The following is a 115,343-nucleotide window of genomic DNA, read 5'->3' on the forward strand; positions in this document are numbered from 1 at the left end:
TCAAGGGCAGCACCCACGCCGAGCAACTGGCGCAGCTGAAAAAACAGTTTCCCGGGATTGACTACGAAGAGTCCGACGCCGTTGAGGTGGTCGACCTTCTGCGCATGGTGGATGAGGGCCAGATCGACCTGACCCTGGTGGACTCCAACGAAGTGGCGATGAACCAGGTGTACTTCCCCAACGTGCGGGTGGCCTTTGACCTCGGTGACGCCAGCCATCAGGCCTGGGCGGTCGCCGCCGGCGAAGACAACAGCCTGCTCAACGAGGTCAACAACTATCTCGACAAGGTGGAAAAGAACGGCACGCTGCAACGCCTGAAAGATCGCTATTACGGGCACGTCGATGTACTCGGCTACATGGGCGCCTACACCTTCGCCCAGCATCTGCAGCAGCGCCTGCCCAAATACGAGAAACACTTCCGGGCCTATGCCAAGGAAGAAAAGGTCGACTGGCGCCTGCTGGCGGCCATCGGCTATCAGGAATCACTCTGGCAGCCGGCGGTGACCTCCAAGACCGGCGTGCGCGGCCTGATGATGCTGACCCAGAACACGGCGCAGGCCATGGGCGTGTCCAACCGCCTGGACGCCAAGCAGAGCATCATGGGCGGCGCCAAGTACCTGGCCAAGATCAAGGATGAGCTGGACGACAAGATTGCCGAGCCGGACCGCACCTGGTTTGCCCTGGCGGCGTACAACGTCGGCACCGGGCATTTGGACGACGCGCGCAAGCTGGCCGAAAAAGAAGGCCTGAACCCGAACAAGTGGCTGGACGTGAAGAAGATGCTGCCGCGCCTGTCGCAGAAGCAGTGGTACAGCAAGACGCGTTATGGCTATGCCCGTGGCGGTGAGCCCGTGCATTTTGTGGCGAACATCCGGCGTTACTACGACATTCTGACGTGGGTGACGCAGCCGCAGCTGGAAGGCAACCAGGTGGTCGAAGGCAACCTGCATGTGCCGGGTGTGGACAAGACCAAGCCGACGGAAGAAACCCCGCCGCTGTAATCCCCCGATTCTCCAAACACCACAAAACCAATGTGGGAGCGGGCTTGCTCGCGAAGGCGATGGTTCAGCCAGCACATGGATTGACTGACACACCGCCTTCGCGAGCAAGCCCGCTCCCACATTTGATCTTCTTTGATTTATAGAGCGGTGTTCAGGCCGGTAAGCAGGTGCACCACCCCACCCGCCAACACCATCACGCCCGGCACGCCTGCCGCCTTGAGCGCCTGCGCATCCAACCGCCCCGCATCCTGCAACTGCACCCGCACCCGGGTCAGTGCTACCCGCTGCTGCGACTTGAGATTCTCCGCGCCTCCCAGCGCATTCAGCACTGCCGGGGCCAACAGTGTTTCGCTCACTGGAGCTGCCTGCGGCGTTTCAAGCACCAGATCCGGCGTCAGGGCCTTCCAGAACGCCCGCTGAAATTTCTCGAACATGTCAGTTCTCCACAACCAATGAGGTTTCAACGGTAGCCGCGTGGTACAGGCGCAAGGACTCGCGAACCTGCGCCGCTTCTTCCAGGCCCAGCACCTGGCGGGCGATGGATTGGCAGTCCGCCAGGTCCAGCTCGCGCACGGTAGCCTTGATGGTCGGGATCAGCGGCACGCTGACCGACAACTCATCCACTCCCAGCCCGATCAGCACCGGCACCGCCAGCGCTTCAGACGCCAACGCCCCACACACGCCGACCCACTTGCCATGGGCATGGGCCGCCTTGACGGTGGCGGCGATCAGGCGCAGCACCGCCGGGTGAAAGCTGTCGGCCTGGCTGGCGAGGCGCGGGTGATCGCGGTCCATGGCCAGGGTGTATTGGGTCAGGTCGTTGGTGCCGATGGAGAAGAAATCCACCTCCGGCGCAAACAGATCGGCCATCAATGCCGCCGATGGCACTTCGATCATGATTCCCAGCTTCGGCAGTTCCGTCAGCCCCAGGGCCAGCGCTTCCTCTTCAAGAATCTGCCGCGCCAGGCGCAGCTCCGAGAGCAGGCTGACCATCGGCAACATGATGTGCAAACGGGCGAAACCGGCACTGGCGAGAATTGCACGGAATTGTTCACGCAACAGTTCCGGGCGCTCCAGGCACAGGCGAATCCCGCGCAGGCCAAGGAACGGGTTGGTCTCGCTGTCCATCGGCACATAGGCCAACGGCTTGTCGCCACCAACGTCGAGGGTGCGCACCACCAGATTGCGCTGCGGGCCCAATGCACGGGCGATGGCGCTGTAGGTGCCCGCCTGCTCCTCGGGGCTCGGCGCGCGGTTGCGGTCCAGGTAGAGGAACTCGGAACGCAGCAAACCAACGCCTTCGCCCCCCAGGGACAATGCCTGCTCCACCTCCTGCAACGATGCGACGTTGGCCGTCACTTCGACGTGATGACCGTCGCGGGTCGTGGCGGGCAACGACGCCTGCTCCACTTCCCGCTGGCGGCGCAGCACTTGTTGTTGGCGGCTGGCTTGCAAGTGTTCGATCTCGGCCAGGTCCGGGTCCAGGTGCAACTCGCCCTTGTCGGCATCCAGCAGCACTTGCTTGCCGTTGGCCAGTTCCAGCACCTGCGCCGGCACCCCGCAGATGGCCGGCAAGCCAAGGGCGCGGGCGAGAATGGCGACGTGGCTGGTAGCGCCGCCGCCCACCGTCACAAAACCCAGCACCTTGCGCGTGTCGAGGCTGGCGGTTTGCGAGGGAGTCAGTTGTTCGGCAATCAGGATTGCCTGCTCCGGCAAATCCCAGGCGCTGTCCTGAACCCCGAGGATCAATTTCAGCACCCGCTGGCCAACGTCTGCCAGGTCGGCAGCGCGCTCGGCAAGCAAGGCGTTGCCCAGGCCCTGGAAGAGCGTGGCGGTGGCCTCGGTGGCGCTGTTCCAGGCGAAGGCCGCGCTCTTGCCCTGGTCCAGCAGGTCGCGGGTTTGTTCCAGCAGGGCCGGATCGTCCAGCAACTCCTGATGGGCGCGGAAGATCTCGGACTGGGCAGTGCCGACGGCCTTTTCCTGCAGGGCTTGCAGCGCCTGATTGGCGTTGTTCAGGGCATGGGTCAGGGCCGCACGTTCCAGCGCTTCACCTTTGCCGGTCTCTACGAACGTCAGTGCCGGCTCCTTGACCTGCACCACTTGGCCAAACGCCGAACCGGGCGAGGCGCACACGCCGCGCAGCAAGGTCGCCGATGAATCAGGCGCCACGGGTGCAGCGTCAGGTTGATGAGCCGCGACGGTTTCGCCGCAGCCTTCGGCCAGCAACGTCACCAGCGCCTGGATCGCCGCTTCGGCATCCTCGCCGGCCGCGCTGACTTGCAAGGTGTCACCCTGCACCGTTTGCAACGCCATGATCCGTACCAGCGACTTGGCGTTGGCGCTCTCGGTTTGCTTGTGCAGGTAAATACTCGCCTTGAAGCCTTTGGCCGCCTGCGCCAGCACCGCCGCCGGGCGCGCATGCAGGCCGTTGGCGTTGGGCAAGGTCAGTGGCCTGGAGAACAGGGCGTCACCCTCCTCGTCTTTCACCTCGTCGGCAACGGCTTGCGGCGTGACTCGCAGCAGTGGCTGCCCCACGTCCACCAGGCCCTGCTCGGGCGTCAGCAGCTTGAAGGGTTCGCCACTGACCACCAGCATCAGGGTCAGCAAACTACGGGCATTGAGCGCCACGTAGTCGGCATCGAATTCAATCAGCGGTTGCCCGGCTTCCACCCGCTGGCCTTCCTCGACCAATCGGGTGAAACCCTTGCCCGCCAGGTTCACGGTGTCCAGGCCGATGTGCATCAGCACCTGGACGCCGTTGTCATCGGTGATGCTCACCGCATGACCACTGTCCTGGATATTGCTGATCACCCCGGCCAGTGGCGCGCAGAGGGTCTGCGAGGTCGGATCGATGCACAGGCCATCGCCGATCAGGCGACTGGAGAACACCGGATCAGGCACCTGGTCCAGGGCGAGCAGCACCCCGGACAATGGCGCCAGCAATTCCAGGGATTGGGTTGTGGTCATGACTTCACCTGCTGTTTGGTTCTGTAAAAATCATTGGGCATCGACGGCTTTATTTCCACCAGTACTCAACCTGCACACCAAAGTTGGAGCCATGCAACGCCGTGCCATAACTGCCGGTGTCGGACAACGCCGAACCTGCCGCCAGTTCATTGGCCGCACGCTTGGCCGCTTCGTTCCAGGTCGCGTAGGTGTAATACAAGCGCACTTCCGGTCGTGCCCAGAAATCCGGGCCTTTGGGCGACCAGGTCGGGGCGAACGTAAATTTGCTCAGCTTGCGCGTGCCACCGGTAGCCTCGACCTGATCATGACCGAGTTCGGTGACCAGCTTGAACTGTTCGGAAATCGCATAGGCCGGGCGCACGCCCAGCGACATCCAGGTCTGATCCTGGTTGCCCGGGCGAATATCCTTCTGGTACACGGCCTCGATCTGCCCGCCAAACCGTGGCGTCACTTGCCAGTCGAAGAACTCCACTGCGCGGTAGCTCTTGCTGCTTTTATCGAGGAAGGTATCGCCGGTGTAGCCGAGGCCGGTGCCGGGGCCTTCGCCGTACTGCAGGGCAAATTTGTTGCGCCCGCCGAGGAAGGGTTTCTGCACATGCTGGGCGGTAATGGCCCAGCCGCTGTTGGTGTCACGGCCACCGGCTTTTTCGATGTAGCTCAAGCCCAGTTCCAGCTCGCCGCCGGGATTGGTCTTGAAGCCGGCCACGTTAAAGTCGTGACGGGTGGCGTATTCCTTCTGGTACAGGTTGTCCTTGCGGGAAAGCGCGTAGCTGTATTTCAGGTCGCCGATTTTCACGTCCTCGATACCGCCGCCCGTGGCGCTCTGGTTCCAGTAGTAGAAGTCGGAGATATGGATGTCGTTTCGTTTGTAGTAGCGCCGGCCGGCCCACAGCGAACCGCCGTTGAGGCTGGGGATGTTCGACCACTGCGCGTACATCTGCGGCATGCGTGCCGAGCCGTTGTCTTCGCCCTGGAACTTCAGCGCCCGGTCGTACTTGTTGTACAGCGAAGCCATGGCGTCGACGCTGAACACCGAGCCGTCGTCGAGGGTCAGCAGGTCCTGGCGCAATTCGAGTTCGGCGTACTGCTCGCACTCGTTGCCCAGGCGGTATTTGGATTGTGCACCCGGCAACTGGAAGCACTGCTGCTTGCCACTGCCGGTTGAAGTCCCCGCACCGCTACGCAAGTAGCCGGCAAATTCCAACGCCTGGGCTGCCATCGGCAAGGTCAGGCAGGATGCAACGAGGCCCAGCTTTATTGTTGTTTTCATGAAGCACTCCGATATTTTTATTATGTTTTTTTAAGCGCCCCGGCTCTCCCACGCCGGGGGTAAAGCGGGTCTCAGTCCTTGAGATGCAGCACAAACGATTCATACGGGCGCAGCGAGACCTGGCTCGAGCGCTGTGGGCAGTCGTCGTAGTTGCTGATCAGCAGGCGTTGCTCACTCGCCGCCGTCAGCAGGCCATCGGGCAGTTCGATCTGGCATGGCGTGCCGTAGAAGTTGTTCAGCACCAGCAGGCGTTCGCCGTGGCCTTCGCGCAGGTACGCCCAGACCTGGGTGTGCTGTGGCAGCAGTTGGCGGTAAACGCCTTCCTGAATCAGCGGCTCATGCCGACGCAGCTTGATCAGCGCACGGTAGTGATGCAGTACCGATTGCGGGTCATCCAGCTCGCTTTGCACGTTGATCTGCGCGGCGTTGGCCGGGATGCCGATCCACGGTTCGCCGCGGCTGAAGCCGGCGTTTTGCTCGGCATTCCATTGCATCGGTGTGCGGCTGTTATCGCGGGACTTCTGCATGATCGCCGCCATGCTCGACGCCTCGGACTCACCGGCCTCGCGCTTGAGCCGATAGATGTTCAGCGTCTCGACATCTCGGTATTGGTCGATGGTGTCGAAGCCCGGATTGGTCATCCCCAGCTCTTCGCCCTGGTACACGAAAGGCGTGCCCTGGAGGAAGTGCAGCGCAGTGGCGAGCATCTTCGCCGAGACCACGCGGTGCTCGCCGTCGTCACCAAAACGCGAGACCACCCGCGGCTGGTCGTGGTTACACCAGAACAGCGCATTCCAGCCGCCACCGGCCTGCATGCCGAGTTGCCAGTCGGACAGAATCTGCTTGAGTTGCAGGAAGTCGAAGTCGGCCGCGACCCACTTCTGCAGGTTCGGATAGTCGACTTTCAGGTGGTGAAAGTTGAAGGTCATCGACAGCTCTTTCGACTGTGGATTCGAATAACGAATGCAGTGCTCAAGGCTGGTGGACGACATCTCGCCGACGTTGATCAGGTCATGCCCCTCGAACACTTCGCGGTGCATTTCCTTCAGGTATTCATGCACGTTCGGGCCGTCGGTGTAGAAGCGCCGACCGTCGCTGTTGTCTTCCGGAAAATCCGCCGGCTTGGAGATCAGGTTGATCACGTCCAGGCGGAAACCGCCCACGCCCTTGTCGCGCCAGAAGCGCATCAGCTTGAACACTTCGGCGCGCACCTTGGGGTTGTCCCAGTTCAGGTCGGCCTGGGTGTGGTCGAACAGGTGCAGGAAGTACTGGCCGGTCTGCGCCTCGTATTCCCAGGCCGAGCCGCCGAACTTGGATTCCCAGTTGTTCGGCTGGTCGCGCCAGATGTAGAAGTCGCGGTACGGGTTGTCGAGGCTGCTGCGGGCCTGCTGGAACCACTCGTGTTCGATGGAAGTGTGGTTGACCACGATGTCGAGCATCAGCGTGATGCCGCGCTTGGCGGCTTCGCTGATCAGCAAGTCGCAATCGGCCATGGTCCCGTAGCTCGGGTCGATGGCGTAGTAGTCACTGATGTCGTAGCCGTTGTCGCGCTGGGGCGAACGCAGGAACGGGGTGATCCACAGGCAGTCGACGCCCAGCCACTTCAGGTAATCGAGCTTGTCCACGATGCCCAGCAGGTCACCGGTGGCGTTACCCGCGTGGCTGTGGAAGCTTTTGGGGTAGATCTGGTAGATCACCGAATGTTGCCAGTTTTGCATGACGGGTTCCTTCAATCTGGAAATGCGATCAACTGTGGGAGCTGGCTTGCCTGCGATAGCGGTAGATCAGGCGACCCGGTATCCGGGCCGGACAATTTTCATGCTCAACACACAGGTCAAAACAAACGGCACGACAATCGCGACGACCATGCCGATGACAAAACTTGGGATGTACTGCGGGATGATCGAGATGAACCCGGGCAAGCCACCCACGCCAATCGCCGAGGCCTGCACCTTGTTCAATGACAGGAAAATACTGCCCAGCGCCGAGCCGGTCAGCGCCGCGTAGAACGGAAACTTGAAGCGCAGGTTGACCCCGAACATCGCCGGCTCGGTGATGCCGAAGTAGGCGGAAATCGCCGAGGTGGACGCCATGCTCTTGTCCCGCGCATTGCGGCTCATGTAGAACACGCCGAGCGCCGCGCTGCCCTGGGCCAGGTTGGACATGACGATCATCGGCCAGATAAAGGTGCCGCCCTGGGTGGAAATAAGTTGCAGGTCCACGGCGAGGAACATGTGGTGCATGCCGGTGATCACCAGCGGTGCATACAGCAGACCGAAGATTGCGCCGCCGACCATCGGCGCCAAGTCAAACAGGGTGACCACGCCTTCGGTGATCAGGATGCCGAGGTGGCGGGTCACCGGGCCGATGATCGCCAGCGCCAGTACGCCGGTGACGACGATGGTAGTGATCGGCACCACCAGCAACTGAATGGCATTCGGCACCCGTGCCCGCAGCCATTTCTCAATCACGCTCATCACGTAAGCGGCCAGCAGGATCGGCAGGATCTGGCCCTGGTAGCCGACCTTCTCGATCTTGAACCAGCCGAAAATATCGAAGTACGGCAGGCTCTGGCCGTCGAGGCCGGCGACCGCCTTGCCGTAGTTCCAGGCGTTGAGCAGATCGGGGTGCACCAGCATCAGGCCGAGGACAATGCCGAGGATTTCACTGCCACCAAAGCGCTTGGCCGCCGACCAGCCCACCAGTGCCGGCAGGAACACGAACGAGGTGTTGGCCATCAGGTTGATCAGGCTCCACAGGCCATCCAGGTTCGGATAGGCGTCGAGCAAGGTCTTGTCCGCGATGAACATGCCCTTGGCGCCCATCAGGTTGTTCACCCCCATGAGCAAACCGGCAATGATCAGCGCCGGCAAAATCGGCATGAACACGTCGGAGAACACCCGCACCAGGCGCTGCATCGGGTTTATTTTGTCGGCGCTTTTCTGTTTCACGTCCGCGATGGTCGACGCGGCGAGGCCCGTTTGCTCACGCAGGGCGGCGTAGACCTTTTCCACTTCGCCGGGGCCGATCACGATCTGGAACAGGCCGCCGGTGAAGAACGAACCCTTGACCAGGTCGACCTGGTTCAGCTCGCCGCTGTTGGCCAGGCTCGGGTCCTTGAGGGCTAGGCGCAAGCGGGTGACGCAATGGGCAGCTTGCTCAAGGTTGTCGCTGCCGCCGAGGTTCTTGAGAATCTCGCGGGCAATATTCGGATAGTCGTGGCTCATGCTTGGTATCCACTCTGGTTTTTTTTATTGGGCGGTCATAGGCAGCACGCCGAAGCCAAAAGTACTCGTCTGTACGAGTTAAAGCAATAACTCGTATGTACGAGTTTGAAAATGATTAATTTTCTGTTTTTTGAGTCAGAAATTTCCGAGTTCTACAATGGGTTGCATGGACAAACCCCATCGCTGCCACTAAGGTTCCTGCCTTGAACGCCAACGCGGCACAGAGCCCTTCCCCATGAGTAAATACAACCAGATCTATACCGATCTGCTTGCCAGCATCACCACCGAACGCCTGCAACGCGGCACGCGCCTGCCCTCCGAAACCGAACTGATGGACGCTTACCAGGCCAGCCGTGGCACGGTACGCCGGGCGATCGAGCAATTGCAGGAGCGCGGCTTCGCGCAAAAGATCCACGGCAAGGGCACCTTCGTGCTGTCACCCAACCCCATCGAGTTCCAGCTCGGCGGTATCGTCAGCTTTCGCGAGACCCATGCCGCCCTCGGCGACGACGTCAGTACCGAAGTGGTGGAGTTCAGCCAGTTCCCGCTGGAAGGCCCGTTGATGCAACACATTGAGGCCGAAGCTGGCAGCCTGATTACCCGGGTCAAACGGGTGCGGCGGATCGACGGCAAACGGGTGATCCTCGACATCAACCACTTCGTCGCCGACCTGATACCGGGGCTGGATCGGGAGATTGCCGAGCAGTCGATCTATGCGTTTATCGAACAGACCTTGCAGCTGCAGATCAGCTATGCCCAGCGCACCATCGAAGCGCTGCCGCGGGGAAAGGACGATCAGACACACCTGGACCTCGAAGGTCAGAGCCATGTGATCGTGGTGAGCAACCAGACGTTTTTGCAGGATGGACGGCAGTTCGAGTACACCGAGTCGCGGCATACGCTGGATAAGTTTTACTTTTCGGATATTGCGCGGCGGTAAACAAAGAAACGACTTGGCGAGTCCTCGAAAAGCCCGGCGTCGTCAGTCGGGCAAATCACTCCGGCACAATGCTCCTGGCCAGCCCGGCATTCCATGCAGCGACCATCTTTCCCCCCACCTCGTCGAACGCTGGGTGGACGCTTCGATACTCGGAAAGCTCCTCCATAGCGCGACTCATACCCTGGTGCACTCTGGCTAGCAATTCGTTGCAGCGCGCCTCTGTCAAACCGCATGAGCTACGCCCGAACTGAACCAGCATCTTGCGCTTTGGCCAGGCTTTCGAGCCACCGAGCAACAGCCCCATGATGTCGTTGCCGTTGTACACGGTGGTGGTCACCAGGTCGTAAGCCGGGGCGAGCCACACGTCAGCATCTTCTGCACAATTTTCATAAAGCAGGCCGAAGTTCTTGAGGTGCCCGTCACCATTCTGGATACCGGCAGAGAGTCCCACCATCATGAAGAAGTCTTCCAGCGTCCTGGTTATGCGGCTTGGCGTGACAAAAGACCGGATCAGCTTCGCGCATCCCTGATAACTGCCGTCGTACTTCTTCGCGGTTCCCCAACCCGATAGAACGCACATGTCCTCAAATCCGAGGTAGGCGCTTTCACCGATGTCGAACCGCTTCACCACCAGGAGCGTTCCCTGCTGGCTGAGATGGAATTCAGGTACTTCAAGACCACAATGGAGTGCGGCCCGCATGCAGAAAAACTCATTGGCTGCCAGTTGCGGAAAGTCTGAGTCGTTGAACGCCTTAACCAGATGCGTGGCGCCTCGATGAGTGAAACGCTCAACGTCGGGAGCCCTATCGCCTGCGTCGCGCACCAGCACTTTCGGTTGAACGCCCGACACCCCCGAGTAGGCTGCGTAGGTTTTGAGAAGGTCATCAAACAGCTCTTGCGCCCCGTCATAGACCAACAGCTCGGAGAGCTTGACCTCAGGCAACGGCTCGCCACCCGCTTCATGGGCAACACTGATACGGCCAAGTTGGTGTGGACCGACAATGCCCAGCAAAGAGAAGTCATCAAAGCCACGCACTGACTTGCTGAAACGTCGCACAAGCTCGCCCTTGAGATGCCCCTCAGGGATGTGCATCTCGAACAACGGGTGGATTCCATACTCCCAGTTGTAGCTTTCCAGACGCACCGGCATGGTCAAGGAAACGGCGTTCTCGTCTGCTACTCCCTCGTTATACGAGAAGACCGAATCGCGCTGATTTTCTTGACGTCGCCCCAACGTTCCGGAAGGTACACCGCCAGCGCCGATATACAGTCGGTCACTTTGCCTAGTCATGGACATTTCCTGATTTCAGTTCATCGAGGGTCTTGCGCCGACGCATGGGGATAGCGGTCAGCTCGTACCCCAAGCCTTCAAGGATGGCTGCGACCTTGCGAATCCCTACTTCAGGGACGGTGTTGTTCTCAATCCCCGAGATGGTTGCGCGACTCATGCCGTGCCGTTGCGCGAGCTGGCTTTGTGACAGGCCTGCGGCTTTGCGGAGATTCTTGATGAGTATTCCTAAGTCGCCCACTTATCTGCATCCCATACAATGCATAAATAGATAAAATCACACATATGAACCGTATACGATGCAAATCATTCTGAATAGATCTTTATTCGGGTAAACGACCAAGTGCAGCTCTCGCGTAAATATCCACACTCCAGAAACACAAAACCCCGGCACCAGGCCGGGGTTTTGTTATTCAGCGCTCACCTGCTACCGCAGGTTCACTCCCACTCAATCGTCGCCGGCGGCTTGCTCGACACGTCATAAGTCACGCGCGAAATACCTTCAATCTCATTGATGATACGGCCGCTGACCGTCTCCAGCAGTTCGTACGGCAGGTGTGCCCAACGGGCGGTCATGAAGTCGATGGTTTCCACCGCACGCAGGGCCACAACCCAGGCGTAACGACGGCCATCGCCGACCACGCCAACCGACTTCACCGGCTGGAACACTACGAACGCCTGGCTGACCTTGTGGTACCAGTCGGCCTTGCGCAGTTCTTCGATGAAGATGTGGTCGGCGCGACGCAGCAGGTCGGCGTATTCCTTCTTCACTTCACCGAGGATCCGCACGCCCAGGCCCGGGCCCGGGAATGGGTGGCGGTAGACCATGTCGTACGGCAGGCCGAGTTCCAGGCCCAGACGACGGACTTCGTCCTTGAACAGTTCGCGCAGTGGCTCTACCAGCTTGAGGTTCATTTCCTCAGGCAGGCCGCCCACGTTGTGGTGGGACTTGATCACGTGGGCCTTGCCGCTCTTGGCGCCGGCCGATTCGATCACGTCCGGGTAGATGGTGCCCTGGGCGAGGTACTTGATGTTGTCCAGTTTGTTGGACTGGGCATCGAATACGTCGATGAAGGTGCGACCGATGATCTTGCGCTTCTTCTCCGGGTCGGACTCGCCGGCCAGGTTGTTCAGGAACTGATCTTCAGCGTTGGCGCGGATCACCTTGACGCCCATGTTCTCGGCGAACATGGCCATCACTTGCTCGCCTTCGTGCAGGCGCAGCAGGCCGTTGTCGACGAAGACACAGGTCAGTTGGTCGCCGATGGCCTTGTGCAGCAGCGCCGCAACCACGGAGGAGTCAACACCGCCGGACAGGCCCAGCAGGACGTTGTCGGTGCCGACCTGGGCACGTACGTTGGCGATGGCGTCTTCAGCGATCTTCGACGGGGTCCACAGGGCTTCGCACTGGCAGATGTCGAGGATAAAGCGCGACAGGATGCGACCGCCTTGCTTGGTGTGGGTCACTTCCGGGTGGAACTGCACGCCGTAGTAGCCGCGCTCGTCGTTGAACATGCCGGCAATCGGGCAGCTCGGGGTGCTGGCCAGGATGTGGAAGTCTTCCGGCATCCGGGTGACCTTGTCACCGTGGCTCATCCATACGTCGAGGCCAAACAGGCCGTCGGCGTCGATGTGGTCTTCGATGCCGTCCAGCAGGCGGCTCTTGCCGACTACGTCGACACGGGCGTAACCGAATTCACGCAGCTCGGAACCTTCAACCTTGCCGCCCAGTTGCTCGGCCATGGTCTGCATGCCGTAGCAGATACCGAAGACCGGCACGCCCAGGTCAAACACCGCCTGCGGGCAACGCGGGCTGTTGGCTTCGTGCACGGACTCGGGGCCGCCGGCGAGAATGACGCCTTTTGGAGCGAATTCGCGAATCGCTTCGTCGTCCATGTCGAACGGATGCAGTTCGCAGTACACGCCGATTTCACGCACGCGGCGGGCGATCAGCTGAGTGTACTGGGAACCGAAGTCGAGGATCAGGATGCGGTGGGCGTGAATGTCGAGGGCCATGAGATCAGTCTCGTCTAATGAATCAGAAACAACTCGGGGCTGAATAAGACAGCCCCGGTTACTTAACTATTTGCTGGAAGCATCAACCTACGCGGTAGTTTGGCGCTTCCTTGGTGATCTGTACGTCGTGGACGTGGGACTCAGCCATGCCGGCACCGGTGATCCGCACGAACTCAGGCTTGGTGCGCATTTCTTCGATGTCGGCGCTGCCGGTGTAGCCCATCGAGGAACGCAGGCCGCCCATCAGTTGATGGATGATGGCGCTCAGGGTGCCCTTGTACGGAACACGCCCTTCAATGCCTTCCGGTACCAGCTTCTCGGCGCCCGCGGAGGAGTCCTGGAAGTAGCGGTCGGAAGAGCCTTGAGCCTGGGACATGGCGCCCAGGGAACCCATGCCGCGGTAAGCCTTGTACGAACGACCCTGGAACAGTTCGATCTCGCCCGGCGCTTCTTCAGTACCGGCGAACATCGAGCCCATCATCACGCAGGAAGCACCGGCGACGATGGCCTTGGACAGGTCACCGGAGAAACGGATGCCGCCGTCGGCGATCAACGGTACGCCAGTGCCTTCAAGGGCAGCGGCGACGTTGGCGATGGCGCTGATTTGCGGCACGCCTACACCGGCCACGATACGGGTGGTGCAGATCGAGCCAGGGCCGATACCGACCTTGACCGCATCAGCACCGGCTTCGGCCAGGGCCTTGGCGGCAGCGCCGGTTGCAATGTTGCCGCCGATCACTTGCACGTCAGGGAAATTCTGTTTGACCCAGCGAACGCGGTCGATCACGCCTTTGGAGTGACCGTGGGCAGTGTCGACCACCACCACGTCAACACCGGCAGCCACCAGGGCCGCTACACGGTCACCGGTGTCTTTGCCGGTACCGACCGCAGCGCCTACGCGCAGACGACCTTGATCGTCCTTGCTGGCCAGCGGGTAAGCCTTGGCTTTTTCGATGTCGTTGACGGTCATCATGCCCTTGAGGGCGAATTTGTCGTCGACGATCAGTACGCGTTCGATGCGGTGCTTGTGCAGCAGCTCGCGCACATCGTTCTTGTCGGCGCCTTCCTTGACAGTAACGAGGCGCTCTTTAGGCGTCATCACTTCACGGACGGTGACTTCAAGACGGTTCTCGAAACGCACGTCACGGGAAGTGACGATGCCGACCAGGTCGCCATCGTGCAGCACCGGAACGCCGGAGATGTTGTGCAGGCGGGTCAGGTCGAACAGGTCACGAACGGTGGCATCGGCCTCGATGGTGATCGGGTCCTTGACCACACCGGCTTCGTAACGCTTGACCTTGCGAACTTCGGCAGCTTGCTGCTCGATGGTCATGTTCTTGTGGATGATGCCGATGCCGCCTTCCTGAGCCATGGCGATTGCCAAACGGGCTTCAGTGACGGTGTCCATGGCAGCGGAAACCAGAGGAATATTCAGCTCGATGCCACGGGTTAGGCGGGTCTTGAGACTGACTTCGTTAGGAAGCACCTCGGAATAACCGGGCACTAGGAGAATGTCGTCGAATGTCAGAGCTTCTTGGCTGATACGCAGCATCGCGGGGGCTCCCGAGCGGGAAAATGGAAGCGCGCCATTATAGTCAGACACCCCCTCGGGTTCAATGTAAAACTCTGACAAACTTGGTAATACTGATAGATGGATGATTTTTGCAGCACTGAGCGTTCCCACGCTCTGCGTGGGAACGCTCACATCGAATTAAAGTTCGACTTTGACCCAGCTCATCTTCTGGTCCAGCCAGTCGGCAAATTCGTCGATAAAACTCTGCTTGAACCCCGCCTCCGCCCAGTTATTGAAGATGAATCCCAGGTTGGAAAAGCCGCATTCCTGCAGGAACAGGAAACCGTTGATGTCGTCCTCATGCCCACACAGCGGGCAGGTGAAGTTATCGGTGTGGCCGGGCATCCAGTCTTCCAGGCTTTCGAACAGGGCTTCGCCGACTTCCTTGAGGCACTCGGGACAGCCGGCCTCTTCCAGGAAGCCTTTGGCCGGGGTGTAGATGCAGCGCTTGTAGATGATCTCCAGGCCGTTGATCGGCTCGTTGAACGGCAGCGCGTCGGGGTGCAGCACCACGGCGCGGGCACCGTCGGCCAGGGCATAGCCCATGCGGTTGCCGGTGCGCCCGCAGGTGGTGAGTTCTTCCTTGACGATGTTCTTGCGCACCAGCCAGCGCACGATCGCCCGGGCGCGGGGTTCGTGGACGGGTAGCGTGGAGATTTTCGGGACAAGGATGCTTTGGGAATTCATGGGAGTCCTGCGGCGTGGCTACTGGCGCCTTCGCGAGCAAGCCCGCTCCCACAGGGGGAATGCGTTCCAAATGTGGGAGCGGGCTTGCTCGCGAAGAGGCCCTGAAGGCTGGCAGCTTAATCCCTGAAACAATCAGGTCAAGTACTCAAGTAACGGGCAATCAAGGCAATGCCACTGGCCAGCACCAGCCAGGTCACCAACCGCACAAACGCCTCGCGGGACATGCGCAGGGTCAACCGCCGCCCCGCCCACAGCCCGAGCGCCATGGCCGGCAACAGGCACACCGCCAACATCAACAAGGGTAGCTCGGCATACACGCCCGCGATCAGAAACAGGCTCAGGCGCACCACCGTGCTGCAACTGATCAACGCACTCTGGGTCGCCCGCGCGCCATCCTTGGGCAATCGGCTGTTGAGGTAGATCGCATACAGAAAGCCGCCACTGCCAAACAACGCGCCAAACAGCCCGCCGACAACCCCCATGGGAATCGCCCAGCCGGCTGCCATCTGCGTGGGCTTGGCCTTCACCGCCAGGCTGTAGATCGCATAGGCGCTGATAAACAGCCCCATCAACAGCAGCAATAAATCAGAGTGTAGGTTGAGCAGGAAGATCACCCCAAGGGTGCAGCCAATCGCCATGCACGGCAGTAGCCTGAACAACTCCGGTTTCACCACATCCCGGCGCGATTGCAGAAGGTTGCCGAAGGCCGCGACAAAATCCAGCAGCACCAGCAAGGGGATGATCTTCGACAGCGGCATGAACAGAATCAGGATCGGCCCCGCCACCAATGCGGTACCAAAGCCTGCAATGCCGAACACGATATACGCCAGGGCAATCGCCACGCCGATCACCAGCCAGTCCACACCGCCAAACGACCAATGACTCAACAGCTCGACCGGACTCATGACGTATTCCTTATTAGAGATGGCCATCACTTTAGCCATTGGCAAGCGTTGCGACTAATATCTTCAAAGCCCATCACTCATCTCGAAAAGGCATGACTTGTGATTTCCACCCGGCAATTGCGTTACTTCGTCGAAATCGCCGAGAGCGGCAGCTTCAGCGCAGCGGCCGAGCGGCTGTTTGTGGCGCAATCGGCACTGAGCCGGCAGATCAAGGAGCTGGAAAACCTGCTGCAAACGCCGCTGTTTGAACGCACTGCGCGCCAGCCACGGCTGACGGCTGCGGGCGAGGCTTTTTATCCGCGGGCACGCAACCTGCTGGGCGAACTGCTCAAGGCCAGTGAGATGGCGACGCAAGTGGGCAATGGACAGCTCGGCACGCTGCGAATGAGCCATTCGAGCACGGTGCCGATGAGTGGCCGCCTGCTGCGCGGCATCGGTGCCTGGCTGGAACGATGCCCGGGCGTGTCGATGGACATCGCCAAACTGTCCTCCGAAGCCCAGTTGGAAGAAATCGCCGACGGCCGACTGGAGGTCGGGCTGTTGCGCTTACCGGTGTTGCGCCAGCGCGAAGGCGTGCGCATCGTGCCTTTATATAGCGAGCGACTGTTGCTGGCCGTGCCGCCGAACCACCGGTTGGCCGGGCACACATCCGGTATCGATTTGGCGCAACTGAAGAACGAAGCGTTTATCTCGATCCCTCACCCCCAGCGCGGAGGGCTGAGTTACCTGTCAGCCGAGTTGTGCATGCGTGCAGGATTTTTCCCCAAGGCGGCGCGGGTGATGTCGCGCAAGACCACGCAGCTACAGCTGATCCAGGCCGGATTCGGGATCGCCTTGCTGCCGGAGTCGATGCAGGACATTGCGCCGGCCAACATTCATTTTTTACCCCTAGCCGATCCCGATTGCCAAAGCACCGTCGCCCTCGCCTGCCAGCAAACGCCGAACGCGCTGGTGGAGCAGTTCTGTCAAACCCTGCACGAATGCCTATAAACTGCCGCCCATGATTAAAGATCCCTTTGCCCGTCTGGGCCTGGACCGCGAAGTCCTGACTGTCAGCCAGCTCAACGGCCGCGCGCGGGTGTTGCTGGAAGACGTGTTCACCAATATCTGGGTCGAAGGCGAGATCTCCAACCTCGCCCGCCCGGCCTCCGGCCACGTGTATTTCACCCTCAAGGACAGTGGCGCCCAGGTGCGTTGTGCGCTGTTCCGGCAGAACGCCGCACGGGTGCGCCAGGCGTTGAAAGACGGCCTGGCGGTGAAGGTGCGGGGCAAGGTCTCGCTGTTTGAGGGCCGTGGCGACTATCAGCTGATTCTCGACACGGTGGAGCCGGCCGGTGACGGCGCACTGCGCCTGGCCTTCGACGCGCTGAAGGAAAAACTCAGCGCCGAAGGCCTGTTCAGTGCCGAGCGCAAGGTGCCGCTGCCCGCCCACCCACGGCGCATCGGGATTATCAGCTCGCCCACCGGCGCGGTGATTCGCGACATCATCAGCGTGTTCCGCCGCCGGGCACCCAACGTGGAACTGACGTTGATCCCGACAGCCGTACAAGGTCGTGAAGCCGTGGCGCAGATCGTCCGCGCACTGAAGCTGGCCGATGCACGCGGCTTCGACGCGTTGATCCTGGCCCGTGGCGGCGGGTCGCTGGAAGACCTCTGGTGCTTCAACGAAGAAGCCGTGGCGCGTGCCGTGGACGCCTGCGTGACGCCCATCGTCAGCGCCGTTGGCCATGAGACCGATGTGTCGATCAGCGACTTTGTCGCCGACGTACGCGCCCCAACGCCTTCCGCCGCTGCCGAGCTGTTGGCGCCGGACTCCAGCCACCTGACTCGCCAGGTAGAGAACCTGCACCGCCGCCTGGTGATGCTGATGCGCAACCGCCTGACCCACGACCGCCTGCGCCTGGAAGGCATGGCTCGTCGCCTGCGTCACCCGGGCGAGCGCCTGCGCCAACAGGCCCAGCGCCTGGATGACCTGGACATGCGCCTGCGGCGTGCCTTCGAGCGCAGCCTCAACACCCGTCGCGAGCGTTTGATCCGCCTGGAAACCCGCCTCGCCGGCCAACACCCCGGCCGCCAACTGGCGCTGTTGCGCCAACGCCTGGACAGCCTTGCCGAACGCCTGCCCCGTGCCATGCGCGAAGGCCTCAAGGCCCGTCGCCTGCAACTGCAAAGCCAGGTGCAGACGCTGCACGTGGTCAGCCCGCTGGCGACGCTTGGACGCGGCTACAGCATCTTGCTCGACGAACGCGGCCAGGCGATTCGCAACGCCGCGCAAACCCACACCGGGCAGCGCCTGACCGCGCGCCTCGGTGAAGGCCAATTGCAGGTACGGGTGGAAGACAACCACCTGACGCCCGTCACCCTCTCGTTACTGGATTGATTGATGCCACGCTTTTTAAGTTTGTTGATGCTGCTGTGCCTGACCTTTAACGCCCATGCCGACAGCTACATCACCCGGCTGCTGAACAAGCCGGTGCCCGGTGGCGTGGCGGTGGTCGACCTCGGCACTTCGGCCACGGCGCCCAAAGCCACCTACATGAACCGCCCAGTGCTGGTGGTGAAGGAGCAAAACAACTGGCTGGCGATTGTGGGCATCCCGCTGACGGTCAAGCCCGGCACCCAACGCATCACCAGCGGCAGCCAGAACCTGCCGTTTGTCGTGGGCTTCAAGAAATACCCCGAGCAGCACATCACCCTGAAGAACAAGAGCCAGGTGAACCCGGACCCGGCGCAACTCAAGCGCATCGAAGGCGAGCTGGCGGTCCAGCTCAAGGCGTATCGCAGTTTCAGCCCGAACACGCCGAGCAACCTGCTGCTGGACAAGCCGGTGAACGGGCCGCTGTCGAGCAAGTTCGGCGTACGACGTTTCTTCAATGGCGAGGAGCGGAATCCGCATTCCGGCCTGGACTTTGCCGTGGGCGCCGGCACGCCGATCAAGACCCCGGCAGCGGGCAAGGTGATCCTGACCGGCAACTACTTCTTCAACGGCAACACCGTGTTTGTCGACCATGGCCAGGGCTTTATCAGCATGTTCTGCCATATGTCGAAGATTGATGTGAGCGTGGGCCAGCAACTGGCTCGTGGTGCGGTGGTGGGCAAGGTCGGTTCCACCGGCCGGGCGACCGGGCCGCATATGCATTGGAACATCAGCCTGAACGACGCACGGGTGGATCCGGCGATCTTTATCGGCGCGTTTCAGCCCTGATGCTCAATTGCGCACCCGGCAAAGGGTGCGCAAACAAAACAACCCCACGCACAATTCTCAACCATAAAATCTCGTTTTCCTCAGCAATAGCAGAACTTCTCTCAATTTTTTCCGACTGCTTGCCATCTTTCACCCCGGCGGTTAGGGTTGGACCTATGAAAACCTCTCACACCCTCATTCAGCTCCGCCAGCACCGCAGCCTGTGCCTAGTCAGCGCACGACTGCCAGGCTGAATCGATCTGCCTCGTCTTCCGCTTTATCCCCAATAACAGTTTTACGGCAGGCCGCCTTTTCTCGGCCCCTAGACAAAGGATTTCCCGATGAGCATGCTCAAAGACCCGTCTTCGAAGTACCGCGCGTTCCCGACCATTGATATCCCGGACCGTACCTGGCCTTCGAAAACCATCACCACCGCGCCGATCTGGTGCAGTTCCGACCTGCGCGACGGCAACCAGTCGCTGATCGAACCGATGGACGCGGTGAAAAAGCTGCGTTTCTGGAAGACCCTGGTCGCCGTCGGTGTGAAGGAAATCGAAGCCTCCTTCCCGGCCGCATCGCAAACCGATTTCGACTTCGTGCGCACCCTGATCGAAGACAATCACATCCCCGCGGACACCACCATCCAGGTGCTGACCCAGGGCCGTGAAGACTTGATCGCGCGCACCTTCGAATCCCTGCGCGGGGCGAAGAAAGCCATCGTTCACTTGTACAACGCCACCTCGCCGTCGTTCCGCCGCATCGTGTTCAACCAGGACAAGGACGGCATCAAGGCGATCGCGGTCAACGCGGCCAAGCTGTTCGTCAAATACGCCGCCCAGCAGCCGGAAACCCAGTGGACCTTCGAATACTCGCCAGAGACGTTCAGCGCCACTGAGCTTGAGTTCGCCAAGGAAGTCTGTGACGCGGTGATCGAGGTCTGGAACCCGACGCCTGAGCACAAGGTGATCCTCAACCTGCCAGCCACCGTCGAGTGCGCCACCCCGAACATCTATGCCGACCAGATCGAGTGGTTCGGTCGTCATATCAACCGTCGCGACAGCGTGATCATCAGCCTGCACACCCACAACGACCGTGGCACCGGCGTAGCCGCCACCGAGTTGGGCCTGATGGCCGGCGCCGACCGTGTCGAAGGCTGCCTGTTCGGCAACGGCGAGCGTACCGGTAACGTCGACCTGGTCACCGTGGCCTTGAACATGTACACCCAGGGCCTCGACCCTCAGCTGGACTTCTCCGACATCGACGGTATTCGCAAAGTTGTCGAAGAGTGCAACCAGATCCCGGTGCACCCGCGTCACCCGTACGTCGGCGACCTGGTTCACACCGCCTTCTCCGGCTCCCACCAGGACGCGATCCGCAAGGGCTTCACCCAGCAGAAAGACGACGCCTTGTGGGAAGTGCCGTACTTGCCGATCGACCCGGCCGACATCGGCCGCAGCTACGAGGCGGTGATTCGCGTCAACAGCCAGTCGGGCAAAGGCGGCATCGCCTACCTGCTGGAGCAGGAATACGGCATCAGCTTGCCGCGCCGCATGCAGATCGAGTTCAGCCAGGTGGTACAGGCCGAAACCGACCGAGTGGGCCTGGAGATGACCGCCGCGCAGATCTACAGCTTGTTGCAGCGTGAATACCTGCAAGCCAACATTCCTTACGCGCTGGTCAGCCATCGCTTGCAGGAAGAGAACGGCAACAGCTCGGTGGAAGTTGAAGTCTCCGGCAAGGGCCAGGGCGAAACCAACCTGCGCTGGCACGGCAAGGGCAACGGCGCCCTGGAAGCGCTGGTGGCCGGGCTGCCGATTGGTGTGGAGATCATGGATTACAACGAACATGCGATTGGTGCCGGCACCAATGCCAAGGCAGCGGCCTACATCGAGCTGCGAGTGAACGGTGAGCGTCCGGTGCATGGCGTGGGCATTGATGAAAACATCACCACGGCGAGCTTCAAGGCGGTGTTCAGCGCGCTGAACCGCTCGTTGAGCCAGCTGGAAGCGAAAGCGGCATAAACACGACCGCTGAAATGCGAAAGGCCCCGGGACGAGAATCCAGGGGCCTTTTTATTGGAATTTGTGGTGATTTTAAGGGCCTCTTCGCGAGCAAGCCCGCTCCCACATTTTGACCGCGTTCTTTCAGGTAGCGCAGGACGAATGTGGGAGCGGGCTTGCTCGCGAAGGCAATCTATAAGGCGGCGAAAATCCTTCAGGTGAACTCGAAGCTGTCCGCATCCAGGTTCGCCGGGAAGCGCGTGCGGTACTCCGCCAATTCCGCTGCATCCAGGCACACCTGGAACACCCCGTCCGCCTCCCCTGCGCTCAGCAGGCTTTCGCCCTGGAAGTCCACGACCTGGCTGTCGCCGGTGTAGGCAAAGCCCTTGCCGTCCGTGCCCACCCGATTCACCGCCGCCACGTAGCACAGGTTTTCAATGGCCCGTGCCGGCAGCAGACGGTTCCAGTGCTGGCGACGTGCGCCCGGCCAGTTGGCGGTGTACAGCAGCAAGTCAGTGTCCTGGGCGTCACGACTCCACACCGGGAATCGCAGGTCGTAGCAGATCAACGGACGAATCCGCCACCCCTTGAGTTCGAACTGCACCTGGCGCTCGCCGGGGGTGTAGTGGTCGTGTTCACCGGCCATACGGAACAGGTGACGCTTGTCGTAGTGCAACACCTCACCATCCGGTCGCGCCCACAGCAGGCGGTTGCGGTGGCTGCCATCGGCGGCCTGGATGATCACGCTGCCGGTGATCACCGCGTTGTACTTCTTCGCCTGGGCCTGCAGCCATTGATGGGTGGGGCCGTTTTCAGGCTCGGCGAGGGTTTCCGATTCCATCGAGAAACCGGTGGTGAACATCTCCGGTAGCACGATCAGGTCGGCACCCTTGGCCTGTTCCAGCAACAGTTCAAAATGCTCCAGGTTGGCCTGGCGGTCGTGCCAGGCCAGGGTGGTTTGCACCAGGGCGATGTTCAGGTTGGGCAGTGCACTCAGATCACGCATAGTTTCTCGGCTGCTTGACGCAGCGTCTCCTCGCGTTTGGCAAAGCACAGTCGCACCAGGCGCTGGCCTTGCGGTGGGTTCTGGTAGAACACCGAGACCGGGATGGTCGCAACGCCGTGTTCGCGGGTCATCCACAGCGACATGGCGACGTCATCCAGGTCCGGGCGAATCTGTGAGTAATCCACCAATTGAAAGTAGGTACCGGCCACCCGGGTAAAGCTGAAACGCGACGGTTCCAGCAGGTCGCAGAACAGGTCGCGCTTGGCTTGATAAAAAGCCGGCAGCTCCTCGACGTGTTCCGGGTGTTCGGCCATGAAGTCTGCCAAAGCGTACTGCAACGGGGTCACGCCGCAAAAGTTGACATATTGATGCACCTTGCGCAGCTCGGCGCTGAGGGCTGGCGGCGCGACCACGTAGCCGGTTTTCCAGCCGGTGACGTGGTAGGTCTTGCCGAACGAACTGACCACAAACGCACGCTGATACAGCTCTTCGTGGGCCAACACGCTGACGTGGGGCACACCGTCGAACACCAGGTGCTCGTAGACCTCGTCGCTGACCAGGTAGATGTCGCGGTCGCGGATCAACTCGGCCAACTGGTCCAGCTCGGCACGGCTGATCAGGGCACCGGTGGGGTTATGCGGGCTGTTGAGGATGATCATGCGGGTGCGCGGCGACAGCGCAGCGCGCAGTTGCTCGAAGTCCAGGGCGAAATCATCCAGGCCCAGTTGCACGTGTACGCAGCGACCGCCTGCCAGTTCCACAGAAGGCTCGTAGCTGTCGTAGGCCGGATCGAACACGATGACTTCATCACCGCTGCGGATCACCGCCTGGATCGCACAGAAGATCGCTTCAGTGGCGCCTGGGGTGATGGTCACTTCGCTGTCGGCATTCACCGTTGCGCCATAGCTGCGGGCGATCTTGGCCGCCACTTGCTGGCGCAGTACCGGCAGGCCGGTCATGGGGGCGTATTGGTTATGGCCCAGGGCAATGTGTCTGCCCACTCCATCGAGCAACTCCTGGGGCCCGTTAAAGTCGGGAAAGCCCTGGGACAGGTTGAGCGCACCGGTTTCGGCAGCGAGTTGCGACATGGTGGTGAAGATGGTGGTGCCGACATTCGGCAGCTTGCTGGTGATCATCGGTGCGCCCCTTGCGGTGAGCCCCAAGTTTTAAGCTGCATGCCGCGAAGGGTCAACCGCCAGGCACAAAAAAAGGGCTCCGAAAGAGCCCTTTTTCAACCGATCAGGATCAGCGCTTGTCGCGGCGCTTTTTGTCGGCCTTCTTGTGGTGCGTCATCATCCGGCGCTTTTTGTTTACCTGGCGGTCGGTGAGGCTGTTCTTGTTACCTTCGTACGGGTTCTCGCCACCCTTGAACTCGATACGGATCGGCGTACCGACCAGTTTCAAGACGCGGCGGTAGGTATTTTCCAGGTAACGCACGTAGGACTTCGGCACCTTCTCCAGCTGGTTACCGTGAATCACGATAATCGGCGGGTTGGCACCACCCAAGTGAGCGTAGCGCAGCTTGATCCGACGGTTGTTGACCATCGGCGGCGCGTGCTCGCTGACCGCATCTTCAAGAATCTGGGTCAGGCGGTTGGTCGGCCAGCGGGTAACCGCGGACTTGAACGAGTTCTGCACCGAGGCGTAGAGGTTACCCACGCCGGTACCGTGCAGTGCCGATATAAAGTGGATATCGGCAAACTCGACGAAGAACAGGCGACGCTGCAGCTCGACCTTGACGTAGTCGCGCTCGCTCGGCGTCATGCCGTCCCACTTGTTGATCGCAATCACCAGGGCGCGACCGGCTTCCAGGGCAAAGCCCAGCAAGTTCAGGTCGTGGTCTACCACGCCTTCGCGGGCGTCCATGACGAAGATCACTACGTTGGCGTCTTTGATCGCCTGCAGGGTTTTCACCACGGAGAACTTTTCAACTTCTTCGTGGATCTTGCCGCGCTTGCGCACACCGGCAGTGTCGATCAGCGTGTACTTCTCGTCGTTACGCTCGAACGGGATGTAGATGCTGTCGCGGGTGGTGCCCGGCTCGTCATAGACGATTACCCGGTCTTCACCGAGCATGCGGTTGACCAGGGTCGACTTGCCGACGTTCGGACGGCCGATGATCGCGATCTTGATACCGTCTTTTTCGCTTGGGCCAGGAATGCGCTTGGCTTCCTCGCCTTCGGCAACGATTTCTTCTTCGCCTTCGACTTCATCCACGTCATCACGCGGGAAGTCGCGCAGGGCGATTTCCAGCATCTGGGTGATGCCGCGACCGTGGGCACCGGCGATCGGGATCGCGTCGCCCAGGCCCATCGGGCTGAACTCGGCGCGGGCCATTTCAGGATCGATGTTGTCGATCTTGTTGGCCACCACGTAGGAACGCTTGTTGCGCTTGCGCAGGTGCTCGCCAATCATCTGGTCTGCAGCGGTGTAGCCCGCGCGGGCGTCCACCAGGAACAACACGACATCAGCTTCTTCAATGGCCAGCAGCGACTGCTCGGCCATCTTTTCGTCCATGCCATGCTCGTCACCGGAGATACCACCGGTGTCGACAATAATGTAGGAGCGCCCTTGCCACTTTGCCTCACCGTATTGGCGATCACGGGTCAGACCGGACAAGTCGCCGACGATGGCGTCGCGAGTCCTGGTCAGGCGGTTGAACAAGGTGGACTTGCCGACGTTCGGTCGGCCCACCAGGGCGATTACGGGAACCATGCGGCTCTCCACTTCGTTATTTCAGAAAATACAAAAGCCGCTGCAAGGCAGCGGCTGGTGCTCGGGGCAGCGCTCGAAAGCGCCGCATGCCCTGCCGAAGCAGGGCCGCCTGGGAATTACCCCAAGCATAGTCAAACCATTACTTGATGGTCAGCGCTTCCAGTTTGCCGCTGTTGCCATACACGTAAAGCATGTTACCTACCACCAGCGGACGGGCACGCAGGCCGTCGCTGTCGATACGTTCGCGACCCACGAAGCGACCGTCCACCTGGCTCAGCAGGTGCAGGTAACCTTCAAAGTCGCCTACCGCTACGTAGCTGGAGAACACTTCCGGTGCCGACAACTGACGGCGGGCCAGGGAGTCGTTGCTCCACAATGCAGTGGTGGAACGCTCATCGACACTTTCAACGGTGCCGGACGCCAGGCTTACGTAGACGCTGCCAAACCCTTGGGCGACACCGGCGTAGCTGGAAGCATCACGCTGCCAGTTGATCCGGCCGCTCTGCACGTCCAGCGCCGCAACACGGCCCTGATAAGTAGCGACGTAAAGGGTATCACCCGACAGCAGCAAGCCACCGTCGATGTCCACTACGCGGTCCAGTTCCGAACGACCTTGAGGAATCGCGACCCGGGTTTCCCAGGCCGGCACGCCGTTCTGGGTGTCCAGGGCGACCACTTTACCGGTCGACAGGCCTGCCAGTGCCAGGTTGCTGGTCACAACCGGACCGCTGGTACCGCGCAAGGTCAGGACCGCCGGCGTGCTGTCATACAACCAGCGCTGGTTACCGGTGGCGGCGTCGAGGCCGATCACACGGTCATCCTGGGTCTGCACGACAACCACGTCACCGTTGGTAGCCGGTGGCGAGAGCACTTCACTGGTCACGCGAGCGCGCCATTTCTCTTCACCGGTGCTCGAATCCAGTGCCACGACGTCGCCTTTCAGCGTGCCGAGCATCACCAGGCCAGAACCCACGCCAACGGCGCCGGACACAGGCAGTTCGAGGTCTTTCTTCCACTTGACGTCGCCGTTCATGCGATCCATGGAGACCACAACACCGGTGGAATCAGCGGCGTAGATAGTGTCACCGTCGATCGCCGGGACCATCAGGTTGTACAGATCGCCCTGACCGTCACCAATGGAGCGGCTCCACTGCTTTTGCAGGACCACTTCTTCCTTGAAGCTGGTCAGCTCGGCCGGAGGCAGTTCTTTTTTGCTGTTGCTGCTGCAACCCGCGGCCAAAACGGCCAGAGCCAGCAATGCTGCATGTTTCCAACGGATCACGTCACGCATCCCCTTTGGCCAAGTCGTCGAGCTTGATTTGTAAGCCACCGACCGCCGCTTCATCAGACAGCGCCGCCTTGGCTTTTTGGTACGCAGCATTGGCTTCGTCGGTACGACCCAATTGGACCAGGAGGTCGCCCTTGAGCTCTTCACGAGTGGCCAGGAATGCCTTGTCAGCATCGCCGTCGAGCAGTTTCAGTGCTTCGTCGGCCTTGTTCTGTGCCGCCAGTACCTGAGCCAGACGCTGACGTGCGATTTCACCCAGTGTCGGGTTGGCCGGCTTGTCGGTGATGGCTTTCAGCTCGGAGGCGGCGTCATCCAGCTTGCCGTTGTCGACCGCAACTTTTGCGACGAACAGGCTGCCGTATTGCGCGTAGGTGCTACCGCCGAATTCGCTCTTCAGCTTGCCGGCCAGGTCTGCAACCTGGGCCAGGTCAGGCTTGCCGTTTGGCGTCAGCGTGGTTTCCAGCAGTTGCTGATAGATAATCGAGGCGCCTTGCGACTGGTTAGCCTGATACTTGTGCCAGGCTTGCCAGCCGAACACCACTACTAAAGCCAGCAAGCCGCCAGTGACCAGGGGCTTGCCGTTGCGCTGCCACCAGTCTTTGAACTCGGCCAGCTGGTCATCATCAGTACTCGACACCCCAATACTCCTTAATCGCTAAATCGGCTGTTTGACAGCTTCAACCCTGCACGATGCAGGTGGCCAGGTGCGCTGCAAGCGCATCAAAGGCAATGCTTTGTTGTTCACCCTGACCACGCAGGGGTTTGAAACTTACCACTTGCTGGGCCAACTCATCATCACCCAGGATCAGTGCATACAACGCACCGCTCTTGTCGGCTTTCTTGAACTGGCTTTTGAAGCTGCCGGCGCCGGCATTGACTTGCAGGCGCAGGTTCGGCAGTTGGTCGCGCAGTTTCTCGCTCAGGGCCAGGGCAGCCAGTTCGGCCGCCTCGCCAAAGGCACAGAAGTACACGTCCACCTGACGGGAGATTTCTTCGGGAACCTGCTCCAGGGTTTCCAGCAGCAGGATCAGCCGCTCGATGCCCATGGCAAAACCTACGCCGGTGGTCGGCTTGCCGCCCATCTGCTCGACCAGGCCGTCGTAACGACCACCGGCACACACCGTGCCTTGGGCGCCGAGCTTGTCGGTGACCCACTCGAACACGGTCTTGCTGTAGTAATCGAGGCCACGCACCAGTTTCGGGTTGATGACGTAAGGAATACCGGCTGCATCCAGGCGAGCCTTGAGGCCCTCGAAGTGGATACGGGACTCGTCGTCAAGGTAGTCGGCCATTTTCGGCGCGTCCACCAGTACGGCCTGGGTCTCGGCGTTCTTGGTGTCCAGTACCCGCAGCGGGTTGGTTTTCAGGCGGCGCTGGCTGTCTTCGTCCAGCTTGTCCAGGTGGGCCGACAGGAATTCCACCAGGGCTTCGCGGTAGCGGCCCCGGGATTCGCTGGTGCCCAGGCTGTTGAGTTCAAGCTTGACCGCATCGCGGATGCCCAGCATGCCCCACAGGCGCCAGGTCAGCACGATCAGCTCGGCGTCGATGTCCGGACCGTCGAGGTTGAAGACTTCCAGGCCGATCTGGTGAAACTGGCGATAACGGCCTTTCTGCGGACGCTCGTGGCGGAACATCGGGCCGATGTACCAGAGCTTCTGCGGCTGGCCACCGCCGGTGAGGCCATGTTCGAGCACCGCACGCACACACGCGGCAGTACCTTCCGGACGCAGGGTCAGGGAGTCACCGTTGCGGTCTTCGAAGGTGTACATCTCTTTTTCGACGATGTCGGTCACTTCACCGATGGAGCGCTTGAACAGCTCGGTGAACTCGACGATCGGCATGCGGATCTGCTTGTAACCGTAGTTATCCAGCAGGCGCGCGACAGTGCCCTCGAAGTAGCGCCACAGGGGCGTCTGCTCAGGCAGGATGTCGTTCATGCCACGAATGGCTTGCAGAGACTTGCTCACATCAAATCCTTAAATTCGTTCGATCAGCCGCGCGCGATAACCGCTGCGTCAGCTTCGACCTTTTCGGCCGCTTTCTGGCGGATCAGCCGTTCCAGCTCATCCACCAGATTGTCATTCGTCAATTTCTGCGACGGCTTGCCGTCGATGTAAATCAGGTTTGGCGTACCACCGGTCAGGCCCACATGGGCCTCTTTGGCCTCACCCGGCCCGTTGACCACACAGCCGATCACCGCGACATCCAGCGGCACCAGCAGGTCTTCGAGGCGTACTTCCAGTTCGTTCATGGTTTTCACCACGTCGAAGTTCTGCCGCGAGCAGCTCGGGCAGGCAATGAAGTTGATGCCACGGGAACGCAAATGCAGGGATTTGAGAATGTCGTAACCGACTTTCACTTCCTCTACCGGGTCTGCCGCGAGGGAGATGCGAATAGTATCGCCAATCCCGTCGGCCAGCAGCATACCGAGACCCACCGCAGATTTCACTGTGCCTGAGCGTAAACCGCCGGCTTCAGTGATACCCAGGTGCAGCGGCTGGACGATTTCCTTGGCCAGCAGGCGGTACGCTTCTACCGCCATGAACACGTCGGAAGCCTTTACGCTGACCTTGAAGTCCTGGAAATTCAGGCGTTCAAGGTGTTCTACGTGGCGCAGCGCGGACTCGACCAGTGCGGCCGGCGTCGGCTCGCCGTACTTCTTTTGCAGGTCTTTTTCCAGGGAGCCGGCGTTGACGCCGATGCGGATTGGAATCCCGCGATCACGGGCGGCATCCACCACGGCGCGAACCCGGTCTTCACGGCCGATGTTGCCCGGGTTGATCCGCAGGCAATCGACGCCCAACTCGGCCACGCGCAACGCGATCTTGTAGTCGAAGTGGATATCGGCGACCAGCGGCACCTTGACCAGTTGCTTGATGCGGCCAAAGGCTTCGGCAGCGTCCATGTCCGGTACGGAAACCCGCACGATGTCGACGCCCGCCGCTTCCAGGCGGTTGATCTGGGCGACAGTGGCCGCCACATCATTGGTGTCGCTGTTGGTCATGCTCTGTACTGCGATGGGGGCATCGCCGCCCACCGGCACCGAGCCGACCCAGATCTTGCGCGATACGCGACGTTTGATTGGAGATTCGCCGTGCATGACTTTATTGTCCCAACTTGAGGCGAGCAGTCTCGCCACTGGTGAACGGCGCCACGTCCACAGGCTGGCCGTTGTAGGCCACTTGCGCGCCACGGGCAAAGCCCAGACGCAGCGTCAAAGGAGGCTTGCCGCCCTGGTCAAGTGTATCTCCCTTACGCTTCAGACCACTGAACAGCACCTTGCCGTTGCCATCGGAGACTTGCGTCCAGCAGTCAGCGACGTAGGTAATTTGTACTCGGCCATCACCGGCGATCAGTGCCGGGGTGGTTGGCGCGGAAATCGCCGGGGCGACGGGAGCCGTTGTTGCCGGAGCCTGCGCCGGTACTGCTGGCGTTGCTGGCGTTGCTGGCGTATGAGCTGGAGCAGCAGGCGTCACTGCAACCGCTGGAGCGGGTGCGACGGGTGCCACTGCGGCGGCAGTACCTGCTTCGGGCGCAGGCTGCTCGGCGCTTGGCTCTGCCTCAGGCGCCGCCTGACCCTGGGCCACGGCCTGGTCTTCCGGCTCATCCAACGGATGAATCTGGGTGGTGCCGTCGGCGCTTTCGACTTCGACGTGCTCCATGGCGTTGCTGGACAAGTCCTTGCCACGCTGGGCGGTCTGATCCTGCCACCATACAAAACCACCGCCGATCACGGCGATGAGCAGCAACAGGCTGACAATGCGCAAAATGGTGTGGGAAACCCGCACAGGCTCTTCAATGCGGCCAAGACCATGGACATTGCTGCCCTGGGAATCGGTACCGGTGATTTGGTCGAATTCCTGGACCAATGCAGCCTGGTCGATACCCAGCAACTTCGCGTAGGCGCGGATATAGCCGCGGGCAAAGGTATGCCCTGGCAGCTTGTCGAATGCGCCAGCTTCAAGGTTGCCCAATGAAGTCGTGGTCAAATTGAGCTTGAGGGCCACTTCTGCCAGCGACCAACCATTGCTTTCGCGGGCCTGACGCAAGGTCTCGCCTGGGTTTCCACGATTAGCTGCTACAACTTCCGGGTGCGCCGCTTTCATCATTGCTCCGACAGGTATTGCTGATATTCCGGCGTACCGGGATAGAGTCGTTCGAGTTGCTGGCCAAAACGTGCGGCCTTGTCGCGTTCTTCATGAACCGTCGCCAGGCGCACACCGAGCAATAGACTACGTGCATTTTGCCCGCTCAGCAGGCTAAAACGCTCGTAATAGTCACGTGCCGGCACATAATGCCTGTCTTCGAAGGACAACTCAGCCATTTCGAGCAAGGCCCGTGGCTGGCGCTGGTTCAGGTGCAGGGCTTTTTCCAGTTGCTGGCGTGCGGTGTCGCGCTGGCCGAGAAGCATTGAGGTCACCCCCAGGTTCTCGAAAACCCGCGAACGCTCAGGATAGAGGGTATCGGCCGCAGCCTGCTGGAAATATTCGGATGCCTGGGCATAACGTTTCTGCGCAAACAAAAAACTGCCGTAGTTATTCAGCAGTCTTGGATCGCCAGGGCGTGTGGCCAGGGCCTTTTGGAAATATTGATCGGCCAATTCGGGCTCGGCCTGGGCCTGGAACACCAAGGCCAACGCAGCATTGGCGTCGGCGTCGCTGCCATCCAGCTCGAGGGCTTTTTTCAGCGGCACCTTGGCCTGTTCGGTCATCCCTTGCTGCAAGTACCCCAAGCCCAGCTGCACATAGGCAGCTCGCGCTTCGTCACGGCCCTTGCCGGTTTGCAACGGGCTGTCATGGCCCGATGAAACACAGCCAGCCGCGAGGCTGGCAACAAGCAAAAGCAGCGCAAGGCGCAAGGGCATAGAGATCCTCTCTCAGGTTCGAGTCGCGGCGCTTTGCGGCATATCGTCGGCGGCACTCAATTCACGCACGGCGATATAACGTTCGCTGCGACGGGTGCGATCCAGCACCTGTCCTACCAATTGGCCACATGCCGCATCGATGTCTTCGCCGCGGGTGGTGCGCACGGTGACATTGAAGCCTGCATGGTGCAGTTGATCCTGGAAACGGCGGATGGCGTTGTTGCTCGGCCGCTCATAGCCAGAATGGGGAAACGGGTTAAACGGAATCAGGTTGATCTTGCACGGTACGTTCTTGAGCAACTCGATCATCTCGACCGCGTGCTCGACCTTGTCGTTGATGTCCTTGAGCATGGTGTACTCAATGGTCAACACACGCTTTTCGCCCAAGGTCGCCATGTAACGCTGGCAAGATTCGAGCAGCATCTTAAGCGGATACTTCTTGTTGATCGGCACCAATTGGTTACGCAATGCGTCATTCGGTGCGTGCAGCGACAACGCCAGGGAGACGTCGATGTGCTTGGCCAGCTCATCGATCATCGGTACCACGCCGGAGGTCGACAGGGTCACGCGGCGCTTGGAGATACCGTAGCCCAGGTCGTCCATCATCAGGTGCATGGCCGCGACAACGTTGTCGAAGTTCAGCAGCGGCTCGCCCATGCCCATCATCACCACGTTGGTGATGGCACGGTCGGCGGTCGCCGGGATGCTGCCGAACGATTTATTGGCAATCCACACCTGGCCGATGACTTCGGCGGCGGTGAGGTTGCTGTTGAAACCTTGCTTGCCGGTGGAGCAGAAACTGCAGTCCAGGGCACAGCCTGCCTGGGACGAAACGCACAGAGTGCCGCGTTTGCCCTGGGGAATGTACACGGTCTCGACGCAGCTGCCGGACGCCACGCGCACCACCCACTTACGGGTGCCGTCGGTGGAAATGTCCTCGCTGACCACTTCGGGGCCGCGAACTTCGGCAATGGCCTTGAGCTTGTCGCGCAGGGCCTTGCTGACGTTCGTCATGACGTCGAAATCATCGACGCCAAGATGGTGAATCCACTTCATTACCTGAGCGGCACGAAAACGCTTCTCCCCGATTGAGTCGAAGAATTTTTCCATTTCCTGTTGAGTCAGACCCAGCAGGTTGGTTTTTGCAGTCAATGTAGTCATGGATTCACCTTCGCTCTTTTAAGCCAATGCTTAGCGAGCGGTTACTTCAGTAGCAGCGAAAAAGTACGAGATTTCGCGGGCAGCAGCGGCTTCGGAGTCCGAACCGTGAACGGCGTTGGCGTCGATCGATTCAGCGAAGTCAGCACGGATGGTGCCGGCAGCAGCTTCTTTAGGGTTGGTAGCGCCCATCAGCTCACGGTTCAGAGCGATAGCGTTTTCGCCTTCCAGAACCTGAACAACAACAGGGCCGGAGATCATGAAGGCAACCAGGTCGCCGAAGAAACCACGAGCGCTGTGCTCAGCGTAGAAGCCTTCAGCTTCAGCCTTGGACAGTTGCTTGAGTTTCGAAGCTACAACCTTCAGGCCGGCTTTTTCGAAACGAGTGGTGATCTCGCCGATGACGTTTTTTGCAACAGCGTCAGGCTTGATGATGGAGAAAGTACGTTGAACAGCCATGGTGTAACTCCAGAAACGGTAATTTGCGAAAAATTAAACCCGCGAATTATACGCGGGTTCTTGGGTATTGCCTAACTGCGTAAAAAGGCGATTCAGTCTGCTTCTTCGATCCACAGGCCTTGTATCGCCTCAAGAACCTTTTCGCCACCCCGATCCGGGATGTCGTCAAATTCCGGCAGCTGCATCACCAGGTTGCGCAACTTGACGAAGTTCACCGACAGAGGATCGACATCCGGGTGAGCTTCAGCAAGTTGTATAGCGATTTCTTGTACATCAACCCATTTCAGGCTCATGACATTTCCTTGAATCAATGCGGCGCTTCGGCGGCATGGTTGAGCGAATATTTCGGAATCTCGACGGTGAGGTCTTCTGTTCCCACTTTTGCCTGACAGCTCAATCGCGACGTCGGCTCAAGGCCCCACGCCCTATCAAGATAGTCCTCTTCCAGCTCATCAGCCTCTTCCAGGCTATTGAAACCTTCGCGGATGATGCAATGGCACGTGGTACAGGCGTTAACGCCGCCGCAGGCGCTTTCGATCTCGATGTGGTTATCGTGAGCGACTTCGAGAATGGACTTGCCGGTCTCAGCCTCCACAACCATACCGTCCGGGCAATGCTCGGCGTGTGGCAGAAAAATGATCTGCGGCATCAGTTAATCCTCAAGTTCATTCAAGTTGCGGCCCGCCAGGGCGGCTTTTACCGTCTGGTCCATACGACGGGCGGCAAAGGCATCGGTCACTTGCGACAGGCGCTTGGTCTGTTGCTCGATGGCGTAACCATCGGTGCCTTTCATCAATTCAGCCAGTTCCTGCATTTGCAGGTCGATGACCATGCGCTCTTCGGCATCCAGCAGACGTTCGCCGTCAGCTTCCAGGGCGCCCTGCACCGCTTCGAGCAGGCGCTGGGCGTCGACTTGCTGCTCACGCAGCACGCGGGCGACCTTGTCGTCACCGGCGTACTGGAACGAATCCTTGAGCATCTTGGCGATTTCACCGTCGGTCAGGCCGTAGGACGGCTTGACCTGGATGCTGGCTTCAACGCCGGAGGCCAGTTCGCGAGCGGCAACGCTGAGCAAGCCGTCGGCGTCGACCTGGAAGGTCACGCGAATCTTCGCCGCACCAGCCACCATCGCCGGAATGCCGCGCAATTCGAAGCGCGCCAGGGAACGGCAGTCGCTGATCAGCTCACGCTCGCCCTGCAGCACATGAATCATCATGGCCGTCTGACCATCTTTGTACGTGGTGAAGTCCTGGGCGCGGGCAACGGGGATGGTGGTGTTGCGTGGAATCACCTTCTCCATCAGGCCGCCCATGGTTTCCAGCCCCAGGGACAACGGGATCACGTCAAGCAGAAGCAGTTCGCCACCATCACGCTTGTTACCGGCGAGGGTATCGGCCTGGATCGCGGCACCGATAGCCACCACTTGATCCGGGTCGATTTCAGTCAGCGGCTGACGGCCGAAGGCTTCAGCGACCGCCTCACGAACACGCGGCACGCGGGTCGAACCACCCACCATGACCACGGCGACCACGTCTTCCAGCTCGACACCGGAATCACGCACGGCGCGGCGGCAGGCTTTCAGGCTGCGGGCGACCATCGGTTCGATCAACGAATCGAACGCTTCGCGGGTCAGTTGAGCCGACCAGCTACCGTAGGAAACTTCAACCGACGCAGCGTCAGTCAGCGCTTCTTTGGCGGCACAGGCAGTTTGCAGCAAATTACGTTGCGCACCCGGGTCCAGGTCGGCAGACAAGCCGGCACTGGTGATGATCCAGCCAGCAATGGCGTGATCGAAGTCATCGCCACCCAGGGCGGTATCGCCACCGGTAGCCAGCACTTCGAAGACACCGCCGGTCAGGCGCAGGATCGAAATATCAAAGGTACCGCCGCCCAGGTCGTAAATAGCCACCAGGCCTTCGGCGTGCTGATCCAGGCCGTAAGCCACAGCGGCTGCGGTCGGCTCGTTGAGCAGGCGCAGCACGTTCAGGCCGGCAAGTTTCGCCGCATCCTTGGTGGCCTGGCGCTGAGCGTCATCGAAATATGCAGGAACAGTAATCACCGCACCTACCAGTTCGCCACCCAAGGTGGTCTCGGCGCGCTGGCGCAAGACCTTGAGGATATCGGCCGACACTTCCACCGGGCTTTTCGGGCCCTGGATCGTGTCGATGAACGGCATATGTGATTCGCCGCCGACAAAGCGGTAGGGAAGCTGGTCGCCCAGCTGCTTGACGTCGGACAAACCACGACCCATCAAGCGCTTGACCGACAGCACGGTATTCAAAGGATCGGTAGACGCCGCCAGCTTGGCCGACTCGCCCACTTCGGTGCGGTCAGCGTGATAACGCACGGCAGACGGCAGGATGACCTGGCCATCCGCGTCGGGCAGCGGCTCGGAAAGACCGCTGCGCAATGCAGCGACCAGCGAATTGGTAGTGCCCAAGTCAATCCCGACCGCCAGACGACGCTGGTGCGGTTGAGGACTTTGACCGGGTTCGGCGATCTGCAGTAGGGCCATGGTAATCAGGACTTATCTGTATATCAGGCGTGCAACCTGGGCGGCACTGGGTTAATCGTCGAGGCGCTCTTCTAACTGGCGCACTTCGTAGGTGAGCTTGTCGAGGAACTGCATGCGCCGCATCAGGCGTTCGGCCTGTTCACGTTGCGCTGCATCATCCCAACAGGCTGCGAAGCTTTCGTTGAGTTCATCCTGGGCCACTTTCAGACGGCGCTTGAACACTGCGACTCCGGCCAGATCAGCCTCGTCCTGCAGTTCTTCAAGCTCCTCGCGCCATTGCATCTGCTGCATCAGGAAATCAGGGTCCTGGACCGTGACTTCAAGCGGCAGCTCGCGACCGCCCATCGCGAGCAGGTAGCGCGCGCGTTTGGGAGGGTTCTTGAGCGTCTGATAGGCTTCGTTGAGGCTGGCTGATTGCTCCAGCGCCAGGCGTTGCTCACGCTCGGAAGCGTCAGCGAAGCGGTCCGGATGCACCCCACGCGCCAATTCACGGTAGCGCGTGGCAAGCTGTTCAAGGTCCAGTCGAAAACTCGGCTGCAGCTCGAACAAAGCGAAATGACAAGGAGTACCCACGATCAGCCTCAGATGTTGAAGCTTTCGCCGCAGCCACATTCACCGCGTACGTTGGGGTTGTTGAACTTGAAGCCTTCGTTCAACCCTTCCTTGACGAAATCGAGTTCGGTGCCGTCCAGGTAGGTCAGGCTTTTCGGGTCGATGATCACTTTTTCGCCGTGACTCTCGAACACCTGATCTTCCTCGACCACCTCGTCGACAAACTCCAGCACGTAGGCAAGGCCGGAACAGCCCGTGGTGCGAACACCCAGACGAATCCCCTCACCTTTACCGCGCCCATTCAGGGAGCGGCGAATGTGCTGCGCAGCCGCTTCTGTCATGCTGATAGCCATCGTGACTCCTTACTCGTCGCCAAATTGCTTAGATCAAGCCTTTCTTCTGCTTGTAGTCGCGAACGGCCGCCTTGATGGCGTCTTCTGCGAGTACCGAGCAGTGGATTTTCACTGGCGGCAAGGCCAGCTCTTCGGCCAGCTGGGTGTTGCTGATAGTCACAGCCTCATCCAGGGTCTTGCCTTTCATCCATTCGGTCGCCAGGGAGCTGGAGGCGATGGCCGAACCGCAACCGTAGGTCTTGAACTTGGCGTCTTCGATAACGCCAGCTTCGTTGACTTTGATCTGCAGGCGCATAACGTCGCCGCACGCCGGAGCGCCGACCATGCCGGTGCCGACATCAGGGTCTTCCGCGTTCATCTTGCCGACGTTGCGCGGGTTTTCGTAGTGGTCGATGACCTTTTCGCTGTAAGCCATGGTACTGAATCCTCACTCATCAGGGCCGCTCTGGAGCCCTGTAAACACGCCTGCGTTTTCCGCCACGTCTTTACAGAGCCTTTTGGGTGGCGGCTTCTATATTTAGTGTGCCGCCCACTCGATCTTGGAAATGTCGACACCGTCCTTGTACATGTCCCACAGCGGGGACAAGGTACGCAGCTTGGTGACGGCCTCGCAGACTTTCTGCGCGGCGTAGTCGACTTCTTCTTCGGTGGTGAAACGGCCGAATGTAAAGCGGATCGAGCTGTGAGCCAGTTCGTCGTTGCGGCCCAGGGCGCGCAGGACGTAAGACGGCTCAAGGGAAGCCGAGGTGCAGGCCGAGCCGGACGAAACCGCCAGGTCCTTGAGCGCCATGATCAGCGACTCGCCTTCGACGTAGTTGAAGCTCAAATTCAGGTTGTGCGGTACACGGGCGGTCATGCTGCCGTTGATGTACAGCTCTTCAAGGTGCTCGACCTGCTTGTAGAAGCGATCGCTCAGGGCCTTGATGCGCACGTTTTCGGCAGCCATGTCTTCCTTGGCCACACGGAACGCTTCGCCGATGCCGACGATCTGGTGGGTCGCCAGGGTGCCCGAACGCATGCCGCGCTCGTGACCGCCGCCGTGCATGGTGGCTTCGATACGTACGCGAGGCTTGCGGCTCACGTAGAGCGCGCCAATGCCTTTAGGGCCGTAGGTCTTGTGGGCAGAGAACGACATCAGGTCGACTTTCAGTTTCGACAGGTCAATATCGACCTTGCCGGTGGACTGCGCAGCGTCGACGTGCAGCAACACGCCCTTGGAGCGGGTCAGCTCGCCGATGGCGGCGATGTCGTTGATGGTGCCGATTTCGTTGTTCACGTGGATCACGGAAACCAGGATGGTGTCTTCACGCATCGCGGCTTCGATCATCGCAGGGGTCACGATACCGTCGGTGGTTGGCTCAAGGTAGGTAACCTCAAAACCTTCACGCTCCAGTTGGCGCATGGTGTCGAGGACAGCCTTGTGCTCAATCTTGGTGGTGATCAGGTGTTTGCCTTTGGTCGCGTAGAAATGCGCCGCACCCTTGATTGCCAGGTTGTCGGACTCGGTGGCACCGGAGGTCCAGACGATTTCACGTGGGTCGGCATTCACCAGGTCAGCGACCTGGCGACGAGCGTTTTCCACTGCTTCTTCGGCTTTCCAGCCGAAAACGTGGGAACGGGACGCCGGGTTACCGAAGTTTCCGTCAACCAGCAGGCATTCGCTCATCTTTTGCGCGACACGCGGATCAACCGGGGTGGTCGCTGAGTAATCAAGGTAAATCGGCAATTTCATGGACTTTCTCCTAAATCAGGCTGGCTGGCGTGCCGTTAGCTCTTCGGCTGTCACTCGACGGCGGACGCTTCAATCTTGTCCAGACGCGGCGCCTTGGTGTTGCAACGGCGCTGGTCCTGACGCTGGGCTACTTCTTGCACCTCACGGCGAGTCACAAGATCAGCCAAGCTGATACCACTCAAAAACTCATGGATCTGCAGGCTCAGGTCACACCACAAGTGGTGCGTAAGGCAGGTGTCGCCTGCGTGGCAATCACCCAGGCCCTGGCATTTGGTGGCATCGACGGATTCGTTCACCGCATCGATCACCTGGGCGACCTGTATGCCCTGCATGTCGCGGGACAATTGATAGCCACCGCCTGGACCACGAACGCTGGAAACCAGATTGCTGCGGCGCAACTTGGCGAACAACTGCTCGAGGTAGGACAGGGAAATGCCTTGGCGCTCGGAGATATCGGCCAGGGACACCGGCCCATTTTGCGCGTGCAAGGCCAGGTCAAGCATGGCGGTCACCGCGTATCGGCCTTTTGTAGTCAGTCTCATGGACAAGTACCAAGGTGTTTCAGAATGGGAGCAAGTATGCGATTCCCGAGTATTTAAGTCAACTATAAGACCTAGTACTTTAGTCAGGAATACCCGTAAAAAGGGCGCGCGAATCATAGCAGGGCGGGACGGGATGGACCAGCGGGAACAGGGCCAAGCCCCCAACCTCAAGACCAATGGAGATCAAATGTGGGAGCTGGCTTGCCTGCGATAACGGTTTGCCAGCCAGCCTTTCCGGCACTGACTCGCCGCCATCGCAGGCAAGCCAGCTCCCACAGGGATCGCGACCGACTCAAGAGTCAGCCAGCTTTGGTAGCGCTTTCGTCCTTGATCTCGGCGAAGTCTTCCTTGCGCAGCTCAGGCAGATCCTTGGCGCAGTAGCTGCTGCCGAGGTCTTTCAGGGCACCGCACATACCGTCCAGCTTGCCGTCCACCGCTTGCAGGTGATCCAGCAACTGACCGATGGCACGCGCTACCGGGTCAGGCATGTCTTCGCTGACGCCATAGGCATCGAAGCCGATCTTCTCGGCCATGGCCTTGCGCTTGGCTTCCTGCTCATCACCCACTTCCGGCTTGACGATGATCCGCCCCGGAATACCGACAACCGTTGCGCCAGGCGGTACAGCCTTGGTCACCACAGCATTGGAGCCGACCTTGGCGCCCGCACCCACGGTAAACGGACCGAGCACCTTCGCGCCCGCCCCTACTACAACGCCATCTTCCAGCGTAGGGTGGCGCTTGCCTTTGTTCCAGGTTGTGCCACCCAGGGTCACGCCCTGGTACAGGGTCACGTCATCACCAATCTCGGCAGTCTCGCCGATAACGATGCCCATGCCGTGGTCGATAAAGAAACGACGACCGACCTTGGCGCCCGGATGAATCTCAATCCCGGTCAACCAACGGCCGAAGTTCGACACCAGCCGCGCCAGCCATTTCCAGCCCATATTCCACAAGGCGCCCGACAGGCGATGGATCCAGATCGCATGCATGCCCGGGTAGCAGGTCAGCACTTCAAAGGCGTTGCGCGCCGCCGGGTCACGGTGGAAAACACTCTGGATATCTTCTCGCAAACGCTCGAACATTTTTAATCCTTCCGCTTAAGAAGCTCGCCACGGGCCGCTTTCTGGGTTTCCGTGAGGATGCCACGCAATATATTCATTTCTGCCCGGCTGACCGAGCTGCGTCCGTACAACCGACGCAGGCGCGCCATCAAGTGCCGCGGTTTTTCCGGATCGAGGAACTCGATGGCCACCAGGGTTTGCTCCAGGTGCTCATAGAATCGCTCCAGCTCGTCCATGGTGGCCAGTTCGCCACTCTTGGTCGATGCAACCTCATCCTTTTCAACCTTGCTTGGCTGGCCTTCAGCAGCCAGCCAGGCCATGCGCACTTCATAGCTCAACACCTGCACCGCTGCCCCGAGGTTCAGCGAACTGAACTCAGGGTCTGATGGAATGTGCACGTGATAATGACATCGCTGCAGCTCTTCATTGGTCAGGCCGGAGTCTTCACGGCCGAATACCAAGGCGATTTCAGCGCCGCCGGCGGCCTCTTCCACGACTTTGGTCCCGCATTCGCGAGGATCCAGCAGCGGCCAGGGGATGCGACGGTCGCGAGCGCTGGTGCCGAGCACGAGGTTGCAGCCGACTAGGGCGTCTTCCAGAGTGGCAACGACCTGGGCTTTTTCGAGGATGTCATTGGCGCCGGACGCGCGCGCATCGGCCTCGTGGTGCGGGAACACCCGCGGCTCCACCAGCACCAGGCGCGTCAGCCCCATGTTCTTCATGGCTCGCGCCACGCCGCCGATATTGCCGGGATGACTGGTATTGACGAGGACGACACGGATGTTTTGCAGCAAGGGAGGCGCTCTCGGACACGGGAAAGGGGAGCAAATCTTACAGAACAGCCTAAGGTTATGCCATGAAAGGTAACGTCGTCCTTCACCTGAAGAAAGTTTCTGCTAGAATGCTCGGCTTTCTTTAACAACCTTAGGTGACACATCCATGCAGCCCATGCTGAATATCGCGCTGCGCGCCGCCCGCAGCGCCAGTGAATTGATCTTCCGCTCCATCGAGCGCCTGGATACCATCAAGGTCGACGAAAAAGACGCCAAGGATTACGTATCCGAGGTGGATCGCGCCGCCGAGCAGAAAATCATCGACGCGCTGCGCAAGGCCTACCCTACCCACGGCATCCTCGGTGAAGAAACCGGCCTGCACAAAGGTAGCGGCGAAGGCGAAGACTACCTGTGGATCATCGACCCACTGGATGGCACCACCAACTTCCTGCGCGGTATCCCGCACTTTGCCGTGAGCATTGCCTGCAAATACCGTGGCCGCCTGGAACACGCCGTTGTGCTGGACCCGGTTCGCCAGGAAGAATTCACCGCCAGCCGTGGCCGTGGCGCCCAGTTGAACGGTCGCCGCCTGCGCGTCAGCGGTCGCACCAGCCTCGACGGCGCCCTGCTGGGTACCGGCTTCCCGTTCCGTGACGACCAGATGGACAACCTGGAAAACTACCTGGGCATGTTCCGCGCCCTGGTTGGCCAGACCGCCGGCATCCGTCGCGCCGGCGCAGCCAGCCTGGACCTGGCGTATGTCGCTGCCGGTCGTTTTGATGCGTTCTGGGAGTCGGGCCTGTCCGAGTGGGACATGGCTGCAGGCGCACTGCTGATTCAAGAAGCGGGCGGCCTGGTGAGCGACTTCACCGGTGGTCACGACTTCCTGGAGAAGGGTCACGTGGTTGCCGGCAACACCAAATGCTTCAAGGCAGTCCTGACGGCGATCCAGCCGCACCTGCCGGCTTCGCTGAAGCGCTAAGCGAGCGAGCACAAAAAAGCACCCCTCGGGGTGCTTTTTTTATACCTGGGATTACTGCTGCGGCTGGTTCTGACCGATAACCAGGCGCCCTTCCTTGTCGACGGGGATCTGGTTGCCTGGATCACGATCCATGCGCACGGAGCCTTCCTTGCCGTCCAGGGTGTAACGTACGTCGTACCCGACAACCTTGTCGCTGATGTCATTAACGGTATTACAACGAGTTTGCGTGGTGGTGTAGGTATCGCGGTTCTGCATGCCTTCCTGAACCTTGTTACCAGCGTAACCGCCACCGACCGCACCGGCCACGGTGGCCAGCTTCTTGCCATTACCGCCGCCGACCTGATTACCCAACAGGCCGCCCGCCAGCGCACCGACCACCGTACCGACGATCTGATGCTGATCCTGCACAGGTTTCTGCCGGGTTACGGCAACATCCTTGCAGACTTCACGCGGGGTTTTAATCTGGGTTTTCACCGGCTGCACCGCCAGCACTTGCGCATACTCAGGGCCGCTTTTTACCAGGCTGTAGGTGGCAACAGCACCCCCGGCAGTCACACCGACAGCACCCAATACCGCACCAACCAGTAACGACTTGTTCACGTGAACCTCCTGACCATCACAAACGGACCGAACGATCCGCGCTATACCCAGCCTTGGAGCAAAAAAAAAGGCGCGAGTTCAATACTCGCGCCTTATTTGTAACAGCAGATCAACAATCACCCATCAAGGGCGGTCGTCGACCTCCTTGCCGGTGCTGGCAGGAGGGATCAGGTCTTCGCTGTTGAGGTTCAGCCAGATCAGTACCACGTTGGCGATGTAGATCGACGAGTAGGTACCCGCCAGCACGCCGATGAACAGCGACAGCGAGAAGCCCCACAGGTTGTCGCCACCGAACACCATCAGTGCGGCAATCGCCAGTAAGGTGGAGATCGAAGTCGCCATGGTGCGCAGCAGGGTCTGGGTGGTGGAGATGTTGATGTTCTCGATCAACGTCGCCTTGCGCAGCACCCGGAAGTTCTCACGAACCCGGTCGAATACCACGATGGTGTCATTGAGGGAGTAGCCAATGATTGCCAGCACCGCCGCCAATACCGTCAGGTCGAAGGTGATCTGGAAGTAGGCCAGGATACCCACGGTCACGATCACGTCGTGGATCAGCGACACAATGGCGCCGACACCGAACTTCCACTGAAAGCGGAAAGCCAGGTAGATCATGATGCCGACCAGCGCCATCAGCATGCCGAGGCCGCCTTGGTCGCGCAGCTCTTCACCTACCTGCGGGCCCACGAACTCGACGCGCTTGACCGACGCCGGGTTGTCGCCGCCGACCTTCTGCAAGGCCTCGGCTACCTGGTGACCCAGTTGCGGGTCTTCGCCGGGCATCCGCACCAGCAGGTCGGTGGTTGCACCAAAGCTCTGCACGATAGCTTCGTGATAGCCGGCCTTGACCAGCTCGTTGCGCACCAGGCTAACGTCGGCCGGCTTCTCGTAGGTCAGCTCGATGAGCGTACCGCCGGTGAAGTCCAGACCGTAGTTCAGGCCCTTATGGAACCAGCTGAACAACGCCAGAACGGTAAGGAGCATGGTGAAGCCGAACGCAACGTTGCGAACGCCCATGAAGTTGATTGTACGTAACATGGCAGCCCCTTAAATCCACAACTTCTTGAAGTCACGTCCGCCAAAGATCAGGTTGACCATTGCGCGGGTCACCATGATGGCCGTGAACATCGAGGTAAAGATACCGAGGGACATGGTCACCGCAAAACCTTTGACCGGGCCGGTGCCCATGGCAAAGAGAATCCCGCCGACCAACAGGGTGGTCAGGTTGGAGTCGAGAATTGCAGTAAATGCCCGGCCGAAGCCTTCGTTGATTGCCCGTTGCACGGTCATGCCCGCAGCAATCTCTTCACGAATCCGCGAGAAGATCAGTACGTTGGCGTCAACCGCCATACCCATGGTGAGTACGATACCGGCGATACCTGGCAGGGTCAGCGTTGCACCCAGCAGCGACATCAGGGCCAGCAGCATCACCATGTTGCCCGCCAGCGCGACGGTGGCGATGACGCCGAAGAAGCGATAGATGGCGATGATGAACAGGGAGACGAACAGCATGCCCCACAGTGCAGCGTCGATACCCTTGGTGATGTTGTCAGCACCCAGGCTCGGGCCGATGGTACGTTCTTCAGCGAAGTACATCGGGGCGGCCAGGCCACCGGCACGCAGCAGCAGCGCCAGTTCGGATGACTCACCCTGGCCGTTCAGGCCGGTGATGCGGAATTGAGCACCCAGCGGCGACTGGATGGTCGCCAGGCTGATGATCTTCTTCTCTTCTTTAAAGGTCTGTACCGGTACGTCTTTCTCGACGCCGTCGACCACTTGCTTGGTGTAGGTGGTGACAGGACGCTGCTCGATGAAGATCACCGCCATGCTGCGACCGACGTTGCTGCGGGTTGCGCGGCTCATCAGTTCGCCGCCGTGGCCATCCAGGCGGATGTTCACTTCAGGCGTACCGTGCTCGCCGAAACCAGCCTTGGCGTCGGTCACCTGGTCACCCGTAATGATCAAGCCACGCTCGATCAGTGCAGGTGGACGATTGCCTTCACGGAACTCGAACTCTTCTGCAGTAGCACGGGTAGCACCCGGCTCAGCCGCCAGGCGGAATTCCAGGTTGGCTGTTTTACCCAGGATACGCTTGGCTTCAGCGGTGTCCTGCACGCCCGGCAGTTCAACCACGATGCGGTTGGCACCCTGGCGCTGAACGATCGGCTCGGCCACACCCAGCTCGTTGACGCGGTTACGTACCGTGGTCAAGTTCTGCTTGATCGAGTATTCACGGATTTCCGCCAGCTTGGCCGGGGTCATCGCCAGACGCAGTACCGCCTGACCATTGAGGTCGGCCGGAACAATGTCGAAATCGTTGAAGTTCTTGCGGATCAGCGCACGGGCCTGTTCGCGGGTTGCTTCGTCAGCAAAGCCCAGCTGAATGGCACCGTTGAGCTGCGGCAGGCTGCGATAACGCAGGCGCTCTTTACGCAGCAGGCTCTTCACATCGCCTTCGTAGACTTTCAGGCGAGCGTCGAGGGCCTTGTCCATGTCCACTTCCAGCAGGAAGTGCACACCACCGGACAAGTCCAGACCCAGCTTCATCGGGTGTGCGCCGATCGCGCGCAGCCATTTTGGCGTGGTCTGTGCCAGGTTCAGTGCGACGACGTAGTCATCACCCATGACCTTGCGCACAACGTCTTTTGCCGGCAATTGGTCTTCTTGCTTGGTCAGGCGCAACAAGCCGCCCTTCGCATCAGCAGCCAAACTTGCCGCTTTAACCTGGATACCCGCGTCGGTGAGCGCTTTGCTCGCACGGTCCAGATCAGCCTGATTGACCTGCAGCGCAGTGCTGGCGCCAGTGATCTGGATAGCCGGGTCATCAGGATAGAGATTGGGAGCGGAATAAATAAAACCGATCGCCAGCACCGCCAGGATCAGTACGTATTTCCACAGAGGGTATTTGTTCAGCATCACGCCGCCCGCTTATAACGCGGGGCGCCTTGCGCGCCCCGTCGATTGGTAAAGGTTGTTACTTAGATCGCTTTGAGCGTGCCTTTTGGCAGCGTGGCAGCGATGGCGCCCTTCTGGAACTTCATTTCTACGGTGTCGGAGACTTCCAGAACCACGAAAGCGTCGGACACTTTAGTGATCTTGCCGGCGATGCCGCCAGTGGTCACGACTTCGTCGCCTTTCTGCAAGCTGCCCAGCAGGTTCTTCTGCTCTTTGGCGCGCTTGGCCTGTGGACGCCAGATCATCAGGTAGAAGATGACCAGGAAGCCGACCAGGAAAATCCACTCAAAACCACCGCCCATAGGACCGGCAGCGGCCGGTGCAGCGGCATCAGCCATGGCATTAGAGATAAAAAAGCTCATTTAGCACTCCAGTTGCAAATAGTGAATCTTAGGGTCGGAAAACTCAGTCCAAGGGCGGCACAGGCAGCCCGCGCTTGGCATAGAAGGCATCGACGAAGGCGGCCAATGTACCCTGTTGAATAGCCTCGCGCAAACCAGCCATCAGGACTTGGTAGTGACGCAAATTGTGGATGGTATTCAACATGCTACCCAGCATTTCCCCACACTTGTCCAGATGGTGCAGATAAGCGCGCGAGAAGTTCTGGCAGGTGTAGCAGTCACAGGTAGGATCCAGCGGCGATTCATCATGGCGATGGAACGCGTTACGGATCTTCAGCACGCCTGTATCGATGAACAGATGCCCATTGCGGGCATTACGGGTTGGCATCACGCAATCGAACATGTCCACACCGCGGCGCACACCCTCTACGAGATCCTCCGGTTTGCCAACGCCCATAAGGTAACGAGGTTTGTCAGCCGGCATCAGGCCCGGCAGGTAATCCAGCACCTTGATCATCTCGTGCTTGGGCTCGCCCACCGACAGGCCGCCGATGGCCAGGCCGTCGAAGCCGATCTTGTCCAGGCCTTCCAGCGAGCGCTTGCGCAAGCTTTCATGCATGCCGCCCTGCACGATACCGAACAGGGCAGCGGTGTTATCGCCATGGGCGTTTTTCGAGCGCTGGGCCCAACGCAACGACAGCTCCATGGAAATCCGCGCGACGTCTTCATCGGCCGGGTACGGCGTGCACTCGTCGAAAATCATCACGATGTCGGAGCCCAGGTCACGTTGCACCTGCATCGACTCTTCCGGGCCCATGAACACTTTGGCGCCGTCCACCGGGGAGGCGAAGGTCACGCCCTCCTCCTTGATCTTGCGCATGGCGCCCAGGCTGAACACCTGGAACCCACCGGAGTCAGTGAGGATCGGGCCTTGCCACTTCATGAAGTCATGCAGGTCGCCATGCTTCTTGATCACTTCGGTGCCCGGGCGCAGCCACAGGTGGAAGGTGTTGCCCAGGATAATTTCGGCGCCCGTGGCGACGATGTCACGCGGCAGCATGCCTTTTACCGTGCCGTAGGTACCGACCGGCATAAAAGCCGGGGTCTCGACGGTACCGCGAGGGAAAGTCAAACGGCCGCGGCGAGCTTTACCATCCGTGGCCAGCAATTCAAACGACATACGACTCATGATTGTTCCTCTGGGCCGCGCGGCGCCGGATTACGGGTGATAAACATCGCATCACCGTAGCTGAAAAAACGGTATCCGTTATCGATGGCGGCTTGATAAGCGGCCATGGTCTCGGGATAACCGGCAAATGCCGACACCAGCATCAACAGCGTGGATTCCGGCAAATGGAAATTGGTCACCAGGGCATCGACCACATGAAACGGCCGGCCCGGGTAGATAAAGATGTCTGTGTCGCCACTGAACGGCTTGAGCACGCCATCGCGCGCCGCGCTTTCCAGCGAGCGCACGCTGGTCGTACCGACCGCCACCACCCGCCCGCCGCGCGCCTTGCACGCGTCAACCGCATCCACGACGTCCTGGCTGACTTCCAGCCACTCGCTGTGCATATGGTGGTCTTCGATGTTATCCACACGCACCGGCTGAAACGTGCCGGCCCCCACGTGCAGGGTCACATAGGCCGTTTCAACGCCTTTAGCGGCGATCGCATCCAGCAGCGGCTGGTCGAAATGCAGCCCCGCCGTCGGTGCAGCCACGGCACCCAGGCGCTGGGAGTACACCGTCTGATAACGCTCGCGGTCCGAGTCTTCGTCGGGGCGGTCTATATAAGGAGGCAGCGGCATGTGGCCGACACGCTCGAGCAGCGGCAACACTTCCTCAGCAAACCCCAGCTCGAACAACGCATCGTGACGGGCCAGCATTTCTGCTTCGCCACCGCCATCGATAAGGATCTTCGAACCCGGTTTCGGCGACTTGCTGGAGCGCACATGGGCCAGCACGCGATGGCTGTCCAGCACCCGCTCCACCAGAATTTCCAGCTTGCCGCCGGACGCTTTCTGGCCAAACAGCCGTGCCGGAATCACCCGGGTATTGTTGAAAACCATCAAGTCGCCCGGGCGTAAATGCTCAAGCAAATCAGTGAATTGACGGTGTGCGAGGGCACCGCTGACCCCGTCCAGGGTCAGCAGTCGACTGGCGCGACGCTCGGCCAAAGGGTGGCGAGCGATCAGCGAATCAGGGAGCTCAAAAGTAAAGTCAGCAACGCGCATGATGGGGTTCGTCTAGCAGGGCCGGGAAGTCTAGCGGAAATAGTGAAAATTGACCATGAAACGTGATTGACCAACGGTAATCTCATCTCTATACTTCGCCGCCATTGAGCCCTGATGGCGGAATTGGTAGACGCGGCGGATTCAAAATCCGTTTTCGAAAGGAGTGGGAGTTCGAGTCTCCCTCGGGGCACCATCTTAAAAAAAGACCTTGAAATTCAAGGTCTTTTTTTTCGCCTGCAGGAAAGTGATGATCAGCGGGCGAACGCGAGAAAAGAGGAACCTTGGCCATGGAACAGACGCTGGAAGCTGTAGCGCTTTTTGCGCTCAAGCTGGTGCATGAGACCGAAGGCGCGAGCCCGATTCTGCGGGACGACCTGGTCATGGACGGCTATGAGCGGGAGGTGTTTGGCTTGCTGGTGCGCAAGGGCGATATCAATGCCATCCAGCATAAGATCGACGAGTGCCTGGCATTGGCCCTCGAATCCCTGGGCGGTGCACACACCGTGATGGGCCGCGAGCTGCAACGGCTTGCGGTGGATGCGCGCCAAGCGACGACACTCGAAGAACTCAATGCCCCGCTCAACGCACTCAAGGATTACCTGAAGGCGATCCTTTAACGCCTGCCTTCGACCGCCATGCGTACAGCCAGGCCCATCAGCACCGAGCCCATCAACCAGCGCTGTACGGTTTGCCAGACCGGTTTGCGGATGAAGAACCCCGCGATCGAGCCCGCCATCAGAGCGATCAGCCCGTTGACGCTCACGCTGATCATGATCTGCGTAAAGCCCAGTACCAGCGATTGCGACAGCACACTGGCGTGCCCGTTGGGGTCGATAAACTGGGGCAGCAACGACAGATACATCACTGCCACTTTGGGATTCAGCAGGTTGGTGACAAAGCCCATCATGAACAGCTTGCGCGGGCTGTCCTTGGGCAAGTCCCGCACCTGGAAGGGCGACCGGCCACCCGGCTTCACCGCCTGCCAGGCCAGGTAAACCAGATACAGCGCCCCGCCGAGCCGCAGCGCGTCGTAGGCATAGGGAACCGCCATCACCAACGCGGTGATACCCAATGCCGCGCAGAACATATAGACGACAAAACCCATCGCAACGCCGCCCAGGGAAATCAGCCCGGCCACTCGCCCCTGGCAGATCGACCGCGAAATGAGGTAAATCATGTTCGGGCCGGGCGTCAGCACCATGCCGAGCGAGATCAGGCCGTAGGCAAGCAGGCTGGAGAGTTCGGGCATGGTGTGGCTCCTTGACGACGTAAAATCTTGTAATGGCCGGCGGGTTGTTGGCGCCATGGTAGGTCGATAAAAGGAACGCCGTTAGATACAGATCCGCGAGCAAAACGTCATACACCGGTACCGGCGTCTGCTGCACCACTCACCCAAGGAAAGGCACATGATCGACTTCAACAACAAAGGCTTCTTCAAGCTCAAGCAAAACAACGAATACGCCGAGCGCGTTTCGTCATTGCTGCTGGATGATGAGCAGGTCATCGATTCCTACAAGGCCATGCGCGATGGGGTGGTGTTCACCACCAAGCGCATCATCGCCGTGAACGTGCAGGGAATTACCGGCAGCAAAAAGGATTTCACGTCCCTGCCGTATAAAAATATCGTCGCGTATTCGGTGGAAACCTCGGGGACCTTTGACCTGGATTCGGAGTTGGAGATTTACTTTTCGGCGGTGGGGAAAGTGAAGTTTGAATTCACGGGAAAGACGTCGATTGTTGAGATATCGAGGGTGATTTCCAGGCATGTGCTTTGAACCGTTACGAAAACTCCGCTTTTAAGGATTTCCCACTATGGGCCCAAAAACCGCAGAGCTAATCGATGTGCTTGAGGAACTTGCCATCCTGCTGGAAAGCGATGGGGACAATCACTGGAGCCGATGGATGCGTAAGGCCAAAACCTTATTGCAAGCATCCGATTACTCCGGAATCACCTATTTGCGCTCTGCATACGGCGGAATGGGCTCGTTCAATGACCTCGTTCTTGGACAAAGCAGCGAAGGCGGCGTTTTTTTCTGGAAGCCTGGATACAAGGAGTTGAACGACCGGTTGGACGGGTTACGTAATAAAGCCGCGCAGTTGGGCGCGCAGATACAGCGCTCTCAGGCAGAGTAAGCGTGCTTGAATCAATGTAGCGATTGCTAAAGTGACTTTCCCCACACCTCCCATCGAACAACGAGAATTTCAGGTTCTTCTCCGCTCTCATAGGCTCGCTTCCTTGCACAGGGAAGTGAGCAGCCATGACAGAGCGCGCGTATCCAATTACCGAAGAAGAGCAGCTGAAGCGGCGAATCCTGACGCCGCAGCCTAAGCAGATTCCGTATTCACCGTTCATTGATTTGTATGAAGCCCCTCCCGCGCCCACGCCTGAACCCGCGAGAATTCCAGGCCATGTATTCGCCAAGTCGTGCCAGTTGCCCGACGGGATCATCAGCTACAACAACCCCACCGGTTATGTGCCGCTTGAGCTGATCAAGGATTACGGCCACTTCACGCTGTTAGGCGGACGGGAAGTGGACAGCCAAGGCGGAGTTTCCCTCAGGAAAATCAGCGGTAGTGCCCTACCCGTTGGGCTTGGCCAGCTTGTGCTGCGCACATCCGCGTTGGAGTCCGCGGCTGCGGCGGTCGGTGCCGCCGCTGGGGGTTTGCTTGCAGGGCTGGTGGCGCTGGCCTGGCCGTCGGAGCTTGGCGACAGTGCGCTCTATGGAGCAGCTTCGTCACCTGCAAAAAGCCCGTTCGCGGATGCGGTTGCATATCGAGCAACGCGCCGATGGGACGCTGAAGGGATATGGGTTTTACACCGGTAAAAATACCGACTGGCAGATGATCGATGTGGTGCAGTTTCAGAGTCGTGACAGTCAGTTCGTGGCGGATCTTGGCGAGGGTGTGGAGCTGATTTGGACGCCGGCCATTGATCCTGGCGACACCCTTGGCATACCGGCATTGGAGGCTGCACCACAAGCGCCGGTGATGTGGATTTATCCGCCGACGGAGGCGGCCAAACAGATGCTGGTGAACCCGATTTATCCGCCGGAGTATCGGGATTTTATTCTGGTTTTTTCGGTGGAGTCGGGGGTTCGGCCGCTGTATGTGGTGGTTAACGAACCACGAAAGGGGCTTAAAAACCCGGACCATGATTATTTCCCGGCCCCCAACGCTGCAGACATAACAGGCTTTCCAGGTCTGATAGACCAAAGACCCGTGACACCTAGAAAAGGCGGTAGCGGCTTACGCGAGCGCTGGATAGATGCCAAAGGGAGGAAAATATAGTGGGATTCCAAGAAAGGCGAATTAGAAGTCTATCGAAACAGTGACCTTGCCCACCTAGACGCATTCGATCCCTACACCGGTGAGCGCCGAGGTCGAGCAAAACCCGAACGCCGCATATACAGATAAGTGGAAAACACATCATGGTTATGAAAGTCAGATTGCGTTGGTACGACAAGCAAAGCAATTACGTGAAGGCAGATGAATACTCGGCAGATATTGATGACGCGGAGAGCTTTTTTGAAACACTAGGGTTGAGTCAAGAAACGGCAATATATGCGGACGTGTTCAACGTTCGCCCAAGCTGGATAGCGACTATCCAACCGCATTTCCAGCACGTAATTGAACCCGTGAACTTCGATTACCAAATCTCTTTCAGCTACCAAGGCACATGGCCGCCCCAATCCTCCAAGAAACCATAAAGGAATCCAATGAAAAAGCCCCCTCTCTACCGCTCAGTCAACACCCGCACGCACAACGTGCGTCACGGCAGTTGCCGCACCTACAGGCAACAACGCCATAGTAAAAGCGAAAAGAATTCCATGCTCAGCCGTGGATCAATGCATAGCCATCACCGGCACGGTCTCGATTACACGCCACTATTTCGGTTTCTTCTGTCCAAGGTCGGCCATCATTGGGATGGTGTGTTCAGCGAAGCCAACGCCCGCCTGGACCGCCCGGAACCTGTGTTCTGGATGGTTGCTCTGCATGAAAGCGACAAAAAAGAGTACGTACGAACGGACGAATCCAGTTACTACAGCGGCTTATACGTCGACGAGACTGGTCTACTGCAAAAAGTTAACCCACAACTGACACCCGCGTTCATGAAGCCGTTTTGCGACTGCTGCACCCACACCTTCAACGGTGTGGTATTCCCACCGGTTCCACCCCACAGGCGCTAAAACTCAACCGCGCACACAACCCACCCACCTCCCGGTTATACAACTCCAACCGCCCCCCAATCTTCCCCACGATCATCTGCACAATCGCCAACCCCAACCCCGCCCCATTTGCATTCCCACGGCTATAAAACCGCTCGAACAACCGCCCAATCTCCCCCTCATCAATCCCCGGCCCCGCATCCTCCACACACAGCTGCACCCCTCCTGAATCCGTCCCCCGCACCACCACCCTCACCTCACTCCCCGCCGGCGAGAAATTCAGCGCATTGGTCACCAGGTTCTGCAGCGCAATCGCCAACGCTATCGGGTCCGTTTCAATCCAGCATTCCTCATCCCCTTCCAGCACCAACTCAACGCCTTTCTCCATCGCCAGGGGCGTCAGTTCCGCAAGTTCTTCGCGCACCAACTCCGTCAAAGGCACACGCACTCGTACGGTGTTGTTCAACTGCGGCTCGATCCGCGCCATGGTCAGCAGCTGGCTGCCAATGCGCGTCGCCCGGTCCACGCCATTTACCAGGAAGTCCAACGCCTCTCGCCGCTCCTCCCCGGTACCCGCGCTCTGGGCGTTCTGCGCGTGAATGCGCAATATCGCCAACGGCGTGCGCAGTTCATGCGCCGCGTCCGCGATAAACCGACGCTCCCGCTCCAGCAGGTCATCCACCTGCACCAGCAGGCGGTTCAGCGCGGTTTGCATCGGTTCCAGGTCCGCCGGCAACGGTTCAAGTTGCAGCGGTCGCAACGTATTGCTGTCCCGCCCGCGAATGGCCTGGGCCATGGCGCGCAGGGGCTTGAGGCCCCAGCCGATGGTCAGCCAGATCAACAACGCCAGCAGCGGCACGCCAATCAGGATGGGCCAGAGGGTGTGGCGGATGATGCGCTGGATCACGTCCTGGCGAATGTCGTCGCGCTCGCCCACCCAGATCAGCAGGCCTTGTTGCATGTCGGCGAGCATGAACGCGCACCAGTCATTGCCGTTTTCCATCAGGTCGTGAGGCCCGAGGGTGGTGGGCGGTGCGTTGAGGATCGGCGCGTCGGTGGAGCGCACCAGCAGTTGGCCGTCGGCGCGCCATACCTGAAAGGTCAGGCGGGTTTCGTAGGGGTGCGCGGCGCCGTCTTCGCCGACACGGCTCATGGCTTGATCGAAAGCCTGGTAGAGGCGGTCCCAGTCGGCATCGCCGGGATCGCGCTGGCGCAGTACGCCTTGCAGCAAACGGGCGCTTTGGGCGAGTTGGGCGTCGTAGACTTCTTCGATTTCGTGGTGGCTGTCCCGCAGCACGAGCCAACTGATCAGCCCATCACCCAGCAGGATCAGCACCAGTACCGGAATGAGGATGCGCGCGCGGACCGAATTCATGGTTTGAGTTCCACCATGTAGCCCACGCCACGCACGGTGCGGATCAGTTCGGTGGAGAGTTTTTTGCGCAGGTTGTGGATAAGGACTTCGAGGGTGTTGCTTTCGACGCGGTCCTGCCAGCCGTACAGCGCGCGGGACAACCGCTCGCGGGTGACGACTTTGCCGGGGCGCACCATCAGTTGGTGCAGCAGTTGGTATTCCATCGGCGTGACCACAACGTCCTCGCCTTGATAACTGACCTGTTGGGTCACCGGGTCCAGGCTCACGCCCGCATGTTCCAGCAATGGCTGCGCGCGGCCCTGGCTGCGGCGCAACAGGGCGCGCACACGGGCCTTGAACTCTTCGACGTCGAAGGGTTTGACCAGGTAGTCGTCGGCGCCGGCGTCCAGGCCGGCGATGCGCTCGGCGGTGCCGTCGCGGGCGGTAAGGATCAGCACCGGCAGGTCGTATTGCTCGGCGCGCAGGGTTTGCAGGAGTGAGAGGCCGTCGAGACGCGGCAGGCCGAGGTCGAGCAGCAGCAGGTCGAAGCTTTCGGTGCGTAACGCGTGCAAGGCGCTGACGCCATCCTGCAACCAGTCCAGGGTGTAGCCTTCGGCGCCCAGGGCCACGCGGATCCCTTGGCCAAGGGCACGATCATCTTCGACAAGGAGCAGGCGCATAACTGATTCTCTGGAGTAACCGGCGGCATGATGCCGTGTAACCGTCGAGGCTATTTCGGGAAAGATGTTACGGGCCGTTGCCAACTAAGCTTTCGCTAAGGTTGGTTTTGCACAGTGAAACCTCCTATGCCTGTTGAGAGTGTTTCTGTGCGCAACAAGCCTTTTTTCGACACGTTTTCGATACGCGCGCCTTTAACGATCTGCAGTCTGCTACTGGTGTTTCTAGTTGCCTGGACCAGTCACCCGCCCCACGTGCTGGCGCCGTTTGCCCAAGCTGGCAAGGACACGTCCCCTGCAGCGGCCGCCCCGCAATACAGCAGCCGCTTTGTCTCCTCGCAGCTCAATGACTTTGTGCATTCCTCCTCGGTCACCGCCCTGCCCGGCGGCGACCTGATGGCCGTGTGGTTTGCCGGGTCCCGCGAGGGCGCCGCCGATGTGCAGGTGCGCACCGCGCGCTTTGACGCGAAAAGCGCCGAGTGGGGCCCGGAGCACGTATTGGCCACCCGTGAAAGCACCCGCGACGGCACGCACCGCTACATCCGTAAACTGGGCAACCCGGTGATCGCCCTGGCACCGGACAATCGCCTGTGGATGTTCTACGTTTCGGTGTCGGTAGGCGGCTGGGCCACCAGCGCGATCAACGTGATGGTCTCGGATGACCTGGGGACGAACTGGTCGGCCCCTCGGCAACTGATCACCTCGCCTTTCTTCAATATCAGCACGCTGGTGCGCGCCGCACCGGTATTCCACGCCGACGGTTCCATCGGCGTGCCGGTGTACCACGAGTTCATGGGCAAATTCGCCGAGTACCTGTACTTGAGCCCCGACGGTGCGGTGGTCAACAAATTCCGTATCAGCCGTGGGAAGAACTCGCTGCAGCCGACCATCGTCCCGCAGGACGGCCAACGCGCCATCGCCATGCTGCGTTACGCCGGCGAAACCCATCACCGAGTCCTCGCCAGCCGCACCGAAGACGCCGGCCAAACCTGGAGCGAGCCTTACCCACTGGAACCGTCCAATCCCAACTCCTCGCTGGCAGCCGTCGGCACTGAAGGCGACGGTTTGCTCGTGGCCCTCAACGACCTGCAGGACGGCCGCTTCAAGCTCAGCCTGTACGGCACCGATGCCAAGCTCAATCAGTGGCGCACCGTGGTGGAACTGGATCAATCCCCCGACCCCTTGGGCCAACCGTTCTCCCCCGAGGCCTACAAGGAAATCATCGGCGAAGGCTTCCGCGCCTCCAGCGGTGCCCTGCGCCTGCCGCTGGAACAACGCTTCCTCAGCAACCTGGATTACCGGGTGTGCAAGCCCCGTGGCTGCGATTTCGAATACGAGTACCCGTACTTCAGCCGCAGCCCGGACGGCATGTACCACCTGGTGTACTCGTGGAATAACACCTTTATCAAACATGTCAGCTTCAACGAAGCCTGGCTGTCGGAGCGCCTGTGATGGTTTCTGTATGGCAAGCACATTTGAGTTTTGTGCTGTTGGGTTTTGTACTGCTCAGCCTGTTGCGCGTCACAACACCCTGGCGCCCCTGGCTGCTGCCGGTGTTGGTGGTGGTAAGTTTTATCCCGGTCAACGAACTGCCGTTGGCGGCGTATGTGCGCAGCTTCACCGATGACCTGGCCATCAGCACCCTGGTGTTGCTGGCGTGGGTCAGCCTGTGCCGGTTGGGTGTGGTGCAGCCGCTCCAGCGCCCGCTGAAGGTCCAGGTGCTGCTGCTGTTTGGCATCCTGAGCCTGGTGCTGTACCCGGCAACGATGGGCCTGACGTACTTTGACCCCTACCGCTGGGGTTTCAACCCTCGGCCGATGATCGTGCTGATAGGCGCGGCAGCACTGTTGATGCTCTGGCTGCGTAATACGCTGGCGGTGTGGATGCTCGCGGCGGGCACCCTGGCGTTCGCGCTGCGGCTCAAGGCCTCGGAAAACTACTGGGACTATCTGATCGACCCACTGCTGACGGGCTACTGCCTGGTGGCCGGGTTGTGGATGCTGGCGATGGCTGCCTGGCGCCCTCTTTTAAAATTGCACAGAGGTCAATGATGGGATGGTTGCACTCGCGCCGCCTGCGCTACGGCGTGGGCGCGATCGGTTTGGTATTTGCGTTGCTGGCGGCACTGCGGCTGGTGTTTGTATGGGGATTTTCCGGGGTCGGCCTGAGGGAGCCCGCACTGCTGGAAACCGTGGGCATCGGCCTGCGTTTCGACCTGCGCCTGGCGGTGCTGATCCTGTTGCCCCTGGCACTGCTCGCCTGGCTGCCACGCTGGAACCTGGTGACTGTCCCCGCCCTGCGCTGGCTGGCACGGGGTTATCTGCTGCTGGCGCTGGCCATCGTCGGGCTGGTGTACATCATCGACTTCGGCCACTACGCCTACCTCGGTGTGCGCATCAACGCCACGGTGCTGCGTTACCTGGAAGACGCGCAGATTTCACAACAGATGGTGTGGGAAACCTACCCGGTGCTGTGGATAACCTTGAGTTGGCTTGCCGCCGTCGGCCTATGGACCTACGCCCTGGTTCGCCTTGAACGCATCACCCTGGATGGCGAACGCAAACCCATTGGCAAGCTGGCCATCGCATCCGTGGCCACCGTCGGCGTGATCGCGGTATTGCTGGCCCTGCTCGGCCGCGTCGCCAACCTCAATATCGAAAACCCGGTGCCCCTGCGCTGGAGCGACGCGTTCTTTTCCGGCAACAACCAGATCGCCGCCGTGGGCCTCAACCCGGTGCTGTTTCTGTACGACACCCTCAAGGTCGGCCAGTCGCAATTCGATGAGGCGCGGGTGCGCGAGCATTACCCGCAAGTCGCGAATTATCTGGGGGTCAGCCAGCCCGACCCCGAGCAGTTGAACTTCGCCCGTGAACAAGCCGTGCAGCCTTATCGGCTCAAGGGCGAGCGCCCGCCGAACGTGATCTTCGTGATGCTCGAGTCCCTCGGCACCAGCGCCGTGGGCGCCTATGGCAACCCGCTGAACCCCACGCCGAACCTCGACAAGCTGGCGAAGGAAAGCTGGTTCTTCAAACACTTCTACGTGCCCGTCACCGGCACCGCCAAAACCGTGTGGGCGAGCATCACCGGCGTGCCCGACGTTACCCGCCAGGAGACGGCAACCCGCAACCCGCTGATCACCCGGCAACACACCTTGATCAATGCGTTCGAGGACTACCAGAAGCTCTACATGATCGGCGGCAATGCCGGCTGGGCGAATATCAACGCCTTGATCCGCCAGAGCATCGACGGCGTGAAGCTGTATGACGAAAGCCACTGGCGCTCGCCACGGGTGGACGTGTGGGGCGTTTCGGATCTGGACCTGTTCAAGGAAGGCGACGAACTGCTGCGGGCCATCCCCAAGGACCAACCGTTCTTCGCCTACCTGCAAACCTCCGGCAACCACCGACCGTTTACCATCCCCAAGACCAACGATGGCTTCAAGGTGCATGACCTCACCGTGGAACAAGTCCAGGCCGCAGGCAGCCGCAGCGTCGAGCAGTACAACGCCGTGCGCCTGCTGGACTTCAACATCGGCCGCCTGATGGAAATCGCCAAGGCTGGCGGTTACTACGACAACACCATCTTCGTGTTCTTCGGCGACCACAACACCCGAATCAGCCAGATTCCGCACATGGCGCCGGCATTCGAGCAGCTTGGACTGGAAAGCAACAACGTGCCGATGATGATCCACGCGCCCGGCCTGCAACCCCGGGTGATCGAAGAAGCCGTCGGCCTGGCGGACCTGCTGCCGACCGTGGCCGGCATGGCGGGCATACCGTTCCGCAATGGCGCGATGGGCCGGGATATCCAGCAACCTGCGCCGGAAGGCGAGCGCGTGGTGCCGCTGGTATTGCGCGAGGGCACGTTCCCGCTGATCGGCGGCGTGACCAAGGACTTCCTGCTGCAAATGGAGCACGACGGCAGCTCGCCGACCCTGCATGACCTGGCGTCGCAAACGCCGAGGGACAATGTGGCTCAGCAGTATCCCGAGGAGTTTGAGCGGTTGCAGGGGCTGACCCGTGGCCTGCATGAGAGTGCGCGATTGATGTTGTTCCGGAACGTGCGCTGACGCCCCAGGAGGCCAACCCCAACGGCACAAAAACCACTTACGCTACCCGGTCAAAGAGGCCGCGGATGACGACGATGCGGCCCAGGACCGGGCCTGCCTTGATGGTGCTAAACGACCAAATAAACAGCAAACAGGCACATCGGCAGCAATACCAGTCCCAACACCATAAACACCACAACGCTCAACGCGTTGGCACGGGGCGTGCCAACGCTGCTGACAAACCCCAGGCAAAACCGTCTGAGTAACTCGACACCTTGGGCAAACAGATAAGCCAGCGTGATCGCAACCAGGGAGAGCGTTCCCGTAATCGCACAGTAAAGCAGTACCGGCTCCGGCATGAAGTAAGTCGTTATCCAGCCTTGGGAGGTGACATGGATAATCGTGGGAGGCTGAAACAAGGACAATGCGTAATAAAAATCACTGAACGGTGAATACTCAACATTGGGCCTCACCTCACCTGCGGGTAAAGCGTTGTACAGCTCATTCATGTCCGACCAACGAAACCAATACGTCGCGGCGGTAAACAGAACGTAGGCCACCATAATTGTCAGCAGGAAACTCAGCGCAAAACGCAGAGAGCAAAAACCTCGCCGCACTCCAACGTTGATGCTTAACTTGGTGAGTTGAATCGTGACGAAGTCGATTGCCACGGCAACAATCAGGCCCTTGGTATAAAAATCCACAAACGCCTGCAAAACACTAAGCGGCGGCAGGACATTAAACACGTGCTCTGGGTTGTTGAATAAGTACAGATCCAATAACCAGGCGCTGAAAAAAACAACGGACACCACCAGCGTATACAGCGGCACACTAATAATTTGCCGCTTGGCAAACAGCGTAGTCCCAAACAACCGCTGAAAACTGCGGGCCCATAGTTGGGCGATACGCACGATGCCATTGTGCCCAAAATCCATCCCACCCAAGGTCTTCAGGATTTCCATACGCGACTTTTTGGTAGCGAGCGCTACGCCTAGAAATACAATGGTCACAGAAAAAATTATTGAAATAAAAACGATCAGTGCCCCCACCAAATCCTTCATCGTTACTCCCTATCAGTTCAACGCCAACTTCATGAAAACCCCTTCACAGCCCGTCTTTGGCGGGCTCTTCATTTGGCCGCCAAGGCGGTGTAACAAACGTCTATTGCTTCTGAAACGTCGCAAGGTAGGCCAGCAAGTTGTCGATCTTCTCCTGATCACTGATCCCCCAGAAAATCATCCGAGTGCCGCTCACGACCTTTTTCGGTGCCTCGATGTAGGCGGCCAGCTTGTCCCGCGTCCAGACCACCCCTGAATTCTTCATCGCATCTGAATACTGGTAATCCGTGGTCGTGCCGGCCGGGCGGCCAATGATGCCGTTGAGCTGCGGCCCGAAACCACCCCGTGCGTTTTCGCCGACGCTATGGCAACCGCCGCAGGTCTTGCTGAATAACTTTCCACCGGCTTCGGCATCGCCTTCTGCGACGGCTTGAAAACTGAAGGCCCCACCGATGAAGGCAATGGCGAGTAAAGCGGCGTATTTCATGAGTGGCTCCCCACAGGTCGTTCGCCCAACCGCTGCACCAGACGCACCAGATAGCCATCCGGATCTTGCACGATGAATTGCCGTTGGCCCGCCTCCACCTCGCCCGCCCGATACCAGGCGTCTTCGACCTCGCGGAACAGCGGCCAGCCGATGGCAGCCAGACGCTGCAAGACAGGCGCCACGGCAGGCACATCGATTTGCAGGTTGATGCCTCGTCCCAGAGGTTTTTCCAGCGGTGCGGTCAACCACTGGCCGGCATCCGGATCGTATTGCTCAAGCATGATTTGCGCGCCTTGCTGGTCGAGATAGGCAAAGCCTTCTTCGGGGCGCTGATAGGCAATGTCGAAACCCAACTGGGTGACCCAGAAGTCGAGGCTCGCCGTGAGACTTGTCACGATGAGCTCGGGGACAATGGGGTTGCGGATGAACATAAGGATCCTTGGGGGCTTGGTCGGCGTTGTAGAGATTAACATCTGGAAACAGCCACTCAATTGATATGGAGCGCCCTGCCCTGACGCACACAACCAAATGACCACCCATCGCAAAAAAAACATCCAATCGAACCTAATCGACGGCGCCCCACTCCACCTTACTTAACCCGGATGGTGGAGTAAGGATCATGGCTCAGCCATCGATATTGGTGCTGGAAGACGACGAAATCATTCGCTCGTTGATGGTAGATGTACTGGAGGATTTCGGCGCGGTGGTGACCTCGTTCCCGTCCGCAGACGAAGGGATGATTTTTCTTGAACGGGCCAGTGATCCGGTAGACTTGATTGTCAGCGATATCCAGATGCCCGGCCTGCTCAATGGCTACGACTTGAGCAAGGTGGTCGCCCATCGCTGGCCGACGCTGCCGGTGGTGCTGACCTCGGGCAACACCGCAATGGCCTCGCAGTTGGGCAGCACCGTACGGTTCCTGCCCAAGCCGTGGACCACCAAGCGCCTGATCGACTGCGTGCAGTCGGCCCTGGTGCAGGGTTCGCCCATGCACTGATAGCATCGCGATATCAGCCAAGGCGAACTTCACGGCGACTCCTGCGGTCAGTTATTAAGCAACCTTACATGGCCAGCAGGCCCCCAGTTCGAGTTTACTGAATGCATTCACAGGCCCATGACGTTGGTGCGCCCCCTGTACTTGAAGCCCTGCGCTCGGGTACCGCTTTACTGCACGTCGCCCTGGAAAAGCGCTTGCCGTTTTTCTCCCCGCAGCTGGATCACACTCGGTATAAACGCCTGCTCCAGGCCTATTACGGGTTCTACAACCCTCTGGAAACGACGCTGAACGACAGCGGCTTGATCCCCGTGGGGTTTGATCAGGTGCTGCGTCGCAAAACTCCCACCTTGCTGACGGATCTTCACGCCCTGGGCCTGGACGCCCGAGCCATCGCCGCCCTTCCCCATTGCATGTCGCTACCGCTCCTCGACACGCCGGCCGCCTGCCTGGGCGCGCTGTATGTGCTGGAAGGCGCCACCCTGGGCGGGCAGATCCTGCGCCGGGAAATGGCCCAGCGCCTGGGACTGGATGCCGACAACGGCGGCGCGTTTCTCAACGTGTACGGCGCTGAAACCGGTCGGCGCTGGAAAGACTTTCTCGACTACCTGAGCCATGTGCCCCTCGATGCACACGCCAAACTGCGCGCCGTGAACGCGGCCCGCTCGACATTCAGCTGCTTTGAGCAATGGCTCGACAGCCAGGAGGTACTGCTATGAAACCCGAAGATTTTGAAGAGCTGCTTGCCAACTGTGCAGACGAACCCATCCGCTTCCCGGGGGCCATCCAGCCCCACGGTGCGCTGCTGACCCTGTCCGAGCCGGACCTGCATATCGTGCAGGTGAGCGCCAACGTAGCCGAACTGTTCAACCACTCACCGGAATCCCTGCTGGGCCAGCCGCTGCACACATTGATCGGCATTGAACATGCCGAAGCCGTCCGGGCCATGGTCACGCAAAACAGCTTTTTCGACGCCGCACCGCTGCACATGACCCTCAACGGCGCCGAGTTCGAAGGCTTGCTGCACCGCCATCAGGATGTACTGGTGCTGGAGTTCGAACCACGGCTCAAGGACTTCCAGCCGCGGGCACTCAATGGTCGGACCAGCAACCTGGGCAAGATGCTGCAACGCCTGCAGGCAGCGAAAACCCTGCAAGCCTTGTATGAAATCAGCGTCAACGAAATCCAGGCCATGACCGGCTATGACCGGGTGCTGATTTATCGTTTCGAAGAGGAAGGCCACGGCCAGGTGATCGCCGAAGCGTCCGCCCCGTCGATGGAATTGTTCAACGGCCTGTTCTTCCCGGCGTCTGACATCCCCGAACAAGCCCGGGAGCTGTACCGCACCAATTGGCTGCGGATCATCCCCAATGCCGATTATGAGGCAGTGCCGCTGGTGCCCAAGTTGCGCCCGGACACCGGCCAGCCCCTGGACCTGAGCTTCGCCACCCTGCGCAGCGTGTCGCCGATTCACTGCCAGTACATGAAAAACATGGGGGTGCTGTCGTCCATGAGCATCTCCCTGATGGCCGGCGACAAACTCTGGGGCCTGATCAGTTGCGGCAACCGCCAGCCGCTGCTGGTGCCCAATGATTTGCGCACCGCGTGCCAGACCATCGGCCAGGTGCTGTCGTTGCAGATCAGCGCGATGGAGGCCCTGGACCTAAGCCGCCAGCGCGAAGAAAAAGTCGAGGCCCTGGCCTTGCTCAGCCAGGCCATGCAGGCCTCGCCCGCAAACGTCTTCGATGGCTTGGCGCAGCGTCCGCAATTGCTGATGGACCTGACCCTCGCAGGCGGTGTGGCGATCATCGAAGACAAGCAACTGCACCGTTACGGCAATTGCCCGGAACCTGCGCAGATTCGCGCCCTGCACAAGTGGCTGCAAGAGACCGGGCAGCCGGTGTTTGCCAGCCATAACCTGGCCTCGGTTTACCCGCCGGCGGCTGAATACCAGCACGTAGCCAGTGGCGTGCTGGCCATGAGTTTGCCCAAGCCGGTGGACAACGGCGTGTTGTGGTTTCGTCCCGAAGTGAAGGAAAACATCAACTGGAGCGGCGACCCGAACAAACCCCTGGACCTGGAAAGCACCGACGCGGGCCTGCACCTTCGCCCACGCACCTCGTTTGAAATCTGGAAGGTGGAGATGGCCGGCATTTCCACCAAATGGAGCCACGGTGACCGCTTCGCCGCCAACGACCTGCGCCGCTCGGCCCTGGAAAATGACCTGGCCCGCCAGGTGCTGCGTGAACAACAGGCGGTGCGCGCCCGGGATGAACTGGTGGCGGTGGTTTCCCACGACCTGCGCAACCCGATGACGGTGATCTCGATGCTCTGCGGCATGATGCAAAAGGCCTTCAGTTCCGATGGCCCACACACCTCGCGACGGATTTCCTCGGCCATCGATACCATGCAACAAGCCGCCGGGCGCATGAATGTGCTGCTGGAAGATTTGCTCGACACCTCGAAGATCGAAGCCGGGCGCTACACCGTCAAGCCGGTGGCCCTGGACGTGAGCCAGATGTTCGAGGAGGCCTATTCACTGCTCGCGCCCCTGGCGATGGAAAAGGGCATCGACCTGTCCTTCAATGCCGAACCCGGGCTGCAAATCCATGCCGACCCGGAACGGTTGTTCCAGGTGCTGTCGAACCTGATCGGCAACGCCATCAAGTTCACCCCGCGCCAGGGCAATATCGGCATCAGTGCGTTGAGCAATGGCGAAGAGATCGTGTTTTCGGTGCGTGACTCCGGCGAAGGGATCGCCCCTGATCAGTTGCCTCACGTGTTTGATCGCTACTGGACGCAAACCGAAAACAATCCCACCGGCAGCGGCCTGGGCTTGTACATCACCCAAGGCATCGTGCAGGCCCACGGCGGGCGGATCGAGGCTGAGAGTGAGTTGGGGCGAGGCAGCGAGTTTCGGTTTACGGTGCCCAAGCCGGCTTGAAACGGCGCCTCATCGAGACGGCGAAGCATATGGAAACCCAAAGGCCCGGAACGCCGGACCGGGCCAGGGCCACTGATCAGGACGCACTCAAAGGGAGGTGAATGCGCACACTTCACGTCCTTTCTAATGAGAGCCAAAATCTATGTCCTTTCCAATCATTGGCAGCGCTTTCCATATCCAATCCTTCAATGGGCCCACTCATTCGCCTCAAGCCACTCAACCCGTCCAACCTGTTCAGCCGGCCCCCAAACCAAACGATGAGCCCTCGCGTAGCAGTTCCAACCAGCAAATTTTTCAGTCGAATAGCGGTAATCTGACTGATCTGGGAAAAGGCAATTTGCCGTGAGGGTTTAAGCCTTCCTAAACCGGCAACACCACCACGGCGGCCAACCCGCCACACGGGCGATTCTCCAACGTCAGCGTTCCACCGTGTTCCAGGACAATCGCCCGTGCCGTGGAAAGGCCCAAACCGACCCCGCCGGTACTTTTATTGCGTGAGCCTTCCAGCCGAAAGAACGGCAGGAACACCTGCTCATGCTGCTCCTGCGGGATGCCCGGGCCACGGTCCAGTACCCGTATCGTCACCACGCCCGGACTCTGTTGCAGTTCGATTTCCGGCGCCCGCCCGTAGTGGATCGCATTGTCCATCAGGTTGGTCATCACTCGCTTGAGCCCCAGCGGACGACCGAAATACACCAGCCGTGGCGGGCCATTGAAGCCGATGTCGATGGACTGATCGCGGTAGTCGTCAATCAGCGTTTGCAGCAACTCCGCAAGGTCCAGTTGGGTGGCCTGTTCCAGGCGCGCATCGTCGCGAAAGAATTCCAGCGCGGTGTTGATCATCGCCTGCATCTCGTCGACATCCCGGAACAGGCGGTGCTGCTGGTCGGCATCTTCGATGAATTCCCCCCGCAGGCGCAGGCGGGTCAGCGGCGCACGCAGGTCATGGGAAATCGCGGCGAGCATCTGGGTGCGGTCCTGGATGAAGTGCTGCAACTGCGCCTGCATGCCGTTGAACGCGAGAATCGCCTGGCGGATTTCCTGGGGGCCGACCGGCTCGATAGGCGGCGCACGAAAGTCGGCGCCGAAACGTCGCACACCCTGGGCGAAATACTGCAGCGGCCGGGCCAGGCGCCGGGTGGCGATCAGCGTGACCAGCGCGGTGGAAATCAGTACCAGCATCAGCACGATCAGGCTTCGCGGGCCCTCCGCCAGGCCCCAGCTGCGCGACGGCGCGCTGAACATCAGCCAGGATTCATCCACCAGCTGCACCACCAGCGCATAGCGCCCGCCGGGGCCAGGCCAGTCGGACGGTTCGTAGGCTTCCATTCGCCGCTCCGGCCCCTTGAGCAGCTGCTTGAACACCTGGTCGGAGTGAAACCCCGGGTCTTCCAGAACCGGCACATCAATGCCTGTGCGGGTGGCCGACCAACTCACATTGAAGCTGTCATCGGCCACTGCCCGAGTCAGTTGCGCGCGCTGGGACGGCTCTGCCGCTTCGATCATCCGCACGATCACCGCGACCTTCTCCAACAGGCCGGTTTCACCCAACGGCGGCCTGGCCCAAACGCCAGCCAGTTGCACAAACAGCGCATTGAAGGCCAGCGCTGTGAGCATCGCAATCAGGATGGTCAGGGCAATCCAGCGGGCCACGGTGTCCCGAGGTTTGAAGCGGCTCATGAGCGGGTCACCGCGACGGTGAACTGGTAACCACCGTTGCGCACGGTACGAATCATCGCCGGGCGCTTGGTGTCGAACTCCAGCTTGCGTCGCAGGCGGCTGACCTGCACGTCGATGCTGCGGTCGAACGCGTCGTGGCTATGGCCCCGCGCCAGGTTCAGCAATTGCTCGCGGGTGAGCACGCGCTGCGGGTGTTCGACGAACACCAGCAGCAGGTCGAACTCCCCGGACGACAACGGGATCATCACCTGGTCCGGCGAGCGCAACTCACGGCGCGTCAGGTCCAGTTGCCAGCCGGCGAAACGAATCAGCGGGCGCGACACGTCGCCCAACGTCGGCCGGTTTTCACCCGCCCGACGCAGTACGGCGCGCACCCGGGCAAGTAATTCACGGGCATCGAAAGGTTTGCTCAGGTAATCATCGGCGCCCATTTCCAGGCCCACCACGCGATCACTCAGTTCGCCCATGGCGGTCAGCATGATCACCGGTGTTGCGTATTGCTGGCGCAGGCGCTGGCACAGCAACAGGCCGTTATCCCCCGGCAGCATCAGGTCGAGGATGATCAGGTCGGCAGGTGTGCGCTCCATGGCCGCCCACAGCTCGGCGCCATTGGCGGCGGTCTCGACCGTGTAGCCATGTTGCAGGAAGAATTTCTTCAGCAGGGCGAGGACCTCGAGGTCATCGTCCACGATTAAAAGATGGCTCACCGATGGGCATCACTTGGTCTTGTCGATGCGCCATCTAAAACCATTCGACGCGGCCCGTCATATATTTCAATCGTGCAATAAAGCGTCAACGGCGCAATAAAGCAGACATCTTTGCGCAAGCTGCGGCTGCCAGCATCGGCTTCCTTTTCCCGGAGACTGACCCCATGCGCTCGCTGACGTATCCCCAGCACCTGGCTCGCCAGGCGGTGTTGTTGCTGACTGTGTCTTACCTCACAGGCTGCGCGAGCCCGGCCAACGTAACGAGTACCACACGCTGCGCACAGGTTTCCTACCCGGTGTATGACCCCGCCGAACCAGTCAACCGGGGCGTGTTCGCCTTCAACCGCGCGGTGGATGACTACGCCCTGGCGCCTGTAGCCCGAGGCTACCGATACATGCCGGAGTTTTTCCAGAAGGGTGTGCATAACTTCGCCAGCAACTTCAGCGAGCCCAAGGTCTTCATCAACGACCTGCTGCAAGGCAACCCACGGCGCTCGATCAACACCCTGGGACGTTTTGCGGTGAACACCACCGTGGGGATCGTCGGCTTGATTGATGTCTCGGACCCGCTGGGCATCCCTCGCCACACCGCCGATTTCGGCCAGACCTTTGGCGTGTGGGGGATTGGCAACGGGCCGATTGTCGAACTGCCGTTGCTGGGCACCGGCAACAGCCGCGATGCGGCGGGCAAGGTCCTGAACTTCCTGGTGGCGCCGCTGGGCGACAGCGATACCGTGCAAACCCTGGGCACCATCAGCCTGGTGGGTGGCACAGTGGACACGCGCGCCTCGTTGCTGCCGCTGACCGACAGCCTGCAAAAGCTGCCGGACTACTACAGTGCCTTGCGTAACGTGGTGGCCGAACACCGCGCGGCCTTTGTGCTGGAGGGCAAGCAGGGGGCGACGTCGCCTCAGGCCGATAATTGTGCACAGGGAGCCGGCGATGATTTCTGAATCAAGCTCACTGGTCCTGCAACGTCAGGTTCGTAAACGCGGGACCAGCGCGCTGCTCTGCCGGGAGACCCGCCTGAGCCTGTCGTCGGAGCAGGGCCACCTGGTGCTGAGCCGCTATGTCGAACGGTACAGCCCGCAGGGTGTGCGCTGGGTCGAGCGCCAGCACAGTGTGGCCCTGGCCGAAGTGCTGCGCTGGATGATTGCCGAAGGCGAGACCTGCGCCACGCAGTCATGATTTGAGATGAAAGGTTTATAGCCCGGGCCAGTGGGCGCCGGGTAATTTGCGGCTCGCCCGGGTATCGCGCCTTAACAAAACGCTGACATTCAATGCGTTACCTTTTCGGCCCAACCTTGCCCAGAGCCGTTGCCTTGATGCCTCACCCCGACACACTTCCCGCTGTACTCGCCGGCCCGTTGCTGCGACGCCTGGAACCGCGGCGCCTGGTGATGTGGCTGGTGGGAAGTCGTCCCCTGGCATTGACCCTGAGGCTGCAAGTCGCCCAAGGCGCGGCGCTCGATATCGAGTTGGACGCCAGCCAATGCAAGGTGGTGCCCGTCGGGCGCCAGGCCTTTATCCATCTGATCGACGTACCGCTGGCGGAAGCCCTGCCCCAGGACGTGAGCATCGGCTACGACCTGCTGGTAAACCGTGCCGGTATCGCCGAATGGGCGCCGCACCTGCTCTACCCGGGCGCACAAGGCCCGCATTTCGTCCTGCACAGCCGCATCCACCAATTGGTCCACGGTTCCTGCCGCAAGCCCCATCACAGCGCAGCCGACGGTTTGCTGTGTGTCGACCGGCTGCTGGCCGAATCGAACACCCTGGAGGAACGCCCGGCCTTGTTGATGATGAGTGGCGACCAGGTCTACGCCGACGATGTCGCGGGGCCGATGCTGCGGGCCATTCATGCGCTGATCACGCGCCTCGGCCTGTTCGATGAACACCTCGACGGTGCCGTCGTCGACAACAGCGCCGCGCTTTATGAGCATGCCGCCAGCTACTACCATCGAGCCGACCTGTTGCCCGCCCTGAAGAGCAACGAGACCCTGCGCGAGCGTTTTTTTGGCGGGGTGAAGAAGCCTATTTTCACCAGCAGCAGCGCCGACAACCACCTGGTGACTTTTGCCGAAGTCATGGCGATGTACCTGCTGGCGTGGTCGCCCGTACCGTGGCAGCTGATCACACCGCAAGCGCCGCAACTGCGCGCCGAAGGGCACGTACGCTATGGGCACGAGCAAGTGCAGATCGACACGTTCCGTGACGGCCTGGGTGGCGTGGCCAGGGTGTTCGCCCACCTCTCCTGCCTGATGATCTTCGATGATCACGACATCACCGACGACTGGAACCTCAGCGCCCAATGGGAAGAAACCGCTTACGGGCATCCGTTCTCCAAGCGCATCATCGGCAACGCACTGCTGGCCTATATGCTGTGCCAGGGCTGGGGCAATAACCCGGATGCGTTCGATACGGTGATCGGCAAAACCCTGGCGCTCACCACACAGGCCCACGACAACTACCTGCAGCCTGACGCTCAAGATGAGCTGGTGGATGACCTGCTGAAGTTCCAGCAATGGCATTACGTGCTGCCCACCACCCCCGCACTGGTAGTGCTCGACACCCGTACCCGGCGCTGGCGCAGCGAGTTCAACCTCAAGCAACCCTCCGGCCTGCTGGACTGGGAAGCACTGAGCGAACTGCAACAGGAGCTGCTGGATCACCCTTGCGCGATCATCGTTTCACCGGCGCCGATCTTCGGCGTCAAGCTGATCGAAACCGTGCAGAAGGCCTTCAGCTGGTGCGGCTACCCGCTGCTGGTGGACGCGGAAAACTGGATGGCCCACCGCGGCGCAGCACAGGTGATCCTCAACATCTTTCGTCACTCCCGCACACCGGGCAACTACGTGATCCTCTCGGGAGACGTGCACTACTCGTTCGTCTATGAAGTGCTGATTCGCCACCGCAATGCCGGTCCAAAAATCTGGCAGATCACCAGCAGCGGCATCAAGAACGAATTCCCGCCGCGCTTGCTGGAATGGTTCGACCGTCTCAATCGATGGCTCTACTCACCGCGCTCACCGCTGAACTGGTTCACCCGTCGCCGACTCATGCAGGTAGTGCCGCATATTCCGGAACACGCTGAAGCGGGCGAACGGCTCTGGAATTCTGCCGGGATCGGGCAGGTGTTTTTTAACCGGCAGGGGCAGCCTGAGGCGATTTATCAGCACAATGCCAATGGGGCGCCCAGGACCAGGATGGCGGCGCCTGATCAGAAGCTGAACCCAAGCAAGTAGTGGCTTTTAGCCACATTCTCACTAGACCAAAGACCCCCTTCTAAGCGCCAAGGCGCCGTTGTACAGTACCGCCAGCCACGGAGTATCGGCATCAATTTTGGCTGGCCCCAGGAGCCAGTCCACGCAGGGAGTGCGCAATGGACGATACATCCGGCAGCGAACCGTCAAGGAAGGACTTTTGCGACCTTAACGCCGACATGCTGCATGCCATCATGGAGCTGGTCAGCGACGGGATCTGGGACTGGAACGCCAACACCGGGTTCGTCTACCGCAACCCCGGCTGGTACGAAATGCTCGGCTATGCCCATCACTCCCTGGAAAACAGCGTATTCACCTGGGAAAACGTGATTCATCCCGATGACTATCCCCAAGTGATGGTGCTGTTTGATAACTACATCAACCGCCGCACCACTCACTATCAAGCCGAATACCGCTGCCGCAAGAAAGACGGCTCCTACCTGTGGATCGAAGACCGCGGCTACGTGATCGCACGTAACGACGACGGCTCGGTGGCACGCATGGTCGGCGCCCACCGCAGTATCCAGGCGCGCAAACAGTCCATCGAACAGCTGGAGCGCCGCAATCAATCCCTTGAAGCCCTGGTGGCCGAGCGCACCCGCGAGCTGTCGCGGGTCAATCAACAACTGCAGTTGCAACTGGACGAGAATCGCTCCCTGGCCGAACGCGACGCCTTGACTCGCGTGGCCAATCGTTACCGCCTTGAACGCGTCCTGCTGGAAGAGTGCGCTCGCGCCCAACGGTTTCGCCTGCCGCTGTCGCTGATCGCCATGGACATTGACGACTTCAAGCCCATCAACGATCAGCACGGCCATGCCGTAGGCGATGAAACCCTGGTGCGCGTGGTGGAATGCCTGGAGGCCTGCATTCGCCACGGCGACTTGCTGGCCCGCTGGGGCGGCGATGAATTCATGGTCATCGTGCCCAAAAGCACGTTGGAGACCGCGCGGGAATTGGCCGAGCGGATGCGCTGTGCGCTCAAGGACTTGCCCGCCGTGGGCAGCTTCAAGGTGACGTTGAGCCTCGGCGTGGTAGAGCGACGCAACGATGAGTCACCCGCCTGCCTGATGGCCAGGGCCGATCAGGCGTTGTATCGCTCCAAGGCGGCGGGCAAGGACACGGTTTCTTCGTGAAACCTCAGCGAACCGGCGGCGCGTACTGGATCCCGCCGTTGCTCCACAGGGCATTAAGGCCGCGCTTGATCTTCAGCACGCTGCCCTGGCCGATGTTGCGCTCGAACACCTCGCTGTAGTTGCCCACTTGCTTGACGATCTGCACGACCCAGTCCTTGCGCAGTTTCAGGTCCTTGCCGTAGTCACCGTCTGCGCCGAGCAAACGGGCGACGTCCGGGTTTTTGCTGGACTTGGCTTGCTCTTCAACGTTCTGCGAAGTGATGCCCATTTCCTCGGCATTGAGCATGGCGAACAACGTCCACTTGACGATGCTGAACCACTCGTCGTCGCCCTTGCGCACCAGCGGGCCCAATGGCTCCTTGGAAATGACTTCCGGCAACACCACGAACTCATCCGGGTGAGCCATCTTGATCCGCTGGGCGTACAGCCCCGACTGGTCGGTGGTGAGCACGTCGCAGCGGCCCGCTTCGAGGCCCTTGGCACTTTCGTCAGCAGTGTCGAAGGTAATCGGCGTGTACTTCAGGCCGTTGGCGCGGAAGTAATCCGAGACGTTCAGCTCGGTGGTGGTGCCGGCCTGGATGCAGATGGTCGCGCCGTCCAGGTCCTTGGCGCTCTTCACACCGAGCTTGGTGTTCACCAGGAACCCGATGCCGTCGTAGTAGGTCACGCCGGTGAACACCATGCCCATGCCCGCGTCACGGGAACTGGTCCAGGTGGTGTTGCGGGAAATCAGGTCGATCTCGCCGGATTGCAACGCAGTGAAACGCTCCTTGGCGGTCAACTGGCTGAACTTCACCTTCGACGCGTCACCAAAGAGTGCTGCAGCGACGGCGTGGCACACGTCCACATCAATGCCGGTCATCTTGCCGTTGGCGTCCGGCACGCCAAAACCCGGCAACCCATCACTGACCCCACACTGGATAAAACCCTTCTTCTGGATCGCATCCAGGGTCGCCCCTGCGTGGGCGCTCCCTGCCAGTCCCAGTAATGCTGCGGCGGTGAATGCCGCCAACGTGGATTTCATGTGCTTCATGCAAGGCGCTCCCTGTCGGTCTTTATTATTCGGCGCCACAAACCCGCGCCGTTTATAGTGTTGCCGGTCAGTATCAACGGCTTTACACCTTGGCCACAAACGACGTTTAGGCAAAGGCTCCTTCCGATTTGGAATGAACTTCTCATGATCTCGAAACGCTTGACCCCTTCGATGACCGCCCTGCAGTGCTTCGAAGCCGCCGCCCGCCACCTGAGTTTCACCCGCGCTGCCGAAGAACTGCACCTGACCCAGAGCGCGGTGAGCAAGCAGGTGGCACAGCTCGAAGAGATGCTCTGCCACCCGCTGTTCCAGCGAGTACGCCAGCGCTTGTACCTGTCGCCGGCGGGCTCGCTGTACCTGGAGGAAGTACGCAAGATCCTCAACCAGGTGGATATTTCCAGCCGCTACATCCTCACCTACGGTGGCGAGACCGAAGTGCTGCGCATCGCCACCCAGCCGACCTTCGGTGACCGCTGGCTGGTGCCCAAGCTCAAGGATTTTGCCGCGCGCCATCCCAATATCCACCTGGACGTGCGCAACGAACTGGAGCCGTTCGACGTGTTGCAGGCCAAGGCGGATATCGCGTTTTTCTTCGGCCAGGGAGCGTGGCCGGGGGCAACTTGCATCGAGTTGTTTCGCGAAGCCGTGGTGCCGGTCTGTGCCCCCGGGTTTGTTGCCGCTGGCAGCGACGCCTCGTCCCGCCACACCTTGCTGCAATGCACCTCGCGCCCGGAAGCCTGGCACGAGTGGTTTCTGGAACAGGGCCTGCACTCGCAAAACAGCTACCACGGGCCGCGTTTCGACACGTTCTACATGTGCATCCGCGCCGCGCAATCGGGGTACGGCGTGGCGTTGGTGCCGCAGTATCTGGTGGCCGAGGAATTGGCGAACGCCAGCCTGATGATCCCCTGGGATTACAGAATGCCGAGTGCCGGCGCGCACTTTATCGCCCATGCCGAACATGCCGGGGAGATCCCGAAAGTGAAGGCGTTCCTGAACTGGATGGTGGATGTGGCGAAGGAGCTTGCTCCCTCGCCATAGCACATCCCGACTTTTAATAATGACCCGGCGACTTTATTTCGTTTGCGGGGCAAGGCGGCTCACGGCTTAGATAAAAGGACGCATCCTATTCTTGAGTCCCGGATCCATGAGCCGCGAAACCATCAGCCAATCGATTTCCATCGTCCACCCCATCAGCCTCAGCCATGGCCGGAACGCCGAAGTCTGGGACACCACCGGCAAGCGCTTCATCGATTTCGTCGGCGGCATCGGCGTGCTCAACCTGGGCCACTGCCACCCGCGTGTGGTGGAGGCGATCCGCGACCAGGCCACCAGGCTCACCCACTACGCCTTCAATGCCGCGCCTCACGCGCCCTACATCGAACTGATGGACCGTCTTACCGCATTCATCCCGGTGGATTACCCGGTCAGTGGCATGCTCACCAACAGTGGCGCGGAAGCGGCGGAAAACGCCCTGAAAATTGTCCGCGGCGCCACTGGCCGCACCGCCGTCATCGCCTTTGACGGTGCGTTTCACGGGCGCACGCTGGCGACGCTCAACCTCAATGGCAAGGTCGCGCCCTACAAGCAAAAAGTCGGCGTATTGCCGGGGCCGGTGTTCCACCTGCCCTACCCCAGCCGCGACAACGGCGTGACCTGCGGCGAAGCACTCAAGGCGATGGACCGCCTGTTCAGCGTGGAAATCGACGTCGACGACGTGGCCTGTTTCATCATCGAACCCGTGCAGGGCGAAGGTGGTTTCCTGGCGCTGGACGTGGAATTTGCCCAGGCCCTGCGACGCTTCTGCGATGAGAAAAACATCCTGTTGATTGCCGATGAAATCCAGTCCGGCTTCGGCCGCACCGGCCAGCGCTTCGCCTTCTCACGCCTGGGCATCGAACCGGACCTGATCCTGCTGGGCAAAAGCATCGCCGGCGGTGTGCCGTTGGGTGCGGTGGTGGGTCGCAAGACATTGCTCGACAACCTGCCCAAAGGCGGCCTCGGCGGCACCTACTCCGGTAACCCGATTGCCTGCGCGGCGGCCTTGGCCACCCTGGACGAAATGACGGACGAGCACCTGCAAGGTTGGGGCGCGCAGCAGGAAGAAGCGATCGTCAGTCGCTATGAATCATGGTGTTCGAAAAGGCTCTCCCCCTACCTCGGCCGCTTGACCGGCGTGGGCACCATGCGTGGCATCGAACTGGCCAACGCTGACGGCAGCCCGGCGCCACAACAACTGGCCCAGCTGCTGGCACTGGCCCGCGAGGCGGGTTTGTTGCTGATGCCCAGCGGCAAATCGCGGCATATCATCCGCCTGCTGGCGCCGTTGACGATTGAAGCGGCGGTGCTGGAGGAAGGGCTGGATATTCTTGAAGAGTGTTTGGCGAAGTTGGCTTAAAAACCAAAAAGCCCGGCGGGAAGCCGGGCTTCGAACGGAAAACGTCAGTGGACGAGTCGGGCGACGCCAAAGGCGATGGCAGACAAGGCGCCAGCTGTTCCGACAAACCATTTCAGCAGTCGGGTTTCCAACGATTGCATATCCGTTCTGAAATTGGCGATTGAGAGATCCAACCCGGAGGTTGCTTCGAGCAGGTCGATTTTGGTCTGCATCAGATCGGACTTGGTGGCCATGTGCTCCTGCATGCCATCCAGCTTCGTCTCGACGCGCTCCAATCTTGCCTCAACTTGTGAAATACGCTTTTCCAAATCGTTTTCTCCTCCGTTGCCCCCACCGCCTGCGCCGCCTTTGCGGTCGTAGCCTGATGACGAACCTTGACGGTACTCCTGGCGAAGATAGCTCACATTATCCTTGAGGTCATTCGCCATTTCAGGCCTCCTTCTTTTGGGTCAAAGCATTCAGTCCATCAGCTACACCTTCCATGCAGTCGATAAACTCATTCAGCTTCACCCATGCTTCATCTGCCGCCTGTTTTACATCCACGTCTTCACTATGTTTGAGCGCACCGGACAAGCTAATGATGCCGGAGCCGAGCCTAGCAATTGCACTGTGATACTGACCGAGAATAATGACTAATTCCCCGGCTGTTACGGCCTTTGCCTCACCCACGTTGTCGTCGCCTTCCATGTCGACCCCCCATCTGTTTTGGTGACGCAGATAACCACGCCCTCAAACACAAACCAACGCACAGATTGCTACCAAATCCGACGATCCAGCGCACTATTACCAAATCCGAAAGAATCCATCTTCCGTTTAGCCCTTTCTCTCCCCGCGCCAGGGCTTTATCCTTGTCAGCAACAAACTGAAACGTTTCATCATTCCACCAAACCATCGACCGCCCGTGTTCAACGCCCTTGTGCGAACGCGCCAGGCCGCTGTTTGCGTTTCAAAACCATAAAATATTAAGACCCCATTTTGCCTATGCCTGCTTTCCCAAACCTGCGCCTGTGCGCTGCGCTGTTACCGTTCGGCCTGATCAACTGTGCCCAGGCCGCACCTGCCTTTGACGCTGAATCACCGTGGATGCTGGGTGATTTCGGCGGCACTCGGACAGCGCTGTCTCAACAAGGCTACGACTTCAAATTCGACTACACCGGCGAAATGGGCAGCAACCTGCACGGCGGCTCGGATCACGACCGCACTGCGCGCTACAGCGACCAATTCGGCCTGGGCACGCACCTGGATCTGCAGAAGATCCTCGGCTGGCACGACGCCGAGTTCCAGTTGACGGTGACCGAGCGCAGCGGCAACAACATCACCAATGACCGGGTCAACGATCCGCGTGTGGGCGGTTTTACCTCGTCCCAGGAAGTCTGGGGCCGTGGCCAGACCTGGCGCCTGACGCAGATGTGGTACCAGCAGAAATTCTTCGACCAGAAGCTCGACATCAAGGCCGGGCGCTTTGGCGAAGGTGAAGACTTCAACAGCTTCCCCTGCGACTTCCAGAACCTCGCATTCTGCGGTTCGCAGGTCGGTAACTGGGTTGGCAGCATCTGGTACAACTGGCCGGTGAGCCAGTGGGCGTTGCGGGTCAAATATCACCTGACGCCCGAGTTGTACGCCCAGGTCGGCGCCTACGAACAGAACCCGTCCAACCTCGATCGCGGCAACGGCTTCAAGCTCAGCGGCAGCGGCACCCAAGGCGCCCTGCTCCCGGTTGAGCTGGTGTGGACGCCTACGCTGAACGGCCTGCCCGGCGAATACCGCGCCGGCTACTACTACAGCAGCGCCAAGGCCAGCGATGTGTATAAAGACCGCAACGACCAGCCGGCAGCCCTCAGCGGCGAGGCCTATCGCAGCGCCTCCAGCAAGCACGGGGTGTGGCTGGGGGTGCAGCAGCAAGTCACCAGCCTGGCCAGCGACCATTCTCGGGGCTTGAACGTGTTCGCCAACGGCACGATGCACGACAAGAAAACCAACGCTGTGGATAACTACGTGCAAGCCGGCGTGGTCTACAAGGGCCTGTTCGACGCCCGCGCCAAGGACGATATCGGTTTCGCCGTGGCCCGGGTGCACGTCAACCCGGCCTACCGCAAGAATGCCGAGGCAAGCAACCAGGCCCACGCGGTATACGACTTCGATGACCCATCCTACCTGCCGATTCAACACACGGAATACAGCGCTGAGCTCTATTACGGCATCCATGTCACCCAGTGGCTGACGGTGCGCCCGAACCTGCAATACATCCGTCACTCCGGAGCCGTGGCCCAGGTGGATGACGCGCTCATCGGCGGGATCAAGCTGCAAAGCTCATTCTGACGTTGTAAGTAAATTCTGAAGAAAACGAATTAGCCCTGAACCAAGCCTGCGCCGGAACGTCATCTACAGTGAACTGTGCGCAATCAATTCAAAACGTAACGGAGAACCACACTATGAGCACTGATGGTGCTTCAAGTCCAAGTCGCCTGCTGCCCAGGCTGCTGGGGATCTTGCTGCTGATAATGGGCCTGGCCTTGTTGGCCGGGGGGATCAAGCTGAGCATGCTCGGCGGGTCGCTGTATTACCTGCTGGCCGGTCTCGGCATCACCGTCACAGGCCTGTTGCTGCTGGCAACACGCCGTGCGGCGCTGGGCTTGTACGCACTGGTGCTGTTTGCCAGCACCGTATGGGCGCTGTGGGAAGTCGGCCTGGACTGGTGGCAACTGGTACCGCGCCTGGCCCTGCTGTTTGCCCTCGGCATCGTCATGCTGCTCCCGTGGTTCCGCCGTCCGTTGCTGCGTGGCCAAGCCTCGCCGCTGGGCACTGGCGCGCTGAGCGTCGCGGTCGTACTGGCCGGCGCCGCTGCATTGGCCAGCCAATTCACCGACCCGGGCGCCATGGTCAAGAAAGGCCAGCTGGACCGCGATGCGGTACCGGGCATGGCCAGCACTGCGCCGGCCCAGGCTGATGGTGAGTGGAACTCCTATGGCCGTTCGGCCTTCGGTGATCGTTACTCGCCACTCGCACAGATCACTCCGGAAAACGCCCACAAGCTGGTTCCAGCCTGGACCTTCCGTACTGGCGACATCCCTGGCCCAGGCGATCCCGGTGAAACCACCGCGGAAAACACCCCGCTGAAAGTCAACGGCATGCTCTACGTGTGCACGCCTCACAGCCAGGTGATTGCCCTGGACCCGGACACCGGCAAGGAAATCTGGCGTTTCGACCCGAAGATCAGCAGCGAAGGTGCTGCCAACTTCAAGGGTTGGGCGCACATGACCTGCCGTGGCGTGTCGTATCATGATGACGCGGTCTATGCCTCGGAACAGAGCCCGACTGGCAGCGCCAGCCCGGCCGCCGCGCCGAATGCCTGCCCGAAACGCATCTTCGTCCCTACCGCCGACACCCGTCTGATCGCCCTGAACGCCGACACCGGCAAGATGTGCGAAGACTTCGGTGACAAAGGCCAGATCGACTTGCGTGCCAACATCGGCACCTTCGCCCCGGGCGGTTACTACTCCACCTCGCCACCGGCCGTCACCAAGAACCTGGTGGTAATCGGCGGTCACGTGACCGACAACGTCTCCACCGACGAGCCTAGCGGCGTGATCCGTGCGTTCGACGTCCACACCGGCAAGCTGGTGTGGAATTGGGACAGCGGCAACCCGGACGACACCACCCCGTTGGCCGAGGGCAAGACTTACACCCGCAACTCGCCAAACATGTGGTCGATGTTCGCGGTGGACGAAAAACTCGGCATGCTCTACCTGCCGATGGGTAACCAGATGCCCGACCAGTACGGCGGCGACCGGACTCCGGACTCCGAGAAGTACAGCGCCGGCCTGACTGCCCTGGACATCGACAGCGGCCACGTGAAGTGGACCTTCCAGTTCACTCACCATGACCTGTGGGACATGGACGTGGGCGGCCAGCCTTCGCTGATCGACATCAAGACCGCTGACGGCGTGAAGCAAGCGGTGATGGCGTCGACCAAGCAAGGCAGCATCTACGTGATCGACCGCTCGAACGGTCAGCCTGTAGTGCCGATCAATGAAATCCCTGTACCGCAAGGCGCAGTGGCCGGCGATCACACCGCACCGACCCAACCGAAGTCCGACCTGAACTTCATGCCACCGCCCCTCAAGGAGCGTGACATGTGGGGCGTGACGCCGTTCGACCAGATGCTGTGCCGGATTGACTTCAAATCCATGCGCTACGACGGTCCGTTCACCCCGCCGTCGCTGCAGGGCTCGATCGTTTACCCAGGTAACTTCGGCGTGTTCGACTGGGGTGGCATTTCCGTCGACCCGGTTCGCCAGATCGCGTTCGTGAACCCAAGCTACATGGCGTTCAAATCGAAACTGATCCCGGCCGCCGACATTGCCAAGCAAGGCCCACGGGTCAGCGAAACCGAAGGCGTGCAGCCGAACAAAGGCGCGCCATACGGTGTGATCCTCGAAGCCATGCTGTCGCCACTGGGCCTGCCGTGCCAGGCGCCGGCGTGGGGTTATGTGGCCGCGGTCGACCTGACCAACCACCAGACCATCTGGATGCACAAGAACGGCACCGTGCGTGACAGCTCGCCGGTTCCGATTCCACTGACCATGGGCGTGCCAAGCCTGGGCGGGACTTTCACCACCGCCGGTGGCGTGTCCTTCCTCAGCGGTACCCTTGACCAGTACCTGCGTGCCTATGACGTGAAAAACGGCAAGCAGTTGTGGGAAGGCCGCCTGCCGGCAGGCGCGCAAACCACACCAATGACCTACACCGGCAAGGACGGCAAGCAGTACGTGCTGGTCATGGCCGGCGGTCATGGTTCCCTGGGCACCAAGCAGGGTGACTATGTGATGGCGTTCAAACTGCCGGATTAAGCAAAACCGGCAGTAAGAAAAAGGCGGCTACCTAAGTGGGTAGCCGCCTTTTTTTATGCGTGAAATAAAGCGATCCGATAGCGCCGATGTATTTAAAAGTTTACTCGGAAAAGTCCTATACCGCCCCAAAAGTCTTTCCCTCAACTTTGGCCCTGCGCCATCCGACGCTCACTGTCGCCAGTAAATCCCCAGCCAAACAAACGTTATCTATATGACGTGCTGTAACTAACATGGAGTTTTCATCATGACGGACCTCAACAGCGTTGAATCAATACCTGCAGTCCAGCATAGCCAGACGCCCGGGATCCTGGCGCTTGAGCAACTCGACACACTCAGCCTGGAAAAACTTATTCGTGGAGAAATACTTGCCATCCGGGTACCTGACTACGCGAATGAACAAACCAGCGAAGTACTAAATAAACATATCAACGAAACGGCGACGCTCCAGGAATATAACCACGAGACCTATGAGCACGGAAAAGTTGTCCAGCATTTCTATGGTGTCCATCGCTGGGGAACACCGTTCAACTCCACCTACGGCAAGGCCGCAGACAGCTATTCGCAACAGAAATACTACGCAGACGCCACCCACATGCGCTGCGTGATCGATGACCTCTGTGCCCCGCGCAAACCACCCATCCATCTACTGATGGAGCATATCCGGCAGGTGTGGCCAGAAGGCGCGACAACCGCGGCGTTCCAGGGCCAGCCGATGTTCTGCGGCATTATCCGCGCCATGTTCCCGGAGACAGCCCACCTCTCCGAAACAGTCCCCCATGTCGATTGCCTGCCCTTGTCGATTGCAGAACTGGAACATCAATTCAGCGCGAATATTTACCTCGAAGTACCACCTTCGGGAGGTGAACTGGTCATTTGGGATACCGAGGCGTTTACCTACGACGAGGTCATCCGTTTCGAAGGGGCGGAACTGCCCGAAGATCGTTTGCAAAAACCGCTGCGCATCCAGCCGCAGAAAAACGAACTGGTGATTATCAATACTCGCCGTCCCCATGCCATTTGCGGTTTCGATTCAGGCAAGCGCATCAGCATCCAGTCGTTTATCGGCTATACCACTGGCCAGCCGTTTTACTTCTGGTGCTAACGCCTTTATTTCTCTTTCTGACGGACACCCTGATATGACACCTGAAGAATTCCGCCGACATGGCCACGCCATGATCGACCTGATTGCAGACTATCGACAAAACATCGAGCAACGCGGTGTGCAACCCACCACGGCCCCGGGAGAAATCAGGTCCGCATTGCCGGCCAGCCCGCCTGAGACAGCCGAACCGTTCGAACAGATCATGGGCGACGTCGAAACACTGATCATGCCCGGTCTGTTGCATTGGCAGCATCCAAGTTTCTTCGGGTTCTTCCCGTCGAATGTGGAACTGTCCTCCGTCCTCGGCGATTGCTTGAGTACCGGCCTGGGCGTGGTGGGATTGTCGTGGCAATCGAGCCCGGCCCTGACCGAAATCGAGGAAGTCACCACCGATTGGCTGCGCGACATGATCGGCCTGAGCGCCAACTGGAGCGGAGTGATCCAGGACTCGGCCTCGACCTCCACCCTGGTGGCGCTGATCAGCGCCCGCGAACGCAGCTCCCACTACGCGCTGATGCACGATGGCCTGCAAAACAGCGGCGCCCCCTTGATCGTCTACACCTCGGCCCACGCCCATAGTTCAGTGAACAAGGCCGCGATCCTGGCGGGGTTCGGCCAGAACAATATCCGTACCGTGGCAACCGACGAACACAATGCAATGTCACCGCATGCATTGGAGCGGGCAATCGAACAAGACCTGGCTGCCGGGAACAGACCCTGTGTGGTGATTGCGACCACCGGCACAACGGCAGCCATGGCCATCGATCCCCTGGAAGCCATCGGCGCCCTGACGCAACGCCACGGCCTGTGGTTGCATGTCGACTCAGCCATGGCCGGGGCCGCGATGATCCTCCCGGAATGCCGCGCGCTGTGGCACGGCATTGAGAACGCCGACTCGCTGGTCCTCAACCCTCACAAATGGCTGGGGGCGGCGTTTGATTGCTCGGTGTACTTTGTACGCGACCCCGAGCACTTGATTCGCATCATGACCACCAACCCCAGCTATCTACAGTCCAAGGCTGACGGCCAGGTCAGGAACTACCGCGACTGGCGGATCTCCCTGGGCAGCCGGTTCCGCGCGCTGAAGCTGTGGTTCCTGATCCGCGAGCAAGGCGTCAGCGGCCTGCAGGCCCGGCTGCGGCGTGACCTGGCGAATGCCCGCTGGCTGGCAGAACAGATTGAAGGCAGCAAACACTGGAAACTGGTAGCCGCCGTCACCCTGCAAACCTTGTGCATTCGCCACGAGCCACCAGGCCTTGATGGTGAGGCGCTGGATACCTACACCCGGGCCTGGGCGGAAAAGCTCAACCATTCAGGCAGCGCCTACGTCACTCCCGCGGTGCTCGACGAGCGCTGGATGGTACGCGTGTCCATTGGCGCGCTGGGGACGGAGCGCCACCACGTCGAAGGCTTGTGGGAACGGTTGCAAACCCTGGTCGATGCAACGGTTGAACACTGAAAGACCGGCGTCGGTGCAGCCACCGACGCCCTAGACCGGCACGCGCTCGCGGCGCATCCACATCTCAAACGCCATGGCATTCAACGGCCGGCTGATCAGATAGCCCTGGGCCGTGTCGCACTTCCAGAGCTTGAGCAGCTTGAGGCTGGGCTCGAACTCCACCCCTTCGGCCACCACCTTGAGCCCCAGGTTGTGGCTCATTTCGATGGTCGAGCGCACGATCACGCCGTCGCCGGAAGTGCTGTCGAGGTTGCGCACAAACGACTGGTCGATCTTCAATTCCTGCACCGGCAGGCGTTGCAGTTGCGCCAGGGATGAATAGCCGGTGCCGAAGTCATCCACCGACAGGCTGATGCCACAAGCGCGCAGTTGCTCCAGCACGCTGAGGGCCTGGGCCGGGTTGTGCATGATCGCGCTTTCGGTGATTTCGAAAATCAGTTGCCGGGCCGATACCCGGTAGTGCGCCAGCAACTCGGTCACCCGCGGGGCCAGGCCGTCATCGGCCAGGTCATCCACCGAGATGTTCACCGACAACTGCACCTCCAACCCGCGCACCGCCCACTCGGCCAGTTGGCGAATGGCTTCTTCGATCACCCACTGGGTCAGGCTGCCCATGCTGCCGGTGCGCTCGGCCAGGGGAATGAACTCGGCCGGCGACACCAGGCCCAGGGTCGGGTGCTGCCAGCGCAACAGCGCTTCGGCCTGGCGCACATGGCCATGGTGCAGGTCGAGCTTGGGCTGGTAACACAGGTACAACTCGCCCTCCGTCGGCGCCCGGCGCAGGTCACGAATCAGGCTGATCTGGCGTTGATGGGCGAGGTCGCGGTCCTGCTGGTAGATCTGCAAGTAACCCGGGAACGCTGCCGCATCGTGGCGGGCAATCGCGGCGCGGCTGATCAGCTCTTCAACCTGCTGGCCGTCGGCCGGGTAGGCGGCGATGCCGATGCTCACTTCGTGGCGCAATTCATCGCCACCAATGCGCTGGGGTTCGGTGAGCAGCCCATACAAGCGGTCAGCCAGGGCCACCGCGCGGTCGATCGCAGTGTTTTCCAGCAGCAGCAAAAACTCGCTGCCGGTGATGCGCGCGGCGGTGTCGCTGGCCGACAGGCTCGACAGCAGGCAGCGGCTGGCTTCGCGGAGCATTTCTTCCACGCCTTCCGGGCCGTAGCCTTCGTTGATCACCCGGTAGTTTTCAATCCCCAGGTACAGCAACACCACCGGCCGGCCAGCGCTGATGGCGCTGCCCAGGCGCTCCATGGCCAGCGCGCGGTTAGGCAGGCCGGTGAGCGGGTCGTGCAAGGCGTTGTGGGCCAGTTGTCGCTCGCGTACCGCGATCCCGGTTTGCATGGCGTTGAAGGCCTGGGCCAGCAGGCCGAATTCATCGTGGCTGCGCACCTGTACCGGTGTGCGGTAGTCACCGGCCCCGATGCGTTCGGCCGCCTGCACCAACGCATTGAGTGGGCGTGAAACCCGCCGCGCCAGAAACAACGCACCCGCGAGCGACACCAGCAGCACCACCAGGGCGATCGCGAGAAATTGCCGGTCCAGCGGCGCGAAGGATTCAAGGGCGTGGTCCAGCGGGCTTTGCAGCAGCACCCGGACCTCGCCACCATCTGCCGTGTTGCCCAACGGCAGCACCTGGCTGAGATAGCGCTGGCCGTGGAACAGGTTCAATTGCGCCACCGGAGTGATGTACGCGCCCTGCAGGTCGCTGGCAATCGACGCCTGTAGCGCCTCGGGCTGAGTACTGAACAATTCGCCGGGCTGACCATGCTGCGCGCTGATGAACGACACTTCCAGGTTGCTCATGGAGCGCAATTCACTGGCAAAGATTTCGTCCATGGGAAAGCCCATGGCGACACGGGCGATCGGCGCGGGGTCGACGACTTCCTGTTGCACCAGCAGGAAAGGCCGGCCATCCAGGGCCACGATCAACATTTGCAGGCCGCTGCGCCGGGCCTGGCGCAAGGCATCGTTATAGGGAAAGGCCTGGCCGGACGTCAGCGCCGGTAACGTGCTGACCATCACGCGGCCGTCGAGCCCCAGCACAAATACCTCGCTGGAACTCAGGCCGGTGCCATGCCGGCGCAGGGTCGCGAGAATCGCGTCGGGCTCGCCATCGGCGACAGCCTGGCGAAACGGCAGGTCCGCCGTCAGCCAGTTCAAGCCGTATTGCAGGCGCCGGCCACGCAGGTCGAGCAGGCGTTCGAACACCTGGCTGCCGGTTTCCAGCTGCACCTGGGCCTGGTTTTCCACGGCGCGATTGGTGGCGGTCTTCACCGCGAAATACACCGCCGCCACGACCACCAGCAACAGCAGCGCCAGCACCCCGGCAATCCGGGTTTGAAACGTATGGCGCCACCTCATTCTGTTGCCCTCTGGCAGCGCCTGCCCCCTCCAGCCGAAACGTCCCTTCGTCATACGCGTCCCTCGCGACAGCTGAACCGGCGTCAAATAAATATCCTTTTTACAGGGATATTTGAATTATCCAGATTAGCTGCGCAAGAGAAGAAGTGCACCCAATAAATACGGGAGTTTATATGTCATTAATTTGGCGACAGGCTGCCGTTACGACGTTCGCGCCCGCATGAAGTCCCCCCAACGCCGCACGAGATAGTTGTGCTCATCCATCACCGAGTTCCACACCGCGATATGCCCCATGCGCTGTTCATAGGAACCGCCGTCGCGCACGTCACCCACATCGATCAGCGGTAAGCCATCGCTGCCCAACAGCTCTTCCCGGGCGGGCAGGCCGGCGTACCAGTAGTCCCATTCGGCGCTGCTCAGGTGATCTCGGCTGCGAGCCGGGTTGCCGATGTAATAACCCTGGCGCGCCATCACCGCACCCGGCCAGCCGGACAGCCACCAGTTGAGGTAGGCATAGGCCGCATCCAGCACCGGGCCCTTGGCATGGCGCGACAGCGACAACCCGCCGAACCAGGCGCGATAGCCTTCACGGGGCACCGCCAGGCGGTATTTGACCCCGGCCCGATGCAGGCGCATCAGGGTCGGTGACCACAGGCTCTGGATATCGATGCTCGGGCTGAGCATCAGTTGCGCGGCTTCCTCGTCATCGGACCAGAACGCCGCGAAGTGGCCTTCCTTCTGTTTACGCACCAGGATATCGGCCAGTACATCGATCTCTTCGATGCTCATGTTGCCGATGTCCTTGAAGCTCGCGAGGCCCGCGCCTTGCACGGCCAGCGCCGCGTCCAGGGCGCCGATGGCGGCGTCGCTCTGCAACGCAGTGCGTGCGCCCCAGGCCGGGTCCAGCAACCAGCCCCAACTCTCGTTGCCGCGGTTGAACCCTTCGGGCAAGCGCTCGGGGCGGTAGGCGAAACTGTCGGCGTTGTGGGTCAGGGGCAGCATGCTGATGCGTTCGGTCACGGTGCTGCCGAGGCTGCCGTCGTGCTGCACGAAGAGGCGCTCGCTGGGCACACTGCCGCTGCCCAGACGGTCGTTGGCGGACAAGCGTCCGCGCTTGGGCAGGTCGTTGATCTCGTGCCACAGCGCGATGCGCCGGGTGTCGATCGGCTGGATCGCCCGCGCCGGCCACACGAAATCGACGTTGTGAAACCACTGGTCGTAGAGGTCGTAGCTGTCAGGTTGCATCACCGCAATGCGCTGGGCCTGCTCGACATCATGCACCTGGTACACCAGGCGAATGCCCAGCTCTTTTTCCGCTCGCACACGCAAGGTTTCGAGCAAGGTCACCGAGGTGCCGAGGACGCGAAGCGTGATCATGCGGCGAACCTTCTGGAGAACACTTCAAAGGAGCGCCGCAGCAGAGCCGGGTCAAGCCCGCGCAGGATAAACACCAAGCGCGATTGCCGATCGGTCCCCGGCCAGGCAGGCAGGTGAACCGGGGCATGCAGGCAATGCTGCACGCCATGAATGACGATGGGAGCGTTACTGGCGTTCACGTTGAGCAGTCCTTTGACGCGAAGAATACGTTCGCCGTGGCATCTTAACAGCATCGATAACCAGACCCCGAAACCGACCCAATCCAGTGGCTGATCGAAGGTCAGGCAACAGACTTGCGCAGCGCCGTGGTTGGCGGCGGTGGTTTGATGGAGTTTCCAGCGGCGGACTTCTGCAGCGGGCTCGGCACTGCGCAGGCCTTCGCCAAGCAGCAGTTGTTCACCGCTGTCGATATCGCAGGTATTGAGGATCGGCGTGCCGGCGTTCAGTGCCTGCAAGTGCAAGCGCAACGGGCCACAGTCTTCGACGAGGTCGGTCTTGCTCAACAGCAGGCGATCGGCAGCGGCCACTTGCGCCAGCCATTCCGGGTGCAGGCGCTCTTGCAAAGCGGCGTGGCTGGCGTCCACCAGCGTCACCACCAGGCCGATATGAAAGCGCCCGCGCAGTTGCACGTCGTTGTTCAAGGTCGCGAGGATTGGCGCCGGGTCGGCCAGGCCGGTGGTTTCCAGGATCACCCGCTTGAAGGGCGGAATCTCGCCCCGCTCACGACGCTGCAACAGGCCGAGCAAGGCGTCTTTCAACTCGCCGCGAATCGAACAGCACACGCAGCCGCTGGGCAGCAGCACCGTGTCCGGCGCGACTTCCTCCACCAGCAGGTGGTCGATGCCGACGTCGCCGAACTCATTGATCAGCAACGCCGTGTCGCCCAGGCTTTCACCTTGCAGCAGGCGCTTGAGCAAGGTGGTCTTGCCGCTGCCGAGGAAGCCGGTGATGACGTTTAGCGCGATGCTCATAGTTCTACCTCAATGATGCCCCTGCAGGAGTCCGGCTTGCCGGCGATGGCGATATCAAGGACGCCATCGCCGACAAGCCGGGCTCCTACAGTTCCAGATGATCGAGCAGGCGCGGGTCCAACGGGTCCAGCGGTCGACCGAGCATGGTCTCTGCCGCCTGCCACAGTTGATCCAGGCCGCTGGCCAGTTCCTGTTTGCCGGTGGCGCCCAGCAGCAGATAGGACGCGCCCTGGAAGTCTTCGACCTTGAGCCGGAACACCGCCAGCACCTGGTTGATCGCCGCGATGCGGCGCAGGCGTTCGCGTCGGCGCGGCAATTCATCGCCCAAAGGGTCGCTCCAGTGCAGGTCTTCGCCCAGCAGGCCGCAAAGTCCGCACATGCTTAGTACCCGCTCATGGCATGACGTCGCCGGAGTTCGGGCCAAGGGTCTGGCCGACGAACAGATTGCCGCCCGGCTCGCTGGCCAGCAGCACGGCAGTCGGCGCGACTTCGTCCGCCAGGCCGAAACGACCCAGGGGCAACTCGGCGGCCTTGGCGCGTTTCCAGGTGTCGCTGATGCCGCCTACCAATGGCGTTTCGATAGGCCCGGGTGCGATGGCGTTGACCAGTACGTTGTCCTTGGCCACTTCCAGGGCCAGGGATTTAGTGAAGCCGATCACTCCGGCCTTGGCCGCCGCATAGTGCGTCAACTCGGCGCCGCCCTTGATCCCCAGTTGCGAGGCGACGTTGATGATCCGGCCCCAGCGCTGGGCGATCATGTGAGGCAAGGCGCGCTGGCTGGCGACGAACACGCTGGTGAGGTCGACGCGCAGCATGTCGTTCCACATGTCCAGGGTCAGGTCGACGCAACGGGCCTGGGTCAGCATGCCGGCGTTGTTGACCAGGATGTCGATGCCGCCGTAGTGGGTGACGCAGGCATCGACGCTGGCCTGGGCGCCGTCGACGGTGCCGACATCGGCCACGCACTCGAGGACTTCGGCGCCGAGGTTGCGGCAGGTGATGGCGGTTTCGGCGAGGGTGGCGGCATCGCGGTCGGCCAGCAACAGGCGCGCGCCTTCGACGGCGTAGGCACGGGCGATGGCGGCGCCGATGCCGCTGCCGGCACCGGTGATCACGGCACGGCGGTTAGCGAGTTGGGGCATGGTGAACTCCTGAAATAATCAAACGGCGAACGCAGTCAAAAATGTGGGAGCGGGCTTGCTCGCGAAAGCGGAGTGCCAGCCAATACATGCGGAACTGATCCACCGCATTCGCGAGCAAGCCCGCTCCCACATTTGGAGCGAGTCCGGCTTAAAACTGGGGGTTAGTCCGGCCAGCGCACGGTCAAGCCACCATCAATCACGATGCTCTGCCCGGTCAGGTAGCTCGATTCCTCACTGGTCAAAAACCGCACCAGGGACGCCACTTCATCCGCCCGCCCGACCCGGCCCAACGGAATCGCCCGCGCGGCTTTCGCCAGCCCTTCCGGCCCGAGGGAGTTCTTCGCGTCCAACGACTGGGGCGTCTCGATCAACCCCGGAATCACCGCGTTGCAACGAATCCCCAACGGCGCCAATTCCACCGCCAGCGACCGACACAACCCCGGCACACCGGCCTTGGCCGCCGCATAGTGCGCGTGCTCCTGCCAGCCATACACGCCACCGGCAATCGACGAAATCGCCACCAGCGCACCGCCTTCATGCATGTGCCGGGTCGCCGCCCGGAAGGTGCGCATCACCCCGGTCAGGTCGACGTTGAGCATCTCGTTCCACAGCTCGTCGGTCATCTCCAGCAGTGGCGCACGGCGTAACAAACCGGCGTTGGCCACCGCGTAATCGAGGCGACCGAAGTGCTGGACCGCCTGCGCCGCCAGGTTATCCACCGAGGTTGTATCGCCCACGTCAAGCGGCAACATCAGGCATTCACCGCCCGCCTCTTCCACCAGCGCAACCGTGTGATGCGGGTCATGGGGATCGGCCGGGTAATACCCACCCACCACCGCCACGCCGCTGCGGGCATACGCCACCGCGAGGGCCTGGCCGATGCCGCTGGCGGCACCGGTAATCAATGCAACTTTACGACTCATCGAATCAACTCCTTACTGGACGGTTTCCGGACGCACATGGCGCGCGGCAAACATCAACGCACCGGAGAGGAAGCACGGCACTGCGCCAAACCACAGCGCAGCGGTCTGCCAGTCACTCCCCGCCGACAACACCTGGGTCGCGCCGAACCCGGCAACCACCGCACCAATCGGCCCCATGGCATGGATGATCGCGCCACCGGTAGCCCGGATGCTGGTGGGGAAACTTTCACTGATGAAAAACAGCGCCGCCGAGTACGGCCCGATCAGGAAGAACAGGCCCAGGCTGTACAGCCCCACCACCATCGCCATGTTGCTCGGGCCAAACAGCATCCCGGCAAACGACAGCCCGCCGAGCATCCAGCCCAGGCCGATGACATTGCGCCGGCCGATCTTGTCGCCCATCCAGCCGTGGCTGAGGTAGCCGCAGTAACCCACCAGGTTCGACAGCACGAGGATGATCAGCGAGTTCTCGAACGAGATGTGGTGCACGCTGACGATCACCGACGTACCCAGCACGCTGAACACCTGGATCGCCGCCCAGTTGAGCAGCAGCGCCGCACCGATCACCAGGGTTGCACGGCGGGCCGGGCCACGGAATGCGGCCTTGAGGCCGGCCTTGCTGTGTTCGTCATAGTCCACGCCGTAGGTCACGGCGACGTTTTGCGCCTCTTTCACCGCGCCGCTTTTACGCAGCTCGCTGATGCGCTGGTGAATCTGGAACTGCGGGCTTTCCTTGAGCTTGCGCGCCATGACCGCGATGACAATCGCCGGGACCGCCGCAAACACGAAGCACCCCTGCCAGCCAATCACCGGCAGCAACAGCGCGGTCAAACCCGCCGCGATCAACGCGCCCACCGGCCAGCCGCCCTGCACCAGGCTGTAGATAAAGCCGCGACGCTTGGCCAGTTTCGGATCATCCGAGGCGGCGTACAGTTCGCTCAGGTAAGTCGCGTTGACGGTTTCCTCGGCATACCCCAGGCCGCCCAGCGAACGGATCAGGATCAACGACGACTTGCCCCACGCACCACCAATGGCGGTGAGCGCCGAGCAGATCGCCGAACCGGCCACGGTGAAAATAATCCCTTTGCGCCGACCCAGTTTGTCCACGATCGGACCGATGGCCAGCGCGACCACGGCGGTGCCTACCGCCACCCATGTCGCAATCTCCGCCTGCTCCACTTCACCCCAGTTAAAGTGCCGCCCGATTTCCGGCAGCAAGGTGCCGAAAAGGATGAAGTCATACACCGCAAACACCCAGGCGAAAAACGCGATCCAGGTGGCGAAACGCACCTCCTTGGGCGTCAGTTGCCGGGGTTTCCAGCCAGTCAGATCAAGCTTGTTGTAGATAGACATGAATCGCGCCTCGGGAGGTTGGCCAGGGTTTAGGTACGGGTGTCAGGTACGCGGTTGGCGGCGGATAAAGTCATCAGCGATTTCGTCGAAAGTGACGAAGCGCACGCCGGCATGGCTCTGGATGTGTTCGATCAGCCGCTCAAGCATCAGCAGCACTTGCGGGCGGCCGGACACGTCGGGGTGGATGGTCATGGTGAACACCGCGTGTTCGTGCTCGCGGTAGACCCAGTCGAACTGGTCGCGCCACATTTCTTCGAGGTGACGCGGGTTGACGAAGCCGTGGCTGTTGGGGGCTTTCTTGATGAACATCATCGGCGGCAGGTCGTCGAGGTACCAGTTGGCCGGGATCTCCACCAGGTCGGTTTCTTCGCCGCGCACCAGGGGTTTCATCCAGGTGTCGGGGTGCTGGCTGTAGTCGATCTTGGTCCAGGTGTCGCCCTTGCGCACGTAGTACGGGTGGAAGTCGTTGTGCATCAGGCTGTGGTCGTACTTGATGCCTTTTTTCAGCAGCAGTTCGTTGGTGACCTTACTGAATTCCCACCACGGCGCGACGTAGCCGGTGGGGCGTTTGCCGGTAACCTGGGTGATCAGCTCGATGGACTTGTCGAGGACGATTTCTTCCTGCTCGGCCGTCATCGCAATCGGGTTTTCGTGGCTGTAGCCGTGCACACCGATTTCGTGACCGGCGTCGGCCACCGCCTTCATCTGCTCGGGGAAGGTTTCCATCGAGTGGCCGGGGATAAACCAGGTGGTGCGCAGGCCGTAGCGCTCGAACAATTTGAGCAGGCGTGGCGCACCGATTTCACCGGCGAACAGGCCGCGGGAAATGTCGTCCGGGGAATCTTCGCCGCCATAGGAACCGAGCCAGCCGGCGACCGCGTCGACGTCGACGCCAAATGCACAGAGGATGTCTTTAGCCATGATGTGTCTCCTTAAAAAGTGAGTGCGGTTTCTACTGACAGCGCGGCCCGAAGCAGGCGCGCGTCTTCGCCGCTGGGGGCGCTGAGCAGCAGGCCGGTGGGCAGGCCCAGGGCATCGCGGCCGCTGGGCAGGCTGACGCCGGGCATGTCCAGCAGGCTGCCGGGCATGGTCAGGCGCAGGGTGGCGAGGTTGGTGCTGACGAACAGTTCAAAGTCGGCTTCCAACGGCGCCAGGGCCGGGGCCACATGGGCCACGGTGGGGGTGATGAGGATCGCGCCGTCGAGTTCGTCGACAAGTTGCTGTTGCAGGCGGCGACGGGCTTCGTAGAGTGCCAGCAGTTGGCTGGCCGGCAGTGTGCGGGCCGCTTCAAGGCGACGGCGAACGCGGGGGTCGAGTTGCTCGGCATCAGGGCTGTCGAGCAGGGCTTCGTGGAGGGCGAAGGCTTCGAAGGCGCCGAGCCAGCCCTGGTGCAGGATCAGGTCGAGGGTGGCCTGGAAGGTCTTCGAGGGGCGCACGTCAATCAGCGCGCCGTCTGCCTTCAATCGGTCCACACAACGTTGCAGGTTGTCGCGCACCGCAGGTTCAACCCGTGCGTCTTCCAGCACACTTTGCTCGACCCAGAACCGCTGGCCATTGAGGCTCCGAGGCGGGCGTGGCGGGCGCTGCTCGCGACCATTGAGCAGGTCGTCGATGGCCAGTGCATCGCGCACGCTGCGGGTCAGCGGGCCGAGGCTGTCGAGGGTGTGAGCCAGCGGGAAAACGCCGTCGCGGCTGTAGCGCCGGCAACTGCTGCGATAACCGACCACGCCATTCAGCGCAGCCGGAATACGGATGGAGCCGGCGGTGTCGGTACCCATGGCGATCGGCACGATGCCGGCTGCCACGGCGACCGCCGAGCCCGACGACGAGCCGCCGGGAATCCGCGGTTGATCGACGCTGGCCGGGTTGTGCGGCGTGCCGAAATGCGGGTTCAGGCCCAGGCCGGAATAGGCCAGCTCGCTGAGGTTGGTCTTGCCGACGCTGACCATTCCGGCGCGGCACAACAGGCCCACACTTGGTGCGTCCAGCAAGACAGCCGGCGCATTGCGGCGATAGGCCGCGCCCGCCGTGGTAATGCTGCCGGCCACATCGAACAGATCTTTCCAGGCCAGTGGCACCCCGTCGAACACGCTCAACGGCTGGCCGGCACGCCAACGGGCAGCCGACGCTTCGGCCTCACGGCGGGCGCGCTCGGCGGTCAGGGAGATGAACACGCCGGGGGCCATGCTCGCGTGGGCAAGTGCCTGTTCCAGGACCTGCACCGGGTCGCTGCGACCGCTGGCGAAATCCTCGGCCATTGAAGTGGCGTCTGACATAGGAATGACCTTTGAAAAATGTACATATTAATAAAATGTACATTTTACAAAGGCAGCTTTCGTGCCAGTCTCGTGGACAGCTCGGTTGCCACACCTGGCACTTTGGAGCAGATCCACGGGCTAGATGGGTTTCAGGCATTAAAAGAAATATCGGCTGGTGTTTAAGGCTCGCCTGGAATGAAATAATGTATCTTTTATTAATAAATACATTTTGGTGCAGAAAAGTAACATCAACCCTCTGAAGGCCCCAAAAAAGTGCCACCGACGTGGCGCAGAGTGACAGGCGCAACTATGAGAGAATCCCCGGCCACCGACCCGTTTGCTCCAGAGAGCCCGATGAAAGCAGTGTCAGCCTCGGCTTCCCGTTACGCGATGATTCACCAGGTTCTGCGCGACGCCATCACCCACGGCACCGCCCGCCATGGCCTGGTGTTGCTGGAAGCGCCGCTGGCCGAATTGTTCGGCACCAGCCGGGTGCCGGTGCGCAAGGCGCTGAACCTGTTGCATGACGAAGGACTGATCTGCCGCTTTGATGGCCGGGGTTACCTGATCAACCCCGACGGCCTGGACATGGAGCCGCTGCGCCTGCCCCTGAGCCATGCGCACCTGGGCCTCAACGGTGAAGATGAATTGGTGGACACCCGGCCACTGGGGGAGCGCATCGTCGAGGAAATCGGCGCGGCGCTCTCGACCTGTATCGCCTTCGGGCATTATCGCCTCGATGAACAGGCCGCCGCCGAGCACTACAACGTCAGCCGCGCGGTGGTGCGTGAAGCGCTGATGCGCCTGCGGGACCGTGGCCTGGTGGAAAAGGAACCCTATTCCCAATGGCTGGCCGGGCCACTGACTGCCCGGGAAGTCACCGAAGACTACGAACTGCGCGCCTGCCTGGAGCCCGAAGCCCTGCGCCAGAGCGCGCCGAACCTCGACCGCGACCTGCTGCACGCCATGTTGCAGCGCGTGCTCGATGCGCAAAACAGCGCCCATTGCAGCCTGGAAGAGATCGAGCAGATCGAGGAAGACCTGCACCAGCACTGCCTCGCCGGCCTGCAAAATCGCAAGATCGCCGCGCTGATCCGCCAGGGGCAAAGCCCGATGATCATCAGCCGGATTTTCTACCGGCTGCTGGGCATCGGTGCCGATCCGGCGATGCTGGCCGAGCACCGGCTGATCCTTGAGCTGTTGCTGCATGGCGCCTTCGACGCCGCCGCACTGAACCTGCGCGAGCACCTGCAACGGGCCCGGCAGCGGATGTTGCAGCGTTTGAAGGTGCTGTCGGTGCTGCCTGAACAACCTTTACCGGCCTACTTGCACAAACTCAGCTGACGAAATGCAATCGAAAATGTGGGAGCGGGCTTGCTCGCGAAGGCGGCGCATCAGTCACAGATGCATCGACTGACAGACCGCCTTCGCGAGCAAGCCCGCTCCCACATTTGTTCAGCGGTGCTTTTGAAAATATTGTGCAATATGTTGCTATCTCACCCCACCCATTGAAACCACTGCCGACCCGCCCCATCTAACTTGCATACTTCCTTATGCAGGTGCCCCATGAGCGACCAGCAAGAATTCCCGGACATCGACCTCAACGACTACGCCGACCCGGAAAACGCTGAACACACTTCCGCCAACACTGGCTTGGCCCTCCCAGGGCAAAACCTGCCCGACAAGGTCTACATCATCCCGATCCACAACCGGCCTTTCTTCCCGGCGCAAGTGTTGCCGGTGATCGTCAATGAAGAGCCGTGGGCCGAAACCCTGGAGCTGGTGAGCAAGTCCGACCACCACTCCCTTGCCCTGTTCTTCATGGAAACCCCGCCTGAAGATCCGCGCCACTTCGACACCTCCAGCCTGCCGCTGTACGGCACCCTGGTGAAGGTGCACCACGCCAGCCGCGAAAACGGCAAGCTGCAATTTGTCGCCCAGGGCCTGACCCGCGTGCGGATCAAGACCTGGCTCAAACACCACCGCCCACCGTACCTGGTGGAAGTCGAATACCCGCACCAGCCAACCCAGCCGACCGACGAGGTCAAGGCCTACGGCATGGCGCTGATCAATGCGATCAAGGAACTGCTGCCGCTCAACCCGCTGTACAGCGAAGAACTGAAGAACTACCTCAACCGCTTCAGCCCCAACGACCCGTCGCCGCTGACCGACTTCGCCGCCGCCCTCACCTCGGCCACCGGCACTGAACTGCAGCAAGTGCTGGACTGCGTGCCCATGCTCAAGCGCATGGAAAAAGTCCTGCCGATGCTGCGCAAGGAAGTCGAAGTCGCGCGCCTGCAAAAAGAAATCTCCGCCGAAGTGAACCGCAAGATCGGCGAACACCAGCGCGAGTTCTTCCTCAAGGAACAACTCAAGGTCATCCAGCAAGAGCTGGGGCTGACCAAGGACGATCGCAGCGCCGACGTCGAGCAATTCGAACAACGCCTGGTGGACAAGGTCCTGCCGACCCAGGCGCAGAAACGCATCAGCGAAGAAATGAACAAGCTGTCGATCCTGGAAACCGGTTCGCCGGAGTACGCGGTCACCCGCAACTACCTGGACTGGGCCACCTCGGTGCCGTGGGGCGTGTATGGCGAGGACAAACTCGACCTCAAGCACGCCCGCAAGGTACTCGACAAACACCACGCCGGCCTGGATGACATCAAGAGTCGCATCCTCGAGTTCCTCGCCGTGGGCGCCTATAAGGGCGAAGTCGCCGGCTCCATCGTGTTGCTGGTGGGCCCGCCGGGCGTGGGCAAGACCAGTGTCGGCAAATCGATTGCCGAATCCCTCGGCCGGCCGTTCTACCGCTTCAGCGTCGGCGGCATGCGTGACGAGGCCGAGATCAAGGGGCATCGCCGCACCTACATCGGTGCGATGCCGGGCAAGTTGGTGCAAGCCCTCAAAGATGTGGAAGTGATGAACCCGGTGATCATGCTCGACGAGATCGACAAGATGGGCCAGAGCTACCAGGGCGACCCGGCCTCGGCCCTGCTCGAAACCCTCGACCCGGAACAGAACGTCGAATTCCTCGACCACTACCTGGACCTGCGCCTGGACCTGTCCAAAGTGCTGTTCGTGTGCACCGCCAACACCCTGGATTCGATCCCCGGCCCGTTGCTGGACCGCATGGAAGTGATTCGCCTGTCGGGCTACATCACCGAAGAAAAGGTCGCGATTGCCAAGCGTCACCTGTGGCCAAAGCAGCTGGAAAAAGCCGGCGTGTCGAAAAACAGCCTGTCCATCAGCGACGGCGCCCTGCGCGCCCTGATCGATGGTTACGCTCGCGAAGCCGGGGTGCGCCAGCTGGAGAAACAGCTGGGCAAACTGGTGCGCAAGGCGGTGGTCAAGCTGCTGGATGAGCCGGACTCGGTGATCAAGATCGGCAACAAGGACCTGGAAGCCTCCCTGGGCATGCCGGTGTTCCGTAACGAGCAAGTGCTGTCGGGCACCGGTGTGATCACCGGCCTGGCCTGGACCAGCATGGGCGGCGCGACCCTGCCGATCGAGGCGACGCGCATCCACACGCTGAACCGTGGCTTCAAGCTCACCGGGCAACTGGGTGAAGTGATGAAGGAGTCGGCCGAGATTGCCTACAGCTACATCAGCTCGAACCTGAAGTCGTTTGGCGGTGACCCGAAGTTCTTCGATGAAGCCTTCGTGCACCTGCACGTGCCGGAAGGCGCCACACCGAAAGACGGCCCGAGCGCGGGCGTGACCATGGCCAGTGCGCTGCTGTCGCTGGCACGTAACCAGCCGCCGAAAAAAGGCGTGGCGATGACCGGTGAGCTGACGTTGACCGGGCATGTACTGCCGATTGGCGGGGTGCGCGAGAAGGTGATTGCGGCGCGGCGCCAGAAGATTCACGAGTTGATCTTGCCGGAGCCTAACCGGGGGAGCTTTGAAGAGCTGCCGGAGTACCTGAAGGAAGGGATGACGGTGCACTTTGCCAAGCGCTTTGCGGATGTGGCGAAGGTGTTGTTCTGATAGTTATGTAGCGCCTGAGCTGGCCTCTTCGCGAGCAAGCCCGCTCCCACACTTGACCGAGTCCATGCTTTGGAATGCGGTCGAATGTGGGAGCGGGCTTGCTCGCGAAGAGGCCGGTGCAGCCAACACAACGCCATCTGTCACACCTTGTCTCATCTTCGGTTATGCTCGCCCTTCGTCGCCAAACAACGGAGCCCCCATGACCGCTGCCCGTCTGCTTCTCCCCCTGAGCCTTTGCCTGCTCGCCGCCTGCGCCAGTGCGCCGAAGCAAAACGTCACCGTGGAAAAACAGAGCGCCTGCCCGCTGCAACTCAAGACCGGGCAAAACCTGATCCTGACCCTGCCCAGCAATCCCACCACCGGTTACCGCTGGGCCATCCAGGACTCGGCCGGCGGCGTGCTGCGCAGCCTGAGCCCCGAGGTCTACAGCAACACCGACGACACCGGCGTGGTCGGCAGTGGCGGCCAATCCACCTGGCGCTTCCAGGCCTTCAACGCCGGCCAGGGCCGTTTGCGCCTCACCTCACAACAACCCTGGGAGCCGGAAGCTGAACCGGCCGAAACCTTCGACTGCGCCATTACGGTGAACTGATATGCCATGGATGATCCTTGCGTTGATGGGGGCGGTAACCTTTATCTACGGCCTGAGCACCCACGCCACCCTGCTCTGCCTGTTGGTAAAGCCATTGCCGGTACTGGCGCTGCTGGGCTGGCTGCATGATGCGCCGCCCACTGACTATCGACGCTGGATCAGCCTGGGGCTGATTTTTTCCCTGGTGGGCGATGTGCTGCTGGCCTGGCCCGGCGACCTGTTCATCTTCGGCCTCGGTGCGTTTTTGTTCGCGCACCTGGCGTACCTGAAAGCCTACTTGAGCGACTGCCGCCGCCCGGCGATTTTGCCGCTGGTACTGGCGCTGGTGGTGGGCGCGATCTTGCTGAGCATTCTGATTTCCCATGGCCTGGGCCCATTGCTGGTGCCGGTGGTGGTGTATGCGCTGGTGATCAGCGCGATGCTGTGGCGAGCGCTTGCGCGGTTGGGCAGCGGCGTGCCCAAGCGCTCGGCATACCTGGCGGCCGCAGGTGCGGCGTCGTTCGTGTTTTCCGACACGCTGATCGGGATCAATCGGTTTGTGGTGGCGTTTGAAGCGGCGCCGTATTTGCTGATTGTCAGCTACTGGCTGGGGCAGTGGGGCATTACGGCCTCTTCCTTTCCTCAGAAAAAAACCGTCAACCTGTAGGAGCTGGCTTGCCAGCGAAAAAACCCACAGTTGCCGCGTTCATCCAGAAAGTCCGCGTCATCGTTAACGAACATCGCCGGCAAGCCAGCTCCTACGCTAAAATGCCCGGCTTTCCCCCTTCGTCGCCGGAACAGCCGTGAGCAAAGAAACCGATCGCCTATTCGCCCAGCCCCTGCCCCAGGTGCCGGACTTCGCCTTCAACGAAGACGTGGTGCGGGTTTTCCCGGACATGATCAAGCGCTCGGTGCCCGGCTACCCGACCATCGTCGAGAACCTCGGCGTACTCGCGGCGCAATTTGCCCAGCCCAATAGCGTGCTCTACGACCTCGGTTCGTCCCTCGGCGCCGTGACCCAGGCCCTGCGCCGTCACGTGCGCACCGACGGTTGCCGGGTGATCGCGGTGGATAACTCGGCGGCGATGGTCGAGCGTTGCCGCGAATACCTCAATGGCCAGGATTCGATGTTCCAGGAGTTGCTGCCAGTGGAGGTGATCGAGGGCGATATCCTCGCCCTGCAATTCCAGCCGGCTTCGGTGGTCGCGCTGAACTTCACCCTGCAATTTATCGCCCCCGAACAACGCCAGGCGTTGCTCTCGCGCATTCGCCAGTCGCTGCTACCGGGCGGAGCGCTGATCCTTTCGGAAAAGCTGCGCTTCAATGACCCGGAAGAACATGCGCTGCTCACCGATTTGCACATCGCCTTCAAGCGTGCCAACGGCTACAGCGAACTGGAAATCGCCCAGAAGCGCAGCGCCATCGAAAACGTCATGAAGCCCGACAGCCTCGAAGAACACCGCGAACGCCTGCTGGCGGCCGGGTTCTCGAAAGTCGTGCCGTGGTTCCAGTGTCTTAACTTTGCCTCGTTGATTGCCTTGCCATGATTGATCTGTCTCCCCTCGCCCGCCACCTGGTCGGCACTCCCCTGGCCGTCTGGGCCCAGGGCCTGCAAGCGCAACTCGATGCGAAGATGGAAAAAGGCCATGGCGACCTGGAACGCTGGCAGAGCGCGCTGGATGCGCTGCCGAAGATCATGCCCAGTGAAATCGACCTGCTGAACGGCCTGGTGCTGGATACCGATTGCGACGACGACACCCGTGCGCAAATGCGTACTGCGCTGATGGGCCTTTGCCCGTGGCGCAAGGGCCCGTTCGATCTGTTCGGCGTGCACGTGGACACCGAATGGCGCTCGGACTGGAAATGGTCGCGGGTCGCGCCGCACCTGGACCTCAAGGGCAAACGGATCCTCGATGTGGGCTGCGGCAACGGCTATTACATGTGGCGCATGCTCGGCGCCGGCGCCGACAGTGTGATTGGCGTCGACCCGAACTGGTTGTTCTTCTGCCAGTTCCAGGCGGTGCAGCGTTATCTGCCGACGCCCAAGGCCTGGCACCTGCCGTTCCCGTTTGAAGACCTGCCGTCGAACATGGAAGGCTTCGACACGGTATTTTCCATGGGTGTGTTCTACCATCGCCGCTCGCCCATCGAGCATTTGCTGGCGCTGAAGGATTGCCTGGTCAAGGGTGGGGAGCTGGTGCTGGAGACGCTGGTGGTTGAAGGCGATCAGCAGCAAGTGCTGGTGCCGGAAGACCGCTACGCGCAGATGCGCAACGTTTGGTTCCTGCCGTCGGTGCCGGCGCTGATGCTGTGGCTGCGGCGTGCGGGCTTCAGTGAGGTACGCTGTGTGGACGTGAGCGTGACCACGGTCGAGGAACAGCGCGGCACGGCGTGGATGAAGTATCAGTCCCTCAGCGACTTCCTGGACCCTGAAGATCACAGCAAGACCATCGAAGGGCTGCCGGCGCCGATGCGGGCGGTGATTGTCGCGAAGAAATAAGACTGCTGTTGTGTTGAAGAAATAAGACTGCTGTTGTGGCGAGGGAGCTTGCTCCCGCTGGAGTGCGCAGCGCTCCCCGGATTTTGGGGCCGCTACACAGCCCAGCGGGAGCAAGCTCCCTCGCCACAGGGCATCGTGTCAGCCTTTGGCTCTTCGCGCCTTGAAGAACTCGCTCAACACCGTCCCGCACTCCTCGGCCAACACCCCGCCCTCATACAGCACCCGATGGTTGAGAAAGCCCTGGGTAAAAAACTGCCCCTGGCTTTGCACAATCCCGGCTTTCGGCTCCAGCGCGCCGTACACCACCCGGGCAATCCGTGAATGCACGATCAGCCCAGCGCACATGCTGCACGGCTCCAGCGTGACGTAGAGCGTACTGCCCGGCAGTCGATAATTACTGACAGCCTGAGCAGCGGCCCGAATCGCGACCATCTCGGCATGCGCACTGGGGTCGTTGCCGCTGATGGGGCAGTTGAAGCCGCGCCCGATCACTTCGCCATCCTGCACCAGCACCGCGCCCACCGGCACTTCGCCCAGCGCGGCACCCTGGGCAGCCAGGGCCAGCGCTTCACGCATGAAGTCCTGGTCGCGGCTGCGGTCGATAATCGCCGTGGGGCGAAACTGGCGCATCACGCCACCTCGATGGCGGCCATCAGGCCGGTTTCCATGTGGTCGATCACATGGCAGTGGAACATCCAGACACCCGGGTTATCCGCCACCAGCGCCACGCGGGCACGCTCGTTCTTGCCCAGCAGGTAGGTGTCGGTGAAGTACGGAATCACCTTGTGGCGGTTCGAGGCGATGACTTTGAAACTCATGCCGTGCAGGTGGATCGGGTGTTGGTACTGGGTCATGTTCTTCAGTTCGAAAATGTAGCTCTTGCCCTTTGCAAGCTTGGCAATCGGGCGGTCGGCGCAGGTCTTGTCGGTGATGTCCCAGGCCTGGCCGTTGATCTGCCACAGGCTCGGTGGCTTATTGTCCACGTTCACCGAGACCGATCCAACCCATTCGAAATTGAAGTTGAGTTTCTCGGCATTGGCCAGGTCCGGCTCGGCAATCGGGTTCGCCGGCAACGCAGGCGGCCATTCGGTCGCCGTGTCGGTGCTGGCCACCGAGCGGAAGGTGCCCAGGCGTACCGGGCCGTTGCGGATCGACAATTCTTCACCGGCGGGCGGCGCCTTGATCGCCAGGCAGATGCGCATGCCAGGGCCGAGCCAGTATTCCTTGCCCAGCGGGCGCGGTTCGATGGGGTTGCCGTCCAGGGCATAGATCTGCGCTTCAACGTCGGGGATGTTGATGCGATAGGTCAGGGTGTTATCGAGGTTGAGCAGGCGCACACGGGTGATCTGCCCGGCCGGCAAATCAATCACCGCCTGGGACACGCCATTGATGGTCGACAGGCGTCCGGCGGTGCCGCCCCGGGCCGCTTCGCGGGGAATGCTGAAGGCGACAAAAGCGCCCTCTTCGTCCACGTGCCAGCTTTTCAGGCTCAGGGTGCGTTCGTGCTTGAAACCGGTGGGTTCGCGCTCCTCGATGATCAGCGGGCCCACCAGGCCACGGCCCAGTTCTTCGCTGCTGTTCACGTGGGGGTGATACCAATAGCTGCCGGCATCGGGCACGCGGAATTTGTAGTCGAAGTATTCGCCCGGCAGTACCGGCAATTGCGAGACATACGGCACGCCGTCCATTTCCAGCGGCAGGCGAATGCCATGCCAGTGGATGGTAGTGGCGACCGGCAGGTGGTTGATAAAGCGTACCCGCAGCCATTCACCCTGGCGCACTCGCAACTCGGTGCCCGGCGCCGAAGGGCCGAAGGCCCAGGCCTGGGTCTTGTGCCCCGGCACCAGCTCCACGTCCAGCGGCGCGGCGATCAGCTCGTAATCGTGCCCCGCCTCGGCCTCGGCCACCTTCCCGAGCCAGTAGCGATAGGCGCCACCGGCACCGACGCCCACCACCGCGAGACCGGCAAGACCACCCAGGATTTGTCGACGGGAAAACGATTGGGACACAACAACCTCACGTATCTGCCGCGGGTCCGAGACCCGCAAAGGGCAGATACCATACACCGGCATCACCTAAACAGTAAGGGTTCGCATTGCCACATGTGGGAGCGGGCTTGCTCGCGAAAGCGGCGTGTCAGACGATGCATGAGTAACAGACCCACCGCCTTCGCGAGCAAGCCCGCTCCCACATTGGATCTTCAGCGCTCTTTTAATGTTTGGCGGCGGCCAGAATCAAGGCTTTCATCTCGGCGACGGCGCCTTTGAAGCCGACGAACAGCGCGTGCGCCACCAGCGCATGGCCGATGTTCAGCTCGTTGATGCCCTTGATCGCAGCCACGGCTTCGACGTTATGGTAGTGCAGGCCGTGGCCGGCGTTGACGATCAGGCCTTCGCCCAGGCCGCAGTTGACGCCGTCGATGATGCGCTGTAATTCGTCGGCAACTTCGGTCGGCGTGGTCGCGTCGGCATAACGGCCGGTGTGCAGTTCGATGGCCGGGGCACCGACACGGCGCGAAGCTTCGATCTGGCGCTCATCGGCATCAATGAACAGCGAGACTTCACTGCCGATCTTCGACAGGCGCTCCACGGCAGCCTTGATCCGCGCTTCCTGGCCAGCCACATCGAGGCCGCCTTCGGTGGTCAGTTCCTGGCGGGTTTCCGGCACCAGGCAGATATGCGCCGGGCGAATGCGCTCGGCGAACGCCATCATTTCCTCGGTGACGCCCATTTCGAAGTTCATGCGGGTTTGCAGCACGTCCTTGAGCAGCAGCACGTCGCGCTCCTGGATGTGGCGCCGGTCTTCGCGCAGGTGCACGGTGATGCCGTCCGCGCCCGCTTCTTCGGCGTCCAGCGCGGCCTTGACCGGGTCCGGGTAACGGGTGCCCCGGGCCTGGCGCAGGGTGGCTACGTGGTCGATGTTCACGCCGAGAAGAATGCGATTGCTGGTGGTCACGAAAAGCGCTCCTGAAGAGGGAAGGAATCGCTGCACAGCATACACGGGGATGTCAGGGCTTTCGAAACAACTCGCGGCTGACCAGTGGCCGACCGCCCAGATGCACGGCCAGGGCTTGGCGCATCAGGCGCTTGGCGGCGGACAGGGCGCCGGGGGCGGTCCAGTCGGCTTCGCTCATGGCGAGCAATTCGGTGCCCTGGAACAGGCCGGGTTGCAGCAGGTAGACCCGCTCCAGGCCTGCGTCCACTTGCAGGCGGTACATGCCGTCGGCGGCGATGGGCTCGCCGTGCAGGTCGTTGCTCAGTTCGAAGCCGTAGCCCAAGTCATCCAGCAGGCGCCATTCGAATGCGCGCAGCAGCGGCTCCAGGGGACGGCCTTCGGCGAGGGCGAGCAAGGTGGCGGCATAATGATCGAAGACGCCGGGGTGCGGGTCTTCGGCGGGGAGCAGGCGGATCAGCAATTCGTTGAGGTAGAGGCCGCTGAACAGCGCCTCACCGTTGAGCCAGTTGGAGGCGCCGGCAGCTTCCATGCGGCCGACGTTCTTCAGCTCGCCGCGTCCACGAAACTCCACTTCCAGGGCCACGAAGGGCCGCGCCAGGGTGCCGGCCTTGCCACGTGCACTGCGCAAGACCGCGCGCAGGCGGCCTTGGGGCGTGAGGAAGTCCACCAGGGCGCTTGTCTCGCGGTAGGCGCGGCTGTGCAAGACGTAGGCGGGTTGGCCGGTGGGTGGGGTTTGAGACATGGGGTTCTCGCTGCGGGAACACGGTCTGGAAAACAACGACTATCCAATGTGGGAGCGGGCTTGCTCGCGAATGCGGGGTGTCAGTCAACACATCTAGTGACTGATCCACTGCATTCGCGAGCAAGCCCGCTCCCACATTTGTCCTGCGGTGTTCCGGAGACCTGTTACAGGTCGCCGTAACCCAACGAACGCAACGCGCGCTCATCATCGGACCAACCACCCTTAACCTTCACCCACAGGTTGAGCATGATCTTGGAATCAAACAGCAATTCCATGTCCTTGCGCGCTTCGGTGCCGATGCGCTTGATGCGCTCGCCCTTGTCGCCAATGATGATTTTCTTCTGGCCGTCACGCTCAACGAGGATCAACGCATGGATATGCAGGGTCTTGCCCTGCTGCTTGAACTCTTCGATTTCGACGGTGATCTGGTACGGCAGCTCGGCACCCATCTGGCGCATGATTTTCTCGCGTACCAGTTCGGCGGCGAGGAAACGGCTGCTGCGGTCGGTGATCTGGTCTTCCGGGAAGAAGTGTTCGTTCTCCGGCAGGTAGCCAGCAATCACACGTTCCAGGGCTTCAAGGTTGTGCCCGTGCTGGGCCGAGATCGGCATGATCTGGGCGTTCGGCAGTTGTTCCTGCAGCCAGCTCAGGTGCGGCATCAGCTCGGCCTTGTCTTCGATGCGGTCAGTCTTGTTCAACGCGACGATCAACGGGCCGGTGACATACTGCACGCGCTCCAGAACCATCTGGTCTTCGTCGGTCCACTTGGTACGATCGACCACGAAGATCACCACGTCGACGTCTTTCAACGCTGCCGAAGCGGTTTTGTTCATGTAGCGGTTAAGGGCCTTTTCGCCGCCTTTGTGCATGCCCGGGGTATCAACGTAGACAGCCTGTACGGCGCCTTCGGTCTTGATGCCCAGCATGTTGTGGCGGGTGGTCTGGGGCTTGCGCGAGGTGATCGCCAGCTTCTGTCCCAGGATGTGGTTCAGCAACGTGGACTTGCCCACGTTCGGACGGCCGACGATGGCAACATAGCCACAGCGAGTTGCGGTTGAATCAGTCATGGCCATTCTCCACGCCCAGGGCAATCAGTGCTGCAGCGGCCGCTACCTGTTCGGCAATACGACGGCTCACACCCTGACCTCGGCTTTTTTCATTCAGTAAGGTGATTTCGCATTCGACGAAGAAGACTCGGCAATGCGGTTCACCCTGGATATCCACCACTTCGTAACGCGGCAGGTCGCAACCACGGGACTGCAGGAATTCCTGCAGGCGGGTCTTTGGATCTTTGTTGGTGTCTACCAGCGTCAGGCTTTCGATTTCGGTCGACAGCCAGGCGACGACGCGCTCCTTGGCCGCTTCCATGCCCGCGTCGAGGTAGATCGCGCCGATCAGTGCCTCAAGGGCGTCGGCCAGGATCGACTCGCGACGGAAACCGCCGCTCTTCAGCTCGCCGGAGCCCAGGCGCAGGTAATCACCCAGGTCGAAACCACGGGCCAGTACAGCCAGGGTCTCGCCTTTCACCAGGCGCGCACGCAAGCGCGACAACTGGCCTTCGCGGGCCAGCGGGAAGCGATTGAACAGGGCTTCGCCGGCGACGAAATTGAGGATGGCATCACCGAGGAATTCCAGGCGCTCGTTGTTACGCCCGGCAAAACTGCGGTGTGTGAGGGCAAGGATCATCAATTCCTGATCCTTGAAGGTGTAGCCGAGCTGGCGCTCGAGACGGCTTAGAGAAACGCTCACGGTTTACCCACATTCAGTTCGAGGCACCGGTGGCCTGCGACGATTAACGCTGTGTTCAAATTCAAATCCTGGTGGTTGCTGCATGGGGCCTGGTTTTGTCCAAGCCCCAGAAAAGCATTCGGCGCTGTGTTCACAGCGCCGCATGGATTACTTGATCAGCCCGACCCGCGAGAAGTTCGGCAAGTGGCTGAGCTTGGGTTCCGGCCAACTCATCCAGACCGCGAAGGCCTTGCCGACGATATTCTGGTCGGGGACCATGCCCAGCAGGTCCTTGGGAATATTCGGGTCATCCCAGTAGCGGCTGTCGTTGGAGTTGTCGCGGTTGTCGCCCATCATGAAGTAGTGCCCGGCAGGCACTGTCCACTGGTTGTCAGGCGGCGAACGGTAGCGGCTCATCTCCTTGCGGATTTCGTGCTCTACCGCCCCGAGTTTTTCCTGGTACAGCTCGGCGCTGCCCAGGGTGTTCGGCTCGGAGCCGATCAGTTTTTCTGCCACCGACTCGCCGTTGACGAACAGGCGCTTGTCGCTGGTGTAGCGAATCACGTCGCCCGGCAGGCCCACTACACGCTTGATGTAGTTGACGTTCGGGTCGCTTGGGTAGCGAAACACCATCACATCGCCGCGCTGCGGGTCACCGATCTCGATCACTTTCTTGTCGATCACCGGCAAGCGGATCCCGTAGGAAAACTTGTTCACCAGGATGAAGTCGCCCACGTCCAGGGTAGGTTTCATCGAGCCCGAAGGGATCTGAAACGGTTCCACCAGGAACGAACGCAGCACCAGCACGATGAACAACACCGGGAAGAACGACTTGCCGTATTCAACCAGCATCGGCTCTTTGTTCAGTTTCTCGATCACCGCCACATCGGGCTGGCTGACGCTGCCCTGATAGGACGCGATGGCTGCCCGGCGACGCGGGGCGAAGAACACCAGATCGAGCAACGCCAATAGACCGCAAACGGCAACGGCGATGACCAGCAACAGCGGGAAATTTAGTGACATAGGACCTAACTATCCAACCTGAGCACCGCAAGGAAGGCTTCTTGTGGAATTTCCACGTTACCCACTTGCTTCATGCGTTTTTTACCGGCCTTTTGCTTCTCGAGCAGCTTGCGCTTACGGCTGACGTCGCCGCCATAGCATTTGGCCAGTACGTTCTTTCTGAGTGCCTTGACGGAAGTCCGTGCAATGATCTGCCCGCCGATGGCGGCCTGGATCGCGACGTCGAACATCTGGCGCGGAATCAGTTCTTTCATCTTTTCGGTCAACTGGCGACCTTTGTAGTGCGCGTTGTCCTTGTGCACGATCAGCGCCAGGGCATCCACCTTGTCGCCGTTGATCAGTACATCCAGCTTCACCAGATTAGCTGATTGGTAACGGTCAAAATGGTAATCCAGCGAAGCATAGCCGCGGCTGGTGGATTTGAGACGATCGAAGAAGTCCAGGACCACTTCGTTCATCGGCAAATCGTAGGTCACTTGCACCTGGGTACCGAGGAACAGCATGTCGTGTTGTACGCCACGCTTTTCGATACACAGGGTAATGACGTTGCCCAGGTGTTCTTGCGGCACAAGAATATTGGCCCGCACGATCGGTTCGCGCATGTCTTCGATGGAAGACAGATCCGGAAGCTTGGACGGGTTGTCGACGTAAATCGTTTCACCGGTTTTCAGCGCCAGTTCAAAAATAACCGTCGGCGCGGTGGTGATCAGGTCCAGGTCGTATTCGCGCTCGAGGCGCTCCTGGATGATTTCCATGTGCAGCATGCCCAGGAACCCGCAGCGGAAGCCGAAGCCCAGGGCGTCGGAGCTTTCCGGGGTGTACTGCAACGACGAGTCGTTGAGGGTCAGCTTCTGCAGGGCTTCGCGGAAGTCCTCGAAGTCATCGGAGCTGACCGGGAACAGGCCGGCGTAAACCTGCGGCTGGATGCGTTTGAAGCCCGGCAGCACATCGACGTCAGGGGTGGAGCTCAAGGTCAGGGTGTCACCTACCGGTGCACCGTGGATGTCCTTGATACCGGCGATGATGAAGCCCACTTCACCGGCTTTCAGATCAGTGGTCGCGGTGTGCTTCGGGTTGAATACACCAACGCTGTCCACCAAGTGGATCTTGCCGGTGGATTTGACCAGGATTTTGTCGCCCTTCTTCACACGGCCGTGGCGCACGCGTACCAGGGAAACAACGCCCAGGTAGTTGTCGAACCAGGAGTCGATGATCAACGCTTGCAGCGGATCTTCGTAGTTGCCGGTAGGCGCGGGAATGGTCTTGACCAGGCGCTCGAGCACTTCGTCGACGCCCAGGCCGGTCTTGGCGCTGCACTCGACGGCGTCGGTGGCGTCAATGCCGATGATCTTCTCGATCTCTTCCTTGACGCGGTCCGGATCGGCCTGTGGCAGGTCGATCTTGTTCAGCACCGGCATCACTTCCAGGCCTTGCTCGATGGCGGTGTAGCAGTTGGCCACGGACTGGGCTTCAACGCCCTGGCCCGCGTCCACTACCAGCAACGCACCTTCGCAGGCCGCCAGGGAACGGCTGACTTCATAGGTGAAGTCGACGTGGCCCGGGGTGTCAATGAAGTTGAGCTGGTACTTGATACCGTCTTTGGCGGTGTAATACAGAGTAACGCTGTGGGCCTTGATGGTGATCCCGCGCTCGCGCTCGAGGTCCATGGAGTCCAGCACCTGGGCTTCCATTTCACGCTCGGCAAGGCCGCCGCACATCTGGATAAATCGATCGGCCAGCGTCGACTTGCCATGGTCAATGTGGGCGATGATGGAGAAATTGCGGATATGACTCAAATCACTCACGGATCAACACTCAAAAAGGCTGCAGGCAGACTGCCCGCTGAAAAATAGCCGGGAATTGTACCTGATGCGCAGACCTGACGTCATCCATGGTGACCAAGAACAAAAATGCCCCGATCGTTCGAACGGGGCATTTTTTTTCATAAGCGCGGGCTCAACCGGCCCGACGCAACAGCCAGAAGCCGGCCACGGCGCAGATGGCGGTCGGCACCAGCACCGCAAACAGCGGCGAGAAACCGAATACCAGGCTGGACGGCCCCAGCAGGTCCTGGGCGATACGGAAGGTGAAACCCACCAGTACGCCGGTAAACACGCGCTGGCCGAGGGTCACGGAACGCAACGGGCCAAAGATGAACGAGATCGCCATCAGCACCAGCGCAGCCGTCACCACCGGCTGCAACACCTTGACCCAAAACGCCAGCCAGTAACGACCATTGTTCAAGCCCTGGTCCTTGAGGTAATGGATATACCCCCACAGGCCGGAGATAGGCAGGCTTTCCGGGATCATCACCACGGTATTCAGCAATTCGGGCTTGAGGGAAATATCCCACTGCTCCGTCGGCACATTGATCACTTCGGTGGTCGATGCCGCACCCTTGCCGATATCACGGAAATAGGTGGTGGTCACATCGCTCAATTGCCACTTTTCGTCGGCGTACTGCGCACGTTTGGCGAAGCTCGACGACAGCAGGTGACGTTCCTTGTCGAAGTGGTAGCGGGTGACACCCACCAGCAAGCCACCCGGCTGCACGGCGTTGATGTGGATAAACTCCTCACCCTGGCGGTGCCACAGGCCATGCTTGGAGCTCTGGGCATCGCCCGAACCCTGGGCCAGGGCACGATTGGCCTGGGCCGTGGACTCGGCTGGAGGCGCCACGTATTCACCGATCAGCACGCTGACCACCATCAGCAACAGCATGGGCTTCATGACCGCCCACACGATGCGACCGATGGAAACACCCGCCGCGCGCATGATGGTCAGCTCGCTGTTGCTGGCCAGGCTGCCCAGGCCGATCAGGCAGCCGATCAGCGCAGCCATCGGCATCATGTCGTACAGGCGACGGGGCGCCGTCAGCGCCACGTAGCTCAGGACGTCGGTAACGGTGTAGGTATCGCTGACGTTGCCGACTTCATCAATGAAGGCGAACAACGAGGCCAGCCCCAGAATAATGCCCAATACCGCAAGGATTGCGACCAGGACGCTGCTACCAATGTAGCGGTCGAGCTTAACCACGGGCCATCTCCTTCACGCTGCGACGACTCCGCATCTTCAACCGCATCGGTTCCCAATAAAGCAGCCCCAGGCCAATGGCCAGGAAGACCCCGTGGACCCACCACAACCCAAGGGCCGGCGGCAGTTTGCCCTTCTCCAGGGAGCCGCGGGCGGAAATCAGGATGGTCAGGTAAGCCATATAAAGCAGGATCGCCGGCAGCAGCTTGAGGAAGCGGCCCTGGCGCGGGTTGACCCGGGACAGCGGCACTGCCATCAAGGTCACGATAAACACCAGCAACGGCAGGGAAATCCGCCATTGCAGCTCGGCGATCGAACGCAGTTCCTTGCTGCCGATCAGGTCTGGGGTCGGGATCGCGTCGCGGTCGGTGACCTCATCGCTGACATCCGGCCGGGCCAGCATCACGCCATAGGTGTCGTACTTGATTGCGCGGTAATCGGCCTGACCGGGGCTGCCGTCATAGCGATAGCCATCTTCCAGGATCAGGTAACGGCTGCCATCCGGGCGCACTTCCTGGCGCCCCTTGTCGGCCACCAGAATCGAAATACCACGGTCTTTCTGGTTCTGGCCGAGGTTTTTCTGGGAGATGAACACCCCTCCCAGGTTGGCACGGTCATCCGACATTTGCTCGGTATAGGTCACCCGGGTGCCGTCGTTGAGCGCTTGGAAGCGGCCCGGCTCCAGGGTGTCGAATTCGGTCATGGCGTCCTGTTTGTTCAGCACCAGCTGGAACTGCATGGCGCCCTGGGGTGCCAGGCTCAAGCTCAGCCAGGCCACCACCAGCGCGATACCGGTGGCCGGAACCATGGTCATGGCCAGCAAACGTTGCTGGCTCATGCCGGTGGCCGACAACACGGTCATTTCGCTTTCAAGGTACAAGCGGCCGTAGGCCAGCAGAATCCCGAGAAACAGGCCCAATGGCAGGATCAACTGCAGGAAGCCCGGCAGGCGAAAGCCCATGATCAGGAACAGCGAACCCGGATCCAGGGCACCCGAGGCAGCCTGGGCGAGGTATTTGACGAAGCGACCACTCATGATGATGACCAGCAATACCGCACTCACGGCACTCAGGGTCAACAGGACTTCGCGGGATAGATAACGGAAGACGATCAAACCAGACACTCCAGGGTTGTCAGGCTAAGGCGGCCAAACAAGCAAGCATATCGAGTCGACCCATTGCTGCAGGCCGGCTAAAAAGATGGCGCATTATCCTGTGATTGACCGCACCTGTCACGGAGCTTGCTCATACGCGTGCACAAAGCTGCCCGCAAGGGTTGTCAGGCTCGGGCGGCGAGGTTCAAACTGCGGCCTTTGTCGCGGGCGGCCTACAGGCTGCCAAGCTTACAAGCCGGAGTACAGACTCCTGGCTCACTGACCTTTATAAGGGACCCGAAAATGGAACTGGTTGTAAAAAGCGTTAGCCCCGAAACGTTGAAAACCGCCACCCTCGTGGTCGCTGTCGGCGAAGGCCGCAAGCTGGGCGTTGCCGCCAAGCAACTGGACGAACTGAGCGGCGGCGCCATCAGCGCAGTCCTCAAGCGCGGCGACCTGGCCGGCAAGGTCGGCCAAAGCCTGCTGCTGCAAAGCCTGCCTAACCTTAAAGCCGACCGCGTATTGCTGGTGGGCGTTGGTAAAGACGCCGAACTGGGCGACCGTCCGTTCCGCAAGATCATCGCCGGCATCCTCAACACCCTCAAGGGCCTGGGCGGCACCGACGCGGCCCTGGCGCTGGACGAAGTCGTGGTCAAGGGCCGCGACAGCTACGGCAAGACCCGCCTGCTGGCCGAAAGCCTGCTGGACGGCGGCTACGTCTTCGACCAGTTCAAGAGCACCAAGGCCGAACCCCGCGCCCTGAAGAAAGTCACCCTGCTGACCATCAAGGCGGCCCAGGCTGAAGTCGAACGCGCCGTGACCCACGCCCAGGCCATCGCCGGCGGCATGGCGTTCACCCGTGACCTGGGCAACCTGCCACCGAACATCTGCCACCCAACCTACCTGGGCGAGCAAGCCAAGGCGCTGGGCAAGGAATTCAAGGGCCTGAAAGTCGAAGTCCTGGATGAGAAGAAGATCAAGGAACTGGGCATGGGCTCGTTCTATGCCGTGGGCCAGGGCAGCGACCAGCCGCCACGCCTGATCGTGATGCAATACAACGGCGGCAAGAAGTCCGAGAAGCCATTTGCCCTGGTCGGCAAAGGCATCACCTTCGACACCGGCGGCATCAGCCTCAAGCCGGGCCTGGGCATGGACGAGATGAAGTACGACATGGGCGGCGCCGCCAGCGTGTTCGGCACCCTGCGTGCCGTGCTGGAACTGAAGCTGCCGATCAACCTGGTGTGCATCCTGGCCTGCGCCGAGAACATGCCGAGCGGCGGCGCGACCCGTCCGGGCGACATCGTCACCACCCTCAGCGGCCAGACCGTGGAAATCCTCAACACCGACGCCGAAGGCCGCCTGGTGCTGTGCGACGCCCTGACCTACGCCGAGCGCTTCAAGCCGCAAGCCGTGATCGACATCGCCACCCTGACCGGTGCCTGCGTAGTTGCCCTGGGCGCCCACACGTCGGGCCTGCTGGGCAACAGCGACGAACTGATCGGCCAACTGCTCAGCGCCGGCCAGGCTGCCGACGACCGCGCCTGGCAACTGCCGCTGTTCGATGAGTACCAGGAACAGCTGGACAGCCCGTTCGCCGACATCGCCAACATTGGCGGCCCGAAAGCCGGCACCATCACTGCGGCGTGCTTCCTGTCGCGTTTCGCCAAGAACTTCAACTGGGCCCACCTGGACATCGCCGGCACCGCCTGGACCAGCGGCGGCAAGGACAAGGGCGCCACTGGCCGTCCGGTTCCATTGCTGACCCAGTACCTGCTGGACCGCGCCAAAGCCTGAAAATGAAGATCCCCGGGCGCTTGTAAAGCCGCCCGGGGCTCAGGAACCGCAATGACCCAAGTCGACTTCTATATATTGCCCAGCGCCGATCCTTCCGCGCGCCTGGACTTTGCCTGCAAGCTCACCGAAAAAGCCTGGCGCATGGGCCACCGTATCTACCTGCATTGCAGCGATGCCGCCCAGCGTGACGACCTCGACGCCCGCCTGTGGCGCTTCAAGGGCGAAAGCTTCGTGCCCCACGGCCCCGCCGAATCAGAGCCGGAAGGCCTGGTGGTACTGGGTTTGGGCGACAGCTGTGGCGATCACACAGACCTGCTGGTCAACCTCGACCTGAAAGTACCGGCCTTCGCCAAAGGTTTTGCCCGTGTGGCGGAAGTGGTGGTGGAAGACCCGGCTATTCGTCAGGCCGCGCGGGAGAGTTTCCGTTTCTACCGCGAACAGGGCTATTCTCTGCAAGATCACCGGCTACAATGACTTTGAGCACACGATGGACACTCCAAACCCGCTAAAAGACTCTGACCACCTGCTGGATGACCTTGAGTCGATCCGCAAGCTGCTCGGTGATGATGACCTGCAACCGCCATTGCTGACCGATTCGGTCAACGGTGACGTACAAATTCCCCTGCTGTTCGATATGGTGGGTGGCAAGCCGGTTACGCCGGAACCTGTCGAAACGCCCGCGGTGCAAGCTGCGCCGGCTGCGGCTGTTGCCGTACCTGCCGCCGAAAAAGCCCCCGACGCCCTGCTGCTGCACCTGGACAACGAACTGCGCGCCGCCGCGCAACTGATCATGCAAGACGTGATCGACGATTTTGCCCCGCATATCGAAACCGAGATCAAGCGCCGGCTGGATGCGCGCATGGAGCGGTTGTTGAGCCAGTACCAGAACTAAGGCTGACACATATCCCCTGTGGGAGCGGGCTTGCTCGCGAAGGGCGTGAACGATAACGCGTACATCCTGAATGAACGCGCCGCCCTCAGGTTTTTCGCGAGCAAGCTCGCTCCTACCCCTCTCCCCTATCCCCCGTTATACTTGTCGGCTTTCCTGAATTAATGCCAACTAGGGTCCCGCCGCGCATGGATAAGACCTACCAGCCGCACGCTATTGAAACTTCCTGGTACCAGACCTGGGAGTCCGAGAATTATTTCGCTCCGCAAGGCGCGGGCGATGCCTACACCATCATGATTCCGCCACCGAACGTCACTGGCAGCCTGCACATGGGCCATGGCTTCAACAATGCGATCATGGATGCCCTGATTCGTTTCCGCCGCATGCAGGGTCGCAATACCCTATGGCAACCAGGTACAGACCACGCCGGTATCGCCACCCAGATGCTGGTGGAACGCCAACTGGAAGCCACCGGCCAGAACCGTCACGACCTGGGCCGCGAGAAATTCCTCGAGAAAATCTGGGAATGGAAGGATCAGTCCGGCGGCAATATCAGCCGTCAGATCCGTCGCCTGGGCTCGTCCGTCGACTGGAGCCGCGAGCGCTTCACCATGGACGACGGCCTGTCGGAAGCCGTGAAGGAAGCCTTCGTGCGCCTGCATGAAGACGGCCTGATCTATCGCGGCAAGCGCCTGGTCAACTGGGACACCAAGCTGCACACGGCGATTTCCGACCTTGAAGTGGAAAACCACGACGAGAAAGGTTTCCTGTGGAACCTCAAGTACCCGTTGGCTGACGGCGCCAAGACCGCCGAAGGCAATGATTACCTGATCGTCGCCACCACCCGTCCGGAAACCATGCTCGGCGACGCCGCTGTCGCGGTCAACCCGAACGACGAACGCTACCAGGCGCTGATCGGCAAGTTCGTCGAGCTGCCGCTGGTTGGTCGTCGCATCCCGATTATCGCGGATGACTACTGCGACCCTGAATTCGGCACCGGCTGCGTGAAAATCACCCCGGCCCACGATTTCAACGACTACGAAGTCGGCAAGCGCCACAACCTGCCGCTGCTGAACATCTTCGATAAAAACGCCGCCGTTCTGCCGGCCTGCCAGGTGTTCAACCTCGACGGCACGCTGAACGAGAGCATCGACGGCAAGATCCCGGCTGAATACGCCGGCCTCGACCGTTTTGAGGCGCGCAAGCAGATCGTTGCCGCCTTCGACGCCGCCGGCCTGCTGGTAAGCGTTGATGACCACGGCCTGAAAGTGCCGAAGGGCGACCGCTCCGGCACCATCATCGAGCCGTGGCTGACCGACCAGTGGTACGTGTCCACCAAGCCGCTGGCTGAGCCCGCGATTGCTGCCGTGGAAGACGGCCGCATCGCGTTCGTGCCGAAACAGTACGAAAACATGTACTTCTCGTGGATGCGTGACATCCAGGATTGGTGCATCAGCCGCCAGCTGTGGTGGGGCCACCGGATTCCGGCCTGGTACGACGAGTCGGGCAAGGTCTATGTGGGCCGCGACGAAGCCGAAGTACGTGCCAAGCACAACCTTGGCGCGGACGTGACGCTGCAACAGGACAACGACGTACTGGACACCTGGTTCAGCTCGGGCTTGTGGACCTTCTCCACCCTCGGCTGGCCGCAACAGACCGAGTTCCTGAAGAAATTCCACTCCACCGACGTGCTGGTCACCGGCTTCGACATCATTTTCTTCTGGGTTGCCCGGATGATCATGCTCACCATGCACTTGGTGAAGAACGAAGACGGCACCCCGCAGGTACCGTTCAAGACCGTGTACGTGCACGGCCTGGTGCGTGATGGCCAGGGCCAGAAGATGTCCAAGTCCAAGGGCAACGTCCTGGACCCGCTGGACATCATCGACGGCATCGACCTGGAAACCCTGGTGCAGAAACGCACCTCGGGCCTGATGCAGCCGAAACTGGCGAAGAAGATCGAGAAGCAGACCCGCGACGAGTTCGCCGATGGCATCGCCAGCTACGGCACCGACGCCCTGCGCTTTACCTTCTGCTCGCTGGCGTCCACCGGTCGCGACATCAAGTTCGACATGGGCCGCGTCGAAGGCTATCGCAACTTCTGCAACAAGATCTGGAATGCCGCGCGCTACGTGCTGGATAAAGGCGAAGACTGCGGCCAGAACGGCGAGGCCATCGAGCTGTCCCTGGCGGACCGCTGGATCATCTCCCAGCTGCAGCGCACCGAAGCCGAAGTGACCCGTCAACTCGACCAGTTCCGCTTTGACCTGGCGGCGCAGGCCCTGTACGAGTTCATCTGGAACCAGTATTGCGACTGGTACCTGGAACTGTCCAAGCCCGTGCTGTGGGACGAGAACTCGCCGATCGAACGTCAGCGCGGCACCCGTCAAACCCTGGTGCGCGTACTGGAAGTGGCGTTGCGCCTGGCGCATCCGTTCATGCCCTTCATCACCGAAGAAATCTGGCAGCGCATCGCGCCGCTGGCGGGCAAAGACGGCAAGACCATCATGCTGCAACCTTGGCCGGTGGCCAACGAAGCCCGCATTGACGAGGCAGCCGAAAGCGATATCGAGTGGCTCAAGACCCTGATGATGGGTACGCGCAACATCCGCGCCGAGATGAATATCGGTCCGGGCAAGCCACTGGCCGTGTTCGTGAAGAACGCCAGCAGCGAAGACCTGCGTCGCCTCACCGAGAACGACGCGCTGCTCAAGAAGCTGGCGAAACTGGAGTCGATCACCGTATTGGCCGCTGGCGAAGAAGCACCGCTGTCCGCCACCGCACTGGTGGGCGAGATGGAAGTGCTGGTGCCGATGGCCGGCCTGATCGACAAGGCTGCCGAACTGGCGCGCCTGGACAAGGAAATCCTGCGCCTGCAAGGCGAAGTGCAGCGGGTGGGCGGCAAGCTGTCCAACGCGGCGTTCGTCGACAAGGCTCCGGCTGAAGTGATCGAGAAAGAACGCGCCAAACTGGCTGAAGCCGAACAGGCTTTGGGCAAGCTGGCGGAGCAACACGCACGGATTTCCAGCCTGTAAGGGGCAGCCCGTGTAAAAAAAGAGACCTTCGGGTCTCTTTTTTTTGCTTGGAAAAACACCGCTATTTCTCTTTGGAAACCCGACCAATGTGGGAGCTGGCTTGCCTGCGATGGCATCGCCTCGGTCTGGCAGATACACCGAGTCGCCTGCATCGCAGGCAAGCCAGCTCCCACATTTGACCGAGTTCGACCAAGGAATGTGTGACAATACCCACCACTTTTGAAACAAACGCAGAATCGACGCAGCCCATGACCGCCCCCAGCACACCCAAAGCACCGCGCAAGAAGCCAAAATCCAGTACGCCGGCCAAGCCCGTCGTTCCGCGCAAAGAGGCCACCTTGCACCCGCGTAACCGCCACCAGGGCCGTTACGACTTCCAGGCGCTGATCAAGACCACGCCCGAACTGGCGCAATTCGTGATCATCAACCCGTACGGCAAGGAAAGCATCGACTTTGCCAGCCCAGACGCGGTGCGGGTGTTCAACCGGGCGTTGCTCAAGGCGTTCTACGGCATCAATCACTGGGACATCCCGGCTGACTACCTGTGCCCACCGGTACCGGGGCGTGCCGACTACGTGCACTTCCTCGCCGACCTGCTGGCCAGCGTCAACGAAGGCGTGATCCCCCGTGGCGCGCCGGTGAAGGTGCTGGACATCGGCATGGGCGCCAACTGCGTCTATCCGTTGATTGGCTACAGCGAGTACCGCTGGAATTTCCTCGGCTCGGAAGTCGACCCGACGGCCGTGGCCGCCGCCAAGGCGATCGTGCAGTCCAACGGGCTGAACAAGGCCATCCAGCTGCGCCAGCAAACCAACCCCAAGCAGATCCTGCTGGGCTTGCTGGAGCCGGGCGAGCGGTTTGACCTGACCATGTGCAACCCGCCCTTCCACGCGTCCATGGATGAGGCGACCAAGGGCAGCGAACGTAAATGGCGCGCACTGGGCAAGGCTGATCCGAAACGCAAGTTGCCGGTGCTGAACTTCGGTGGCCAGTCGGCGGAATTGTGGTGTGAAGGCGGTGAAGCGCGGTTCGTGACGCAACTGATCGCTGAAAGCGCGCA

Annotated in this window: 107 protein-coding genes, 1 tRNA gene and 1 pseudogene (2 of these 109 cut by a window edge); 41 read left to right on the plus strand and 68 right to left on the minus strand. The window is 60.8% G+C overall.

What is annotated here, in order from left to right:
- Window positions 1-1,001: the 3' portion of a membrane-bound lytic murein transglycosylase MltF gene (gene mltF / locus HX814_RS21450; RefSeq protein WP_177008154.1), read on the plus strand. Its footprint begins 460 nt before the window's first position; only the last 1,001 of its 1,461 coding nucleotides appear in the window; its start codon lies off the left edge, out of view; it ends in the stop codon at window positions 999-1,001.
- 137 nt (window positions 1,002-1,138) lie between these two features.
- Here the strand turns inward: mltF and HX814_RS21455 are convergent, their stop codons facing one another.
- From HX814_RS21455 to treP, 5 genes are all read right to left on the minus strand, one after another.
- Window positions 1,139-1,435 carry a PTS transporter subunit EIIB gene (locus HX814_RS21455; protein ID WP_003209625.1) on the minus strand — a complete coding sequence of 99 codons (297 nt, stop codon included), beginning with the start codon at window positions 1,433-1,435 and terminating at the stop codon, window positions 1,139-1,141.
- A gap of 1 nt (window position 1,436) precedes the next feature.
- Window positions 1,437-3,968: a phosphoenolpyruvate--protein phosphotransferase gene (ptsP, locus tag HX814_RS21460; protein WP_177008155.1), complete on the minus strand. Its 2,532-nt coding sequence runs from the start codon at window positions 3,966-3,968 to the stop codon at window positions 1,437-1,439.
- Window positions 3,969-4,017: 49 nt separating this feature from the next.
- Window positions 4,018-5,238, minus strand: a complete 1,221-nt coding sequence (locus HX814_RS21465) for a carbohydrate porin (protein ID WP_003209628.1) — start codon at window positions 5,236-5,238, stop codon at window positions 4,018-4,020.
- Between the two features lie 71 nt (window positions 5,239-5,309).
- Entirely contained in the window at window positions 5,310-6,956 is a 1,647-nt protein-coding gene (gene treC, locus HX814_RS21470; protein WP_003209630.1) for an alpha,alpha-phosphotrehalase, read from the minus strand.
- 66 nt (window positions 6,957-7,022) lie between these two features.
- Window positions 7,023-8,465: a PTS system trehalose-specific EIIBC component gene (treP, locus tag HX814_RS21475; RefSeq protein WP_008438268.1), complete on the minus strand. Its 1,443-nt coding sequence runs from the start codon at window positions 8,463-8,465 to the stop codon at window positions 7,023-7,025.
- Window positions 8,466-8,700: 235 nt separating this feature from the next.
- Between treP and treR the strand changes: the two genes are divergently transcribed.
- Complete coding sequence (gene treR, locus HX814_RS21480) at window positions 8,701-9,405, plus strand: trehalose operon repressor (RefSeq protein WP_003209636.1); 705 nt, start codon at window positions 8,701-8,703, stop codon at window positions 9,403-9,405.
- A gap of 55 nt (window positions 9,406-9,460) precedes the next feature.
- On the opposite strand, the gene HX814_RS21485 is transcribed toward treR, so the two are convergent.
- The 6 genes from HX814_RS21485 to HX814_RS21510 all read right to left on the minus strand — a co-directional run bounded on the left by HX814_RS21485 (window position 9,461) and on the right by HX814_RS21510 (window position 15,874).
- Window positions 9,461-10,696 (minus strand): type II toxin-antitoxin system HipA family toxin, encoded by a 1,236-nt coding sequence (locus HX814_RS21485; protein WP_177008157.1) that lies wholly within the window; start codon window positions 10,694-10,696, stop codon window positions 9,461-9,463.
- Entirely contained in the window at window positions 10,689-10,934 is a 246-nt protein-coding gene (locus HX814_RS21490) for a helix-turn-helix transcriptional regulator (RefSeq protein ID WP_177008158.1), read from the minus strand. The genes HX814_RS21485 and HX814_RS21490 overlap by 8 nt, the downstream gene beginning before the upstream one ends.
- Window positions 10,935-11,131: 197 nt before the next feature.
- Window positions 11,132-12,709 carry a glutamine-hydrolyzing GMP synthase gene (guaA, locus tag HX814_RS21495; protein ID WP_003209644.1) on the minus strand — a complete coding sequence of 526 codons (1,578 nt, stop codon included), beginning with the start codon at window positions 12,707-12,709 and terminating at the stop codon, window positions 11,132-11,134.
- A gap of 82 nt (window positions 12,710-12,791) precedes the next feature.
- Entirely contained in the window at window positions 12,792-14,261 is a 1,470-nt protein-coding gene (gene guaB / locus HX814_RS21500; RefSeq protein WP_003209646.1) for an IMP dehydrogenase, read from the minus strand.
- 159 nt (window positions 14,262-14,420) lie between these two features.
- Window positions 14,421-14,969, minus strand: a complete 549-nt coding sequence (locus tag HX814_RS21505) for a hypothetical protein (RefSeq protein ID WP_003209647.1) — start codon at window positions 14,967-14,969, stop codon at window positions 14,421-14,423.
- A gap of 137 nt (window positions 14,970-15,106) precedes the next feature.
- Window positions 15,107-15,874: a sulfite exporter TauE/SafE family protein gene (locus tag HX814_RS21510; protein ID WP_003209649.1), complete on the minus strand. Its 768-nt coding sequence runs from the start codon at window positions 15,872-15,874 to the stop codon at window positions 15,107-15,109.
- A 99-nt stretch (window positions 15,875-15,973) separates the two neighbouring features.
- Between HX814_RS21510 and HX814_RS21515 the strand changes: the two genes are divergently transcribed.
- The 4 genes from HX814_RS21515 to leuA all read left to right on the plus strand — a co-directional run bounded on the left by HX814_RS21515 (window position 15,974) and on the right by leuA (window position 21,079).
- Window positions 15,974-16,864, plus strand: coding sequence for a LysR family transcriptional regulator (locus tag HX814_RS21515; RefSeq protein ID WP_087695128.1), 891 nt, complete (start codon window positions 15,974-15,976; stop codon window positions 16,862-16,864).
- 10 nt (window positions 16,865-16,874) lie between these two features.
- Entirely contained in the window at window positions 16,875-18,254 is a 1,380-nt protein-coding gene (gene xseA / locus HX814_RS21520) for an exodeoxyribonuclease VII large subunit (protein ID WP_003209653.1), read from the plus strand.
- A 3-nt stretch (window positions 18,255-18,257) separates the two neighbouring features.
- Window positions 18,258-19,079 (plus strand): peptidoglycan DD-metalloendopeptidase family protein, encoded by an 822-nt coding sequence (locus HX814_RS21525; protein ID WP_008438272.1) that lies wholly within the window; start codon window positions 18,258-18,260, stop codon window positions 19,077-19,079.
- Window positions 19,080-19,399: 320 nt separating this feature from the next.
- The gene (gene leuA, locus HX814_RS21530; protein WP_102605673.1) at window positions 19,400-21,079 is read left to right on the plus strand and encodes a 2-isopropylmalate synthase; all 1,680 of its coding nucleotides are present in this window, start codon (window positions 19,400-19,402) and stop codon (window positions 21,077-21,079) included.
- Between the two features lie 193 nt (window positions 21,080-21,272).
- Here the strand turns inward: leuA and HX814_RS21535 are convergent, their stop codons facing one another.
- The 21 genes from HX814_RS21535 to trmJ all read right to left on the minus strand — a co-directional run bounded on the left by HX814_RS21535 (window position 21,273) and on the right by trmJ (window position 40,097).
- Entirely contained in the window at window positions 21,273-22,064 is a 792-nt protein-coding gene (locus HX814_RS21535; RefSeq protein ID WP_102368191.1) for an amidohydrolase, read from the minus strand.
- On the minus strand, window positions 22,052-23,200 hold the full coding sequence (locus HX814_RS21540; RefSeq protein ID WP_008438276.1) for a pyridoxal phosphate-dependent aminotransferase: 1,149 nt from the start codon (window positions 23,198-23,200) through the stop codon (window positions 22,052-22,054). Before HX814_RS21540 ends, HX814_RS21535 begins: the two co-directional genes overlap by 13 nt.
- 109 nt (window positions 23,201-23,309) lie before the next feature.
- Window positions 23,310-24,779 (minus strand): ribosome biogenesis GTPase Der, encoded by a 1,470-nt coding sequence (der, locus tag HX814_RS21545; RefSeq protein ID WP_003209661.1) that lies wholly within the window; start codon window positions 24,777-24,779, stop codon window positions 23,310-23,312.
- A 139-nt stretch (window positions 24,780-24,918) separates the two neighbouring features.
- Entirely contained in the window at window positions 24,919-26,070 is a 1,152-nt protein-coding gene (gene bamB, locus HX814_RS21550; RefSeq protein WP_003209662.1) for an outer membrane protein assembly factor BamB, read from the minus strand.
- On the minus strand, window positions 26,063-26,704 hold the full coding sequence (locus HX814_RS21555; protein ID WP_003209663.1) for a tetratricopeptide repeat protein: 642 nt from the start codon (window positions 26,702-26,704) through the stop codon (window positions 26,063-26,065). Before HX814_RS21555 ends, bamB begins: the two co-directional genes overlap by 8 nt.
- A gap of 40 nt (window positions 26,705-26,744) precedes the next feature.
- Window positions 26,745-28,034 carry a histidine--tRNA ligase gene (gene hisS, locus HX814_RS21560; RefSeq protein WP_003209664.1) on the minus strand — a complete coding sequence of 430 codons (1,290 nt, stop codon included), beginning with the start codon at window positions 28,032-28,034 and terminating at the stop codon, window positions 26,745-26,747.
- 23 nt (window positions 28,035-28,057) lie between these two features.
- The gene (ispG, locus tag HX814_RS21565) at window positions 28,058-29,167 is read right to left on the minus strand and encodes a flavodoxin-dependent (E)-4-hydroxy-3-methylbut-2-enyl-diphosphate synthase (RefSeq protein ID WP_003209666.1); all 1,110 of its coding nucleotides are present in this window, start codon (window positions 29,165-29,167) and stop codon (window positions 28,058-28,060) included.
- Between the two features lie 4 nt (window positions 29,168-29,171).
- Window positions 29,172-30,173: a RodZ family helix-turn-helix domain-containing protein gene (locus HX814_RS21570; protein ID WP_177008159.1), complete on the minus strand. Its 1,002-nt coding sequence runs from the start codon at window positions 30,171-30,173 to the stop codon at window positions 29,172-29,174.
- The gene (gene pilW / locus HX814_RS21575) at window positions 30,173-30,931 is read right to left on the minus strand and encodes a type IV pilus biogenesis/stability protein PilW (RefSeq protein WP_003209669.1); all 759 of its coding nucleotides are present in this window, start codon (window positions 30,929-30,931) and stop codon (window positions 30,173-30,175) included. Before pilW ends, HX814_RS21570 begins: the two co-directional genes overlap by 1 nt.
- 12 nt (window positions 30,932-30,943) lie before the next feature.
- The gene (rlmN, locus tag HX814_RS21580) at window positions 30,944-32,092 is read right to left on the minus strand and encodes a 23S rRNA (adenine(2503)-C(2))-methyltransferase RlmN (protein ID WP_177008160.1); all 1,149 of its coding nucleotides are present in this window, start codon (window positions 32,090-32,092) and stop codon (window positions 30,944-30,946) included.
- Between the two features lie 30 nt (window positions 32,093-32,122).
- Window positions 32,123-32,548, minus strand: a complete 426-nt coding sequence (ndk, locus tag HX814_RS21585; protein ID WP_003175956.1) for a nucleoside-diphosphate kinase — start codon at window positions 32,546-32,548, stop codon at window positions 32,123-32,125.
- A gap of 92 nt (window positions 32,549-32,640) precedes the next feature.
- On the minus strand, window positions 32,641-32,841 hold the full coding sequence (iscX, locus tag HX814_RS21590) for a Fe-S cluster assembly protein IscX (protein WP_003209673.1): 201 nt from the start codon (window positions 32,839-32,841) through the stop codon (window positions 32,641-32,643).
- 14 nt (window positions 32,842-32,855) lie between these two features.
- Window positions 32,856-33,197, minus strand: a complete 342-nt coding sequence (gene fdx, locus HX814_RS21595) for an ISC system 2Fe-2S type ferredoxin (protein ID WP_003209674.1) — start codon at window positions 33,195-33,197, stop codon at window positions 32,856-32,858.
- 3 nt (window positions 33,198-33,200) lie between these two features.
- On the minus strand, window positions 33,201-35,063 hold the full coding sequence (gene hscA / locus HX814_RS21600; RefSeq protein ID WP_087695132.1) for a Fe-S protein assembly chaperone HscA: 1,863 nt from the start codon (window positions 35,061-35,063) through the stop codon (window positions 33,201-33,203).
- Window positions 35,064-35,114: 51 nt separating this feature from the next.
- Window positions 35,115-35,636 (minus strand): co-chaperone HscB, encoded by a 522-nt coding sequence (gene hscB, locus HX814_RS21605; protein ID WP_008438289.1) that lies wholly within the window; start codon window positions 35,634-35,636, stop codon window positions 35,115-35,117.
- Between the two features lie 8 nt (window positions 35,637-35,644).
- Entirely contained in the window at window positions 35,645-35,968 is a 324-nt protein-coding gene (iscA, locus tag HX814_RS21610) for an iron-sulfur cluster assembly protein IscA (RefSeq protein ID WP_003209680.1), read from the minus strand.
- 28 nt (window positions 35,969-35,996) lie between these two features.
- A complete protein-coding gene (gene iscU, locus HX814_RS21615) occupies window positions 35,997-36,383 on the minus strand; it encodes a Fe-S cluster assembly scaffold IscU (protein ID WP_003209682.1) in 387 nt (128 codons plus the stop codon).
- Between the two features lie 102 nt (window positions 36,384-36,485).
- The gene (locus HX814_RS21620; protein ID WP_008438290.1) at window positions 36,486-37,700 is read right to left on the minus strand and encodes an IscS subfamily cysteine desulfurase; all 1,215 of its coding nucleotides are present in this window, start codon (window positions 37,698-37,700) and stop codon (window positions 36,486-36,488) included.
- 50 nt (window positions 37,701-37,750) lie between these two features.
- Window positions 37,751-38,242, minus strand: a complete 492-nt coding sequence (iscR, locus tag HX814_RS21625) for a Fe-S cluster assembly transcriptional regulator IscR (protein ID WP_003210305.1) — start codon at window positions 38,240-38,242, stop codon at window positions 37,751-37,753.
- 299 nt (window positions 38,243-38,541) lie between these two features.
- The gene (cysE, locus tag HX814_RS21630) at window positions 38,542-39,324 is read right to left on the minus strand and encodes a serine O-acetyltransferase (RefSeq protein WP_177008161.1); all 783 of its coding nucleotides are present in this window, start codon (window positions 39,322-39,324) and stop codon (window positions 38,542-38,544) included.
- 2 nt (window positions 39,325-39,326) lie between these two features.
- Window positions 39,327-40,097 (minus strand): tRNA (cytosine(32)/uridine(32)-2'-O)-methyltransferase TrmJ, encoded by a 771-nt coding sequence (gene trmJ / locus HX814_RS21635; protein ID WP_003210307.1) that lies wholly within the window; start codon window positions 40,095-40,097, stop codon window positions 39,327-39,329.
- 145 nt (window positions 40,098-40,242) lie between these two features.
- Here trmJ and suhB point away from each other — a divergent pair, with 145 nt between their 5' ends.
- Complete coding sequence (gene suhB, locus HX814_RS21640) at window positions 40,243-41,058, plus strand: inositol-phosphate phosphatase (protein ID WP_003175971.1); 816 nt, start codon at window positions 40,243-40,245, stop codon at window positions 41,056-41,058.
- A gap of 51 nt (window positions 41,059-41,109) precedes the next feature.
- Here suhB and HX814_RS21645 read toward each other — a convergent pair whose 3' ends face one another.
- The 6 genes from HX814_RS21645 to queA all read right to left on the minus strand — a co-directional run bounded on the left by HX814_RS21645 (window position 41,110) and on the right by queA (window position 47,189).
- Entirely contained in the window at window positions 41,110-41,658 is a 549-nt protein-coding gene (locus HX814_RS21645) for a glycine zipper 2TM domain-containing protein (RefSeq protein ID WP_003210309.1), read from the minus strand.
- Between the two features lie 123 nt (window positions 41,659-41,781).
- Entirely contained in the window at window positions 41,782-42,696 is a 915-nt protein-coding gene (secF, locus tag HX814_RS21650) for a protein translocase subunit SecF (RefSeq protein WP_003210311.1), read from the minus strand.
- Between the two features lie 9 nt (window positions 42,697-42,705).
- Entirely contained in the window at window positions 42,706-44,574 is a 1,869-nt protein-coding gene (secD, locus tag HX814_RS21655) for a protein translocase subunit SecD (RefSeq protein WP_003210312.1), read from the minus strand.
- 62 nt (window positions 44,575-44,636) lie between these two features.
- Window positions 44,637-44,975 carry a preprotein translocase subunit YajC gene (yajC, locus tag HX814_RS21660; RefSeq protein ID WP_003175975.1) on the minus strand — a complete coding sequence of 113 codons (339 nt, stop codon included), beginning with the start codon at window positions 44,973-44,975 and terminating at the stop codon, window positions 44,637-44,639.
- 43 nt (window positions 44,976-45,018) lie between these two features.
- Window positions 45,019-46,134: a tRNA guanosine(34) transglycosylase Tgt gene (gene tgt / locus HX814_RS21665; protein WP_003210314.1), complete on the minus strand. Its 1,116-nt coding sequence runs from the start codon at window positions 46,132-46,134 to the stop codon at window positions 45,019-45,021.
- Window positions 46,135-46,139: 5 nt separating this feature from the next.
- Entirely contained in the window at window positions 46,140-47,189 is a 1,050-nt protein-coding gene (queA, locus tag HX814_RS21670) for a tRNA preQ1(34) S-adenosylmethionine ribosyltransferase-isomerase QueA (RefSeq protein ID WP_003210316.1), read from the minus strand.
- Window positions 47,190-47,297: 108 nt separating this feature from the next.
- On the opposite strand from queA, the gene HX814_RS21675 reads away from it, so the two are divergent.
- Window positions 47,298-47,382 (plus strand) — tRNA-Leu (locus tag HX814_RS21675).
- A gap of 94 nt (window positions 47,383-47,476) precedes the next feature.
- On the plus strand, window positions 47,477-47,806 hold the full coding sequence (locus HX814_RS21680; RefSeq protein ID WP_003210318.1) for a hypothetical protein: 330 nt from the start codon (window positions 47,477-47,479) through the stop codon (window positions 47,804-47,806).
- Here HX814_RS21680 and HX814_RS21685 read toward each other — a convergent pair.
- Entirely contained in the window at window positions 47,803-48,438 is a 636-nt protein-coding gene (locus tag HX814_RS21685) for a LysE family translocator (RefSeq protein WP_003210319.1), read from the minus strand. The two genes, HX814_RS21680 and HX814_RS21685, sit on opposite strands and share 4 nt — an antisense overlap.
- Window positions 48,439-48,595: 157 nt before the next feature.
- Here HX814_RS21685 and HX814_RS21690 point away from each other — a divergent pair, with 157 nt between their 5' ends.
- The 5 genes and pseudogenes from HX814_RS21690 (at window position 48,596) to HX814_RS21710 (ending at window position 51,376) form a co-directional block, all read left to right on the plus strand.
- Window positions 48,596-48,964, plus strand: a complete 369-nt coding sequence (locus HX814_RS21690; protein ID WP_003210321.1) for a PH domain-containing protein — start codon at window positions 48,596-48,598, stop codon at window positions 48,962-48,964.
- 37 nt (window positions 48,965-49,001) lie between these two features.
- Window positions 49,002-49,322, plus strand: coding sequence for a hypothetical protein (locus tag HX814_RS21695; RefSeq protein ID WP_008438441.1), 321 nt, complete (start codon window positions 49,002-49,004; stop codon window positions 49,320-49,322).
- 125 nt (window positions 49,323-49,447) lie between these two features.
- Window positions 49,448-50,603, plus strand: a pseudogene (locus HX814_RS21700) (S-type pyocin domain-containing protein).
- A 14-nt stretch (window positions 50,604-50,617) separates the two neighbouring features.
- Window positions 50,618-50,896, plus strand: coding sequence for a colicin E3-like toxin immunity protein (locus HX814_RS21705; protein WP_008438442.1), 279 nt, complete (start codon window positions 50,618-50,620; stop codon window positions 50,894-50,896).
- A gap of 9 nt (window positions 50,897-50,905) precedes the next feature.
- A complete protein-coding gene (locus tag HX814_RS21710; RefSeq protein WP_083853253.1) occupies window positions 50,906-51,376 on the plus strand; it encodes a hypothetical protein in 471 nt (156 codons plus the stop codon).
- Here HX814_RS21710 and HX814_RS21715 read toward each other — a convergent pair.
- Together HX814_RS21715 and HX814_RS21720 are read right to left on the minus strand one after the other, a co-directional pair.
- A complete protein-coding gene (locus HX814_RS21715; RefSeq protein ID WP_177008162.1) occupies window positions 51,333-52,730 on the minus strand; it encodes a sensor histidine kinase in 1,398 nt (465 codons plus the stop codon). The two genes, HX814_RS21710 and HX814_RS21715, sit on opposite strands and share 44 nt — an antisense overlap.
- Complete coding sequence (locus tag HX814_RS21720; protein WP_177008163.1) at window positions 52,727-53,389, minus strand: response regulator; 663 nt, start codon at window positions 53,387-53,389, stop codon at window positions 52,727-52,729. The genes HX814_RS21715 and HX814_RS21720 overlap by 4 nt, the downstream gene beginning before the upstream one ends.
- Before the next feature lie 180 nt (window positions 53,390-53,569).
- Here HX814_RS21720 and HX814_RS21725 point away from each other — a divergent pair, with 180 nt between their 5' ends.
- The 3 genes from HX814_RS21725 to HX814_RS21735 are packed head-to-tail and all read left to right on the plus strand — an operon-like array spanning window position 53,570 to window position 57,455.
- Entirely contained in the window at window positions 53,570-54,838 is a 1,269-nt protein-coding gene (locus tag HX814_RS21725; protein WP_177008199.1) for a sialidase family protein, read from the plus strand.
- Window positions 54,838-55,437: a hypothetical protein gene (locus tag HX814_RS21730; protein ID WP_087695143.1), complete on the plus strand. Its 600-nt coding sequence runs from the start codon at window positions 54,838-54,840 to the stop codon at window positions 55,435-55,437. The genes HX814_RS21725 and HX814_RS21730 overlap by 1 nt, the downstream gene beginning before the upstream one ends.
- Complete coding sequence (locus HX814_RS21735; RefSeq protein WP_177008164.1) at window positions 55,437-57,455, plus strand: LTA synthase family protein; 2,019 nt, start codon at window positions 55,437-55,439, stop codon at window positions 57,453-57,455. The genes HX814_RS21730 and HX814_RS21735 overlap by 1 nt, the downstream gene beginning before the upstream one ends.
- A 107-nt stretch (window positions 57,456-57,562) precedes the next feature.
- Here the strand turns inward: HX814_RS21735 and HX814_RS21740 are convergent, their stop codons facing one another.
- The 3 genes from HX814_RS21740 to HX814_RS21750 form a co-directional block, all read right to left on the minus strand.
- Window positions 57,563-58,495 (minus strand): hypothetical protein, encoded by a 933-nt coding sequence (locus tag HX814_RS21740; RefSeq protein WP_177008165.1) that lies wholly within the window; start codon window positions 58,493-58,495, stop codon window positions 57,563-57,565.
- A gap of 100 nt (window positions 58,496-58,595) precedes the next feature.
- Complete coding sequence (locus HX814_RS21745; RefSeq protein ID WP_177008166.1) at window positions 58,596-58,979, minus strand: cytochrome c family protein; 384 nt, start codon at window positions 58,977-58,979, stop codon at window positions 58,596-58,598.
- A complete protein-coding gene (locus HX814_RS21750; protein ID WP_177008167.1) occupies window positions 58,976-59,410 on the minus strand; it encodes a VOC family protein in 435 nt (144 codons plus the stop codon). The genes HX814_RS21745 and HX814_RS21750 overlap by 4 nt, the downstream gene beginning before the upstream one ends.
- Before the next feature lie 188 nt (window positions 59,411-59,598).
- Between HX814_RS21750 and HX814_RS21755 the strand changes: the two genes are divergently transcribed.
- From HX814_RS21755 to HX814_RS21765, 3 genes are all read left to right on the plus strand, one after another.
- Window positions 59,599-59,976, plus strand: coding sequence for a response regulator (locus HX814_RS21755; RefSeq protein ID WP_003210361.1), 378 nt, complete (start codon window positions 59,599-59,601; stop codon window positions 59,974-59,976).
- Between the two features lie 101 nt (window positions 59,977-60,077).
- A complete protein-coding gene (locus HX814_RS21760) occupies window positions 60,078-60,692 on the plus strand; it encodes a biliverdin-producing heme oxygenase (RefSeq protein WP_177008168.1) in 615 nt (204 codons plus the stop codon).
- Window positions 60,689-62,917, plus strand: coding sequence for an ATP-binding protein (locus tag HX814_RS21765; protein WP_177008169.1), 2,229 nt, complete (start codon window positions 60,689-60,691; stop codon window positions 62,915-62,917). Before HX814_RS21760 ends, HX814_RS21765 begins: the two co-directional genes overlap by 4 nt.
- 360 nt (window positions 62,918-63,277) lie before the next feature.
- Here the strand turns inward: HX814_RS21765 and HX814_RS21770 are convergent, their stop codons facing one another.
- A complete protein-coding gene (locus HX814_RS21770) occupies window positions 63,278-64,597 on the minus strand; it encodes an ATP-binding protein (RefSeq protein ID WP_087695155.1) in 1,320 nt (439 codons plus the stop codon).
- The gene (locus HX814_RS21775) at window positions 64,594-65,304 is read right to left on the minus strand and encodes a response regulator (RefSeq protein ID WP_023659139.1); all 711 of its coding nucleotides are present in this window, start codon (window positions 65,302-65,304) and stop codon (window positions 64,594-64,596) included. The genes HX814_RS21770 and HX814_RS21775 overlap by 4 nt, the downstream gene beginning before the upstream one ends.
- Before the next feature lie 164 nt (window positions 65,305-65,468).
- Here HX814_RS21775 and HX814_RS21780 point away from each other — a divergent pair, with 164 nt between their 5' ends.
- From HX814_RS21780 to HX814_RS21795, 4 genes are all read left to right on the plus strand, one after another.
- On the plus strand, window positions 65,469-66,257 hold the full coding sequence (locus HX814_RS21780; RefSeq protein ID WP_177008170.1) for a VacJ family lipoprotein: 789 nt from the start codon (window positions 65,469-65,471) through the stop codon (window positions 66,255-66,257).
- Window positions 66,247-66,492, plus strand: coding sequence for a hypothetical protein (locus HX814_RS21785; RefSeq protein ID WP_177008171.1), 246 nt, complete (start codon window positions 66,247-66,249; stop codon window positions 66,490-66,492). The genes HX814_RS21780 and HX814_RS21785 overlap by 11 nt, the downstream gene beginning before the upstream one ends.
- 137 nt (window positions 66,493-66,629) lie before the next feature.
- Window positions 66,630-68,549, plus strand: coding sequence for an alkaline phosphatase D family protein (locus HX814_RS21790; protein ID WP_177008172.1), 1,920 nt, complete (start codon window positions 66,630-66,632; stop codon window positions 68,547-68,549).
- A gap of 137 nt (window positions 68,550-68,686) precedes the next feature.
- The gene (locus HX814_RS21795; RefSeq protein WP_023659140.1) at window positions 68,687-69,700 is read left to right on the plus strand and encodes a diguanylate cyclase; all 1,014 of its coding nucleotides are present in this window, start codon (window positions 68,687-68,689) and stop codon (window positions 69,698-69,700) included.
- Between the two features lie 4 nt (window positions 69,701-69,704).
- Here the strand turns inward: HX814_RS21795 and HX814_RS21800 are convergent, their stop codons facing one another.
- Entirely contained in the window at window positions 69,705-70,733 is a 1,029-nt protein-coding gene (locus HX814_RS21800; RefSeq protein WP_003210376.1) for an amino acid ABC transporter substrate-binding protein, read from the minus strand.
- 144 nt (window positions 70,734-70,877) lie between these two features.
- On the opposite strand from HX814_RS21800, the gene HX814_RS21805 reads away from it, so the two are divergent.
- Together HX814_RS21805 and HX814_RS21810 are read left to right on the plus strand one after the other, a co-directional pair.
- Complete coding sequence (locus HX814_RS21805) at window positions 70,878-71,774, plus strand: LysR substrate-binding domain-containing protein (RefSeq protein ID WP_102605928.1); 897 nt, start codon at window positions 70,878-70,880, stop codon at window positions 71,772-71,774.
- Window positions 71,775-71,880: 106 nt separating this feature from the next.
- A complete protein-coding gene (locus HX814_RS21810; RefSeq protein WP_003210380.1) occupies window positions 71,881-73,131 on the plus strand; it encodes an aspartate aminotransferase family protein in 1,251 nt (416 codons plus the stop codon).
- A gap of 44 nt (window positions 73,132-73,175) precedes the next feature.
- Here the strand turns inward: HX814_RS21810 and HX814_RS21815 are convergent, their stop codons facing one another.
- Together HX814_RS21815 and HX814_RS21820 are read right to left on the minus strand one after the other, a co-directional pair.
- Window positions 73,176-73,559, minus strand: a complete 384-nt coding sequence (locus HX814_RS21815; RefSeq protein WP_177008173.1) for a DUF1640 domain-containing protein — start codon at window positions 73,557-73,559, stop codon at window positions 73,176-73,178.
- 1 nt (window position 73,560) lies between these two features.
- Window positions 73,561-73,818, minus strand: coding sequence for a hypothetical protein (locus HX814_RS21820; RefSeq protein ID WP_003210383.1), 258 nt, complete (start codon window positions 73,816-73,818; stop codon window positions 73,561-73,563).
- A 294-nt stretch (window positions 73,819-74,112) separates the two neighbouring features.
- Here HX814_RS21820 and HX814_RS21825 point away from each other — a divergent pair, with 294 nt between their 5' ends.
- The 4 genes from HX814_RS21825 to HX814_RS21840 all read left to right on the plus strand — a co-directional run bounded on the left by HX814_RS21825 (window position 74,113) and on the right by HX814_RS21840 (window position 80,542).
- Window positions 74,113-75,450 (plus strand): carbohydrate porin, encoded by a 1,338-nt coding sequence (locus tag HX814_RS21825; protein WP_177008174.1) that lies wholly within the window; start codon window positions 74,113-74,115, stop codon window positions 75,448-75,450.
- Window positions 75,451-75,563: 113 nt separating this feature from the next.
- Window positions 75,564-77,981 (plus strand): glucose/quinate/shikimate family membrane-bound PQQ-dependent dehydrogenase, encoded by a 2,418-nt coding sequence (locus tag HX814_RS21830; protein ID WP_177008175.1) that lies wholly within the window; start codon window positions 75,564-75,566, stop codon window positions 77,979-77,981.
- 244 nt (window positions 77,982-78,225) lie between these two features.
- Entirely contained in the window at window positions 78,226-79,083 is an 858-nt protein-coding gene (locus HX814_RS21835; RefSeq protein ID WP_177008176.1) for a 2OG-Fe(II) oxygenase, read from the plus strand.
- A 34-nt stretch (window positions 79,084-79,117) separates the two neighbouring features.
- Window positions 79,118-80,542, plus strand: coding sequence for a pyridoxal-dependent decarboxylase (locus tag HX814_RS21840; protein ID WP_023659141.1), 1,425 nt, complete (start codon window positions 79,118-79,120; stop codon window positions 80,540-80,542).
- 30 nt (window positions 80,543-80,572) lie between these two features.
- Here HX814_RS21840 and HX814_RS21845 read toward each other — a convergent pair whose 3' ends face one another.
- From HX814_RS21845 to HX814_RS21885, 9 genes are all read right to left on the minus strand, one after another.
- On the minus strand, window positions 80,573-82,909 hold the full coding sequence (locus HX814_RS21845) for a bifunctional diguanylate cyclase/phosphodiesterase (RefSeq protein WP_008438502.1): 2,337 nt from the start codon (window positions 82,907-82,909) through the stop codon (window positions 80,573-80,575).
- Window positions 82,910-83,110: 201 nt separating this feature from the next.
- On the minus strand, window positions 83,111-84,286 hold the full coding sequence (locus HX814_RS21850) for a PotD/PotF family extracellular solute-binding protein (RefSeq protein WP_102368164.1): 1,176 nt from the start codon (window positions 84,284-84,286) through the stop codon (window positions 83,111-83,113).
- Window positions 84,283-85,257, minus strand: coding sequence for a GTP-binding protein (locus HX814_RS21855; RefSeq protein WP_177008177.1), 975 nt, complete (start codon window positions 85,255-85,257; stop codon window positions 84,283-84,285). Before HX814_RS21855 ends, HX814_RS21850 begins: the two co-directional genes overlap by 4 nt.
- 85 nt (window positions 85,258-85,342) lie before the next feature.
- Window positions 85,343-85,636 (minus strand): hypothetical protein, encoded by a 294-nt coding sequence (locus tag HX814_RS21860; RefSeq protein ID WP_003210398.1) that lies wholly within the window; start codon window positions 85,634-85,636, stop codon window positions 85,343-85,345.
- Between the two features lie 13 nt (window positions 85,637-85,649).
- Complete coding sequence (locus HX814_RS21865) at window positions 85,650-86,399, minus strand: SDR family NAD(P)-dependent oxidoreductase (protein ID WP_008438505.1); 750 nt, start codon at window positions 86,397-86,399, stop codon at window positions 85,650-85,652.
- A gap of 161 nt (window positions 86,400-86,560) precedes the next feature.
- Window positions 86,561-87,322 carry an SDR family NAD(P)-dependent oxidoreductase gene (locus HX814_RS21870; RefSeq protein WP_003210402.1) on the minus strand — a complete coding sequence of 254 codons (762 nt, stop codon included), beginning with the start codon at window positions 87,320-87,322 and terminating at the stop codon, window positions 86,561-86,563.
- Between the two features lie 12 nt (window positions 87,323-87,334).
- On the minus strand, window positions 87,335-88,675 hold the full coding sequence (locus HX814_RS21875; protein WP_177008178.1) for an MFS transporter: 1,341 nt from the start codon (window positions 88,673-88,675) through the stop codon (window positions 87,335-87,337).
- Between the two features lie 42 nt (window positions 88,676-88,717).
- On the minus strand, window positions 88,718-89,596 hold the full coding sequence (locus tag HX814_RS21880) for a polysaccharide deacetylase (RefSeq protein ID WP_003210406.1): 879 nt from the start codon (window positions 89,594-89,596) through the stop codon (window positions 88,718-88,720).
- 11 nt (window positions 89,597-89,607) lie between these two features.
- Entirely contained in the window at window positions 89,608-90,951 is a 1,344-nt protein-coding gene (locus HX814_RS21885) for an amidase (protein WP_177008179.1), read from the minus strand.
- A 336-nt stretch (window positions 90,952-91,287) separates the two neighbouring features.
- Between HX814_RS21885 and HX814_RS21890 the strand changes: the two genes are divergently transcribed.
- From HX814_RS21890 to cmoB, 6 genes are all read left to right on the plus strand, one after another.
- Window positions 91,288-92,277, plus strand: coding sequence for a GntR family transcriptional regulator (locus HX814_RS21890; RefSeq protein WP_003210410.1), 990 nt, complete (start codon window positions 91,288-91,290; stop codon window positions 92,275-92,277).
- Between the two features lie 222 nt (window positions 92,278-92,499).
- A complete protein-coding gene (gene lon, locus HX814_RS21895; protein ID WP_003210412.1) occupies window positions 92,500-94,920 on the plus strand; it encodes an endopeptidase La in 2,421 nt (806 codons plus the stop codon).
- A 199-nt stretch (window positions 94,921-95,119) separates the two neighbouring features.
- A complete protein-coding gene (locus tag HX814_RS21900) occupies window positions 95,120-95,512 on the plus strand; it encodes a protease inhibitor I42 family protein (protein WP_003210413.1) in 393 nt (130 codons plus the stop codon).
- Window position 95,513: 1 nt separating this feature from the next.
- The gene (locus tag HX814_RS21905) at window positions 95,514-96,158 is read left to right on the plus strand and encodes a lysoplasmalogenase (RefSeq protein WP_003210415.1); all 645 of its coding nucleotides are present in this window, start codon (window positions 95,514-95,516) and stop codon (window positions 96,156-96,158) included.
- A gap of 136 nt (window positions 96,159-96,294) precedes the next feature.
- Window positions 96,295-97,038, plus strand: a complete 744-nt coding sequence (cmoA, locus tag HX814_RS21910; protein ID WP_177008180.1) for a carboxy-S-adenosyl-L-methionine synthase CmoA — start codon at window positions 96,295-96,297, stop codon at window positions 97,036-97,038.
- Window positions 97,035-97,991 carry a tRNA 5-methoxyuridine(34)/uridine 5-oxyacetic acid(34) synthase CmoB gene (gene cmoB, locus HX814_RS21915; RefSeq protein WP_177008181.1) on the plus strand — a complete coding sequence of 319 codons (957 nt, stop codon included), beginning with the start codon at window positions 97,035-97,037 and terminating at the stop codon, window positions 97,989-97,991. Before cmoA ends, cmoB begins: the two co-directional genes overlap by 4 nt.
- A gap of 138 nt (window positions 97,992-98,129) precedes the next feature.
- On the opposite strand, the gene tadA is transcribed toward cmoB, so the two are convergent.
- The 10 genes from tadA to lptF form a co-directional block, all read right to left on the minus strand.
- Window positions 98,130-98,621: a tRNA adenosine(34) deaminase TadA gene (gene tadA, locus HX814_RS21920; protein WP_003210422.1), complete on the minus strand. Its 492-nt coding sequence runs from the start codon at window positions 98,619-98,621 to the stop codon at window positions 98,130-98,132.
- Window positions 98,621-100,000, minus strand: coding sequence for a multicopper oxidase family protein (locus tag HX814_RS21925; protein ID WP_087695164.1), 1,380 nt, complete (start codon window positions 99,998-100,000; stop codon window positions 98,621-98,623). The genes tadA and HX814_RS21925 overlap by 1 nt, the downstream gene beginning before the upstream one ends.
- A 202-nt stretch (window positions 100,001-100,202) precedes the next feature.
- Window positions 100,203-100,946 carry a pyridoxine 5'-phosphate synthase gene (pdxJ, locus tag HX814_RS21930; RefSeq protein ID WP_003210427.1) on the minus strand — a complete coding sequence of 248 codons (744 nt, stop codon included), beginning with the start codon at window positions 100,944-100,946 and terminating at the stop codon, window positions 100,203-100,205.
- A gap of 52 nt (window positions 100,947-100,998) precedes the next feature.
- Entirely contained in the window at window positions 100,999-101,688 is a 690-nt protein-coding gene (recO, locus tag HX814_RS21935; protein WP_003210428.1) for a DNA repair protein RecO, read from the minus strand.
- Window positions 101,689-101,852: 164 nt separating this feature from the next.
- Window positions 101,853-102,755 (minus strand): GTPase Era, encoded by a 903-nt coding sequence (gene era, locus HX814_RS21940; protein WP_003210432.1) that lies wholly within the window; start codon window positions 102,753-102,755, stop codon window positions 101,853-101,855.
- A complete protein-coding gene (gene rnc / locus HX814_RS21945; protein WP_003210434.1) occupies window positions 102,748-103,437 on the minus strand; it encodes a ribonuclease III in 690 nt (229 codons plus the stop codon). Before rnc ends, era begins: the two co-directional genes overlap by 8 nt.
- 147 nt (window positions 103,438-103,584) lie before the next feature.
- The gene (lepB, locus tag HX814_RS21950) at window positions 103,585-104,439 is read right to left on the minus strand and encodes a signal peptidase I (RefSeq protein ID WP_003210437.1); all 855 of its coding nucleotides are present in this window, start codon (window positions 104,437-104,439) and stop codon (window positions 103,585-103,587) included.
- Between the two features lie 5 nt (window positions 104,440-104,444).
- The gene (lepA, locus tag HX814_RS21955; protein WP_003210439.1) at window positions 104,445-106,244 is read right to left on the minus strand and encodes a translation elongation factor 4; all 1,800 of its coding nucleotides are present in this window, start codon (window positions 106,242-106,244) and stop codon (window positions 104,445-104,447) included.
- Window positions 106,245-106,395: 151 nt separating this feature from the next.
- Entirely contained in the window at window positions 106,396-107,475 is a 1,080-nt protein-coding gene (lptG, locus tag HX814_RS21960) for an LPS export ABC transporter permease LptG (RefSeq protein ID WP_003210440.1), read from the minus strand.
- On the minus strand, window positions 107,468-108,586 hold the full coding sequence (lptF, locus tag HX814_RS21965; protein WP_003210442.1) for an LPS export ABC transporter permease LptF: 1,119 nt from the start codon (window positions 108,584-108,586) through the stop codon (window positions 107,468-107,470). Before lptF ends, lptG begins: the two co-directional genes overlap by 8 nt.
- Window positions 108,587-108,868: 282 nt before the next feature.
- Between lptF and HX814_RS21970 the strand changes: the two genes are divergently transcribed.
- The 5 genes from HX814_RS21970 to rlmF form a co-directional block, all read left to right on the plus strand.
- Complete coding sequence (locus tag HX814_RS21970; RefSeq protein WP_003210444.1) at window positions 108,869-110,359, plus strand: leucyl aminopeptidase; 1,491 nt, start codon at window positions 108,869-108,871, stop codon at window positions 110,357-110,359.
- Between the two features lie 51 nt (window positions 110,360-110,410).
- Complete coding sequence (locus HX814_RS21975) at window positions 110,411-110,833, plus strand: DNA polymerase III subunit chi (RefSeq protein WP_177008182.1); 423 nt, start codon at window positions 110,411-110,413, stop codon at window positions 110,831-110,833.
- A gap of 13 nt (window positions 110,834-110,846) precedes the next feature.
- Entirely contained in the window at window positions 110,847-111,251 is a 405-nt protein-coding gene (locus HX814_RS21980; protein WP_177008183.1) for a DNA polymerase III subunit chi, read from the plus strand.
- A gap of 185 nt (window positions 111,252-111,436) precedes the next feature.
- Window positions 111,437-114,283 carry a valine--tRNA ligase gene (locus tag HX814_RS21985; RefSeq protein ID WP_177008184.1) on the plus strand — a complete coding sequence of 949 codons (2,847 nt, stop codon included), beginning with the start codon at window positions 111,437-111,439 and terminating at the stop codon, window positions 114,281-114,283.
- Between the two features lie 248 nt (window positions 114,284-114,531).
- Window positions 114,532-115,343 carry the 5' portion of a 23S rRNA (adenine(1618)-N(6))-methyltransferase RlmF gene (gene rlmF / locus HX814_RS21990; protein WP_003212741.1) on the plus strand. 211 nt of this gene lie beyond the right edge of the window, so 812 of the gene's 1,023 nt are visible here — the first part of the coding sequence; the start codon lies at window positions 114,532-114,534; the stop codon falls past the right edge of the window.

It is taken from the genome of Pseudomonas sp. C8002 (assembly GCF_013385765.1).
Taxonomy (GTDB): Bacteria; Pseudomonadota; Gammaproteobacteria; order Pseudomonadales; family Pseudomonadaceae; genus Aquipseudomonas.

Coding starts and splice junctions, on each gene's coding strand:
- HX814_RS21455 (WP_003209625.1), bottom strand. CDS start 1,435: ATGTTCGAGAAATTTCAGCGGGCGTTCTGGAAGGCCCTGACGCCGGAT.
- ptsP (WP_177008155.1), bottom strand. CDS start 3,968: ATGACCACAACCCAATCCCTGGAATTGCTGGCGCCATTGTCCGGGGTG.
- HX814_RS21465 (WP_003209628.1), bottom strand. CDS start 5,238: ATGAAAACAACAATAAAGCTGGGCCTCGTTGCATCCTGCCTGACCTTG.
- treC (WP_003209630.1), bottom strand. CDS start 6,956: ATGCAAAACTGGCAACATTCGGTGATCTACCAGATCTACCCCAAAAGC.
- treP (WP_008438268.1), bottom strand. CDS start 8,465: ATGAGCCACGACTATCCGAATATTGCCCGCGAGATTCTCAAGAACCTC.
- treR (WP_003209636.1), top strand. CDS start 8,701: ATGAGTAAATACAACCAGATCTATACCGATCTGCTTGCCAGCATCACC.
- HX814_RS21485 (WP_177008157.1), bottom strand. CDS start 10,696: ATGACTAGGCAAAGTGACCGACTGTATATCGGCGCTGGCGGTGTACCT.
- guaA (WP_003209644.1), bottom strand. CDS start 12,709: ATGGCCCTCGACATTCACGCCCACCGCATCCTGATCCTCGACTTCGGT.
- guaB (WP_003209646.1), bottom strand. CDS start 14,261: ATGCTGCGTATCAGCCAAGAAGCTCTGACATTCGACGACATTCTCCTA.
- HX814_RS21505 (WP_003209647.1), bottom strand. CDS start 14,969: ATGAATTCCCAAAGCATCCTTGTCCCGAAAATCTCCACGCTACCCGTC.
- HX814_RS21510 (WP_003209649.1), bottom strand. CDS start 15,874: ATGAGTCCGGTCGAGCTGTTGAGTCATTGGTCGTTTGGCGGTGTGGAC.
- xseA (WP_003209653.1), top strand. CDS start 16,875: ATGATTAAAGATCCCTTTGCCCGTCTGGGCCTGGACCGCGAAGTCCTG.
- HX814_RS21525 (WP_008438272.1), top strand. CDS start 18,258: ATGCCACGCTTTTTAAGTTTGTTGATGCTGCTGTGCCTGACCTTTAAC.
- leuA (WP_102605673.1), top strand. CDS start 19,400: ATGAGCATGCTCAAAGACCCGTCTTCGAAGTACCGCGCGTTCCCGACC.
- HX814_RS21535 (WP_102368191.1), bottom strand. CDS start 22,064: ATGCGTGATCTGAGTGCACTGCCCAACCTGAACATCGCCCTGGTGCAA.
- HX814_RS21540 (WP_008438276.1), bottom strand. CDS start 23,200: ATGATCACCAGCAAGCTGCCGAATGTCGGCACCACCATCTTCACCACC.
- der (WP_003209661.1), bottom strand. CDS start 24,779: ATGGTTCCCGTAATCGCCCTGGTGGGCCGACCGAACGTCGGCAAGTCC.
- bamB (WP_003209662.1), bottom strand. CDS start 26,070: ATGCGTGACGTGATCCGTTGGAAACATGCAGCATTGCTGGCTCTGGCC.
- ispG (WP_003209666.1), bottom strand. CDS start 29,167: ATGCACGGCGAATCTCCAATCAAACGTCGCGTATCGCGCAAGATCTGG.
- HX814_RS21570 (WP_177008159.1), bottom strand. CDS start 30,173: ATGAAAGCGGCGCACCCGGAAGTTGTAGCAGCTAATCGTGGAAACCCA.
- pilW (WP_003209669.1), bottom strand. CDS start 30,931: ATGCCCTTGCGCCTTGCGCTGCTTTTGCTTGTTGCCAGCCTCGCGGCT.
- rlmN (WP_177008160.1), bottom strand. CDS start 32,092: ATGACTACATTGACTGCAAAAACCAACCTGCTGGGTCTGACTCAACAG.
- ndk (WP_003175956.1), bottom strand. CDS start 32,548: ATGGCTGTTCAACGTACTTTCTCCATCATCAAGCCTGACGCTGTTGCA.
- iscX (WP_003209673.1), bottom strand. CDS start 32,841: ATGAGCCTGAAATGGGTTGATGTACAAGAAATCGCTATACAACTTGCT.
- fdx (WP_003209674.1), bottom strand. CDS start 33,197: ATGCCGCAGATCATTTTTCTGCCACACGCCGAGCATTGCCCGGACGGT.
- hscA (WP_087695132.1), bottom strand. CDS start 35,063: ATGGCCCTACTGCAGATCGCCGAACCCGGTCAAAGTCCTCAACCGCAC.
- iscA (WP_003209680.1), bottom strand. CDS start 35,968: ATGGCTATCAGCATGACAGAAGCGGCTGCGCAGCACATTCGCCGCTCC.
- iscU (WP_003209682.1), bottom strand. CDS start 36,383: ATGGCTTACAGCGAAAAGGTCATCGACCACTACGAAAACCCGCGCAAC.
- HX814_RS21620 (WP_008438290.1), bottom strand. CDS start 37,700: ATGAAATTGCCGATTTACCTTGATTACTCAGCGACCACCCCGGTTGAT.
- iscR (WP_003210305.1), bottom strand. CDS start 38,242: ATGAGACTGACTACAAAAGGCCGATACGCGGTGACCGCCATGCTTGAC.
- cysE (WP_177008161.1), bottom strand. CDS start 39,324: ATGTTCGAGCGTTTGCGAGAAGATATCCAGAGTGTTTTCCACCGTGAC.
- suhB (WP_003175971.1), top strand. CDS start 40,243: ATGCAGCCCATGCTGAATATCGCGCTGCGCGCCGCCCGCAGCGCCAGT.
- secF (WP_003210311.1), bottom strand. CDS start 42,696: ATGTTACGTACAATCAACTTCATGGGCGTTCGCAACGTTGCGTTCGGC.
- secD (WP_003210312.1), bottom strand. CDS start 44,574: ATGCTGAACAAATACCCTCTGTGGAAATACGTACTGATCCTGGCGGTG.
- yajC (WP_003175975.1), bottom strand. CDS start 44,975: ATGAGCTTTTTTATCTCTAATGCCATGGCTGATGCCGCTGCACCGGCC.
- tgt (WP_003210314.1), bottom strand. CDS start 46,134: ATGTCGTTTGAATTGCTGGCCACGGATGGTAAAGCTCGCCGCGGCCGT.
- queA (WP_003210316.1), bottom strand. CDS start 47,189: ATGCGCGTTGCTGACTTTACTTTTGAGCTCCCTGATTCGCTGATCGCT.
- HX814_RS21680 (WP_003210318.1), top strand. CDS start 47,477: ATGGAACAGACGCTGGAAGCTGTAGCGCTTTTTGCGCTCAAGCTGGTG.
- HX814_RS21685 (WP_003210319.1), bottom strand. CDS start 48,438: ATGCCCGAACTCTCCAGCCTGCTTGCCTACGGCCTGATCTCGCTCGGC.
- HX814_RS21690 (WP_003210321.1), top strand. CDS start 48,596: ATGATCGACTTCAACAACAAAGGCTTCTTCAAGCTCAAGCAAAACAAC.
- HX814_RS21695 (WP_008438441.1), top strand. CDS start 49,002: ATGGGCCCAAAAACCGCAGAGCTAATCGATGTGCTTGAGGAACTTGCC.
- HX814_RS21705 (WP_008438442.1), top strand. CDS start 50,618: ATGGTTATGAAAGTCAGATTGCGTTGGTACGACAAGCAAAGCAATTAC.
- HX814_RS21710 (WP_083853253.1), top strand. CDS start 50,906: ATGAAAAAGCCCCCTCTCTACCGCTCAGTCAACACCCGCACGCACAAC.
- HX814_RS21715 (WP_177008162.1), bottom strand. CDS start 52,730: ATGAATTCGGTCCGCGCGCGCATCCTCATTCCGGTACTGGTGCTGATC.
- HX814_RS21720 (WP_177008163.1), bottom strand. CDS start 53,389: ATGCGCCTGCTCCTTGTCGAAGATGATCGTGCCCTTGGCCAAGGGATC.
- HX814_RS21730 (WP_087695143.1), top strand. CDS start 54,838: ATGGTTTCTGTATGGCAAGCACATTTGAGTTTTGTGCTGTTGGGTTTT.
- HX814_RS21735 (WP_177008164.1), top strand. CDS start 55,437: ATGGGATGGTTGCACTCGCGCCGCCTGCGCTACGGCGTGGGCGCGATC.
- HX814_RS21740 (WP_177008165.1), bottom strand. CDS start 58,495: ATGAAGGATTTGGTGGGGGCACTGATCGTTTTTATTTCAATAATTTTT.
- HX814_RS21745 (WP_177008166.1), bottom strand. CDS start 58,979: ATGAAATACGCCGCTTTACTCGCCATTGCCTTCATCGGTGGGGCCTTC.
- HX814_RS21750 (WP_177008167.1), bottom strand. CDS start 59,410: ATGTTCATCCGCAACCCCATTGTCCCCGAGCTCATCGTGACAAGTCTC.
- HX814_RS21755 (WP_003210361.1), top strand. CDS start 59,599: ATGGCTCAGCCATCGATATTGGTGCTGGAAGACGACGAAATCATTCGC.
- HX814_RS21760 (WP_177008168.1), top strand. CDS start 60,078: ATGCATTCACAGGCCCATGACGTTGGTGCGCCCCCTGTACTTGAAGCC.
- HX814_RS21765 (WP_177008169.1), top strand. CDS start 60,689: ATGAAACCCGAAGATTTTGAAGAGCTGCTTGCCAACTGTGCAGACGAA.
- HX814_RS21770 (WP_087695155.1), bottom strand. CDS start 64,597: ATGAGCCGCTTCAAACCTCGGGACACCGTGGCCCGCTGGATTGCCCTG.
- HX814_RS21780 (WP_177008170.1), top strand. CDS start 65,469: ATGCGCTCGCTGACGTATCCCCAGCACCTGGCTCGCCAGGCGGTGTTG.
- HX814_RS21785 (WP_177008171.1), top strand. CDS start 66,247: ATGATTTCTGAATCAAGCTCACTGGTCCTGCAACGTCAGGTTCGTAAA.
- HX814_RS21790 (WP_177008172.1), top strand. CDS start 66,630: ATGCCTCACCCCGACACACTTCCCGCTGTACTCGCCGGCCCGTTGCTG.
- HX814_RS21795 (WP_023659140.1), top strand. CDS start 68,687: ATGGACGATACATCCGGCAGCGAACCGTCAAGGAAGGACTTTTGCGAC.
- HX814_RS21800 (WP_003210376.1), bottom strand. CDS start 70,733: ATGAAGCACATGAAATCCACGTTGGCGGCATTCACCGCCGCAGCATTA.
- HX814_RS21805 (WP_102605928.1), top strand. CDS start 70,878: ATGATCTCGAAACGCTTGACCCCTTCGATGACCGCCCTGCAGTGCTTC.
- HX814_RS21810 (WP_003210380.1), top strand. CDS start 71,881: ATGAGCCGCGAAACCATCAGCCAATCGATTTCCATCGTCCACCCCATC.
- HX814_RS21815 (WP_177008173.1), bottom strand. CDS start 73,559: ATGGCGAATGACCTCAAGGATAATGTGAGCTATCTTCGCCAGGAGTAC.
- HX814_RS21820 (WP_003210383.1), bottom strand. CDS start 73,818: ATGGAAGGCGACGACAACGTGGGTGAGGCAAAGGCCGTAACAGCCGGG.
- HX814_RS21825 (WP_177008174.1), top strand. CDS start 74,113: ATGCCTGCTTTCCCAAACCTGCGCCTGTGCGCTGCGCTGTTACCGTTC.
- HX814_RS21830 (WP_177008175.1), top strand. CDS start 75,564: ATGAGCACTGATGGTGCTTCAAGTCCAAGTCGCCTGCTGCCCAGGCTG.
- HX814_RS21835 (WP_177008176.1), top strand. CDS start 78,226: ATGACGGACCTCAACAGCGTTGAATCAATACCTGCAGTCCAGCATAGC.
- HX814_RS21840 (WP_023659141.1), top strand. CDS start 79,118: ATGACACCTGAAGAATTCCGCCGACATGGCCACGCCATGATCGACCTG.
- HX814_RS21845 (WP_008438502.1), bottom strand. CDS start 82,909: ATGAGGTGGCGCCATACGTTTCAAACCCGGATTGCCGGGGTGCTGGCG.
- HX814_RS21850 (WP_102368164.1), bottom strand. CDS start 84,286: ATGATCACGCTTCGCGTCCTCGGCACCTCGGTGACCTTGCTCGAAACC.
- HX814_RS21855 (WP_177008177.1), bottom strand. CDS start 85,257: ATGAGCATCGCGCTAAACGTCATCACCGGCTTCCTCGGCAGCGGCAAG.
- HX814_RS21860 (WP_003210398.1), bottom strand. CDS start 85,636: ATGTGCGGACTTTGCGGCCTGCTGGGCGAAGACCTGCACTGGAGCGAC.
- HX814_RS21865 (WP_008438505.1), bottom strand. CDS start 86,399: ATGCCCCAACTCGCTAACCGCCGTGCCGTGATCACCGGTGCCGGCAGC.
- HX814_RS21870 (WP_003210402.1), bottom strand. CDS start 87,322: ATGAGTCGTAAAGTTGCATTGATTACCGGTGCCGCCAGCGGCATCGGC.
- HX814_RS21875 (WP_177008178.1), bottom strand. CDS start 88,675: ATGTCTATCTACAACAAGCTTGATCTGACTGGCTGGAAACCCCGGCAA.
- HX814_RS21880 (WP_003210406.1), bottom strand. CDS start 89,596: ATGGCTAAAGACATCCTCTGTGCATTTGGCGTCGACGTCGACGCGGTC.
- HX814_RS21885 (WP_177008179.1), bottom strand. CDS start 90,951: ATGTCAGACGCCACTTCAATGGCCGAGGATTTCGCCAGCGGTCGCAGC.
- HX814_RS21890 (WP_003210410.1), top strand. CDS start 91,288: ATGAAAGCAGTGTCAGCCTCGGCTTCCCGTTACGCGATGATTCACCAG.
- lon (WP_003210412.1), top strand. CDS start 92,500: ATGAGCGACCAGCAAGAATTCCCGGACATCGACCTCAACGACTACGCC.
- HX814_RS21900 (WP_003210413.1), top strand. CDS start 95,120: ATGACCGCTGCCCGTCTGCTTCTCCCCCTGAGCCTTTGCCTGCTCGCC.
- HX814_RS21905 (WP_003210415.1), top strand. CDS start 95,514: ATGCCATGGATGATCCTTGCGTTGATGGGGGCGGTAACCTTTATCTAC.
- cmoB (WP_177008181.1), top strand. CDS start 97,035: ATGATTGATCTGTCTCCCCTCGCCCGCCACCTGGTCGGCACTCCCCTG.
- tadA (WP_003210422.1), bottom strand. CDS start 98,621: ATGCGCCAGTTTCGCCCCACGGCGATTATCGACCGCAGCCGCGACCAG.
- recO (WP_003210428.1), bottom strand. CDS start 101,688: ATGTCTCAAACCCCACCCACCGGCCAACCCGCCTACGTCTTGCACAGC.
- era (WP_003210432.1), bottom strand. CDS start 102,755: ATGACTGATTCAACCGCAACTCGCTGTGGCTATGTTGCCATCGTCGGC.
- lepB (WP_003210437.1), bottom strand. CDS start 104,439: ATGTCACTAAATTTCCCGCTGTTGCTGGTCATCGCCGTTGCCGTTTGC.
- HX814_RS21970 (WP_003210444.1), top strand. CDS start 108,869: ATGGAACTGGTTGTAAAAAGCGTTAGCCCCGAAACGTTGAAAACCGCC.
- HX814_RS21975 (WP_177008182.1), top strand. CDS start 110,411: ATGACCCAAGTCGACTTCTATATATTGCCCAGCGCCGATCCTTCCGCG.
- HX814_RS21980 (WP_177008183.1), top strand. CDS start 110,847: ATGGACACTCCAAACCCGCTAAAAGACTCTGACCACCTGCTGGATGAC.
- HX814_RS21985 (WP_177008184.1), top strand. CDS start 111,437: ATGGATAAGACCTACCAGCCGCACGCTATTGAAACTTCCTGGTACCAG.